Origin of the sequence: Klebsiella sp. KE9456 (genome assembly GCF_043832615.1) — a bacterium.
GTDB classification, from domain to species: domain Bacteria; phylum Pseudomonadota; class Gammaproteobacteria; order Enterobacterales; family Enterobacteriaceae; genus Klebsiella; species Klebsiella indica.
Window position 1 is genome coordinate 402898 of the sequence record NZ_JBDYQK010000001.1, and the last position, 84059, is coordinate 486956.

80 protein-coding genes and 4 tRNA genes (1 of these 84 running past the window's edge) are annotated in these 84059 nt (G+C 55.0%); 49 read left to right on the plus strand and 35 right to left on the minus strand.

Annotated elements, in window-relative coordinates:
• The 17 genes from ABK821_RS01820 to ABK821_RS01900 form a co-directional block, all read left to right on the plus strand.
• Window positions 1–2079: the 3' portion of a fimbria/pilus outer membrane usher protein gene (locus ABK821_RS01820; protein ID WP_138359830.1), read on the plus strand. It extends 396 nt beyond the left edge of the window; the window shows 2079 of its 2475 coding nt (coding positions 397–2475); its start codon lies off the left edge, out of view; the stop codon is at window positions 2077–2079.
• Window positions 2080–2104: 25 nt separating this feature from the next.
• Complete coding sequence (locus tag ABK821_RS01825) at window positions 2105–2848, plus strand: molecular chaperone (RefSeq protein WP_142502519.1); 744 nt, start codon at window positions 2105–2107, stop codon at window positions 2846–2848.
• A gap of 18 nt (window positions 2849–2866) precedes the next feature.
• Window positions 2867–3496: a fimbrial protein gene (locus ABK821_RS01830; RefSeq protein WP_142502771.1), complete on the plus strand. Its 630-nt coding sequence runs from the start codon at window positions 2867–2869 to the stop codon at window positions 3494–3496.
• Window positions 3496–4545 carry a fimbrial protein gene (locus ABK821_RS01835; protein ID WP_142502518.1) on the plus strand — a complete coding sequence of 350 codons (1050 nt, stop codon included), beginning with the start codon at window positions 3496–3498 and terminating at the stop codon, window positions 4543–4545. The genes ABK821_RS01830 and ABK821_RS01835 overlap by 1 nt, the downstream gene beginning before the upstream one ends.
• Window positions 4546–4554: 9 nt before the next feature.
• Complete coding sequence (locus tag ABK821_RS01840) at window positions 4555–5091, plus strand: fimbrial protein (protein WP_138359827.1); 537 nt, start codon at window positions 4555–4557, stop codon at window positions 5089–5091.
• A 22-nt stretch (window positions 5092–5113) separates the two neighbouring features.
• Entirely contained in the window at window positions 5114–5785 is a 672-nt protein-coding gene (locus ABK821_RS01845; protein ID WP_138359826.1) for a DNA-binding response regulator, read from the plus strand.
• Window positions 5786–5982: 197 nt separating this feature from the next.
• Entirely contained in the window at window positions 5983–6189 is a 207-nt protein-coding gene (locus ABK821_RS01850) for a DUF4762 family protein (RefSeq protein WP_138359825.1), read from the plus strand.
• A gap of 67 nt (window positions 6190–6256) precedes the next feature.
• Window positions 6257–6925, plus strand: coding sequence for a DsbA family protein (locus tag ABK821_RS01855; RefSeq protein ID WP_138359824.1), 669 nt, complete (start codon window positions 6257–6259; stop codon window positions 6923–6925).
• Window positions 6926–6927: 2 nt separating this feature from the next.
• A complete protein-coding gene (locus ABK821_RS01860; RefSeq protein ID WP_343178618.1) occupies window positions 6928–7878 on the plus strand; it encodes an ABC transporter in 951 nt (316 codons plus the stop codon).
• 9 nt (window positions 7879–7887) lie between these two features.
• The gene (locus tag ABK821_RS01865) at window positions 7888–9999 is read left to right on the plus strand and encodes an ATP-binding cassette domain-containing protein (protein ID WP_343178617.1); all 2112 of its coding nucleotides are present in this window, start codon (window positions 7888–7890) and stop codon (window positions 9997–9999) included.
• Window positions 9996–11156, plus strand: coding sequence for an efflux RND transporter periplasmic adaptor subunit (locus tag ABK821_RS01870; RefSeq protein WP_308564464.1), 1161 nt, complete (start codon window positions 9996–9998; stop codon window positions 11154–11156). Before ABK821_RS01865 ends, ABK821_RS01870 begins: the two co-directional genes overlap by 4 nt.
• Window positions 11156–13099: an ABC transporter permease gene (locus ABK821_RS01875; RefSeq protein WP_343178616.1), complete on the plus strand. Its 1944-nt coding sequence runs from the start codon at window positions 11156–11158 to the stop codon at window positions 13097–13099. The genes ABK821_RS01870 and ABK821_RS01875 overlap by 1 nt, the downstream gene beginning before the upstream one ends.
• Window positions 13096–14493: a TolC family protein gene (locus tag ABK821_RS01880; protein WP_343178615.1), complete on the plus strand. Its 1398-nt coding sequence runs from the start codon at window positions 13096–13098 to the stop codon at window positions 14491–14493. The genes ABK821_RS01875 and ABK821_RS01880 overlap by 4 nt, the downstream gene beginning before the upstream one ends.
• Complete coding sequence (locus ABK821_RS01885; RefSeq protein WP_343178614.1) at window positions 14480–15733, plus strand: beta-ketoacyl-[acyl-carrier-protein] synthase family protein; 1254 nt, start codon at window positions 14480–14482, stop codon at window positions 15731–15733. Before ABK821_RS01880 ends, ABK821_RS01885 begins: the two co-directional genes overlap by 14 nt.
• Window positions 15730–16536: a MaoC family dehydratase gene (locus ABK821_RS01890; RefSeq protein ID WP_308564455.1), complete on the plus strand. Its 807-nt coding sequence runs from the start codon at window positions 15730–15732 to the stop codon at window positions 16534–16536. Before ABK821_RS01885 ends, ABK821_RS01890 begins: the two co-directional genes overlap by 4 nt.
• Window positions 16537–16552: 16 nt before the next feature.
• Window positions 16553–16804, plus strand: a complete 252-nt coding sequence (locus ABK821_RS01895) for an acyl carrier protein (protein WP_138359816.1) — start codon at window positions 16553–16555, stop codon at window positions 16802–16804.
• 1 nt (window position 16805) lies between these two features.
• Window positions 16806–17543 (plus strand): SDR family NAD(P)-dependent oxidoreductase, encoded by a 738-nt coding sequence (locus ABK821_RS01900; RefSeq protein ID WP_138359815.1) that lies wholly within the window; start codon window positions 16806–16808, stop codon window positions 17541–17543.
• A gap of 31 nt (window positions 17544–17574) precedes the next feature.
• On the opposite strand, the gene ABK821_RS01905 is transcribed toward ABK821_RS01900, so the two are convergent.
• From ABK821_RS01905 to ABK821_RS01915, 3 genes are all read right to left on the minus strand, one after another.
• Window positions 17575–18774 (minus strand): HD domain-containing protein, encoded by a 1200-nt coding sequence (locus ABK821_RS01905; protein ID WP_138359814.1) that lies wholly within the window; start codon window positions 18772–18774, stop codon window positions 17575–17577.
• A 198-nt stretch (window positions 18775–18972) separates the two neighbouring features.
• Window positions 18973–19443 (minus strand): hypothetical protein, encoded by a 471-nt coding sequence (locus tag ABK821_RS01910; protein WP_343178613.1) that lies wholly within the window; start codon window positions 19441–19443, stop codon window positions 18973–18975.
• Window positions 19436–20185: a helix-turn-helix domain-containing protein gene (locus ABK821_RS01915; RefSeq protein ID WP_138359812.1), complete on the minus strand. Its 750-nt coding sequence runs from the start codon at window positions 20183–20185 to the stop codon at window positions 19436–19438. The genes ABK821_RS01910 and ABK821_RS01915 overlap by 8 nt, the downstream gene beginning before the upstream one ends.
• A 173-nt stretch (window positions 20186–20358) precedes the next feature.
• On the opposite strand from ABK821_RS01915, the gene ABK821_RS01920 reads away from it, so the two are divergent.
• Both ABK821_RS01920 and fucO read left to right on the plus strand, forming a co-directional pair.
• Window positions 20359–20679 (plus strand): FaeA/PapI family transcriptional regulator, encoded by a 321-nt coding sequence (locus tag ABK821_RS01920; protein ID WP_138359811.1) that lies wholly within the window; start codon window positions 20359–20361, stop codon window positions 20677–20679.
• Window positions 20680–21455: 776 nt separating this feature from the next.
• Window positions 21456–22607 carry a lactaldehyde reductase gene (fucO, locus tag ABK821_RS01925; RefSeq protein ID WP_138359810.1) on the plus strand — a complete coding sequence of 384 codons (1152 nt, stop codon included), beginning with the start codon at window positions 21456–21458 and terminating at the stop codon, window positions 22605–22607.
• A gap of 65 nt (window positions 22608–22672) precedes the next feature.
• Here the strand turns inward: fucO and ABK821_RS01930 are convergent, their stop codons facing one another.
• The 4 genes from ABK821_RS01930 to ABK821_RS01945 all read right to left on the minus strand — a co-directional run bounded on the left by ABK821_RS01930 (window position 22673) and on the right by ABK821_RS01945 (window position 26760).
• Window positions 22673–23386, minus strand: coding sequence for a FadR/GntR family transcriptional regulator (locus ABK821_RS01930; protein WP_138359809.1), 714 nt, complete (start codon window positions 23384–23386; stop codon window positions 22673–22675).
• 89 nt (window positions 23387–23475) lie between these two features.
• Complete coding sequence (gene idnD / locus ABK821_RS01935; protein WP_138359808.1) at window positions 23476–24525, minus strand: L-idonate 5-dehydrogenase; 1050 nt, start codon at window positions 24523–24525, stop codon at window positions 23476–23478.
• Between the two features lie 10 nt (window positions 24526–24535).
• Window positions 24536–25900, minus strand: a complete 1365-nt coding sequence (locus ABK821_RS01940; RefSeq protein WP_138359807.1) for an MFS transporter — start codon at window positions 25898–25900, stop codon at window positions 24536–24538.
• A gap of 92 nt (window positions 25901–25992) precedes the next feature.
• A complete protein-coding gene (locus ABK821_RS01945; RefSeq protein ID WP_138359806.1) occupies window positions 25993–26760 on the minus strand; it encodes an SDR family oxidoreductase in 768 nt (255 codons plus the stop codon).
• 342 nt (window positions 26761–27102) lie between these two features.
• On the opposite strand from ABK821_RS01945, the gene ABK821_RS01950 reads away from it, so the two are divergent.
• The gene (locus ABK821_RS01950; RefSeq protein ID WP_343178612.1) at window positions 27103–28356 is read left to right on the plus strand and encodes an enolase C-terminal domain-like protein; all 1254 of its coding nucleotides are present in this window, start codon (window positions 27103–27105) and stop codon (window positions 28354–28356) included.
• A 61-nt stretch (window positions 28357–28417) separates the two neighbouring features.
• On the opposite strand, the gene ABK821_RS01955 is transcribed toward ABK821_RS01950, so the two are convergent.
• From ABK821_RS01955 to ABK821_RS01975, 5 genes are all read right to left on the minus strand, one after another.
• Window positions 28418–29197, minus strand: coding sequence for a heme ABC transporter ATP-binding protein (locus tag ABK821_RS01955; protein ID WP_138359804.1), 780 nt, complete (start codon window positions 29195–29197; stop codon window positions 28418–28420).
• A complete protein-coding gene (locus ABK821_RS01960; RefSeq protein ID WP_343178611.1) occupies window positions 29190–30185 on the minus strand; it encodes an iron ABC transporter permease in 996 nt (331 codons plus the stop codon). The genes ABK821_RS01955 and ABK821_RS01960 overlap by 8 nt, the downstream gene beginning before the upstream one ends.
• Window positions 30185–31003, minus strand: a complete 819-nt coding sequence (locus ABK821_RS01965; RefSeq protein WP_343178610.1) for an ABC transporter substrate-binding protein — start codon at window positions 31001–31003, stop codon at window positions 30185–30187. The genes ABK821_RS01960 and ABK821_RS01965 overlap by 1 nt, the downstream gene beginning before the upstream one ends.
• On the minus strand, window positions 31000–32040 hold the full coding sequence (locus ABK821_RS01970) for a hemin-degrading factor (protein WP_138359801.1): 1041 nt from the start codon (window positions 32038–32040) through the stop codon (window positions 31000–31002). Before ABK821_RS01970 ends, ABK821_RS01965 begins: the two co-directional genes overlap by 4 nt.
• A gap of 93 nt (window positions 32041–32133) precedes the next feature.
• On the minus strand, window positions 32134–34503 hold the full coding sequence (locus ABK821_RS01975; RefSeq protein ID WP_343178609.1) for a TonB-dependent receptor domain-containing protein: 2370 nt from the start codon (window positions 34501–34503) through the stop codon (window positions 32134–32136).
• 214 nt (window positions 34504–34717) lie between these two features.
• Here ABK821_RS01975 and ABK821_RS01980 point away from each other — a divergent pair, with 214 nt between their 5' ends.
• Together ABK821_RS01980 and ABK821_RS01985 are read left to right on the plus strand one after the other, a co-directional pair.
• Window positions 34718–35023 carry a SelT/SelW/SelH family protein gene (locus tag ABK821_RS01980; RefSeq protein WP_138359799.1) on the plus strand — a complete coding sequence of 102 codons (306 nt, stop codon included), beginning with the start codon at window positions 34718–34720 and terminating at the stop codon, window positions 35021–35023.
• 56 nt (window positions 35024–35079) lie between these two features.
• Window positions 35080–35424, plus strand: a complete 345-nt coding sequence (locus tag ABK821_RS01985; RefSeq protein WP_343178608.1) for a nitrous oxide-stimulated promoter family protein — start codon at window positions 35080–35082, stop codon at window positions 35422–35424.
• 91 nt (window positions 35425–35515) lie between these two features.
• On the opposite strand, the gene ABK821_RS01990 is transcribed toward ABK821_RS01985, so the two are convergent.
• From ABK821_RS01990 to hypA, 12 genes are all read right to left on the minus strand, one after another.
• A complete protein-coding gene (locus tag ABK821_RS01990; RefSeq protein WP_138359797.1) occupies window positions 35516–36361 on the minus strand; it encodes a metal ABC transporter permease in 846 nt (281 codons plus the stop codon).
• Entirely contained in the window at window positions 36342–37202 is an 861-nt protein-coding gene (gene sitC, locus ABK821_RS01995) for an iron/manganese ABC transporter permease subunit SitC (protein WP_138359796.1), read from the minus strand. Before sitC ends, ABK821_RS01990 begins: the two co-directional genes overlap by 20 nt.
• Complete coding sequence (locus tag ABK821_RS02000) at window positions 37199–38020, minus strand: manganese/iron ABC transporter ATP-binding protein (protein WP_343178607.1); 822 nt, start codon at window positions 38018–38020, stop codon at window positions 37199–37201. The genes sitC and ABK821_RS02000 overlap by 4 nt, the downstream gene beginning before the upstream one ends.
• Entirely contained in the window at window positions 38017–38934 is a 918-nt protein-coding gene (locus tag ABK821_RS02005; RefSeq protein ID WP_138359794.1) for a metal ABC transporter substrate-binding protein, read from the minus strand. Before ABK821_RS02005 ends, ABK821_RS02000 begins: the two co-directional genes overlap by 4 nt.
• A gap of 857 nt (window positions 38935–39791) precedes the next feature.
• Complete coding sequence (locus ABK821_RS02010; RefSeq protein WP_142502505.1) at window positions 39792–40739, minus strand: alpha/beta hydrolase; 948 nt, start codon at window positions 40737–40739, stop codon at window positions 39792–39794.
• Between the two features lie 116 nt (window positions 40740–40855).
• Complete coding sequence (locus ABK821_RS02015) at window positions 40856–41284, minus strand: molybdopterin-binding protein (RefSeq protein WP_138359792.1); 429 nt, start codon at window positions 41282–41284, stop codon at window positions 40856–40858.
• Window positions 41285–41322: 38 nt separating this feature from the next.
• Window positions 41323–43395 (minus strand): formate hydrogenlyase transcriptional activator FlhA, encoded by a 2073-nt coding sequence (flhA, locus tag ABK821_RS02020; RefSeq protein WP_142502504.1) that lies wholly within the window; start codon window positions 43393–43395, stop codon window positions 41323–41325.
• 461 nt (window positions 43396–43856) lie between these two features.
• Window positions 43857–44867, minus strand: coding sequence for a hydrogenase expression/formation protein HypE (gene hypE / locus ABK821_RS02025; protein ID WP_343178964.1), 1011 nt, complete (start codon window positions 44865–44867; stop codon window positions 43857–43859).
• Window positions 44864–45985, minus strand: a complete 1122-nt coding sequence (gene hypD / locus ABK821_RS02030; protein WP_395033805.1) for a hydrogenase formation protein HypD — start codon at window positions 45983–45985, stop codon at window positions 44864–44866. Before hypD ends, hypE begins: the two co-directional genes overlap by 4 nt.
• Window positions 45986–46258, minus strand: coding sequence for a HypC/HybG/HupF family hydrogenase formation chaperone (locus ABK821_RS02035; protein ID WP_138359788.1), 273 nt, complete (start codon window positions 46256–46258; stop codon window positions 45986–45988).
• Window positions 46249–47121 (minus strand): hydrogenase nickel incorporation protein HypB, encoded by an 873-nt coding sequence (gene hypB / locus ABK821_RS02040; protein WP_142502500.1) that lies wholly within the window; start codon window positions 47119–47121, stop codon window positions 46249–46251. The genes ABK821_RS02035 and hypB overlap by 10 nt, the downstream gene beginning before the upstream one ends.
• Window positions 47122–47199: 78 nt before the next feature.
• Window positions 47200–47550, minus strand: coding sequence for a hydrogenase maturation nickel metallochaperone HypA (gene hypA, locus ABK821_RS02045; protein WP_138359786.1), 351 nt, complete (start codon window positions 47548–47550; stop codon window positions 47200–47202).
• A gap of 208 nt (window positions 47551–47758) precedes the next feature.
• On the opposite strand from hypA, the gene hycA reads away from it, so the two are divergent.
• The 9 genes from hycA to hycI all read left to right on the plus strand — a co-directional run bounded on the left by hycA (window position 47759) and on the right by hycI (window position 55603).
• Complete coding sequence (gene hycA / locus ABK821_RS02050; RefSeq protein WP_138359785.1) at window positions 47759–48208, plus strand: formate hydrogenlyase regulator HycA; 450 nt, start codon at window positions 47759–47761, stop codon at window positions 48206–48208.
• An 82-nt stretch (window positions 48209–48290) separates the two neighbouring features.
• Window positions 48291–48899: a 4Fe-4S dicluster domain-containing protein gene (locus tag ABK821_RS02055; protein WP_308564410.1), complete on the plus strand. Its 609-nt coding sequence runs from the start codon at window positions 48291–48293 to the stop codon at window positions 48897–48899.
• Window positions 48896–50758 carry a formate hydrogenlyase subunit 3 gene (gene hycC / locus ABK821_RS02060; RefSeq protein WP_343178962.1) on the plus strand — a complete coding sequence of 621 codons (1863 nt, stop codon included), beginning with the start codon at window positions 48896–48898 and terminating at the stop codon, window positions 50756–50758. Before ABK821_RS02055 ends, hycC begins: the two co-directional genes overlap by 4 nt.
• A 2-nt stretch (window positions 50759–50760) precedes the next feature.
• Window positions 50761–51684, plus strand: a complete 924-nt coding sequence (locus ABK821_RS02065) for a respiratory chain complex I subunit 1 family protein (protein ID WP_343178961.1) — start codon at window positions 50761–50763, stop codon at window positions 51682–51684.
• 17 nt (window positions 51685–51701) lie between these two features.
• Window positions 51702–53411, plus strand: coding sequence for a formate hydrogenlyase subunit HycE (gene hycE / locus ABK821_RS02070; RefSeq protein ID WP_138359781.1), 1710 nt, complete (start codon window positions 51702–51704; stop codon window positions 53409–53411).
• Window positions 53412–53420: 9 nt separating this feature from the next.
• Window positions 53421–53963: a formate hydrogenlyase complex iron-sulfur subunit gene (locus ABK821_RS02075; protein ID WP_308564403.1), complete on the plus strand. Its 543-nt coding sequence runs from the start codon at window positions 53421–53423 to the stop codon at window positions 53961–53963.
• Window positions 53963–54730, plus strand: a complete 768-nt coding sequence (locus ABK821_RS02080) for an NADH-quinone oxidoreductase subunit B family protein (RefSeq protein ID WP_343178959.1) — start codon at window positions 53963–53965, stop codon at window positions 54728–54730. The genes ABK821_RS02075 and ABK821_RS02080 overlap by 1 nt, the downstream gene beginning before the upstream one ends.
• The gene (locus ABK821_RS02085) at window positions 54727–55137 is read left to right on the plus strand and encodes a formate hydrogenlyase maturation HycH family protein (protein ID WP_138359778.1); all 411 of its coding nucleotides are present in this window, start codon (window positions 54727–54729) and stop codon (window positions 55135–55137) included. Before ABK821_RS02080 ends, ABK821_RS02085 begins: the two co-directional genes overlap by 4 nt.
• A complete protein-coding gene (gene hycI / locus ABK821_RS02090; RefSeq protein WP_343178957.1) occupies window positions 55130–55603 on the plus strand; it encodes a hydrogenase maturation peptidase HycI in 474 nt (157 codons plus the stop codon). Before ABK821_RS02085 ends, hycI begins: the two co-directional genes overlap by 8 nt.
• Window positions 55604–55705: 102 nt before the next feature.
• Here the strand turns inward: hycI and ABK821_RS02095 are convergent, their stop codons facing one another.
• Together ABK821_RS02095 and ascF are read right to left on the minus strand one after the other, a co-directional pair.
• Window positions 55706–57130: a 6-phospho-beta-glucosidase gene (locus ABK821_RS02095; RefSeq protein ID WP_343178956.1), complete on the minus strand. Its 1425-nt coding sequence runs from the start codon at window positions 57128–57130 to the stop codon at window positions 55706–55708.
• Between the two features lie 26 nt (window positions 57131–57156).
• Entirely contained in the window at window positions 57157–58599 is a 1443-nt protein-coding gene (ascF, locus tag ABK821_RS02100) for a PTS cellobiose/arbutin/salicin transporter subunit IIBC (RefSeq protein WP_138359775.1), read from the minus strand.
• 254 nt (window positions 58600–58853) lie between these two features.
• On the opposite strand from ascF, the gene ABK821_RS02105 reads away from it, so the two are divergent.
• The 4 genes from ABK821_RS02105 to ABK821_RS02120 all read left to right on the plus strand — a co-directional run bounded on the left by ABK821_RS02105 (window position 58854) and on the right by ABK821_RS02120 (window position 63786).
• A complete protein-coding gene (locus ABK821_RS02105) occupies window positions 58854–59867 on the plus strand; it encodes a LacI family DNA-binding transcriptional regulator (RefSeq protein ID WP_138359774.1) in 1014 nt (337 codons plus the stop codon).
• Between the two features lie 134 nt (window positions 59868–60001).
• Window positions 60002–60529 carry an electron transport protein HydN gene (hydN, locus tag ABK821_RS02110; protein WP_138359773.1) on the plus strand — a complete coding sequence of 176 codons (528 nt, stop codon included), beginning with the start codon at window positions 60002–60004 and terminating at the stop codon, window positions 60527–60529.
• Between the two features lie 12 nt (window positions 60530–60541).
• Entirely contained in the window at window positions 60542–62761 is a 2220-nt protein-coding gene (gene hypF, locus ABK821_RS02115; protein WP_343178966.1) for a carbamoyltransferase HypF, read from the plus strand.
• Window positions 62762–62772: 11 nt separating this feature from the next.
• A complete protein-coding gene (locus ABK821_RS02120) occupies window positions 62773–63786 on the plus strand; it encodes a HoxN/HupN/NixA family nickel/cobalt transporter (protein WP_343178955.1) in 1014 nt (337 codons plus the stop codon).
• Window positions 63787–63856: 70 nt separating this feature from the next.
• On the opposite strand, the gene norW is transcribed toward ABK821_RS02120, so the two are convergent.
• On the minus strand, window positions 63857–64990 hold the full coding sequence (gene norW / locus ABK821_RS02125) for an NADH:flavorubredoxin reductase NorW (protein ID WP_343178954.1): 1134 nt from the start codon (window positions 64988–64990) through the stop codon (window positions 63857–63859).
• Window positions 64987–66417 carry an anaerobic nitric oxide reductase flavorubredoxin gene (norV, locus tag ABK821_RS02130; protein ID WP_138359770.1) on the minus strand — a complete coding sequence of 477 codons (1431 nt, stop codon included), beginning with the start codon at window positions 66415–66417 and terminating at the stop codon, window positions 64987–64989. The genes norW and norV overlap by 4 nt, the downstream gene beginning before the upstream one ends.
• A 186-nt stretch (window positions 66418–66603) precedes the next feature.
• Between norV and norR the strand changes: the two genes are divergently transcribed.
• Complete coding sequence (gene norR, locus ABK821_RS02135; RefSeq protein WP_138359768.1) at window positions 66604–68148, plus strand: nitric oxide reductase transcriptional regulator NorR; 1545 nt, start codon at window positions 66604–66606, stop codon at window positions 68146–68148.
• Here norR and gutQ read toward each other — a convergent pair.
• From gutQ to ABK821_RS02170, 7 genes are all read right to left on the minus strand, one after another.
• On the minus strand, window positions 68111–69076 hold the full coding sequence (gutQ, locus tag ABK821_RS02140; protein ID WP_343178951.1) for an arabinose-5-phosphate isomerase GutQ: 966 nt from the start codon (window positions 69074–69076) through the stop codon (window positions 68111–68113). The two genes, norR and gutQ, sit on opposite strands and share 38 nt — an antisense overlap.
• Entirely contained in the window at window positions 69069–69842 is a 774-nt protein-coding gene (locus tag ABK821_RS02145; RefSeq protein ID WP_142502488.1) for a DNA-binding transcriptional repressor, read from the minus strand. The genes gutQ and ABK821_RS02145 overlap by 8 nt, the downstream gene beginning before the upstream one ends.
• A gap of 68 nt (window positions 69843–69910) precedes the next feature.
• A complete protein-coding gene (gene gutM, locus ABK821_RS02150) occupies window positions 69911–70270 on the minus strand; it encodes a transcriptional regulator GutM (RefSeq protein ID WP_343178949.1) in 360 nt (119 codons plus the stop codon).
• Window positions 70271–70389: 119 nt separating this feature from the next.
• On the minus strand, window positions 70390–71169 hold the full coding sequence (gene srlD / locus ABK821_RS02155; protein WP_138359764.1) for a sorbitol-6-phosphate dehydrogenase: 780 nt from the start codon (window positions 71167–71169) through the stop codon (window positions 70390–70392).
• A gap of 17 nt (window positions 71170–71186) precedes the next feature.
• Window positions 71187–71549: a PTS glucitol/sorbitol transporter subunit IIA gene (gene srlB / locus ABK821_RS02160; RefSeq protein ID WP_138359763.1), complete on the minus strand. Its 363-nt coding sequence runs from the start codon at window positions 71547–71549 to the stop codon at window positions 71187–71189.
• Between the two features lie 13 nt (window positions 71550–71562).
• On the minus strand, window positions 71563–72540 hold the full coding sequence (locus ABK821_RS02165; RefSeq protein ID WP_138359762.1) for a PTS glucitol/sorbitol transporter subunit IIB: 978 nt from the start codon (window positions 72538–72540) through the stop codon (window positions 71563–71565).
• Window positions 72537–73100 (minus strand): PTS glucitol/sorbitol transporter subunit IIC, encoded by a 564-nt coding sequence (locus ABK821_RS02170; RefSeq protein WP_138359761.1) that lies wholly within the window; start codon window positions 73098–73100, stop codon window positions 72537–72539. Before ABK821_RS02170 ends, ABK821_RS02165 begins: the two co-directional genes overlap by 4 nt.
• A gap of 261 nt (window positions 73101–73361) precedes the next feature.
• Here ABK821_RS02170 and mltB point away from each other — a divergent pair, with 261 nt between their 5' ends.
• From mltB to ABK821_RS02235, 13 genes are all read left to right on the plus strand, one after another.
• Window positions 73362–74438, plus strand: coding sequence for a lytic murein transglycosylase B (mltB, locus tag ABK821_RS02175; protein ID WP_142502487.1), 1077 nt, complete (start codon window positions 73362–73364; stop codon window positions 74436–74438).
• A gap of 203 nt (window positions 74439–74641) precedes the next feature.
• Window positions 74642–75352 (plus strand): metal ABC transporter ATP-binding protein, encoded by a 711-nt coding sequence (locus ABK821_RS02180; protein WP_171034825.1) that lies wholly within the window; start codon window positions 74642–74644, stop codon window positions 75350–75352.
• Window positions 75349–76212 (plus strand): metal ABC transporter permease, encoded by an 864-nt coding sequence (locus ABK821_RS02185; RefSeq protein ID WP_138359758.1) that lies wholly within the window; start codon window positions 75349–75351, stop codon window positions 76210–76212. The genes ABK821_RS02180 and ABK821_RS02185 overlap by 4 nt, the downstream gene beginning before the upstream one ends.
• Window positions 76213–76219: 7 nt before the next feature.
• Window positions 76220–77098, plus strand: a complete 879-nt coding sequence (locus tag ABK821_RS02190) for a metal ABC transporter substrate-binding protein (protein ID WP_142502769.1) — start codon at window positions 76220–76222, stop codon at window positions 77096–77098.
• 320 nt (window positions 77099–77418) lie between these two features.
• Window positions 77419–77916 (plus strand): nicotinamide-nucleotide amidase, encoded by a 498-nt coding sequence (gene pncC, locus ABK821_RS02195; RefSeq protein ID WP_138359757.1) that lies wholly within the window; start codon window positions 77419–77421, stop codon window positions 77914–77916.
• 80 nt (window positions 77917–77996) lie between these two features.
• Window positions 77997–79055 carry a recombinase RecA gene (gene recA, locus ABK821_RS02200; RefSeq protein WP_138359756.1) on the plus strand — a complete coding sequence of 353 codons (1059 nt, stop codon included), beginning with the start codon at window positions 77997–77999 and terminating at the stop codon, window positions 79053–79055.
• Window positions 79056–79122: 67 nt separating this feature from the next.
• Window positions 79123–79623, plus strand: a complete 501-nt coding sequence (recX, locus tag ABK821_RS02205) for a recombination regulator RecX (protein ID WP_343178947.1) — start codon at window positions 79123–79125, stop codon at window positions 79621–79623.
• 130 nt (window positions 79624–79753) lie between these two features.
• Window positions 79754–82381 carry an alanine--tRNA ligase gene (gene alaS, locus ABK821_RS02210; RefSeq protein WP_343178946.1) on the plus strand — a complete coding sequence of 876 codons (2628 nt, stop codon included), beginning with the start codon at window positions 79754–79756 and terminating at the stop codon, window positions 82379–82381.
• 235 nt (window positions 82382–82616) lie between these two features.
• Entirely contained in the window at window positions 82617–82802 is a 186-nt protein-coding gene (csrA, locus tag ABK821_RS02215; RefSeq protein WP_000906486.1) for a carbon storage regulator CsrA, read from the plus strand.
• Window positions 82803–83125: 323 nt separating this feature from the next.
• Window positions 83126–83218 (plus strand) — tRNA-Ser (locus ABK821_RS02220).
• 4 nt (window positions 83219–83222) lie between these two features.
• Window positions 83223–83299: transfer RNA gene (locus ABK821_RS02225), tRNA-Arg, on the plus strand.
• A gap of 173 nt (window positions 83300–83472) precedes the next feature.
• Window positions 83473–83549: transfer RNA gene (locus ABK821_RS02230), tRNA-Arg, on the plus strand.
• 186 nt (window positions 83550–83735) lie between these two features.
• Window positions 83736–83812 (plus strand) — tRNA-Arg (locus ABK821_RS02235).
• The last annotated feature ends 247 nt before the right edge of the window (window positions 83813–84059 follow it).

The following is an 84059-nucleotide window of genomic DNA, read 5'->3' on the forward strand; positions in this document are numbered from 1 at the left end:
GCCGGCGTGCTGGATATTACTGTCCCGCAGGCATGGATGAAATATAACGATCCAAACTGGACGCCGCCCGAACGCTGGGATCAGGGGATCGGTGGCGTTCTGTTTGACTATAGCCTCACCGGGCAATATACCCGGCAGCTCAATATGCACGACGATTACACCTCGCTGAGCGGCTATGGGCAGGCTGGCGCTAACCTGGGCGGCTGGCGCTTACGCGGTGAATACCAGACCAGCTATTACAGCTCGACGCATCAGTTCGATTTTGATATGGGTCGGATTTACGCCTATCGCCCATTGCCGATGATGGCGGCAAAACTGACGGCGGGAGAAATCTATCTTGATTCTCAGGTCTTTGATACCGTACGTTTTACCGGGCTTAATCTTGCCAGCGATGAGCGTCAACTGCCGCCGAACCTGCAGGGCTACGCGCCAGAAATTCGCGGACTGGCAAAGAGTAACGCGAAAGTCACCGTCAGGCAGAATGGACGCATTATTTATGAAACGACGGTCCCCGCCGGGCCGTTTAATATTCAGGATTTACGCAGTTCGGTGCGCGGTACGCTGGATGTTCAGGTAGAAGAGCAGGACGGCGCCATTTCCACTTTCCAGGTCAACACCGCCAATATTCCCTATCTCACGCGTCCAGGCTACGTGCGTTACAACGTGGCCGTCGGGGCGCCGTCCCGCTATAACCATAAAATCCAGGGGCCAGGATTTGCATCCGGCGATTTCTCCTGGGGGGTGACCAACGCCTGGTCGTTGTATGGCGGGTTGCAGACGGCGGGGGCGGGATATACGTCGGTTGCCGCCGGTATTGGCCGGGATCTCAGCATACTTGGCGCGCTGTCACTGGATGTCACTGAGTCTTACAGCCAGCAGCCAAATCAAAAACGCCTGAAAGGCACGTCGTTCAAGCTGAGTTATGCGAAGACTTTCGACGAATATAACAGTTCTATCACCTTCGCGGGCTATCGCTTTTCTCAGCAAGACTTCCGCTCATTCGCGCAATATCTGAATGAACGTTATGAAGGATACGACAGTCTCGGTCGGGAGAAAGAAATCTATACCATTACCGGGAATAAAACCTTCTGGGCCGATGAACCAGGCAAGGCGACGACCCTATTCCTGACCTATACCCATCAGAATTACTGGAATCGCAGTAGTCAGGATCGTTACGGCATCTCTCTGGGACGCTCGTTTAATATCGGCGACATCCGGGGGATCACCACCAATATTTCGGCATATCGTTCTGATTATCAGGGGCGTAAGGACGACTCTATTGCTTTTACGCTCTCCGTTCCCGTTGGCGACAGCAAATGGAGCGGTCTGGATATACAGACCAATAATGGCAAGACCAGCCCGATGCTCTCTTATACCGACAGCAGCGACTACAACAACCTGTGGCGGATTCGCGCCGGGGCGAGCCAGAATGGCTATGCCAATGTTGATGGCTATTATCAGCGTCGCTCGCAGTACGCCGAGATTAACAGCAACGCCAGCTATCAGCAAAATCACTATTTTTCACTGAGTAGCACTCTGCGCGGGGGCTTTACGGCGACCCGGCATGGCGCGGCACTCCACAACAGCGGCGCGACGCTCAATACCGCTCGCGTGATGGTCAATACCAACGGTATCGGCGACGTTCCGCTCAATGATGGTAAATCACGAACCAACAATTTCGGCATTGCCGTTATTCCAGACATCGTGAGCTACAACAGCTTTGATACCCGGGTTGATGTTGATGCGATGTCGGAATCCATTGAACCGGCAAAATCGATCAGTACCGCGACGTTGACGGAAGGTGCCATCGGCTACCAGGCCTTCGGTATGGCGAAAGGCGAGAAAATGATGGCCATCATTCGTCTGGCTGACGGGACTTACCCGCCCTTTGGCGCCGAAGTGATTAATGGCGATGGCGTAAGTGTGTCGATGATTATGGAAGGTGGACAGGGATGGCTGGCAGGGGTCAATCCGCATGAACGGCTAAACGTGATGTGGAGTGGGAAAACGCAGTGTCAGATCGCCATCCCGCCATCAATAGAGCATCGTTCAGCATCCGCGCTATTGCCGTGTAAATGACAGTGACAGTAATAAAAGGCGAAAAATGAGTATAACAAGCAACAAATTCGGCTGGATGGGTGTCCTGATGCTGGCCGCAGTAAGCGGCAGCGCTCAGGCTGGCGTTTCGTTGGATCGTACTCGCTTAATCATCACCGGTAAGGACAGTTCGGCAAGTGCGAATTTAACCAACACCAGCCCGGATATTCCTTTCCTCGCGCAATCGTGGGTTGAGGACAGCAAAGGCAACAAAATCACCTCTCCGCTGGTGGTGCTGCCGCCTTTACAGCGAATTAACGGCGGACAAAAAGGGGTTGCACGGGTTACGAAAACCGACGGTATCAACCAATTGCCTCAGGATCGTGAAAGCCTGTTTTATTTAAGCGTGCGCGAAATTCCGCCTAAACCGGATAAAGCGAATGTCCTGCAGTTAGCCATGCAGTCGCGGATTAAATTATTTTACCGCCCGACGGCCATTATTCCTAAAAGCAAAAGTGAGGTCTGGCAGGACCAGGTCGTCTTTCAAAAGCGCGGTAACAAGATGATCGCGCAAAATCCGACGCCCTATTACATCACCATTATTAGCTTAACTCGGGCTAAGGGTGAAAAAATAACCAAGTTCCCAGGGGTTATGATTGCGCCGAAATCCAGCCTGGAATTTAGCGTAACCGATGCCAGCGTCAGTAATTTCGCGATGATGTATGTGAATGATTATGGCGGTCATCCGGAACTGAAATATCGCTGTGAAGGAAATACCTGTAAGGCGCTCCCGCCATCGCAGCAAGGATAATTGAAGAGGAACCTGATGATGAAAACGCGTTTATCGTTATTAGCACTGTTTGTCTTCGGTATCAGTATGCAAACGCTGGCCGACGCTGTTATTCCGCTACAGCCGCAGCACTATAACCAGGATCATCAGGGGGAAGATGGCGGTAATGTGATATTCCATGGTTCCGTTTATGCTTCGCCGTGTGTTCTTGCACCTCAGAGTCGCCTGCAGATTATCGAAATGGGGGAAATTAGCGCCCGCCGTTTTCATCAGGCGGGTGATCGTAGCCAGCCGGTACTGGTACGTGTCGATCTGAAAGATTGCCTGAAAGGGGCTTCACAGGCGCGCGATAGCATGGCGGCGAAGACCACGGGAAACAGTAAGCACCTTTATACCACCGGCGAACAGGCGGTACAGTTAACATTTACCGGTGAGTCGGATGAGGTGAACCGCCAGTTATTGCGCCTGACCGGCAGCATGTCAGGTGCTGGTATTCGCCTTCTGGATACGAAAGCACGAGCGCTGGATATTAATCAAACCCAGCCGCCATTTATTGTGAAAACCGGCGATAGCAGTCTGACATTTATTGCCGTACTGGAGTCCACGGGACGAAATGTTATTGCAGGCGACTTTAGCGGGCTGCTGCGTTTGAAAATGGAGTATCTCTAATGGCGACAATGGTTATCGGGCGTAAATCTCGTGTCGCTATTGTATTATGCGGCAGCTTATTGTCTCTGGGGGTGAGTGCGGTTGAGGGAGAAATTACCCCGGTTGGTGGCCCTAAAATGTATAATATTGATGTCACAACCCAGAATATTACTAACAACACCGTCGGCGCGACTATTCCTTATGAGTTTGCATTAGGTGGGCAATATGCTGGCGTGGCGTCCTGTGGGACCACTATGACGAACCAGCCGATTTTTTACACGGCGACAGCCTCGCTGCTTCAGCCGGGAAGTAGCCCCGGTTATTTAAAACTGAATGACTACATGGATGTAAAAATTGAAATATACATCCGCGGTAATCGGATGGAATACCTGTCAGTGCCTTTTGATAATGAATCAAACCAGGCGTTTCAGAATAGTTGTTCATCGCCAGGTGTACAGTTTAATAATTTTGAGTCCGGCGCGAAGGGGCGGGTGACGTTTATGATCACCAAACCGATTGTTAACGGCGTTAATCTGCTGGGCACGGAAATAGCCAAACTTTATGGGCGTCTGGGGAATCTCAGCGCAGGAATGGGCTCTACGCCAATGTCCATTGTTTCAATTAACTCGGGCGTCATTACCGTTCCGGACAAATGTATCATTAATGCCGGTTCACCGATTACGGTCGATTTTGGCACGATTCCTGGTTCAGCGGCGTCGCTTAATGGCTCGAATTATAGCCAACCGGTGCCGATTCAGGTGAAGTGCGAAGGTGGGAGTTTTACCAGTGGTAGTCTGAATATTCGGCTTGGAATTCAGCAGGCGAATACCGCCAGTTTTAATAGCGATTATTTAGGAACCACCGGGGCCGTCGACCGTTCCAATCTCGGCATTATTTTGAAAGATTCCGCTGGGGGTTTAGTCGCCGCGAATCACTTTTATGATGTCCCGGGCTTTACGAACAACCAGGGAACCTGGAATTTGACCGCAGCCCCTATTGCGCAGGCCGGAAGCGACGTTCTCGAGGGGGCATTTCAGGCATCAGCCACCGTGGTGGCGGAGTTTCAGTAAGGGAACAACATGCGCCAGTTAATCGCATCGATAGTCATCATATATTCATTGTTTTCGGCAACCGCCGTGCATGCCATCGGTGAGTTGATCGGCGGTGACTTGAAGTTTCAAGGAGAGGTAGTAGCTCACGGTTGCAGCATTGACCCTTTATCAAAAAATGTTGTCGTGGATTTTGGCGAGATTTCTGCCCGCACACTCTATGCGGAAGGAAAATCCTTGCCAAAGGCATTCGTTATTACGCTGAAGGATTGCAGTACGGCGGTGTTTAATTCCGTCACTGTGACGTTTAGCGGGACGGAAAATACCAATATGAGCGACCGCCTGGTGGTGACGGGAGCCGCCAGCGGCATCGGTATCGGTTTTGAAGAAAGCGACGGTACGGCTATTTCACTGAATGTACCGACGACCGCGCTGGCAATTTCCGGTACCTCTATGAGTTTAAATTTCAACGCTTTTGTGGAAGGAGAGCCTAACGCCTTGAGTAACAAAACCTTGCAAACCGGGGGCTTTCAGGCGACAGCGAATTACACTTTAAACTATCAGTAGAACAGATCAGGGATGATGAATAATGAGTCGCCATTTCTTTCTCTACGATAAGAATATCTTTTTTTCCGAAGGGGTGCGTAATGTGGTTTCAGCGCTTGCTACACGTGAAAATGATTGCACCTTCTCAAGGCTCAATAGTTTTTCACAACTGAGAGATACGTTGCAGCTTCCCGGCAAGAAAAATGAACTGCGTTGGATCCTTTGCGATGTCGACAGTTTACCGGAAGAACGCTTCCATGCACTGTATACGATAAAAGAATACTATTGCCGGGAAAATCAGCAACTGGTGATTTTATTAAGCGAGAATAATATTTCTCTTTTTTTTGCACTGCATTCGCTGCTCCCGGAAGCAAGCTGGTTATTAAAGAATGAGTCACTGGAGAATTTTTTTAAGTTTGTTGAAAGTGCTAATCTTATGGTGGCAAAAAAGATATTTTTTAGCCGCTCGTTGATTCATTATACCCGGCAAAAATGGTTGGCCAGGGATTTTAATCGCAGCATCTCCAGCGATGACTGGTGGTTGATGGAAGAAATATTCAAAGGGAAATCATTGTCACAGATTTCCGCTGAGCAACAGATTGATGTTCGCCGACTGAGCCGCTGTAAACGTGGTTTGATGAAAAAGCTAAATGCTAAAAATAACGTTGAGCTTTTTAATATTTTTAAGTGCATAGTCGCCACGCCTTGCGCATAACGTTGCACAAAATATGGCATCGACAGAATAACTGGCCGCTCTCTAAGCCAGTTGGTAAGAGCCTATCCCATTAGGACTATTTTGCTTGTCATTTTGAACCTGGGCAGTGCTCAAACTGTCTGCGCCAATAACGCCTGGTGGGATAGGCTCTAAGTGTAAGAAAATACAATCAATGGAAATCGTTAAGGATCTAATAAATGCAAAAATTAAGCATGATTGAAGCATCAGCTATTATTGGGGGATGCAAAGAAGTGTGCACCACCTCTTATGAATCGGTCATTATTGGCGGTGTCTCTTCTTGTAAAGAAGTCACCACCTGTACTGATAAGTACGGCAACTCAACCGTTAGTATGAAAGATGCTGCTAACAACATGTGCTTTGTGCCGAATCGCATTCGCCAGTAATTTCTCTGCCAGATGGAGGGGCAGCTCTCCATCTATTTATGCGCCATTTTCGCGAGTCTGGTATCGAATGAAGATAAAACCCATTACCGCTGTTGGCTATACCTTTCTGGTCGCATTAATTTCATCGCTGATAACCGTACTGTGTTATCACATTTTTGTATTTAACACATTTTCGCTGGACAGCAGCAAACCTTCGGCGCTACGAAAAATAGATAGTGCAACGGTTGCCAGTAGCCCGATAAAACACGAAAACAGTGTTATTGAAGTGATGTCTTACGGCTGCCACTACTGCGCCTCAAATGAAGAGGATATTGAAAAATTCGCCGCCTCGTTGCCGGAAGATAGCACATTTGAAGTGATCCATATTACTGCTGAAAGAAATGGACTGGCAGTTTATGCGCCGGTTTTTGCGACGCTGGAACTAATGGGCATTGAGCGCCAGATGCGCGATCGGGCTTTTAATGCGGTGATGACGCGCGGTATTAATCTGGCTGATGATGATGCGCTTAATGCCTGGTTGAAAAAGAACAATATCAATGTCGCAAAATATCATCAGGTACGCCAGAGTAAAGCCGTTGATGAACGCCTCGCGTATATGGCGAAAATTACCGACCTCTACGACATCAACGCAACGCCGTTGTTTATCATTAATAAAAAATGGGTGGTGGCGAAGGATCGTCAGTTCCCTGAATTTGCCGACTATATGCGCCAGTTACTTACCGAGGACAAGGAGTAAGCGTGGTGCGCTTTCTGATCGTCTGGTGCGTCTTCAGCGTAAGAAAATGGTCCACTCAGCTTGTCCGGCGCTATCGTCCTTGCCGGAGGGGCGGCAATAAGGCAGTACGCGGAGTGATGCGCCATACCGCCATGCCGTTACTGTTTATAACGGTTCGGTCACTTTGTCGGCTGGGCGTATTGGGCAGGCGGTATCGCGGGCGTACCGCGGTGGCGACGCAAAATTACCGTTGTCTGACCGGCGGTAAGGGGCGAATTGATACGGCATGGATGGCCTTCCGCCGCCAGTTGCTAGAATTCGGGGCGACCTGGGGGCAGCATCCGGTCACGTTGTCTGAAATTCAGGCGTGTACGCGGGAACTTGATGCGATTGTCGCCCCGCTGGTGGCGCAAAAGACGCCCGTTGTGCTGGCGCCCCTGCATTGTGTGTCCGATATTTTGGCGGCGATAGTCGGCGCTGGCGTAACCCCAGGAAAAGCCAGCGTGGTGGTCTCGTCCAGTGCGGAAAACTATACCGTCGACAGCCGTAAAACGGGCGGCGTCGCGCTCTCTTACTGCTCTATCCATCAGGATAATCGGTCGTTGGCCAGCGAGTTGATGGCATTGCTGACAAACGTTTCGGAAGGGCGGGAAAATATGATTATTTTCCCGGATATTCCTGCCGACTATACCGTACAGACTCATGAGGCGCAGTCCGGAAAAATAAATTGTCGGCTATTTGGCCGCCCGGCGAAATTACATAACGGGGTGCAGCGGTTTTCTCGCATCGTGTCGGCACAGGTCGTTTTTTATCATCTTTATTATCAGCAAGGAATAAAGATAAAAATCTATCCTCCGCAATCAGCGAAAGAGGTGGCGGGAAACTTGCCGACAATAATTGAAAACACTCTGCGTGACTATCCGCAGGACTGGCTGTTATGGCATAGCCACTCGCTTTATTTTATTAATCACTGACGCATTATAATGAAAACAATTATCCCTGATATGGTTTTTCAGGAAGAGAGCAATGAGTGCGGCCTCTCCTGTATTGCCATGCTGGCGCAAACGCAAAATATTCCGTGCTCGCTCCCGGCATTGCGGGAAATATTCCCGGCATCCGATCACGGGACATCGTTGAGCGATTTATCTGCTATTCTGCAACAGCTCGGGATCGCTACCGTTCCGGTCCTGTTCGATCATGATGAAATTCATGCGCTGCCGTTCCCGTCCATTTTGCACTATGGCGCCAGCCACTATGTCCTGCTGGCGTGGCACAAAGGCGATTACGTCTGCGTGATGAACCCGGCGATTGGCCAACAGTGGTTGCCATTCTCGGCGTTAAAAAAGGAGATCAGCGGCTATGCGCTGATCCTCGAAGAGTCTCCTTCCGCAGGCGTTATGTCCCCATCGGCTATCGCTGATGTTCAGCAAGCGATGCCAGGGGCGATGAGCCTGAAGGAGACGGCGGCGGTACCGGGAATTTACACGCTGATGCTATTAACGTTTCTGGTCTCGCTGACGCTGTTTTTAATGCCGACGATGGTCAGCCACGCAATTAATCAGGCTTTTTCTGACGTCGGGAACGCACAATTTCCTTACCTGTGGTTCATCCTCGCCTTTGTCGTTTCCACATTGTTGGCGTTAGGCGTCAGGGTGATTAGCGAACGTTTCATTCGCCGTTTTGTATTGCTCAATAGCGACATCGGTTTTTCCAGATTGCTGAATAACCCGCTGCGTTTTTTTGAAAAACGCGCGCCGGGGGATATTTTTAGTCGCTTTATTGCCTGGCAGGGAGGGATGATGCAAAAAATCGAGCTGGATAACGGACTGCGCTCGGACTGGATTATTTGCGTCATCGCGATCGGCATTATGTTCTGGATCTCACCGGTGCTGGCGCTAATTTCTGCTGTTGGCATCGTGGTGATGGGGCTGATTAGCGTCTGGGCGATATTCCGCGACCGCTGGTATACCCAGCAGCTACAGCTCAAAAGCGCGACGCTGAATGACTTTTTGATGGAAACGTTGCAAGGAGTGTTAACCATCAAAACCGCCGGACTGGAAACGCAGCGCAAAGCACAGTTTGCCCGCTTTTCTTATGACCTTTTTCGTTGTCTTCAGCGGCAGAAAGTGTATCAGCAAGTCAAAGAGGGGCTGTATCAACTGACCGGAAGCCTTGAGATGGTGGTTTTTATGCTGGTGGTGCTGCCGTTGGTACAGGCTAAACAGATCTCGCTGGGCGACTTCTTCGCCTACAGCTTCTTACGGCAGATTTTTACCTCCTACGTCACGCGGCTGTTCTATGCCGTGATCCGCAAATCACAGCTGCATGTCATTGACACCCGTGCCCGAAGCCTGTTTACAAAACGCGATGCTGCATCGCCGGTATTTTCACCGCTCTGCGTGGATGAGGCGCCGCGGCTGGCGTTCGAGCAGGTGAGCTTTCACTACGATCCGCGGAGAACGGTGCTGAACGCCGTTGATCTGATTCTGGAACCGGGGGATCAGGTGGCGATCGTTGGCGACTCAGGCGCAGGAAAGAGCACCTTGCTGCGCCTGATGGCCGGACTGTTTTCCGCGCAACATGGACGAATTTTGTTGAACAACGATGAGGCGAGTGCGCAGCAGCTGGCCTTGCAAGTGTGGTTACAGAGTCAGGAAGATATTCTGTTTAATGCCTCTGTGCTGCAAAACATCACTTTATTTGACCCATGGTATAGCGACAGCGATCGCGGGCGAGTGGAAGCGTTACTGACGAAAATGGCGCTGGGACCGGTGGTTCAGGCGTTGCCGGGAGGCATGGAGGCGCTGATCCGCGAAAGCCATTCCGCGCTCTCTTTAGGCCAGCGTCAGCGGCTGATGCTGGCAAGGGCGCTCTACAGCACACGGCCTATTTTGCTGTTTGATGAGCCGACCGCCAATCTTGATGATGCAACCGCCGAGACGGTGATCGCAGCGTTGTGCCAGCACTGTCGTGAACAGGGAAAAACGCTGATTGTGGTGACCCACAGCGCGCCGATTTTACATCATTTCACGCGAGTTTATTGTCTGCATGACGGCGAATTGCGGGATATCGGGCAGGGAGCACCAGGCCGATGATGCGAGGATTTTTACGTCGCCGTAAAACGTTACTGCTTGCGCTGACCGCGATGGCGATCATTATCGTTGCGGTTTTATACCCGCGTTCGTTTCCGCTGCAGGACGAGTCACTCTATAGCGTCGCGCTCGATCGCGGGGATATCGAAAAGGTGGTGCTGGCAAGCGGCATTATCAAACCTGCGGTCCAGGTGCGCGTCGGCGCTCAGGTTAGCGGTCAGCTACGCAAGCTGTATGTACGTCAGGGCGAACGGGTGAAAAAGGGGCAGCTATTGGCTGAAATCGACCCGACGCTGCAGCTTTCGGAGTTACGCAACGCTACCGCGCAACTGGCCAGCGCCAGGGCGCAAAAACTCGCCTCGGAGGCCATGCTGGAGCAGTACCGCAAAGCGCTGGCGCGGGAACAGGCCATGAATCGCGAGGGATCCGGGGTAAACAGCGATCTCGAACAGGCGCAGGCGCAGTATGCCGCCCAGGTTCAGCAGGTTGCGGTCAATGAGGCGCAGATTGTGCAGGCGGAAATGAGCGTACAGACCGCCAAAGCTAACCTCGGCTACACCCGCATTCTCGCCCCTATGGATGGTGAAGTGCTGGGGATTGTTACCCGTGAGGGGCAAACCATTGTTTCCTCGCAAATCGCACCGACCATTCTGGTGCTCGCCGACCTTGATAAAATGCAGGTACAAACGCGTATTTCTGAAGCGGATATCCAGAAAATCCATCCGGGACAGCCACTGTGGTTTTATGTGATTGCCGATCCGCAGACGCGCTATGAGGGGCAGCTTGGCTATGTCCAGCCCGCCCCGCAGGAGGCGCTGGAAGAACAAAATAGCGCTGCTTTTGTCAGTAATCAGCAAAGCAGCGCGATTTACTATAACGGCACCTTTGAGGTGGATAACCGTCAGCGATTGCTGAAAACCTCAATGACCGCCCAGGTGTTTATCCGTATCGCCCAGGTGAAAGATGTACTGCGGGTGCCGGTCGCCGCGCTGGGGCGTGCTCTCGGTGATGAGCGCTACCTGGTGAGGGTGGAAAAGGAGAACGGCAGCGAGGAGCGAACCGTGCGTATCGGGATTAACGATCGCCAGTATGCGCAGGTGCTTGAAGGATTGCGGCCCGGCGAACGGGTGGTGATCCCGCAGGACGCGGGGCCTGGCTGATGACGAATCCGTTAATTGTCCTGCACAACGTTACCCGTCATTTTGCCGCCGGGACGCAGACGATCCCGGTGCTGAAATCGGTCTCGCTGACCATTATGCCCGGCGAAATGGTGGCGATCATGGGAGCTTCCGGTTCGGGTAAATCAACGCTGATGAACATTATCGGCTGCCTGGATAAGCCCAGCAGCGGCGAGGTTTATATTAATGGGATCGCCGCTCATCAGGCCAATAGCGCGGTGCTGGCGGAGTTGCGCAGCCGCTGGCTGGGCTTTATTTTTCAGCGCTATCACCTGATGCCTTATCTGACGGCGGAAGAGAATATCGCTGTCCCCGCACTCTATACCGCTATGCCCGCCGCTGAACGCCAGGCGCGAATCGCGCTACTGGCGGAAAAATTGGGGATTGATGCGCGTTTACAGCATAAACCGGCGCAGCTTTCCGGCGGGCAGCAGCAGCGGGTCAGCGTCTGTCGGGCGCTGATAAACGGCGCGCAGATTATTCTCGCCGATGAACCTACCGGGGCGCTGGATAGCGTCAGCGGCCGGGCGCTGATGGATGTTCTGCACCAGCTCAACGCCGACGGGCACACGGTGATTATCGTCACCCATGACCGCGAAGTGGCGCAGCAGGCGCAGCGGATCGTCGAGATCAGCGATGGACAGATCGTCGCCGATAATCGCTATTCCGCGCGTGATAATGATGACATTCAATTGCTGCCTGCGGTACAGGATAACGGCCGGGCTTCTCTTTCTCGCAGCGTGGCGGAGTCAGTACGGATGGCGTGGCGCGCGTTGCTGGGCCATCGAATGCGCGCCTTTCTGTCGATGCTTGGCATTATCATCGGTATCTCATCGGTGGTCTCCTCCATGGCGGTAGGCGAAGGCGCCCGGCGGACCATCATGGACGAGATAGGTAAGCTGGGTAACACCACTCTTGAAATCCGCCCCGGTACCGGTTGGGGCAGCAAGCGTCCGGATATGGAACGGGCGCTGTCGCTGGAAGATATCGCCAGCTTCAGCCAGCAGCCCTGGGTGCTCGGCGTGTCGCCCGTTGTCTCCAGCATGACGACCGCGGTGCGTCAGGGATTTGACTCCTCAATTATTCTCTCCGGGGTTTCCGCCGACTATTTCTCATTGCAGGGGATCCGTTTTATTCATGGCAACGGTTTTACTCACCGCGATGTCAATGATCGGGAGCCGGTGCTGGTACTGGATGAAACCAGCAAAGAGACGCTGTTTCCGGGCAATGAAGATCCGTTGGGGAAAATTGTGCAAATCGCCGGCGCGCCGTGGCGGGTGATCGGTATTGCCAGCAAACCGGGGCCGAAGGTGGTCAGTGGATTTATGTCGGCGTGGATCCCCTACACCTCGCTTCTGCAGCGGATTTCCGGCGATAAGCCGATGGAGGCGCTCACGCTGCGCTTTCCGGAGACGCTATCGCCGCAGGAGGCCGCGCGGCGTGCGGAAAGGCATCTTATTCGCGAACACGGTAAAAAGGATTTCTTTGTCCAGACTGACGAACAGCTTGCCAGCACGCTGCAAAAAACCTCTGACTCGATGTCGCTGCTGATCACCGCGATTGCCGCGATTTCGCTGTTGGTCGGCGGCGTCGGGGTAATGAATATCATGCTGGTGTCGGTTACCGAGCGAATCCATGAGATTGGTATTCGCCTGTCGGTGGGCGCCCGTCCGTCCGACATTATGCATCAGTTCTTGATTGAGGCGGTGATGATTTGCGCACTCGGCGGGCTGACGGGGGTGTTAGGCTCCTGGGTCGCCGGTAACCTGTTTGCGCTGCTGACGCAGGCGTTTTCGATGGTCTTCACCTGGCGACCGGTGGTGATGGCCTGCGGTTTTTCCGCCCTGATTGGCCTGACGTTCGGGTATTTCCCGGCGCGCAGAGCCGCGCGGCTTAATCCGACGGAGGCGTTGGCACGCGAATGAGATCCTCTCTTTTATTGATGTTGATAATCCTGCTCACCGGCTGCGGGAACCTGACCCGCAGCGATTATCAGCGTCCGCTGCTGTCGGTGCCTGCACACTGGCAGCGGACGGAGGCGCTGAGTATGACGTCTTCACAGGAGAACGCGGGACGCTGGTGGGATCGTTTCGGCGACGAGCGGCTGTCGCGGGTGATCGGTCAGGTGCTGGAAAGTAACAACGATCTGGCCGCTGCCGCGTTAACGCTAAAACAGGCGCGTATTTCAGCCGGGCTCACCGGGACGAATATCAGCCCTGAGGCGACGCTCAACGGCAGTGGTACGCATTCAAAAGCGTTAAATAGCGGACGTTCGCAGGAGAGTTACAGCGCCTCCTTGTCATTAAGCTATGAACTGGATCTCTGGGGCAAGCTGGCGCGGGTTCGCGAACAAAGCGAGTGGGAAGCGATTGCCAGCGAACAGGACTACCGGGCGACAATCCTGTCAACCATTGGTACCACTGCGCAGCTTTACTGGAATATCGCTCTGCTGAATCAACAGATGGCGTATCAGACGGTTAGCCTGGACATTGCCAGACAGACGCTGGCGCAGATTGAGTCCTGGCAGCGGGCAGGGAAGGTCGGGCGGCTTGATGTGCTGCAGGCCCGGCAGACGCTCATTAGCCGCCAGAATGAACGGCTTGCCCTGCAACAGCAGCGGGCACTGGCACGCAACGCGCTGGCGCTGCTGCTTAACCGACCACCCGCCCAGCATAGCGATGAAGCCCCCGGGCTGGATGTTCGCCAGCGTATCGCCATTGATTCCGCAACCCCGCTGGCGGCGCTCGCCAGCCGACCCGACCTGCAGGCGGCGGAGTCCCGTCTGCGCGCGGCGCTGGCAGGGTCGGATGCCGCGCGGCTGAGCTTCTATCCCACCCTTTCGCTACAGGGAACCCTCAGCGCCGGGAGCCAGATTTTTCGCCAGTGGTTTAGCGATCCGCTACGGGTTGTCGGCGGCAGCGTCGGCGCCCCCTTTATTCAGTGGAATACGGTACAGCTCACCGTGGCGCAGGCCAGCGTCAAGGTACAGCAGGAGGCGGTGAATTTCCGCACGACGGCCTATACCGCGCTGTCGGAAGTGGATAACGCCATGGAAAAACGGCTTAACGCCGACGAGCAGCGCGATCGTTTGTTGCAATCGCTGCAATGGGGTCAGCAGCGTCTGACGCTCACCGCGAGTCGCTATCGGGCGGGCGCGGTGGACTACCAGACGCTACTGAACGCCCAGGATGCGCTGCTTGATGTGCAGAACAGCCTCGCACAAAACCAGTACGACTATCTTTATGCCACTTTGCAGCTCTGGCTGGCGCAGGGAGGCAATAACCCGCAACAGAGGATATCCCGACATGCGTCACAGTAACCCTCCCTATCGCGTAGTGATAACCGGCTATGGCGCAGTGACTCCTCTGGGCGATAGCGCCGCCGAAAGCTGGCAGGCGATCATGGATTATCGATACGGCTACCGCTATGTGGATCTTTCGTCTCACGGTATTCATACCCATTTTATTGGACAGGTGGCGAACGAACCGAGTCTGAAGGGCGTTCCCGCCGTCATTCGTCGGCGTCTGCCGCGCCACGCGCGCCTTGCGCTGGCCGCCGCGCGGGAAGCGATGGCGATGGCTTTTGCCGGTGAACAGCCCGCCGCGTTTTATGAGCCGCTGATGTGCGGCGCGATTATTGGTTCCGGTTGGGCCGGGTTAGATGAAAGCTATCTGGCGGTGCCGGAGTTTGAGAAAAAAGGCGTCTCTTCACCCTTTAGCTGCTTTTTCTCGATGCCGAATGTCACCACTGCCGCCTGTAGTCAACTGTGGAACTTACGCGGATATCAAAATACGCCGGTTGCCGCCTGTGCCACCGGCACCATCGCTATCGGCGAGGCTTATGATGCGATTCGCTTTGGACGCGCCAGCATGATGCTCGCCGGTGCCGGGGAGTCATTAAACAGCGTTTGCGCCATCTGGAATATTGATGTGCTTGGCGCGCTGAGCCGGGAAACGGAATCGCCGGAGCGTGCCAGCTGCCCGTTCAGCCTGCAACGCAGCGGGTTTGTACTTTCGGAGGGGGGAGCGGTGCTGTGCCTGGAAGAGCGTGAGCGTGCGCTTGCGCGCGGCGCGACGATCCTCGCGGAAGTCACCGGTTATGCTAATTTTTCCGATGCGGTGGATTTTACCTCCCCGGCGGAAGATTGCGTGGCCCGCGAACAGACCATCCGCTGGGCGCTGCGCGGCGCGGATCTTCAGCCCGCCGATCTCGACTATATCAACGCTCATGGCACCTCGACGCCGCTTAACGATATTAACGAAACGCAGTCGCTGAAAAAGGCCCTGGGTGAATATGCGTACCGGATCCCGGTTTCCAGCACTAAAGCCTACTCCGGGCATCTGATCGCCGCAGCAGGAAGCTTTGAAACGATCGTCTGCCTGCAGGCGATGGCGTCCGGGATCATGCCCGCGACGGCGCATTTAACCCAACCCGATCCGCAATGCGATCTTGACTATATCCCTGAAGGGCATCGTCAGGGCGAGGTTCGCCGGGCGCTGAATCTCAGCTTTGGTTTCGGTGGCGCAAATGCCGCGCTGGTGCTGGAGAAACATGCGTGAAGCGGCTTCATTACACCCTTGCCGACGCCCGGCAGTGGGCGGCTTTTTCCGGGGATGATAATCCAATCCACTTCGATCTTGAGGCTGCGCGCGCAATGGGCGGCAGTCAGCTGAGCGTTCACGGGATGCGCGCGTTGCTGGACGTGAAACGCGATGTCCAGGCGCGGTTGCCCTATCTGATGTCTGATGCCGGACGTTATCTGAAATGCCGGGTTCGTTTGCGCAGGCCGCTATGGTGCGATACCGACTGGTTGTTAATGCCTGGAGCGGCGAGAAAGCACATTTTATCCGCCGCGACAGTCAACGATCCACAGCGCGGCGAGGCCTGTTTGTCATGCCAGCTCAGCTTTGCCGCTGAGCCGGAATCGCTGGCGGGAAAGCAGCCCAGCACGCTTGCCCCCCGGACGCTACTTGCCCTGCAATCTTATTTCAACAGCGCCTGGCCCGATCTTGCGCAGTGGCAGTTTCTCGACGCGTTGCTCTTCCGCCAGTTGATTTGCGATGAAGCGCTGCTGCGCCAGGAGAACATTGCCGTTCTGCTCGGTCAGGGGGAAACCTCGTTGCAGCAAATCTTTACCCATTATCCGGTGCTGCAAACCCATCAGGAAGTGGTGTTCGATACCCGTCTTATGAACACAGGGGGGCCGATCTGGCCCGAATCTCTGTCGCTCTGGCTGCTGCCCTCGCTGGTGGTCGGCCAGGTGGACAAGGGAGCAGTGGTGCGTATTGCCGCGGCGGCACAGTGGGATGACCTGATAATGACGAATGTGCTTACGCTAAAAGTTGGTCCAGTTATTAATTGATAAATAAGGATAATTTATGATTCCGTATGATGAGGTTCTGCAAAAAGTCTGCGAAATGCTTTGCGATGCCAAAGATCTCGAGCCTGATGAGGTGGATGAGAACACGCCCCTCGTTCGGCTGAAGCTGGATAGTCTGGACTATGTTGAGCTGATGGTACTGGCAAAACGTGAATTCAACATTACCCTGGAGGCAGACTGGTTTATCCATAACCCTGGGATGACTATCGGTGAACTCTGTCAGCATATCAGCAAAGGATCGGACAACTGATATGGCGCAAAAATGGATACTGGTAACGGGGGGGAGTCGCGGTATTGGCCGGGCGCTGGTCACAGGGTTAGCGCAACACTGGAACGTGGTGTTCACCGGGCGCAACGAAGCCGCTATTCACGCTATTACAGCTCAGGAGCAGAACAAAAATTCCTCCCATTGGGTGCAAGGCTACGCCTGCGACGGCAACGATGAAGCAGGCGTGGAGTGTCTGGCGCATGATTTGGTGGCCGAGTGGGGCGCTCCCGAGGCGATCATCCACAACGCGGGGATCGCTCGTGATGGATTGCATATTCATCAGCATGCCGCGCAGTGGCGTGATGTGCTGGAAACCAACGTTATTTCAATGATTAACTGGAATCGAACTTTGCTCCCGGCAATGATGGTACAGCGGCGCGGCTCCCTTGTGCTGATGTCGTCGGTCAGCGCGCTAAAGGGCAACGTGGGGCAGACAGCGTACGCCGCAAGTAAAGCGGCGATGAGCGGCATGGCCCGTTCGCTGGCGTTGGAGGTGGCGCGCTTTGGCATCCGGGTGAACTGCCTGGCGCCGGGCCTGATTCGCACGGAAATGTTGGAGGAGATACCCGCTCAAAAATTAAAAGAGTTACGCCAGTCCATACCGTTGCGCAGGCTTGGAGAAACGGAGGATGTGCTTCAGGCCGTGGCGTTTTTAATTGGCGAGGGGAGTCAATATATGACCGGGCAAACCCTGGTGCTGGACGGCGGGCTGTGTGCCTGAATACTATCGCCGTAGGTACCAGGCTGGCCTGCTATCTGTCGGCGTCAGTAAGTTGTGAAATGCGTTCCACTAACCCTGCTATCTCTTTATCTGTCGTCTGATAAATCTGCATAATCTGCGAGGAATATTGTGCGACCAGGGACATAATAAATTGATGCATTTTATCTCCGCGATGATGGTTGATGATCTGAGCCAGCGATTTTTCCCCCGTTCGTGTGCTGGTGAAGACTTGAACTATCTGGCGCCCGATTGCGATCAGCGCCGCTTCGGGTTCAAGGCAAGGATTGCTTAATTGATAGGGGTTAAGGCTATTTTGCATAATCATCCATTCTGAAATATCGTCAATGCCCTCAATAAGATAGAGCGGTTGTTTACTTTTCTTCGCAGTAGATAAACGTTGCAGTGGCGGGCTATGGTCGAGACAAGAAATATTATGCAATAACCCACCAATTTCGACTTTTAGCGTTTGCGCTGCGCTCATTCCCATTTTTGTCGCCAGATAACCGGCAATACGTCCCACGGCTGCGGAATAGCATGGCGTTTGCTCAGCGAATTGATCGATGATAAAAGAGAGCAGTTTGGCGATATCGCGTAGGTTATGTAGTGAGATCGTGTCGTTATGAATTCCGGGTATTTCTTTGATGTAATCCCGATAGTCAGAGGAGGCCATGACTGTCCAGAAATGTTTATTTTCCGAGAGTGTCCTGAATGCTTGTATATATTCTTCTTTATAGAGGATGTGCGCACCGGCATTAACGATTTCAAGGAGTTTTTTACCTAAAAAAGCGATATGGGTCGCGCGGTGTTGACTGTAAAGGACATCAAGTCGATCGGCGAAAAACAACAGATGGCTCTCTTCGGGAACCAGTTCCCCTTCTATGTAATGCCCCAGACCGTTACGCCAGTGGGTATGGTGGTAGCGAACTATCTTGTTCAGTGGACGAAAAAGCGGAATCCGACTGAGTAATTCGCTCCCGATGAGCGCATGGTTGTTACGCTCATCATCAATGTAATTCAGTGGTTCCAGACGGGATTTTTCATTTAATCCGCCGATATCATGGACCAGCGCGGCAAGAACAGTTTTGCGCTGTAAAGCGGGTGACAGATCAACCCGACTGGCCAGATGCGATGCGATAAACGCGGTTCTGATATGATGCAGGTTCAGTTTCGGATTGATCATATCAATAGTATTGGCAATGCTGGCTAAGGTCGGGAGTAAATGTATGGTCATGATATCGCTGTAATATTAAACGGATGAGATAAGAGCCTATCCCATTAGGTCTATTTTGCTTGTCATTTTGAACCTGGGCAGTGCTCAGAATCCTCACGTACTACGTGTACGCTCCGGTTCTTCCGCGCTGGCCGTGTTCAAACTGTCTGCGCCAATAACGCCTGGTGGGATAGGCTCTAAGTCGCAATCAATGATGGACTATTTACGCTTGCAGCCATATTGAGGGAACGCCGGATTACCGAATAATATAGTATCATCATTAATATGATTGATATAGATTATTCTGTCATTGTTTTGGTCACTAAAGATGATTTTTTGAGCAATGCTTTCTGGCGTGTTATCATTATTATGACGAATTATCCTAATTTCCGGCGCGTGGAAAAGCGTGCGGCTGTTTTTATATTTTTTCAATGAGAGAGAAATACTGCGCGAGACAATATATTTTTCATCGTTACTGGTGATCAATCCTTCAAAATTGATAAAAAGACCATCCGGTGAGAACTCAGCGGAGAGGAGTCCCTCGGCGCGGAAAGTATCTTCATTTATTTTCTGAGTAACATCATACTTCGATTCGCAGGATAATACACTGCGGTTATTGAGACAAAAATAAAATAACAGCGAAACTGCTATGATCAGGCCAACGCCAGTCGCTAATAGATATTTACGCATTTTTTATTTCCTTATAATAGTAACTGTGGCATTGCTGGTGTTTAAGATCGCATTCAAGGATAAATATGTTCATGTAACGTCCTAATCCATGGTCATCATTGATTTTTCGTTTGAAAAAATAAATCTCCTTAGGTGTCGAACAGTCAATTTCCGAGGGGAGCATTTTTTCATTTTGAGGATTATCAAGAAACTCTGTTGTGGATAGCGCGTCGACAGAGTGGATGCTACACTTATCCTGATAGAAGGTTTGATTGCTGGTTTGTTTTTTATAGAAAAATGAGTAAGTGATAAAAAAAATACTTACGGATAATATCAGGGCGAAAAATAATGTCTTGCGGTGTCGCCAGATAAGTCTTTTTCTGGAGAGTTCCGGAGGAATGTCCGGAAGGGTGAATGATGAGTGGTAATCGCAGTCGGTCGTGACAATGATTTCATCAGAAATCTTAAAACCAATTCGCGGTATCGTAATAATCACATTTTTCTCAATGCCAAGGTCCGAGAGGCTGCGACGAAGCGTTGAGATGTATTGATTAAGATTACTGTTTGACGGCCTGGCACCGTATTTTTCAAATACCGCCTGAAAAATATCAATACGTGAAATGATATCTCCCTGCTGCCGCAACAGGGTGGCCAGAAGACGAGTCGATGTCGCTGAAAGTTCAATACAATCACCCGTTAACAAGTTGACCAGAGAAGCTTCCTCTGTATCGAAAGTAATAAATCCCTCTATATCGAACCGCATTTTTATCTCCATACGGAATTAAAAATCCACTCTTTATATCAGGGTTTTTATCATAAAAAAAAGTAATTTTTAGATAAATATTCTGTTTAAAGTGAATTTTTAAGCTAATGTTGTCGTTTTTGTGTGGTCAATCCATACTGTCATTCGTTGGAATTGACAGAAGGAGCTGATGCATGAAGATTGCAACCTCATTATGTAACCCTGGCTTACAGCATAGGTCTGGTCGTGCTGTTGAGAGTTTAAGGGTATTGATGACCGCTATGGGTATCAATAAACTCTCCGGGGTGAACGTACCAGAGCAAGAGCATATTCTTTACATACTAAAAGAACATTCTCCTGAAGGATTACTTACTCGTGAATTAGCTGACATATGTGAAATGTCAATATATAAAGTCAGACATTTGCTATTGCCACTAGAGAAGTATGGTCAGGTCGTTAGAATAAAAATAAAAAAACATCATAAATGGTATTTTTATAATAAATATATTGATTGAAAGCCATACTAACAAGAGGCCTGGATGTTTGCAATCAACAGAGGGAATTTAGCTGATTTTTACATTTATTAATTATGCCTGAGGGGCTAAATCTCGCGAGATACTGAGAATGTTCTTAGTAATAGTGCGTCTCACCTCTTAAAGAGATCGTTTTTTACTTTGGCAATTCTTATTTTGATAAGTATTTATCAATAATAACAGATAATTCTTATAAAAAGCGTTCGTGATGGCGCCGGTAGACGCCGACTCTGTTGATAAAATGCGGCGGTTGTTTGTGACATGTTATTGTTATGTAGCAATGAGTTTTGCTCAGCATCGAGTGCATCTGACTACGGTTCATTGGACGGCCAGGGACTGGCCTGATTATTGTGCGTAGCGCACGTCATCCTGAAAGCGTACGGGTATCTATACGCTATCTTTCATTCTGTCTGATCCGTTCTGCTCTACAGCCCGGTTTTATGTGTAAAAATGCGATCCCTTTCACTGCACGGGATAACAGTGTGATCTGGCTCAAATTAAACACTGCGTGAGAGCAATACTTCCCGTTGGATTATATGCTGAGCTGTGACTCAGGACCGCTGTGACCACGGCAGAGAGTGATGTCCAATATACTGGAAAAACTTCCCGTAATATAAGGTGAATGAGAATTAACTGAGCTTGAGTGCGGGAGGATTGAGGGGTTGTTTGATATTAAATAATAAAACTACCGTGTCATTCACGTTACTGTAAGTCTAAATATTATGGTGATTAAACATGTGTACTGGAGGGAGTACAAGATGGCTTACAGAATGATTTTAAACGAAACCTCTTATTTTGGCGCAGGCTCCATTAGCTGCATTGTCGATGAAGTGAAAAAACGGGGATTCAAAAAAGCGCTGGTGGTCACTGACGAGGATCTGATTCGTTTTAAGGTTGCGACAAAAGTATTCGACATTCTTGACGGAGCCGGACTGGCCTATAGTATCTTTGATAAAGTGATCCCCAATCCGACGATTGAGGTGGTGCAGCAGGGCGTTGAGGCCTTTAAGCAATCGGGGGCCGACTATCTGATTGCCATTGGTGGCGGTTCGCCGCAGGATACCTGTAAAGCGGTCGGGATTATCATTAATAATCCCGAATTTGCCGATGTTCGCAGTCTGGAAGGTGGTGCAGACACGAAAAATGCCGCCGTGCCAATGATTGCCATCCCAACGACTGCCGGTACGGCGGCGGAAGTGACCATTAACTACGTCATTACCGATGTTCAGAATCGCCGTAAATTTGTTTGTTATGATCCACATGATATCCCGGTTGTGGCGATTATCGATGCTGAGATGATGGCCAGCATGCCCGCCAGCCTGAAAGCCGCGACCGGTGTTGATGCGCTGACTCACGCGATTGAAGGATACATCACTAAAGGTGCGTGGGAACTAACCGACATGCTGCACCTGAAGGCTATCGAAGTCATTGGCCGTTCGCTTCGCGCTTCGGTACGGGGCGAGGCGCAGGGAGCCGAAGGGATGGCGCTGGGGCAATATATTGCCGGGATGGGCTTCTCGAATGTCGGGCTTGGTCTGGTTCATGGCATGGCGCATCCGCTGGGCGCGTTCTACGGTACGCCGCATGGCGTCGCGAATGCGGTGCTGTTACCGCATATTATGGCCTACAATGCCGAATTTACCGGTGAGAAATATCGCGATATTGCCGTTGCGCTGGGGAATAAACAGGCGGCGACCTTACCGATCGCTGAAGCGCGTAAGGCGGCGGTTGACGCGGTGGCCGCGCTTAATCGCGACGTGAATATCCCTGCGCGTCTGCGCGATGTCGGAATGAAAGAGGACGATATTGACGCCCTGGCTGCCGCAGCGCTGGCGGACGTATGTACCGGCGGTAACCCGCGTGATACCAGTCTGGAAGAGATTAAGGCGCTGTATCGGGCAATTTTTTAAGCTAACCATCTCAACCGTAGCCGGTAATGCTACCGGCTACGGTGTGATTTCGCTATAACCATCCATCAATTACCGCTCGTTTCAGACTTAATCTTGTCAATGGCAGTCACGTTTTCCGACATCGCTTCATTGAGGACTTTTACCGCTGTGCTGGCATCGCGATTCTTAATCGACATATAGACCTTGATATGGGCTTCAACGCTTTCAAGGGTAATGCCCAGTGCGCGGTTAAGTTCTTCAAGATAATAGTAATAAATATCTTTGATAGAATTCATTACGTTATAAAAGACGCTATTGTGCGAGGCTTTGACAATCGCCAGATGGAAAGCGTAATCCGCTTCAGAATATTTTTTATAGTCGCCTTTGTTGATGAGCATATTGTTGAGCGCTTGTTCAAGCTGGAGAATATCCTCATCGGTAGCGTGAGTGACGGCCAGTTCTACGCATTTGAATTCCACGGTCTGACGGAAGATCATCATATCGTGAAACTCTTCTCGGCTAAGATGCATGATAGGGCGAGGATCGTTGCTCAGCATTTGCGGTGTGAAGTGATCGCTAACGTAACTACCGCTTCCCTGGCGGGTGACGATAATGCCGAGATCGCGAAAACGTTGAACTGCGCTGCGCACGCTGACCCGGCTGACGTTAAAGGAAGTGGTAAGCTCAGCTTCAGAGGGGAGGCGGCTACCCGGCGGCCAGCTACCATCCAGCAGTTTTGCGCTTATCTGATCATAAATTTCACTGACAACATTCTGTTTTTGAATGGATTTTATGCTCAAAATCGCTGTCCATTAAAGTGCTGAGAATAACAGCATTGTATAACAATTCATTTTTAAGAACAAAGCGCCCGAGCGGGCGCTTGTCACTATTATTCAAAGCGAATGAGGACCTTAGCAGAAATATTTTTGTCGGTGGCGGTAATCAATGCCTCTTCAATTTTTTCTGGAGAGAACTCAGCGCTGATTAATGGGCGTGGATTAATGCGCCCGTCTTCCAGCCACCTCACCGCAGTCGTAAATTCGTCGATGAATCGGAAAGAACCAATCCAATTAATCTCTTTGACCAACATTGCTGAAACTGGCCAACTCTCCGGATTTGCGCCCATACCAACCTGAACGATCTTTCCCGTAGGTCGAGTGAACGCCACCGTTGAGGTGATAGCTGCTGGTGCGCCTGATGCTTCAAAGACTACATCAAAGTAACCTCTATTTTGCTGATAATGCGTCACGCGTTTTTCGTCGCGTGGATCCATAACTGCCGTAGCCCCCATCTGTCGTGCCAGATCCAAACACCGTGGGCTTAAATCGGAGGCGACCAGTTCAGAAGCACCAGCACATTTTGCCGCGGCTAAAATCAGACAACCGATAGGTCCCGCGCCGATGACCAACACACGTTTCCCGGTGAGCTGTCCCGCCATTTTTACCGCGTGTATGGCGACGGCTAAAGGTTCGGAAAAGGCCATCACATTTGCCGGAACCTGACTAGCATAAGGAATGCATTGTTCCGGTTTAACCACCACATATTCTGAGAAGCCGCCATTAACGTGAGGGTTAAATTGCGCACTTCCCATAAAGCGCATTGCGCCACACATATTTTGCTTGCCTGAAAGGCACATCTCGCATTGATTACACGGGCTGGAGGGGTTTATGGCTACAGTCTGACCAACCTTTAATTCACTGCCTGCCGGGATTTTTTCGACTATGCCGACAAATTCATGTCCGATAACCATCGGATGTTTCAGAATCGACATGCCAGCGCGACCATGCTGATAATAATGGATATCAGAGCCACAGATCCCACCGCAGGCTACTTTGACCACGACGTCATCATTACTGTATTCAATGTCACGCGATTCAAAACGAACATCTTTTTCTGCATGCGCCAGGCATGCATTACAGGTTATTTTCTCAGTGTTCATGATTTCCTCATTATTTATTTGTGGGGGCGGCTGGATGCATTACGCTGTCATTGCTACTATTTGCCTTCTTGTTATCAGGCAAAATAACTTCGATTTTTCCTACCAGGAAAATATAAGCCAGCAGTCCGAGTCCGGCGACCGCTGCGATATACCACATGGCATAATGAAAGTTATGCGTACGATCGAGAATAACGCCGATAACTATTGGGCTAACGATACCAGATAAATTTCCACATATATTCAGGATTCCCCCCATAGTGCCGAGAAAATTACGTGGTATGACATCGCTCCAGACTACCCAGCCTAAATTTGAAAAAGCATTGGCGAAAAATGCGATTGAGAGAATAACAATAGCGACGATCGGTTGATCTTCAAAAAAGTTCACCATGACAATAATCATGGTGACGCACAGGCCAGCCATTACTGGTAATTTACGTGCTAATGTTCTGGATTTTCCTTTTTTCAATAGCATATCACTGAGTGTTCCGCCGCATAACACGCCAAGCATTGCCATAATATAGGGGAGCATGGCACCAATGCCTGCTTTGGAAATAGAAAGATGTAGCCCTTTTTCCAGATAGACAATAAACCAGGTGAGAAAGAAATAGAGCGTTGAGGAACAGGCGAATTGGGTAATAAAAAGCCCCCAGACGGTCTTCTTAGTGAGAAAGAATTTAATATCCTGCCAGCTTATTTTGGTATTGACGGAAGATTGGTTTACGGAACCATAACCACCACCGGCCTTGATATAATCGAGCTCTGCTTGATTAGCCGAAGTACTGTGTTGCGGATCACGGTAGTATATTAACCAGTATATGCCAAACAATATTCCCACGCCACCGGACAAATAGAATGACATTTCCCAACCGTAATTCGCCACAACAAATGATAGTGCCGGTGTCAGCAGAGCCAGACCGATATATTGTGCGCTGGAGTAAATGGCCGTGGCTCGTGCGCGTTCATGATCCGGAAACCAGGTAGCAATAATTTTTGTATTAGAAGGAAATGATGGTGCTTCGGCGACGCCAATTAATGCGCGGCACACTAATAGCATAGCGAATGAAGCAGTAGTGGTAGTGAATAAATGATGAGAGGAAAATCCCATCATGAAAGTAAATATACTCCATAATATAATTGCACCGCCATAAAGAATACGCGAGCCAATTCGGTCGAGAACGTAGCCGACGGGGATCTGGCTGGCGGCATAAGCCCAGGTGAACATAGAAAAAAGTAAACCGAGCTGTGTTGGCGTTAGCGTAAAATCATTCTGGATATTCGTGCCGGCAACTGCAAGATTGGCGCGATCCATATAATTAATTGCCGTTACAATAAACAACAATGTGAGAATAAAGAGTCGTGATCTTGAAGCCTTCATAATAATACCTGTGTTATGTCGGCAGGTTTTTACATTTAATGCAAAAACTTGCCGGGAATTTTAAAGGCAAAAATGTTAATTTCTTTGCCGAATTACAGCACCGCCAGCCAGCCGCCATCGACGTAAATAATCTGCCCGTTTATATAATCAGAGGCTTTTGATGACAGAAAAACAGCGGTGCCAATTAATTCACTTGGGTGACCCCAGCGCTGTGATGGGTTGCTATTTTTCACCCAACTATCGAACTGTTGATCTTCTATAAGCGCGGTATTCATATCTGTCAGAATATAGCCTGGGCCAATGGCGTTAGTCTGGATATTAAATTGCGCCCATTCGGCTGCCATGGAGCAGGTGAGCATTTTGATGCCGCCTTTCGCCGCTGTATAGGGGGCGACAGTCGGTCGGGCTGCCTGGCTGGTCAGCGAACCAATATTGATGATTTTCCCTCCGGAATTGCGAGCAATCATCCGTTTCGCAGCGGCACGAGAAACGAGGAAAGCGCTGGTCAGGTTGGTATCAATCACCTTTTGCCAGTTTTCCAGCTCAAGTTCCACCATCGGTTTACGATACTGAATACCGGCATTGTTTATCAAAATATCGACGTGGATATTTTGCGCATCAAGCTCTGCAAAGGCTTTTTCAATGGCGTCTTCATTTGTCACATCAAACGCCATGCCGTGTGCGCGATACCCTTTACTTGCCAGTTTTTCTACAGACTCTGTCAGCAGCGTATCGCGAATGTCGTTCAGAATTACTGTTGCGCCCTCAGCGGCGAGCCCTTCCGCATAGGCAAATCCCAGCCCACGTGCCGATCCGGTGACCAGCGCTGTTTTCCCCGTTAAATCGAATAATGCGCTCATTTCATTTCCTCATTGGCTTTATTTGTATGACGACTGTCTTATTTAAGATTGTTTTTTTGAATGATAAAAGCAACATCCTAAAAATAAATTTGCAACCATGATCACAAATGCAAGGCATTCTTATAAAGTGTTTATAGTTATATTATTGTTATTAATGTATTTTTTTTATATTTTGTATCAATGATATGATCGAGGTCACAGAATAGGGCATTGAGGAAACGCTTACCTTTCAGGCGTGATATAACAATACTAAGTTGTAGGACAACCTACAAATTTAGCGTTGCCATTTCATTATGACTTGTTGCATGGCATGTAGTTAATTCGCGGAACTAAGGAGTTAAAGTGAGTAACCTGAAAATCACCAATGTGAAAACGATTCTGACGGCGCCCGGTGGCATTGATCTGGCCGTTGTAAAAATCGAAACCAACGAACCAGGGCTGTATGGCCTGGGCTGTGCGACATTTACCCAGCGTATCTTCGCGGTGAAAAACGCCATCGATGAGTACATGTCGCCTTTTCTCGTTGGCAAAGATCCGATGCGTATTGAAGATATCTGGCAGTCAGGTGCGGTCAGCGGTTACTGGCGTAATGGGCCGATTATGAATAATGCGCTATCCGGCGTTGATATGGCTCTGTGGGATATTAAAGGTAAGTTGGCGGGGATGCCGGTTTATGAGTTGTTGGGCGGCAAATGCCGCGACGGTATCCCGTTGTATTGCCATACCGATGGTGGTGATGAGGTGGAAGTTGAGGACAATATCCGCGCCCGAATGGAGGAAGGTTATCAGTATGTACGCTGTCAGATGGGGATGTATGGCGGTGCAGGGACAGATGATTTAAAGCTGATTGCAACTCAGTTGGCTCGGGCGAAAAATATTCAGCCCAAACGCTCTCCACGGAGTAAAACGCTGGGTATTTATTTTGACCCGGACGCCTACGCGAAAAGTGTTCCGCGTCTGTTTGACCATCTTCGCAATAAGCTGGGCTTTGGTATTGAATTCATACATGACGTACATGAGCGAGTGACCCCGGTTACCGCGATTAATCTGGCGAAAACGCTTGAACAATATCAACTTTTTTACCTTGAAGACCCGGTAGCACCGGAAAATATCGACTGGCTCAAAATGCTTCGTCAACAATCTTCCACGCCGATTTCCATGGGGGAGCTGTTTGTGAATGTGAATGAGTGGAAGCCGTTAATCGACAATAAGCTGATCGATTACATCCGTTGTCACGTCAGCACCATCGGCGGCATTACACCCGCGAAGAAACTGGCGGTATACAGTGAGTTGAACGGCGTGCGTACTGCGTGGCACGGACCTGGCGACATCTCGCCGGTCGGTGTCAGCGCAAATATGCACCTTGATCTGAGCTCGCCAAACTTCGGCATTCAGGAGTACACGCCGATGAATGATGCTTTACGTGATGTCTTCCCGGGATGTCCAGAGATAGAGCTAGGGTACGCTTATGTGAACGATAAGCCGGGCCTGGGAATCGATATAGATGAAGCTAAAGCGGCGAAGTATCCCTGTGAAGGCGGGATCCCGTCATGGACGATGGCGCGGACGCCGGATGGGACCGCGTCAAGACCGTAAGCTGCGCAGTAAACCACTGAAACGGCGCAAGCGGGCTTTATATACGCTTGCGCCCTTTTGCTCACGGCGCCAGATACACCTGCGGTACGGCGATATCCGGGTGCTCTCCCATACTTACCTCCGCCCCATACCAGCGGCTAATAATCGGTTGTTGAATCACTTCCCGCGGCGTGCCCTGCGCTACCACGTTGCCCTGATGCAGCAACAGAATATGGTCGGCCCAGAGCGCCGCGAGATTCAGATCGTGCAGGACCACACAGACATGCAGTTTGCCGCTGCGGGTCAGACGCCTGAGCAGGCGCAGAAGATGTTGCTGATAGTACAGATCCAGCGCCGAAGTGGGTTCATCGAGAAACAGCCAGCCTTCGGGCGCGCCATCGCGCCATAGCTGCGCCAGACTCCGGGCCAACTGGACTCGCTGCTGCTCGCCGCCGGAAAGAGATGGATAGCGTCTCCCGGCGAGGTGATCACAGCCGGTCTCATTCATCACCTGGCGGATCATTTCCATGTTCGGCGTGCTGCCCCAGGGCGAGCGGCCCATGGCGATAACGGTTTCAATCGGCCAGTCGGCGTGGAGCTGAGTACGTTGCAGCATCACCGCCCGGCGACGGGAAAGCGCTTGCGCCGACCAGCTTTCCAGCGGCCGTCCCTCGATTAACCGTTCGCCATCGTCAGGGGTTAAAAAACCGGTTAACAGACGCAACAGGGTTGATTTCCCCGCGCCGTTAGGGCCAATCAGCGCCATCATTTCGCCGCCACGCAGTTCAAGGGAAACATCGTTAATAATCTGCCGATTACCGATGCGCAAAGAGAGCGAACGCGCACTATAGCGGTTATCCATGAATTTCTCTTTCCCGACGAAAAATGAGCCACAGGAACCACGGCGCGCCGAGCGCGCTGGTCAACAGACCGACCGGCATCTCCGCAGGGGCGGCGACGGTGCGCGCCAGGGTGTCGGCCAGCAGGAGCAGTATCGCGCCGCACAGCAGCGAACCGGGGATCAGGCCGCGATGGTCAGGCCCCAGCCACATCCGCATCAGATGCGGCACCACAAGGCCGATAAAACCAATAATGCCGCTGATAGCCACTGCGGAGGCCACCAGCAGTGCGCTGCATAACAGCAACAGCCGCTGCAATGCGCGGACGTTAACGCCGAGATAGTGCGCTTCTTCATCGCCCAGCTGTAACAGGTTAAGACGCGAGGCCATTGCCCATACCACGATGGCGGCCGGGATCATCAGCGTGGCCGCCACCAGCAGCGTGGACCATTCCGCCTGGCCGAGGCTACCCATGCCCCACAAGGAAAGCTGACGCAACTGGCTATCATTGCTGAGCCACGCCAGCACCCCGACCAGCGCGCCGCACAGGGCATTAATGGCAATGCCGACCAACAGCAGGCGCGAGAGCGAGGCGTCTCCGGCCCGGCTGAGAATAAAAATGACTACCATCACCGCCACGCTACCGATAAACGCCGCCAGCATCGGCGCATACAGCGCCACCAGCGCCGGGAGCGACAGAGGGAGCACCAGCCAGCAGGCCACCGCCAGCGCCGCGCCGCTGCTGATCCCTAAAAGCCCTGGATCGGCGAGCGGATTGCGAAACAGCCCCTGCATCACGCAGCCGGAGAGCGCCAGCGCAGCCCCCACCAGCAGCGCCAGCAGTACCCGCGGCAGGCGTATGGTTAACCAGATATTTCTCAGGATCTCATCGCCGGCAGGGAGCAGGCTGCTCAATGGCAGACGCATCGCCCCAAGGCTCGTGGCAAACAGCGTCAGGATGACCAGAAGCAGCGTCATTAACCACAGATGACGGGCAGGGTGGGATCGCATCAGGGCAACTGCTCCGCTTTTTGCCGCAGGGCGAGTATCGCCTGCGGCGTGCGCGGGCCAAAGCCAAGCAGGGCCATATCGTCAATCACCAGCACCTGCTTATGACGCCCCGCCGGCGTTTGCGCCAGTCCCGGCAGCTTCCACAGTCCGGTTTCGCCGCCCATCCCTTTCAGACCATCGGCAGAAATGACCACCAGATCCGGCCGACTGGCGATAACGCCTTCCTGGGACATACTGCGATAATGGTCGAAGCCCTGCATCGCGTTCTGTAGACCAGCCGCCCTGATCGCGCCGTCTGCCGCCGTTTGTTTACCGGCCACCATGCTGTTCATGCCGCCGTGGCTGAGAATAAACAGCACGCGTTTATTCATGGGCTGAGACGGAATTTGCGCTATCTGCCGATGAAGCTGCTGACGCAAGGCTTCACCTTCGCGCTGTTTGCCGAGGGCGTCAGCAATGACAGCGATCTTTTTCTCGATTGCCGGAAAATCATAGCCGCCCGGTACGCTGACCACTTTAACCTTGTTCTCTTCGACCTTTTTCAGCACCAGAGAGGGCCGTGCCTGCGCGCTGGCTAAGACCAGCGTCGGGCGCAGAGAGAGGATCCCTTCGGCGTTCAACTGGCGCAGATAGCCCACATCCGGCAGGTTCTGCGCGGCAGCAGGCCAGGTACTGGTGCTGTCTTTGGCCACCAGTTGCGGCTGGGCGTCAAGCGCGTAAACCACCTCCGTGACGTCGCCGCCGAGAGAGACTATCCGCTCGGCGGCGGCGCTGACCAGCAGCGGAAACGCCGCAAGTAATATCAGCCAGCGCTTCATGCGATCGACCCTTCGGTTGTTAAACGATCAACCTGCGTGCGCCACTGCGCCTGTTCCGGGTGGCCTTCGCTGCGTTGGCCATATAGCTGGGCGATTTGCGTGCCGTCTTTCGCGAACAACTCGACGCTGGTAACGTGACCGTCGGACGTGGGTTTGCGGGTTACCCAGATTTCATCGACGCTATCTTCGCGCAGATGCAGGGTAAAAGCGGTATTGAATATATTCAGCCAGCCGCGCATTGGGGCAACGTTTTCCAGTACGCCGGTGAAGATCTGCACGCAGCCACGGTTGCCGACGAAAATCATGATCTCATTGCCATCCTTGTGGATGGTGTCCAGCAGTGCCGGGAGTGTCTCTTTTTCAATCCGGCAGGCGAGATCATCGCTGACCAGGCGGAACGCCTGCTGACGTGACAGGTTATATTTTCTCAGCAGGCCGAAGAACTGGTGTACGTCGGTCATGGCGCGCCATTCCTTTTCCAGCGCCGCGCCGTCGGCGGAATCGGCAAATTTCACCTCCGTGACCGGAAGAATCGTCAGCGGAGCAGGAGCGCTTTGCCGGTACCCGGCAATCAGCGCATCCCAGGCCGCCATATCCGTATTTCCGGTGGTGTAAACCTTGAGCAACGCATCGCCGTGGGCGTCGAAGAACTGAATACTCTGGCGACCATTGTCGGTCAGGTGAAAAGCGCTGGCCCACTGGCTAAGGAACAGGCGCAGGTCGAGGGCGCGTGGATTGAGGATCAGCCCGGCGTGGCCGCTCAGATGCTGATGAGTAAATGCGCCGACCTGTTCATGTACCGCGTATTCATTGCGGCAGATGCATTTGGTTTCGCCTACCGCTTCCAGCGCCGCCAGAATCGCGCGCGCGTCGTCCTGCAGGCGTACAGCATCGTGGCCCAGACGGGCCTCGGTCAGTTCGGCTTCGCTAATCCCCATTTCACTGGCGATATCGCGCGCGTATCTGGCGGAGGATTGTGCTTTGGTGGTCAGATAGCGCTGCCACAGCGGAGCATGTTGCGATGGCGTGTTTGGCATAATTCACATCCTTCTCTACGATGAGTATCCCCGGCGCGCGGGCCGGGGAGCAGGTTTCTTATTATTGCGTTTGTCAAAAACGTATCTGGCTAATCAGAAATCGACGTTAACGCCCAGTTGCCAGGTCCGGCCTGGCATCACCGCCAGCGCTTTATCGTTAGCGTCCTGATTGGTGGCCGTTTCGATATTGCGACTGCTCAGATAATCCCAGTATTTACGATCGGTAATGTTGTAAACCCCGCCGTTCAGGCGCACGTTTTTCGTCACCTGCCAGTAAGCGGTCCAGTCCAGCATGCCGTAACCCGGAACGCGCATATATTCGCTGGTGGAATCGGTAATGGCCGAGCCGCTGTTGGAGTAGCTTTCGCGGTTGGTGGCGGTAGCGCGTTTGCCCTTAACAAAGGTGGCAGTCAGGGCGGTACCGTACCGTTTTGCCGGATCGTCCCATGCCACGCCGACGATCGCCTTCATTGGCGCGACGCTATCAAGATCGACGTATTTATCGCCGCTGTAGCTGGATTTCGATTGTCCTTCGCTATAACCGTAGGCGAGGGTGGCGCTCAGGCCGTTAACCTCTTCAAACCAGGTGCCAAAGTTGAATCTGGCGCTAATTTCGCCGCCGTAAATATAGGCTTTATCGCGGTTTTCCGCCTGGTAGATGGTGTAGATGTTCGACGGCACATTGGTGAACTGTGTTGGGTTATTGGCGCGGGTGTAGCGGGTATAGGCGATAAAGTTCTTATAGCTGTTGTAGAACAGCGCGGTGCGCATGGTAATGCCTTCCGTCACTTCGCCCTTCATCCCCCACTCGAGGTTATCGCTGGTTTCGGTTTTCAGATCGGTATTCCCGATCAGTGCATACTGCTGACTGGCCGCATAGCTGGAGCCGAGGTTCCAGGAGCCATACAGCTGGCTGGCGTTGGGGAACTGCGCCCCGCGCTTATATTGCAGGTAAGTCATCAGCCGAGGAGTGATATCGTACTGGAAAGTCAACGACGGCAGCGCCTGGGTATCGGCGTTCTTGCCATACAGCGTCGAGACCGCCGACCCCGTCAGCACGCTGCTGTTGTTGGCCAGGTCGGAGAGATTTTCCGGTTTGGTCGATTGATGTACCACACGAATGCCCGGGATAACGGCGAAATTATGGCTGTCGAGGTCGAAGTTAATCTGGTCCTGCACGAAACCGGCGACGATATAACTGCGGCTGTCGGCGTCCGGTTGCATAATCACGCTGTAGGCGCCAGGGGTTGGCGACTGGGTTAGCGGGCGCTGAGTTTTGGTGGTGCTGGCGTTAAAACCGGCGCTCAGGTCGTGGCGGCCGATCGATTTTACCAGCGCGCTCTGAATGCCCCAGGTATCGGTATCGTAGTCGGAGCTCACTGTTTGCATCGCGCGGGTGATACTGTCCGGCATATAAGTCCAGTCATGGGCTTCGGTATGCTGGTAGTAGACTTTGGTTGATACGCCGTCGATATAGTCATTCATCGGCGTCCAGTCATCTTTCAGGCTCAGGCCCCAGCGGCGGGTCTGGCTGGTCTGGTTGGTGGTGCCGATGATGCTGCTGCCGCTGGAGTTCCAGGCGTCGTAATGGGTATGGTTGGTTTTATGGTAATAATCGAATGTACTGGTCAGCTTGTGTTCGTCATTCGGCTGCCAGATCCCGGACGCCATAAACGCGTCCGAGTGCCAGTTTGCCGGGTATGAATCAAGCGTCCCGCTGTTATTTTCCGTCTCCTGACCGTCGCGACGGCTGTAGACGAAGATGCCGCGCAGGGTTTCATCGCCGCCAGCGACCGTGACGCCATTGTGCCAGCTACGGTCGGCGGAATCATAGCCGCTGCGGTAGCCGAAGGCGCTGGTTTTCCCCGGATGCAGATAGTCATCGGCGGATTTCGGACGGAAAGAGACGTTGCCGCCGATAGCGTTGTTGGGGGTATCGATCGAGGTCGCTCCGGACTGAATATCAATGCTGCCGTACATGTACGGGTCGATGTAGTCGCGCCCCATTCCGAAAGTATTGAGGCCTGCGCGGCTGGCATAGCTGCGCCCGGTGGCATTGGGCTGGGCGATACCGTCGACGTCGATACCGACGCGGTTGCTTTCCATGCCGCGAATGTTGTAGCCGGTATAGCCGCCGCGGTCGAAGCCGCTTTTACCGTTGCCGGAACCGCCGCTGGCGCCGGTCGCGCTAATCAACGGTTCGTAACGCATAATGGAACCAAAATCGTTGGCGCCTTTATCCTGCAATTCCTGAGCGCTGATGGAATGCTCGCTGCCTGCTTTTAGCACAGGGGCTGGCGCGGTCACGGTCATCTGTTCCGAGCTATCCTCAGAGGCGGTATTGCTGGCCGCTTTCGTGTTGGTATCTGCCGCCCCGGCAGAAGTTTGATAGATTGCTGCAAGCAAAGAGGTCACCAGCAGGCTTTTCTTGAACCATGCTGTTGATTGAGTGGAGATATACATAATAGCCACGCCTTGATAATTATTAGTATTGGCCCACGCATTACTTCCAGAGTGCAGGTGTGTCCTGTTATTCCATGACTGGACATGTTGTTCCATACTTAATTATCGCGAATGGTAATGATAGGTATTATCGTTTGCAACAAAATTATTGATTATTTCTCAATTAATCTGCAAGTTGTTTACAATTTACCCCTTTACTGACAGTGAGAAAGCGATGAGTCACAAAGCCGCTATTACCATTACCTATTGTTCGCAATGTAACTGGATGCTGCGCGCCAGCTGGATGGCCCAGGAATTGCTGCACAGTTTCAGTACCGATATTGGCTCGGTGACGCTGGTACCGGGAACCGGCGGGATTTTCGTGGTGACGGTTAATGAGGTACAAATTTGGGAGCGTAAGCAGGATGGTGGTTTTCCCGATGCCGCCGAACTGAAACGCCGGGTTCGCGACGTTTGCTTCCCGGACAAAGCGCTGGGACACGTGGATAAACCGGCATACTCCTCAGGGAGTAGTGAGTGACATTGCTCTCTTTAAACGTGTATTATTAATGCATCTTTATTGGTGAGGAACAGTCTATGGCGGGGAAACGTATTGCGCGGGAAAAAAAGACCATTAGCAGTATGATTTCGCTCTATCGGCGCCTCTGTCAGGATGCCAGCGACGACGCTGAACATTACCGGGCGCTTAATGCCTACGCGGACAAGCGTCTGGATAAGTGCGTATTTGGTGAAGAAAAACCCGCCTGCAGGCAGTGTCCGGTGCACTGCTATCAACCCGCGAGACGCGAAGAGATGAAGCAGATTATGCGCTGGGCCGGGCCGCGAATGCTCTGGCGTCATCCGATCCTGACATTTCGCCATCTGATTGATGATAAACGCCCTGTCCCCGCGCTTCCCGAAAAGTACCGGTCTAAAAAATAGCCCCGGCTCGCGCTGCGTAGCGCTTTCGGGAGCATCCCCTCACCCTGAAAGGGCAAGGGGGCCTGTTTTATTCCAGGCACTTCCGGCGGCGCTAGCCGCGGCCTGGTGCTTCTGACAGCGTTCGATGATCGCGAACCGACGTACTGACAAACGCGATAACAAACAGGAGGGTAAACAACACCACAATGGTCGGCGCGGGGGCGCTGTCGAGATAAAACGACAACCACACGCCGCCCAGTGAACAGCTCACCGCAATGACCACTGCCAGCAACAGAGCGCTGACGAAGCGCCGTGTCAACAGCAGGGCGATTGCCCCCGGCGCGATCAGTAATGAAATCGACAGAATAATCCCCACGGCTTTTAGCGTTGCGACGATGGTCAGCGCAATCATGCACAGCAGCCCGTAGTGCAGCAGCCCGCAGCGCAGCCCGCTGGCCCTGGCCTGCTGCGGATCAAAGGCGTGCAACAGAAAATCGCGCCACTTCAGGCCGATAATTAAGGCGATGAGCAGCGCAATCAGCGACGTTTGTACAATATCATTGGCCGAAATACCCAGCATATCGCCAAACAAAATATGGTCGAGATGAACCTCCGACTGAATCGCGACGTACAGCACCAGACCCGCGCCGAACATCCCGGAAAACACAATTCCCATGATCGTGTCGCGCTTGATGCGACTGTTATCATCGAGGTAACCGGTGGCGATAGCGCAGAATAACCCGGCGATAAACGCGCCGATGGCGAAGGGGACGCCGACAATATAGGCCACCACGACGCCGGGAAATACCGCATGGCTCATGGCGTCGCCCATCAGCGCCCAGCCTTTCAGCACCAGGAACACGGAAAGCAGCGCACAGGGAACGGCGACAATCATTGCCACCAGTATGGCGTTAACCATAAAAGGAAACTGGAAAGGTTCAAGCAGCACGTTCAGCATGGGACCTCCTGGCGAGACGACGGCTGGCAAGCAGGCCGTGCTTCGGTGCAAAAACAAAAGCGACTAAAAACAGCAGCGTTTGCGCCACGACGATGATGCCGCCGGTCGCACCGTCCAGATAGTAGCTGATCCACGCGCCGAAAAAGCTGGTCAGGCTACCGATAGCCACGGCAATGAGCAGCAGGCGCGGGAAGCGGTCGGTCAGCAGCCAGGCGGTGGCGCCGGGGGTGACCACCAGGCAAATCACCAGGAATGCGCCGACGGTTTGCAGTGCCGCCACGGTACAGGCCGCCAGCAACGTGAAGAACAACAGTTTCAGCCCACGGGTATTGAGGCCAATTGAACGGGCGTGGTTCTCATCGAAAAAGGTTACCATCAGGTCTTTCCACTTCAGCAGCAGAATTACCATCGAAATAAAACCAATTGCCGCCAGTTGAATAATATCCTCCGGGGCAATGGCCAGAATATTGCCGAGAATAATGGTCTGGATATTCACCGACGTGGGATTCAGTGAAACCATAAACAGGCCGATGCCGAAAAAAGAGGAGAAGATCAGGCCGATAATCGCATCTTCTTTCAGCTTCGAGCGTTGATTGAGAAACAGCATACTGCCCGCTGCCAGCCCGCCGGAAAGAAAGGCGCCCAGCGCGAAAGGCAGGCCGAGCATATATGCTCCCGCCACGCCGGGTACGATGGAGTGGGAGAGGGCATCGCCAATCAACGACCAGCCTTTGAGCATCAGATAGCAGGAGAGAAACGCGCACACGCCTCCCACCAGCGCCGAGACCCACATCGCGTTCAGCATATACTGATAGCCAAACGGCTCCAGCAGCCAGTTCATTCCTTACCTCCCGCCACGCGGCGGCTAATAAACGGCCGCTCATCGTCGGTAATAATTTTCTCTTCCGCGCCGCTCAACACTACATGGCGCAGTACGCCGCTAAAAGCGATCTCAAGGTTTTCAGCGGTAAACGTGGTTTCCGTCGGGCCGCTGGCCAGCACGGTACCTTTGACCATCACCGTGTAGTCGCAGAATTCGTTCACCGAACCGAGGTTATGGGTCGAAACCAGCATGGTACACCCTTCATTGCGCAGCTCCCGCAGCAGCTCAATGATGCGCGCTTCCGTCTGCACATCGACGCCGGTAAAGGGCTCATCCAGCAGAATCACTTTCCCTTGTTGGGCGATCGCGCGGGCCAGAAACACGCGCTTTTTCTGTCCGCCGGAAAGTTCGCCTATCTGCCGGTGGCGATACTCGCTCATGCCGACCCGCGCCAGCGCGGCATCAACAATTTCATGGTCGCGTTTTTTCGCTCGTCGTAGCCAGCCCATATGGCCGTAGCGGCCCATCATCACCACGTCTTCCACCAGCACCGGGAAGGACCAGTCCACTTCTTCCGCCTGCGGGACATAGGCGACGAGGTTCTGGCGCAGGGCCCGGTTAACCGGCTGGCCGAGAATCGCAATATCGCCGCGCGCCACGTGAACAAAGCCCATCAATGCTTTAAACAGCGTCGACTTTCCTGAGCCGTTCACCCCGACCAGCGCGGCAATCGAACCGCGTGGGACGTTGAATGACGCGTCCCGCAGGGCGGTATGCCCGTTACGCCAGGTCACGCTGACGTTGTTGACTGCGATCCCCGGTAGTGCGTCACTCATGATTGTTTCCTCAATCCGTCGTTGATGCCCTGGACGATGGTTTGCGTGGTGACGCGCAGCAGGTCGAGATAGGTCGGCACCGGGCCATCGGCGGCGCTCAGAGAGTCGACGTATAAAACGCCGCCGTAGTGAGCGCCTGCTTCTCTTGCCACCTGGCGCGCCGGTTTATCGGAGATAGTGCTTTCGCTAAAGATGGTCGGGATATGCTTTTTCTTCATCGTATCAATGGTTTTGCGCACCTGCTGCGGCGTGCCCTGTTGGTCGGCGTTGATTGGCCACAGGTAGAGTTCGCGCAGATCGTTGTCGCGAGCCAGATAGGAGAATGCGCCCTCACTGGTCACCAGCCAGCGTTTATCCTGCGGCAGTTTCCCCAGTTCCGCCTTCAGCGGTGCCATGGTCTGGCGAATTTTCTCTTTGTAAGTCTCGGCGTTGTGGCGGTAAGTATTGGCATTCTCAGGATCGTATTTCACCAGCGCGTCGCGGATATTGTCGACATAGATCAGGGCGTTATCTGCGGACATCCAGGCATGTGGGTTGGGTTTGCCGTTATAAGGCCCTTCGCTGATGCCCATCGGCTGAATGCCGTTGCTGACCACCACCTCTGGTACGCCGTTCAGGTGCTGATAAAAACGGGCGAACCACAGTTCAAGATTGAGGCCGTTGGCGAGGATCAACTGCGCGCCTTGTGCCCGCCTGATATCCCCGGGGGTCGGCTGATATTCATGGATCTCGGCACCGGGTTTAGTGATTGAACTGATGTCAGCCGCATCGCCCGCGACGTTTTGCGCCATGTCGGCGATGACGGTAAACGTGGTAATGACTTTAAATTTCTCTTTTGCCTGGACGGGGGCAATGGTCAGTAGCGCCAGAGTCGTGGCAAGCAGCAGATGTTTCAAAGGTGGCAGGTGCAGCATAGGATCCCTCACAGGTTGCAGGTTGCGATTAATTAATCATCATTTATAGCTTTTGCTATGTTATATAGCACAGGCTATTAGTAAATGAAAATGATTATTATTTAAATTCAAGGCAAATGGTTAGCATGAGAACAAAATCGTGCAGCAGACCAGATTCTGTCAGGGGAATGATGAAGAAGGCAGTGGAGGCGGTTTTTCTTAATTTTTTATTATATAACAATATGTTATTTGTTTAAGGCCATTTGCTGAAGAGACGCTTAATGAAGCGTGCGCTTACCGACTTACAAGAGGCAGGAGGCTAATGCTGGTCAGTTAAGGGGCTGTCAGCCGTGTGTAGAGGCTGGCTGCTCGGTTCCGTTAATCGGTGGTTCTGGCGAAATCCCTATTCGGTTGCAAAACGCAGGAGATTTGAACCCACAGCCGCAGGGGAGTAACCGTTTCAGCCCAGGCTCACAGCAGGGGGGTTGGGCGCATCAAGGAAACCTGGCGGGAACGCAGGCGCGCATCCAGGACTGGCCGCCAGGACGGCGGCCAGAGGGCGGGTCGAGACAGGACGTCGAGTCCCGCCCGGTCCGCCAGATGAAGCCGGAGTGGAGCGGACCGCGCAGCGGCAGGTTTTCAGCGCAATGCCGGGGGTGCAGGGGGACGGGCGAAACGTCCCCCTGGCCGTTCACACGCAATGCATATGAAGAATATCCTCGTATTAACCGTGAACGGAACAGGCCACTGAATCCAATGGGGAAATTAAAAATGCGCCATTTTCACCAGAACCACCGAAAAAGCGAATGCCGTTAGTCAATGAAACAGACGACAACACCGATGACTCGCTTAACCGATTGGCATCAGAACAGGTGACGCTATTTTTTCATGTCGGGCAGCGAGTCTATCCAGTTCATCGCCAGCTGCGGCCACTCGGCGACGGGCAGACCTTTCGTTCCACGAATACCGAAGCCATGCTTGCCCTCGGCGAACAAATGCAATTCCGTCGGCACCTTGTGGGCGCGCAGCGCGTTGAACATGACCAGTGAGTTATCCACCGGTACCGAAGGATCGTCTACCGCATGCAGAATAAATGTCGGCGGCGTCTCAGGCGTCACATTCTGCTCCGGCGAATAACGGCGCTGTTGCTCTGCTGTCGGCGTATCGCCAATCAGCGCTTTGCGCGAGCCGCGATGGGCAATCGCCGGATCCATGGAAATCACCGGGTACGCGAGTATGGCAAAATCTGGTCGCGCGCTCTGCTGGTCGATAGCATCGATGGCGGTGTAAACCGACGCGTTGTAGCGGGTCTCCAGGCTCGCTGCCACGTGCCCCCCGGCGGAAAACCCCATGATACCGATTTTATGCGGGTCGATATGCCACTCTGCGGCACGCGACCGCAGGGTACGCAACGCGCGCTGTACATCGGCCAGCGGAGCATCGCTGCCCTCCGTGTGACCCTCCGCGGGCATCCGATAAGTCATCACAAACAGGGTATAGCCTTGCGCATTAAATACCGGCGCAAGGTCGCTGCCTTCTTTATCCAGCACCACACGCTGATATGATCCTCCTGGCGTCACCAGCAGGGCGATACCGTTGGGCTTCTCTGGCGCATAAACGGTGATTGCCGGGGCGCGAATGCCGGTGACGGCGCGGTCAGGCAGCGCGGGATTGTTACTGCGCTCCACGAGAGATTCAACCACCGGGCTGTGTTTCGCCCCGGGCGCTTCACCGCCGGGCCAGACTGAAAAGGTCGACAGGGAGGCGAATGCCGTCGGAGCAGACAAAAGCAGCATGATGGCCGCCGCCAGGGGTAAACGCGTCATAAGCATCTCCAGTAAGGAAAAGGCTTATTTATCATTGATGAGTAACAAGTATTGCGAGTGGCTTCACAGAACGCCGTTTCATTTAAATAGAAATGAAACGGCGTTCTGAATATTAATCAGGCGCGGGTGGCAATAAGAATGGCGGAAGCCTTAATCAGCGCGATGACACGGCTGCCCTGCGCCAGCTTCATCTCTTGCTGGCTTTCATTGGTGACCACGGCGATGATTTCAAAGCCCGCGTCGGCCTGAATATGCACGGTGGCGTTCACCGCGCCTTCTGTCACCTGGGTCACGCTACCGGTGAACTGGTTGCGGGCGGAAAACTTCAGACCACAATCTTCTGTCGCCAGCGTGACCCACGGCGCTTTAATCAGCGCAATGGCGTCTTTACCTGTCGCCAGACCCAACACTTCTTTGCTGCTGTGGGTGACGATCGCCACCAGCTTTGCGCCGCCCGCTAAAGTCAGTTCGATTTCGTCGTTGACTGCGCCAGTGGCGACCGCGCTGACTGTGCCGGCGAGTTGGTTACGTGCTGATACCGCCATAATGCCTCCGCTCAATGCGTTTAGAAATGACTCTCTGGTTATACCAGAACATCTTTGCTAATGCCCAGACGTTTCATACGGGAAAGTAATGTTGTGCGTTTTAATCCCAGTCGTTGGGCCGCGCCTTTCGGCCCGGCAACCACGCCGTTGCTCTCTTTCAGTACCCGGACAATCAGCTGGTATTCGTCCTCTCCTTCTTTTGCTGCTACCTCCGCTGTCAGCGGCGCCTGCTCGATACTTATTTCCGGTAGTGATAATTGCAGCACGTTGCCGCGGGTCAGCAGCACCGCCCGTTCGATAACGTTCTCCAGTTCGCGCACATTACCCGGCCACTCCATACGGCTGAGGGTACGCAACGTTTCCGCCGGAATGCTGTCGATATTGCGCCCAAGACGGCGGGCGATTTTAAAGGTGAAGGCTTTCACCAGTAACGGAATATCGTCCGGGCGTTCGCGCAACGGCGGCAGGTGGATCGGAAAGACGTTCAAGCGGTAGTAGAGATCGCTACGGAATTCACGATTGGCGACCATCTGCTTAAGGTCGCGGTTAGTCGCGGCGATCAGGCGGACATCGGTGTGAATCAGCTTATTGCTACCGAGGCGTTCGAACTCCTGTTCCTGTAATACGCGCAGCAGTTTCGGCTGCAGTTCCACGGGCATGTCGCCGACTTCATCAAGGAACAGCGAACTTTTATCCGCCAGTTCGAAGCGGCCAATGCGCTGGGCGCTGGCGCCGGTAAAGGCGCCGCGCTCGTGGCCAAAGAGATCGCTTTCCAGCAGTCCGGCGGGCATGGCCGCGCAGTTCATTTTCACCATCCGGCGGCTGTTGCGGCCGCTCAGGTTATGAATGGCGCGAGCAATCAGCTCTTTACCGGTCCCGGTTTCGCCAAGGATAAGCACCGTGCTGTCGCTGTGCGCCACCATCTCGACCTGCTTAAGCACGCGGTGCATCGCTTCGCTGCGGCCAATGATTTCGCCAAATTCGCTCTCGACGTTATTGAGCTGTTCAGTCAACGCGAGGTTCTCATCCACCAGACGCTCTTTCAGGCGCTGAATCTCACGATAGGCGAGGGCGTTATCAATGGCGATTGAGACCCGTTCGGCAATCTGCCGCAACAATTTGAGGTTGGTGGTGGTGAATACTTTTTCATCGCACTGCGCCAGCTTCAGCACGCCAAGCAGCGTGTTGCCGGACATCAACGGCAACAGGCACAGGGTCTGGATTTTGTTGTCCCATATTTCAAAGAGCATTTTTTCGTACGGCGCCAGCCGGTCATAATCGTGCAGATTGAGCAGCAGCATTTCTTTGCTCTTAAATACCCGCTCGGTCAGGGTTCCGGCTTCATCCACCTCGCTTTGATCGTGCACCGGATGGTCGGCGTCAAGATAGTGGGTGGAGTAGATATTGAGCTTGCCTTTACGGTTGCTGCGCAGCACGACGCTGATGGCGTCAATGCGGAAATAATGATAAATCTCCTTCGCCACTTCGCTGACCAGCTCATCGATATCCAGCCGCGAGAGTACGGCATTGGTGATCGCCACCAGAATGCGAAAATTATCGCGCTCACGACATAGCAGATTGTAATCGCTGTTATTGCTGACACGGCTCTGGATTTGCTCGGTCACCACGGCAATGATTTGCGTAAAGGTGTGCAGCCGCTGGTACTCTTTTTCCGTCCACGGTTGGTCGGCATTGCGTATAAATTCGCAGCCGCCGAAGATGCGGCCCTCCGCCGCCAGCGGCAGCAGGCAGTAGTAACCAAATGTGGGGTAGAGTCCGCTGCTGGCCAGCTGCGGCCAGGTTTCGGCAAAAGTCGCCCTGTCGCAATACAGCGCATCCGGTCGCGACAGCAGGCGTCGTACCGGACCGTTGGCAAGGACGGTTTCGTCTTCGTAGTTTAGCGGGTGCCCGGCTTCGTCGCAGGCATGCCGGACCGCACGATGGTTACCGGGATGCCATAAAATAATTGCCGCCCGGTCGGCGAGCGCGGACTGTTGCACCAGACGGGTTAACGTTTCGCTCAGCGCAGCCAGATCCGGCTGCTGTAATAACGTGCGGGTGATATCAAACAGGCCCTGCTGCCCAAGATCGCCCATTGGTGTATACGACATTGCTTAAGCCCAAAAGCACCGCAAAGCAGCGCGTAATAAAGTGATGATACAAATAAGAGCCTATCCCATTAGGGCTATTTTGCTTGTCATTTTGAACCTGGGCAGTGCTCAGAATCCTCACGTACTAGGTGTACGCTCCGCTTCTTCCGTGCTGGCCGTGTTCAAACTGTCTGCGCCAATAACGCCTGGTGGGATAGGCTCTAATAGTCTGTTAAATTAAGCGGTCATTGCCGCCGTAAACCGATCCGTGGTGGCCCGATGATTTGGGCTGGATAATGAAGCGGTGAGCCAGGCGGGTTTTCACCCTTGCTATTCTATCCGTGCCGTGCATTCCTCCTCACCCTCTCCCTGAAGGGGCGGGGGGAGCAACAATGTGTTCTTTAGTTTTCCATAACAAGTCGTTGAGATAATGCTACCCGGACGGGCACAACGCGTCGCCTCCGGGAAATCGCCATACATTGTTAACAAATTCGCGGCAACGGCTCGGCGTGGGGAAGATCAAGGGTGCGCTTCACACCGTACAGGCCGATGGCGCGCACGCCCGGACGTTCCACAACATCGCCAACGATCGCCGCATTGCGCCCCAGCGGGTGAGCGCGTAAACGCGCCAGCACGTTTTCCGCAGCGTGCCGGGCGGCGACAATCACCAGCTTGCCCTCATTGGCAAAATTAAGCGCATCCAGCCCGAGGAGTTCGCATACGCCGCGTACGGTATCGTTGATCGGCAGATTTTGTTCATGCAGTTCAATCCCGCAGCCGCTGGCGGCGGCAAACTCATGAGCGACTGCGTTAACGCCGCCGCGGGTCGCATCGCGCAGCGCCTTGACCCCGGGGATGTCGCGCAACGTTTGAATCAGCGGTGTCAGCACCGCGCAATCGCTGGACAGCGCACCGTCCAGCCCCATCTGCTCGCGCAGATTAAGAATCGTTGCCCCGTGATCGCCAAGCGTACCGCTGACCAGCAGCACGTCGCCGGCGCTAATTTGTTGGGCGCCCCAGTGAATGTCTGCCGGGATCGCGCCGATCCCGGCGGTGTTAATAAACAGTTTATCCGCCGATCCCCGCGGCACCACTTTGGTATCGCCGGTGACAATCGCGATCCCGGCTTCCTGTGCGGTCTGCGCCATGCTATTGACGACCGCTTCGAGCGTGGCTATCGCCAGCCCCTCTTCAAGAATAAACCCGCAGGAGAGGTAGCGCGGCAGCGCGCCGCTCACCGCCACGTCATTCGCTGTGCCGCATACCGCCAGCTTGCCGATATTGCCGCCGGGGAAAAATAGCGGATCGATAACATAACTGTCGGTGGAAAAGGCGAGACGATCGCCCTGCGCGGTAAGCCCGGCGAGATCAAGCCGCGCCTGATCTTCCAGTTCCGCCAGCCAGGGGTTGGCGAAAGCCTGCATAAACAGGTCGCCGATCAACTGTTGCATCGCCTGACCGCCGCTACCGTGAGCTAACTGGATGCTTTTCATACTTCGATTTCCTGACTGCGATATTGATACCAGGCGGCGCAGGCCCCTTCCGAGGAAACCATCAGCGCGCCAAAGGCGCTTTGCGGATTGCAGGTACTGCCGAACAGCGGGCACTGGTGCGGCTTACAGCGGCCGGTCAGCACCTCGCCGCAGCGGGCGCGCGGGTCATCGCAAACGCGCTGCGGTGCCGGGCGGAAATGCGCCTCGGCGTCAAAACGCTGATACGCGGGCATCAGACGGACGCCAGAGTTGTTAATCACGCCCAGACCTCGCCACTCGCTGTCGCCGCTGAGGCAGAACACATCGGCGATGACCGACTGCGCCAGTGGATTGCCCTCATCAGGCACCACCCGGCGATACTGGTTTCCCACCTCACTGTGCCGCGCTATTGTCTGCTCAACCAGCATCACCGCGCCTTGCAGTAGATCAAGCGGTTCGAATCCCGCCACCACTAAAGGACGATGATAGTCGCTGGCGATAAACCCGTAGGCTTCGGTGCCAATAACCATGCTGACGTGACCGGGGGCGAGAAAAGCATCGATCCCGTTATTCGGCTGATCGAGCAGGCTGCGCAGGGTCGGCAGCAGAGTGATGTGCTGGCAGAAAAAGTAAAAATTAGCCACATCGCGCTCGCGGGCCTGACGCAGCGTGAGGGCGGTGGCGGGCATAGTGGTTTCGAAACCGAGACCGAAGAAGACTATTTCATGGTCGGGATTTTGCTGCGCCAGCTTCAGGGCATCCATTGGCGAATAGACGATACGCACGTCGGCCCCGCGTGATTTCGCCTGCAACAACGAACCGTTTTTTCCCGGCACGCGCATGGCGTCGCCAAAGGTGCAGAAAATGACGCCCGGACGGCTGGCGATATCGATACAGGCGTCAATGCGTCCCATCGGCAGTACGCACACCGGGCAGCCGGGGCCGTGGATAAATTCGATATTTTCCGGCAACAACTGGTCGAGGCCGAATTTAAAAATGGCGTGAGTATGGCCGCCGCACACTTCCATAATGCGCAGCGGGCGTTCGGCGGTATGCGTCAGCAGGCGGGCCCGCTTGCGAAGGTGTTCCACCAGTTGCATTACCTGCTCCGGAGCGCGGTATTCATCAACAAAACGCATTTACCGCTCCTCGCCGTAGAGCAGCGCGCCGACGTCCGGCTCGACGGCAAACATGTTTTGCAGCGCGTCAAGGGTATCGCGGGCTTCAGCTTCATTAATCACGCTCATGGCGAAACCGACGTGCACCAGCACCCACTGGCCCAGGCGCGGCTGGCCCTGGTCATCGACCGGGCCGACCAGAGTGAGATCGACTTCGCGCTGAATGCCGCACACGTCCACCTTTGCCAGATTGCCGTCAATGGCGCGAATTTGTCCCGGAACGCCTATGCACATCGCTGCGCCTCCAGCCAGTTAAGCCACTGGTCCATGCCTTCCCCGTGGGTGGCGGAAAGAAGAATAATGTCAATATCCGGATTCACCTCCCGGGCACAGGCCAGACATTTTTCCACATCAAAGGTGAGATACGGCAGCAGGTCGACTTTATTGAGCAGCATCAGGCTGGCGGCGGCGAACATATGCGGATACTTCAGCGGCTTGTCTTCCCCTTCGGTCACCGACAGCACTGCCACCTTATGGCGCTCGCCGAGGTCGAAATCTGCCGGGCATACCAGGTTGCCGACGTTTTCGATAAACAGAATGCCGTTGTCATCCAGCGGCAGGCGCGGCGCGGCATCGGCGATCATCTGGGCGTCAAGATGGCAGCCTTTACCGGTGTTGACCTGAATGGCCGGCGTGCCGGTGGCGCGGATGCGCGCGGCGTCGTTGATCGTCTGCTGATCGCCTTCAATGACCGCACAGGGGGTTTTTTCTTTCAGCCGTAGCAGGGTTTCCGTCAACAGGGTCGTTTTGCCGGAGCCGGGGCTGGAGACCAGATTCAGCACCAGCTGGTTTTTGGCGGCGAAGCGCGCGCGGTTGCGGGCGGCCAGACGGTTGTTTTTATCCAGCACGTCGATTTCCACTTCCAGCATGCGTTTCTGGCTCTGACCCGGCGCATGACTACCCGCTTCGCCGTGACCGTAGTGCAGATCGCCGTTTTCAGTACGCTCAGGGGTGAAGCCATCACGTTTTATGCCGGTAATATTCATCATCTGACGCGGGGCGGCCGCGAAGGGGGCGCTGCGAAACGCCGAATGCGGGTTATGTTCGTCGCCTTCTATATAAAGGTTGCCTTTCCCACAGCCGCAAGTCGTACACATAGTTTTGCTCCTGGTCTGTCCCGTCATATTTCGTATTGTCGCTTTGTTGGCCGCGCCTGGCGCTGCGAGACAACCGAATTACCCGGGAATCACTTCTATTCGCTGAATCTGTAAACCCTCGTCCGCCACAATCTGCAACCGATCGCTCTGACACTGTGGACAGCGGCGCACGTGCTGCGAGATAAGCTGCACGTACTGTTGGCAGGATTCACACCAGCATTCAGCCTGTTGTTCGGCGATATGCAGTTCGCAGCCTTCCGCCAGCGTGCCGCGGCACACCAGTTCAAAACAGAAGGTCAGCGCGCTGGCTTCGACGCAGGAAAACGCCCCAACTTTTAGCCACACGCCGGTAACCCGACGTGCGCCAGCCTGCTGCGCCTGCTGTTCGATAATTTCCAGCGCCCGCTGGCTAAGCGTGATTTCGTGCATGATGCCTCCGTATCGCGATGGCCCATCTATGCAATAACGATGCCATCTCACCGCTACTGTCGACTGACTGACGATGACGACCGTCAGGTATCGTCATCGTCATGTCTTCTTAACGCATCGTTGTGATTAAATTTATTAAATATCAATTAATTACAATTTGGCATGGAAAGTGCTTAACCGGTGCGACTCATATCTCGGGGGAACCAGGATGACTATTTGGGAATTAAGTGAAAAGGCGGACTACATCGCCGATCGTCACCGCCAGCATCAGAAGCAGTGGCACACCTACTGCAGCTCGCTGGTCCAGGGGATAACCCTGTCGAAAGCGCGTCTGCATCATGAAATGAGTTGTGCGCCAGATAGCGAACTCTGCTTCGTACTGTTTGGCCACTTTCAGGTCTACGTGGCGCTGGCCGAGGGCTTTAACAGCCATACCATCGAATATTACGTGGAAACCCGGAACCGCGCTGACAGGCAGTTGATTGCCCGGGCAACGCTGGACTCCGATGGCACCATTGATGGCCGTATCAGTAACCGCGATCGCGAACAGGTACTCGAACACTATCTGGCGACGATCGCCACCGTGTATGACCGCCTGTATGACGCGATGGAACAGGACCAGCCGGTGGATTTAAGCCGTCTGACGCTGGCCCGTTAATCGCCAGGTGTCGATAAGTGTCGAAATTGACACTTACGTAGCCTGTTTTCGTCAAAAATGACTTTCACCTGAGGATGACCCGGTGAACCGTTTTGTAATTGCTGACTCCACCGTTTGTATCGGCTGTCGTACCTGCGAAGCCGCCTGCGCTGAGACTCACCGCCAGCAGGGCCTGCAATCTGCGCCCCGCTTGCGGTTGATGCGCAATGAAAAAGAATCCGCGCCGCAGATGTGCCACCACTGCGAAGATGCGCCCTGTGCTGTCGTATGCCCGGTCAACGCGATTAATCGCGTCAATGGCGCGGTACAGCTCAATGAAAGCCTGTGCGTAAGCTGCAAGTTATGCGCAATCGCCTGCCCGTTCGGCGCTATTGCGTTTTCCGGCAGCCGTCCGCTGGATATTCCGGCTAATGCCAATACGCCGATGGCCCCCGCCGCGCCACCGGCCCAGTCCCGCGTCAGCGCTTTGCTCGATTGGGTGCCGGGCGTGCGTGCCGTCGCCGTCAAATGCGACCTGTGCCATTTCGATGAACAGGGCCCGGCGTGTGTACGGACCTGCCCGACCAAAGCGTTGATGCTGGTGGATATTCGTGATATCGCCCAGGCCAACAAGCGTAAGCGGCAACTGGCCTTTCATACCGACTTCGGCGATCTGTCGCGGTTTCAGGCGCAACAAGGGGATGTGAAATGAGTGTGATTGCCTTAGTGAATCAGGCGGTGGTCTGGTACGCCGCCAGCGCGGTGCTGGCGTTTCTGTTCACGCTGCGTAAACCGCTGAGCGGCGCGATTGCCGGGGTGGGCGGCGCGGTCGCCAGCGTCATGCTGGCGCTGGCGGGCGGAACGGCGCTGTTGATGCCGGAGCACGGAGACGACGGCATGTTGCAGATGCTGCATCTGAGCATTCGGATTGGCGGCGTCAACGCCCTGTGGCTGCTGGCGATTGGCCTGTCGGCGCTGCCGATTTCCCTGTTTAATATTTCCTGGCATCGCCACCCGCAGGTGAAGGCTAACGGCCTGCTGGTGAACCTGCTGCTGGCTGCCGCCGCCAGCGCGGTGGTTGTCACTAACTTTGGCGCGCTGGTGGTGATGGCGGAGATTATGGCTCTCTGCGCCGCTTTCCTTACCGGCTGCCCACAGTCCGGCAAACTGTGGTTTGCGTTGGGGCGGTTTGGCACTCTGCTGCTGGCCTGGAGCTGCTGGCTGGTCTGGTCGTTCTACGGCACGCTTGAACTGGCGCAGATTACGCAACTGGCGATGGACGCTCCGCAAAACGCGCTGCTGTGGCTGCCTGGGCTGATCGGTTTTGCGCTGTTGGCCGGTGTTATCCCGCTCCACGGCTGGGCGCCGCAGGCCCATGCGGGCGCCAGCGCCCCGGCCGCCGCGCTGTTCTCCACGGTGGTGATGAAGGTTGGCCTGTACGGCATTCTGACGGTGTCGCTGGCCGGGAGCGTGCCGCCGCTGTGGTGGGGCGTGATGTTGCTGGTGCTGGGAATGATCACCGCATTCGTCGGCGGATTGTACGCCCTGATGGAGCACAATATTCAGCGGCTGCTGGCGTACCACACTCTGGAAAACATCGGCATTATTCTGCTCGGTTTCGGCGCCCTCGTCACCGGCATCGCCAGCCATAACCCGGCGCTGATGGCGCTGGGCTTTATTGGCGGTATGTATCACCTCATCAACCATAGTTTGTTTAAAACCACGTTGTTTCTCGGCGCGGGGGCGGTGTGGTTTCGCACCGGCCATCGCGATATCGAAAAACTCGGCGGGATAGGCAAGAAAATGCCGCTGATTTCGCTCTCCATGCTGGTGGGCCTGATGGCGATGGCTGCGCTGCCGCCGCTGAATGGTTTCGCCGGAGAGTGGGTTATCTATCAGTCTTTCTTCCGGATGAGCACGGGCGAGGTGTTTATTGGTCGTCTGCTTGGGCCGCTACTGGCGACAGGCCTGGCGGTGACCGGCGCGCTGGCGGTGATGTGTATGGCGAAAGTCTATGGCGTCGCTTTCCTTGGCGCACCGCGCAGCCCGGAGGCGGAGAACGCGACCTGCGCGCCGCGGCTGATGACCTTTAGCGTGGCGCTGGCCGCCATCTGCTGCGTGATTGGCGGAGTCGCCGCGCCGCTGCTGTTACCGCTTGTCGGGCGCGTTTTCCCGGCTCATGCTGAGGCTTCAAGCGTGGTTTCCCAGCCGCTGATAGCCCTCCTGCTCATTGCCTGTCCGCTGTTGCCGCTGCTGTTGATGCTCTTCTTTAAAGGCGATCGTCTGCCTGCCCGCACGCGCGGCACGGCCTGGGTCTGCGGCTACAACCATGAGAAATCGATGGTTGTTACCGCCCACGGTTTCGCCATGCCGGTGAAAGAGGCTTTTGCGCCGGTTTTTAAACTGCGTCACTGGTTGCATCCGGCGCGTCTGCTCCCCCGCTGGCAACGTACCGCCGCGCCCGTACGGATTTCCGGCTGGCAGAGCGATTCCGCGCCTGCGCTGTTTCGCGGCGTAGCGCTGGTTGAACTGGCGGTGCTGGTGGTGATTATGATTTCCCGAGGAGCCTGAAAATGAACCTGGTGATTGCATTCTTGCAGGCTCTGGCGCTGTTCGCCGCCGCGCCGTTGCTGTCTGGCATTACCCGCGTCGCCCGCGCGCGTCTGCATAACCGCCGCGGTCCTGGCGTTTTGCAGGAGTATCGCGACCTGATCAAACTCCTCGGGCGGCAGAGCGTGGCGCCCGCGGATTCCGGCTGGGTCTTTCGTCTGATGCCGTACGTGATGGTCGGCGTGATGCTGACTATCGCCACCGCGCTGCCGGTGGTGACAGTGAGGTCGCCGCTGCCGCAACTGGGCGATCTGATCACCCTGATCTATCTGTTCGCTATCGCTCGCTTCTTCTTCGCTATTTCCGGCCTTGATACCGGTAGCCCGTTTACCGCGATCGGCGCAAGCCGGGAAGCGATGCTCGGCGTACTGGTGGAGCCCATCCTGCTGCTCGGCCTGTGGGTGGCGGCGCAGGTGGCCGGTTCCACGCACATCAGCAATATCACCGACACGATTTACCACTGGCCGGTAGCGCGCAGCATTCCGCTGATGCTGGCGCTGTGCGCCTGCGCGTTCGCCACCTTTATCGAGATGGGCAAACTGCCGTTTGATCTGGCGGAAGCGGAGCAGGAGTTGCAGGAAGGCCCGCTGACCGAATACAGCGGCAGCGGCTTCGCGGTGCTGAAGTGGGGGATCGGTCTCAAACAACTGGTGGTATTGCAGATGTTCGTCGGCGTGTTTATCCCGTGGGGACAGTTGGAGACCTTCAGCGCGAGTGGACTGCTGCTGGCGCTGGTACTTGCCGTCGTCAAGCCGATTGTCGGCGTGCTGGTGATTGCCCTGTTTGAAAACAGCATGGTGCGCCTGCGCTTTTGCGCCGTTTCCCGCGTCACCTGGGCCGGGTTTGGTTTTGCCTTTTTAGCCTTCGTCTCCTTGCTGGTGGCGTGATTTAAGAGAGTTTGAGCATGTCTGAAGAAAAAATCGGTCAACACTATCTTGCCGCGCTGCATCAGGCCTTTCCCGGCGTGGTGCTGGATGAAGCCTGGCAGACCAAAGATCAGCTGACCCTCACCGTGAAGGTGAACTATCTGCCGGAAGTGGTGGAATATCTCTACTATCAGCAGGGCGGCTGGCTGTCGGTGCTGTTTGGCAATGACGAACGTAAACTCAACGGTCATTATGCCGTTTACTATGTGTTGTCGATGGAACAGGGGACGAAATGCTGGATCACCGTGCGCGTGGAGGTGGACGCCAGTAAAGCGGAATATCCGTCGGTGACGCCACGGGTGCCCGCAGCCGTGTGGGGCGAGCGTGAAGTTCGCGATATGTATGGCCTGGTACCGGTCGGCCTGCCTGACGAACGCCGCCTGGTGCTGCCGGACGACTGGCCGGATGAACTCTACCCGCTGCGTAAAGACAGCATGGATTACCGCCAGCGCCCGGCGCCAGTCGTCGATGACGAAACCTACGAATTTATCAACGAACTGGGTGACAAGAAAAATAAGGTGGTGCCGATCGGCCCGCTGCACGTCACTTCTGATGAACCGGGCCACTTTCGTCTGTTTGTCGACGGCGAAAACATTATCGACGCCGACTACCGTCTGTTCTATGTCCATCGCGGTATGGAGAAACTGGCGGAAACCCGTATGGGCTACAACGAAGTTACCTTCCTGTCGGACCGCGTGTGCGGCATCTGCGGCTTTGCCCACAGCACCGCGTATACCACCTCCGTTGAAAACGCGATGGGCATCGTGGTGCCGGAACGCGCGCAGATGATCCGCGCCATCCTGCTGGAAGTTGAGCGCCTGCATTCGCACCTGCTGAATCTCGGCCTGGCCTGTCACTTCACTGGTTTTGATTCTGGCTTTATGCAGTTCTTCCGCGTGCGTGAAACGTCGATGAAGATGGCGGAGATCCTGACCGGGGCACGTAAAACCTACGGGATGAACCTGATCGGCGGGATTCGTCGCGATCTGCTGAAAGCGGACATGATCCAGACCCGTCAACTGGCGCAGCAGATGCGCCGGGAGGTGCAGGAGCTGGTGGATATGCTGCTCAGCACGCCGAACATGGCGCAGCGAACCGTCGGTATTGGTCGCCTCGATCCGGAAATCGCCCGTGACTTCAGTAACGTCGGGCCGATGGTGCGCGCCAGCGGCCACGCCCGCGATACCCGCGCCGATCACCCGTTTGTCGGCTATGGCCTGCTGCCGATGGAAGTGCACAGCGAGCAGGGCTGTGACGTCATCTCCCGTCTGAAAGTGCGTATCAATGAAGTCTACACCGCGCTGAATATGATCGACTTCGGTCTCGATAACCTGCCGGGCGGCCCGCTGATAGTTGAGGGCTTCACCTATATTCCGCATCGCTTTGCGCTGGGCTTTGCCGAAGCACCGCGTGGGGATGATATCCACTGGAGCATGACCGGCGACAACCAGAAGCTGTACCGCTGGCGCTGCCGGGCGGCGACCTACGCCAACTGGCCGACTCTGCGCTATATGCTGCGCGGTAACACGGTCTCCGACGCGCCGTTGATCATCGGCAGCCTCGACCCTTGCTACTCCTGTACTGACCGTATGACCGTGGTGGATGTGCGTAAGAAGAAGAGCAAAGTGGTGCCGTACAAAGAACTTGAGCGCTACAGCATTGAGCGTAAAAACTCGCCGCTGAAATAAGGAATCGCCATGTTTACCTTTATCAAAAAAGTCATCAAAACCGGGGCACCGACATCGTCGTATCCGCTGGAGCCGATTGCGGTCGATAAAAACTTCCGCGGCAAGCCAGATCATAACCCGCAGCAGTGCATTGGCTGCGCCGCCTGCGTCAATGCCTGTCCGTCGAATGCGCTGACGGTTGAAACCGACCTCGCTACCGGCGAACTGGCATGGCAGTTCAACCTCGGGCGCTGCATCTTTTGCGCCCGCTGCGAGGAAGTGTGCCCGACGGCGGCAATTACGCTCTCGCAGGAGTATGAGCTGGCGGTGTGGAAAAAAGAGGATTTCCTTCAGCAGTCGCGTTTCGACATTTGCCGCTGTCGGGTATGCGAACGGCCGTTCGCCGTGCAAAAAGAGATCGACTACACCATCGCGTTACTGAAGCACAACGGGGACACCCGCGCTGAGCGCCATCGCGAAAGCTTTGAAACCTGCCCGGAGTGTAAGCGCCAGAAATGCCTGCTGCCGTCCGATCGTATTGAACTGACCCGCCATATGAGAGAGGCCTGCTGATGAGCAACTTATTAGGCCCGCGCGATGAAAATGGCATTCCGCTACCGATGACGGTGGATGAGTCCATCGCCAGCATGAAAGCATCGCTGCTGAAGAAAATTAAGCGTTCCGCCTACGTCTACCGCGTGGACTGCGGCGGCTGCAACGGTTGTGAAATCGAAATTTTCGCTACTCTGTCGCCGCTGTTTGATGCCGAACGTTTTGGCATCAAAGTGGTGCCGTCGCCGCGACATGCGGATATTTTGCTGTTTACCGGGGCGGTGACGCGCGCGATGCGTTCGCCGGCGCTGCGCGCCTGGCAGTCCGCGCCGGACCCGAAAATCTGCATTTCGTACGGTGCCTGCGGTAACAGCGGCGGTATCTTCCACGATCTTTATTGCGTCTGGGGCGGTACCGACAAAATTGTGCCGGTGGATGTGTATATTCCCGGCTGCCCGCCGACGCCCGCCGCAACGCTGTACGGCTTCGCGATGGCGCTGGGTCTGCTGGAGCAGAAGATCCACGCCCGTCTGCCGGGCGAGCTGGACGAACAGCCAACCGGGCTTCTCCACCCGGGGATGGTGCAGCCGCTGCGCGTGCGTGTCGACCGCGAAGCGCGTCGTCTGGCAGGGTATCGCTACGGTCGGCAGATTGCCGATGACTATATGCGCCTGCTGGGGCTGGGCGATCATCAGGTGGCGCGCTGGCTGGAAGCGGAAAGCGATCCGCGTCTGACGGAAATCGTCACTCATCTTAATCAGGTGGTTGAGGGAGCGCGTATCCGATGAGCGAGACGGTGGTGTTCAGTCAGTTGAGCCGTAAATTTATTGATGAAAACGACGCCACGCCTGACCAGGCGCAGCAGGTGGTTTATTATAGCCTGGCGATTGGCCACCACCTCGGCGTTATCGACTGTCTGGAGGCGGCGCTAAGCTGTCCGTGGGAGGCGTATCTGGCGTGGATTGCCACTCTGGAAGAGGGCAGCGTCGCGCATCGTAAAATGGCCGGTGTGCCGAAGTATGGCGAGATCGTCATCGACAGTAATCATGTGTCGATGCTTGCCCATGCCTTCGATAAAGCGCTGGTCAGGCAGACCCCTGAGCAGCAGGCGTGGAGCAAAACGATGCTCAGTATGCTGCATGATATTCACGAGGAGAGCGCGATTTACCTGATGGTGAGGAGACTCCATGACTGATGTTTTACTCTGTGTCGGCAATAGCATGATGGGCGATGACGGCGCGGGCCCGCTGCTGGCGGAAATGTGCGCCGCGCAGCCTAAAGGCAACTGGGTTGTTGTTGACGGCGGTAGCGCCCCGGAAAACGATATCGTCGCCATTCGCGAATTGCGCCCGGATCGCCTGTTGATCGTCGATGCTACCGATATGGGGCTGAATCCCGGCGAGATCCGTATCGTTGACCCGGACGATATCGCCGAGATGTTTCTGATGACCACCCACAATATGCCGCTGAACTACCTTATCGATCAGTTGAAAGAGGATATCGGCGAGGTGATTTTCTTAGGCATTCAGCCAGATATCGTCGGTTTTTATTATCCGATGACGCAAGCGATTAAAGACGCGGTTGAGATGGTTTATCAGCGTCTTGACGGGTGGCAGGGGAATGGTGGATTTGCGCAGTTGGTTGCTGAGGACGAGGAGTAGGCGTCGTTTGTGATGCCGGATGGCGCTAACGCTTATCCGGCCTGCATACGGCGCGTTTCTTGTAGGCCGGATAAAGCAACGCCGCCATCCGGCACACTATGTTTACGCCAGATCTTCCCCGTTACTCGCAATCACTTTCTTGTACCACCAGAATGACTTCTTGCGCGTACGCGCCAGAGTACCCTGACCCGCATCGTCGCGGTCAACGTACACGAAGCCGTAACGCTTGCTCATCTCGCCGGTAGAGGCGGAAACCAGGTCGATACAGCCCCAACTGGTGTAGCCTATCACCGGAATGCCGTCTTCAATAGCATCGCCCATCGCTTTAATATGCTCGCGCAAATAACTAATGCGATAGTCATCGTTAATCTCACCGTTGGCGTCAATCTCATCGCGCGCGCCGAGACCGTTCTCCACAAGAAACAGTGGCTTCTGATAGCGGTCATACATCATATTCATGGTAATGCGCAGACCGAGCGGGTCGATACCCCAGCCCCATTCGCTGGCCTGAATATACGGGTTCTTCAGCGACTTGACGATATTGGCGGCGTTGGTGTTACTGGCGTTCATCTCCGCCGAAGCGCAGCGGGAAGCGTAATAGCTGAAGGAGACGAAATCGACGGTATTGTGCAGAATCTCATCATCGCCCGCTTCTTTGACGAGGGTTACCCCTTTCTCGCGGAATACCCGCGCCGCCCACACCGGGTACGCGCCGCGCGCCTGGACATCGATAAAGAGCAAATTCTCGCGATCTTTCTCCAGCGCCATCCATACGTCTTCCGGCTTACAGGAGTATGGATAGAAATTGCCGCCCGCCAGCATACAGCCGACCTGATTTTGCGGGTTCACCTCGTGGGCGATTTTGGTGGCTAAGGCGCTGGCCACCAGTTCATGGTGTGCGGCCTGATATTTCACCTGATCCTGATTCTCACCCTCTGCAAACACCAGACCGGCCCCGGAGAACGGACTATGCAGCATGATGTTGATTTCATTGAAGGTAAGCCAGTATTTGACTAAACCGTCAAAGGCTTCAAAACAGGTGCGGGCGTAGCGGGTGAAAAACGCCACCATTTTACGATCGCGCCAGGAACCGTATTCAGTCACCAGATGCATCGGCACGTCGAAGTGGCACAGCGTCACCAGCGGCTCAATATTGTACTTTTTGCACTCTTCGAACAGCGAGCGATAAAAGGCGATCCCTTCCTGATTTGGCTCCAGCTCATCGCCCTGCGGAAACAGACGGCTCCAGGCGATGGAGGTGCGGAAGACGCTGAAACCCATCTCCGCCAGCAGGGCGATATCCTCTTTATAACGATGATAAAAATCGATGGCCTCGTGGCTCGGGTAGAACTCATCGTCGCGCAGTTCGAATCGCTTCTCCAGCCCCAGCTTAATCGGCAGGCGGTGAGCGCCGTGGGGAATGGTATCGACGGTGGTCAGTCCCTTACCGCCCTCCAGATATGCTCCTTCAGACTGGTTGGCGGCCAGTGCGCCGCCCCATAAAAATCCCTGTGGAAAAGTCGCCATGCGTTACCTCGTTAATAAAATTGTGTTCAGGCGTGTGATGCCAGGGGGCTGGCCTGGCGCTGTCTGGCATCGGCAGCGGCCTCTTCAGGCGGAATATCTTCGAAACCGAGTATCAGCGTCAGAATGAAAGACAGTACGATAGCCAGCGCCATAACGCCAAAGACCCAGACGATGGTCATCGGATTGGCCGGATCGAAGAACTGAACGCTGGTAAACAGGCCCGGCGCCGCCATTGAGTGGCTGGCGAGCCCGGCAATTCCGGCTACTGCGCCGCAGACAAAGCCGCTGATCAGGCTGGCGATCAGCGGGCGCTTGAGACGCACCGCCACACCGTACAGCGCCGGTTCGGAAATCCCTGCCAGAATCGCGGAGGCCGCCGCCGCCAGCGCCGTCTGCCGTAGTTCCGGGTTTTTGGTTTTCCACGCCACCGCCAGCGATGAGCCGCCCAGCGACAGGTTTGCGCCGATTTCCGACGGCATCACCATACCTTCTTTACCGGTTTCGGCAATGGTTTGAATGATCGTCGGCGTAAAGACGCGGTGCATCCCGGTCATCACCAGCAGCGGCCACAACGCGCCCATAATGGCTACCGACAGCCAGCCCAGATAACTATGAATTGTATAAACCAGCGCGGAGATGGCGCTACCGATCCAGATCCCAAGCGGGCCAATCAGCAGAATCGCCAACGGGGCGGCAATCAGCACGATGAGCATCGGTTTAAGGAAGTTTTTGGTTACTGCCGGGGTAATACGGTCGACCCAGCGTTCGATGTAAGAGAGACACCAGGTCATTACCAGTGCCGGGATCACGGTGTAGGTATATTTCACCGCCGTCACCGGAATAAAGGCAAACTCAACGTGCTCGCCCTGGGCGGCTTTCGCCATCAGATCGATAAAGCTCGGGTGCACCAGTACCCCGGCGATGGCAATCGCCAGCGACATATTGGTTTTGAATTTTACCGCCGCGGAAGCCGCCACCATCAGCGGCAGGAAGAAGAATGCGCCGTCGCCAATCACCGTCAGAATGGTCAGGGTTGGCGCGCCTTTTGGCAACACGCCGGTCATTTCGAGGATCATTGCCAGCAGTTTGACCATCGATCCGCCGATAATGGCCGGGATCAGCGGTGACATGGTACCGATCAGCGCGTCGAGGATCCCGGCGCCGATGCGTTTTAACGTGACGGGCGGTTTACCCTGTGGTTCAGCAGGGCGCAGATCCCCCGGCAGCAAGGCCACCACTTCACGGTACGCCTGGGAGACGGTATTGCCGATGATCACCTGGCACTGGTTATCGCTGCGCACCACGCCGAGTACGCCTTTCAGTCCCTTCAGGGTGGCGCTATCGACCTGTTGGTTGTCTTTGACCACGAAGCGCAGGCGCGTCATACAGTGAGTGACGGCGGTGACGTTATCCACGCCGCCAATCGCCACGATAATTTGCTGCGCCAGGGCGGCATAATTTTTAGACATCGGATTTTATCCTGTTTATCAATGGGGTACTGGCCTGTCGCCGCGCGGTAGAACAGCGCGGCACCATGCATATATAGGAAACCGGTTCCACAAAATCATGATTAGTTTCATTTTCATCAGCAAGAGTTAAAAAAAGAAAATATTAATTTTGTGATTTTGATCGCTTTGTAAGCGCAGGCGGGATGGGGGCAAATGCTGAAAAAACACCGCAGGTGCAGTACACTGCGGGCAACATTGGCAACAGGAATAACCACATGGCAACGATGCTGGAGGTAGCGAAGCGCGCGGGGGTATCGAAGGCCACCGTTTCGCGGGTTCTCTCAGGGAATGGCTATGTCAGCCAGGAGACCAAAGATCGCGTATTCCAGGCGGTGGCTGAAAGCGGCTATCGGCCTAATCTGCTGGCGCGCAATCTGGCGACCAAAAAGACCCAGACCCTCGGGCTGGTGGTGACCAACACCCTCTATCACGGCGTCTATTTTAGCGAGCTGCTCTATCATGTGGCGCGGATGACCGAAGATAAAGGGCGGCAGTTAATCCTCGCCGACGGCAAGCACAGCGCGGAGGAGGAGCGGGAAGCGATCCAGTATCTGCTCGATCTGCGCTGTGACGCGATTATTATCTATCCGCGCTTTCTCAGCGTTGATGAGATGGATGAGATCATTGAGGATCATAATCAGCCTATTATGGTATTGAACCGCCGTCTGCGCCGTAACGCCAGCCACTGCGTCTGGTCCGATCAAAAAGCCTCGGCGCAGATGGCGGTAGAAAAGCTGATTGCGCTTGGGCATCGCGATATCGCTTTTATTACCGGTTCGCTGGATTCACCGACCGGGGTCGAGCGCCTCTCCGGCTATAAGGACGCGCTGGCCCGTCACGGTATTGCCCTGAATAGTGATTTGATCGTCGAAGGGCGCTGGACGCCGGAAACCGGCGCGGCAGGGGTGGAGACGCTGCGCCAGCGCAATGCCAGCTACAGCGCGCTGGTGGCGAGTAATGACGATATGGCGATTGGCGCGATGAAGCAGCTGCATCAGCTTGGCGTTAAGGTGCCGGAGCAGGTGTCGGTGGTGGGGTTTGACGATATTGTGCTGGCCCCGTTTATGGTGCCCGCGCTCTCCAGCGTTAAAGTGCCGGTAACGGAGATGATTAAAGAGAGTATTAACCGCCTGATATTTATGCTCGATGGCGGGGATCTGAAATATCAGCAAACCTTCCCCGGGGCGCTAATGGAACGCGGCTCCATTATTCCCGGACCGTTTGCCTGACGTCGTCATCTGTCATCGTCACAACTGACGATGACAGTCTTTTATCGGTTTATTTCCTTTATTATCAATAAGGTAAAAACTGGAATATATTATGCATACTTTGGCGGGTAACCTTCTTACCGCTGGAGAAATGGATGAACCGTTTCATTATCGCCGACGCGAGCAAGTGCATCGGCTGCCGCACCTGTGAAGTGGCCTGCGTGGTTTCTCATCAGGAAAATCAGGATTGCGCCGCGCTGACGCCAAAAAACTTTTTACCGCGTATTCATGTGATTAAAGGCGTCAATGTCTCGACGGCTACCGCCTGTCGTCAGTGCGAAGACGCCCCGTGCGCCAACGCCTGTCCGAACGGGGCGATTGGCCGCGACAAAGATTTTGTCCACGTCATGCAGGAGCGCTGTATCGGCTGTAAGACCTGCGTGGTGGCCTGCCCGTATGGCGCGATGGAGGTGGTGGTGCGTCCGGTTATCCGCCACAGCGGAGCAGGGTTGAACATAGTGGCGGATAAAGCCGAAGCCAACAAGTGCGACCTCTGCTACCATCGCGAGGCGGGACCGGCCTGTATGGATGCCTGCCCGACTCACGCGCTGATGTGCGTCGATCGCGGCAAACTCGAACAGATGAATAACGAAAAGCGCCATCGTACGGCGCTGAGCTGGTAACCCGACCGCATGCTGAACGGGGTGCAAATCCGCATTCGCGGCAAAGTGCAGGGGGTGGGATTTCGCCCCTTTGTCTGGCAACTGGCGCAGCAACTGGGTCTGCGCGGCGACGTGTGCAATGACGGCGATGGCGTGCTGGTGCGCCTTGCCAGTGATGACGCGCTGTTTCTCGCCGCGTTAACCCGACGCTGTCCGCCGCTGGCGCGTATTGACAGCACCGAAACCCGGCCGTTTGTCTGGGCTGCCGCACCGTCAGACTTTTCCATCCGCCAAAGCGGAGCCGGGAGCATGCGCACCCAGATCGTGCCCGATGCCGCCACCTGCCCGGCGTGTCTTGCGGAGATGAACGATCCGCAGGATCGCCGCTACCGCTACCCGTTTATTAACTGCACCCACTGCGGGCCGCGTTTTACCATTATTCGCGCCATGCCCTACGACCGACCGTTAACCTCGATGTCGCCGTTCCCTCTTTGTCCCGTCTGCGCGGCGGAATATGGCGATCCTGCCGATCGCCGCTTTCATGCTCAGCCTGTGGCCTGCGCTGAATGCGGGCCGCGGCTGGAGTGGCGCGGCGCGGAGGGCGCTCTGTTCGGAGAGAGCGCTTTAGACGCGGCGATTGCTCGCCTGATGGCGGGAGAGATTGTGGCGGTGAAGGGGCTGGGCGGTTTCCACCTGGTGTGCGATGCCGGAAACCGCCATGCGGTGGCGACGCTGCGGGCACGTAAACGTCGTCCGGCCAAACCGCTGGCGGTGATGCTGGCGACGACGGCGGGACTCTCTGACCAGGCGGTGAAGCTGTTGACTTCTCCCGCCGCGCCGATTGTGCTGCTGGACAAAGCGCAGGTTGATGGCCTGTGCGATCTCATTGCGCCAGGGCTTATTGACGTCGGGGGAATGCTGCCCTCGAATCCGCTGCAGCATTTGCTTGCGCAGGCGCTGGCGCGCCCTCTGGTGATGACTTCCGGCAACCTCAGCGGCCGCCCGCCAGCGCTAAGCAATGACCAGGCGCTGGCGGATTTAGCCGGGATTGCCGACGGGTTTCTGCTGCATAACCGTGAGATTGTGCAGCGGATGGATGATTCCGTGGCGCGGCAAAGCGGCGAAATGCTGCGCCGCGCCCGCGGCTACGTGCCGGACGCGCTGACGCTGCCGCCGGGGTTCCACGATGCGCCGCCGCTGTTGGCCCTCGGCGCGGATATGAAAAATACTTTCTGCCTGCTGCGCGGAAACGAAGCGGTGCTCAGTCAGCACTTCGGCGATCTTGACGATGAGGGCGTGGAGGCGCAGTGGCGGCGAGCGTTGCACCTGATGCAGGCGATTTACGCTTTTACGCCGCAGCAGGTGGCGGCTGATACCCATCCCGGCTATCGCGTCTCGCAGTGGGCGGCATCGCTGGCGCTGCCGGTGGAGCACGTTTTACATCATCATGCCCATGCGGCCGCGTGTCTCGCCGAGCATCGCTGGCCGCTGGATGGCGGCGACGTTATCGCCCTGACGCTGGATGGCATCGGCATGGGGGAAAACGGGGAGCTATGGGGCGGCGAGTGCCTGCGGGTCAACTACCGGGAGTGCCAGCGTCTCGGCGGATTGCCCGCGGTGGCGTTGCCCGGCGGCGATCTTGCCGCCCGTCAGCCGTGGCGCAATCTGCTCGCCCACTGTCTGGCGTTTGTGCCTGAGTGGCAGAACTATGCCGAAACCGCGGCGCTGCGCCAGCAAAACTGGCCGCTGCTGGCGCGGGCTATCGAGCGCGGCATTAATGCGCCGAAAGCGTCGTCGTGCGGGCGTCTGTTTGATGCCGTCGCTTGTGCCCTGGGCTGCGCGCCGCCAGGCCTGAGTTATGAGGGCGAGGCGGCCTGTCGGCTGGAAGCGCTGGCGGCGACCTGCAAAGGTATTGACCACCCGGTGACATTGCCGTGGCGCGACGGCGCGCTGGATTTATCCACTTTCTGGCGACAGTGGCTGGCCTGGCAGGCCACTCCGGCGCAGAAGGCGTGGGCATTTCATGACGCCCTGGCCCGCGGGCTGGCGGCAATGGCCCGTGATTGCGCGCGCGCGCAGAAGATCTCCACCCTGGCCTTTGGCGGCGGCGTGCTGCATAACCGATTGTTGGTGGCGCGATTGACCTTTTATCTGGCCGATTTTACTCTGCTCTTTCCGCAGCAGTTTCCTGCTGGCGATGGCGCGATTGCTCTCGGCCAGGCGGTTATCGCCGCAGCCCGCCTGCAGTCTTAAAGGATAGCAACATGATAGTGACGATTTTGCGTCAGCAGCCGCGCGCGACGGCGCTGGTGATGGTGTTAATTGTGGCCAATTTGCTGGCCTGGATCTGGGCGTTTGCGGCATTTGGCGATAGCGGCGCGCTGATGGCCGCCAGCCTGCTGGCCTGGGGATACGGTCTGCGTCATGCGGTGGATGCCGATCATATCGCGGCGATCGATAATGTTACGCGCAAAATGATGCAGCAGGGGCGACGGCCTTTCGCCGTTGGCGCATGGTTTTCGCTGGGGCACTCGTCGATTGTGGTGCTGGCTTCGGCGGCGATTGCCGCTACGGCTACCGCATTCGGCCAGCAGATGAGCTGGTTTCACGATACCGGCAGCGTGATCGGTACCGCCGTGTCGGCGCTGTTTTTGTTGGTGATGGCGTTTATCAACCTGGTTATTCTGCGCAGCGTCTGGCGCAGCTTTCAGGCGTGGAAGCAGGGCGAAAAGGTCAGCGATGAGGTGGCGGCCAGCGGCGGCATGATGAGCTGGCTGTTTGCCAAAACCTTTCGCCTGATCAGCCGCAGCTGGCAGATGTATCTGGTGGGATTTCTGTTTGGTCTCGGCTTTGATACGGCGACGGAGATCGGCGTGCTGGGGATTTCCGCCGCCAGCGCGTCGAGCGGGATGTCGATCTGGTCGATTATGGTTTTTCCGGCGCTGTTCGCCAGCGGGATGGCGCTGGTGGATACGCTCGATAACGTGCTGATGGTCGGCGCCTACGGCTGGGCGTTCAGCAAACCCCAGCGCAAGCTCTATTACAATATGACCATTACCGGTACTTCAGTGGTGGTGGCGCTGTTTATCGGCGGCCTGGAGGCGCTGGGGCTGTTGATGGATAAGTTTTCCCTGAGCGGCGGAGTATGGCGCTGGATTGGCGCATTAAATGATCATCTTGGCGATGCGGGGTTTGCCGTGGTGGGGCTATTTGTGGTCTGCTGGGTGCTGTCGGTGCTTAACTATCGCTGGCGCGGTTACGACAAGCTGGCCAGGTAGATTGGGGATAGTCTCCCGGAAGCGGTAAGGGAAATTGGCCGCCTCCGGGAATAACGTCCGTTCGGGCCGTTTAGCTGGCCAGCTGTTTGAGCAGGCTAAAGGCGTCTTTCATGCGGTCCTCGCTGACCACAAAAGCACGCAACTGGTTTTCGGCATCCACGCCTTTCGCCACCATACTGTTTTTATCGGCAACGATATTCCACGTCAGATCCTCGCGCAGCGTATCGCCCGCCAGGTGCAGCGGTAAATCCGGCGTTTTGACTTTCACCAGCATCGGCGGCAGTTTTAGTTCGCTCTGCCAGGACAGCAGATTTTTGCTCAGGCAGATGGCGCTCAGCAGAGTCGGCTGCAGGAACGGCAGGATCATCCCGTTGATTTCCGCGCAGTCGCCGAGGGCGTATATCGCCGGATGGCTGGTTTGCAACTGGCTGTTTACCACTACGCCGCGATTAATCTTCAGGCCCGCATGCCGCGCCAGCGCTGTTTCCGGGCGCAAACCGGCAGCAGCGACCACCGCATCAACGACCACCGTGCGTTCACGGTCCACAGTGACGCGAATACCATCAGTGCGCTGCTCCAGGCTTTTAAGTTGCGATTTCAGCATCAGATGTACGCCCCTATCGGTCAGATGATGCTGTAAACGACTACTCACCTCCGGCGGCGTCAGCGCCGACAGCACGCTGGCGGCGTTATCCACTACTGTCACCGCTTTCCCGGCGCGGCAGAAATCCATCGCCAGCTCGCAGCCAATCAGGCCGCCGCCGACAATCAGCACCCGCCTGGCGTCGCGTAGCTGGCTCTGCGCCGCGCCGTATTCCTGCTGGCTGTTCAGGGTCAGCATCAGCTCGCGTCCTGGCACCGGCGGAATAAACGGCATCGCGCCGGTGGCCAGCACCAGCTTGTCATAGGGCCACTCGCGCGCCCGGCTCTTCACCACCTGATTATCGGCGTCGATCTCGCTTATCCGGGTGTGCGGAAACAGGCGCAAACAATATTGCTCAGCGAACTCTCCCGCCGTTTGCAGGGTCAGATCGTCGGCGTTCTGTTTGCGACTGACCACATGGCTGAGATCCGGTTTGTTGTACTCATCCATACTGTCGGCGGCTATTAACGTCAGCGGGATTTGCAGGTCCTGTTTGCGGATATTTTTCACCAGCTGACGGGCCGCGAAGCCCGAACCGATGATAACGATGCCAGCACTCATTTTGCCTCCGATGCCAGAACATCAAACACATCTTTACCCAGAGAACACTCAGGGCACAGGAAGTTATCCGGGACTTCGCTCCACGGCGTGCCGGGCTGGACATCCTGGTTCGGTTCACCTTTCGCTGGATCGTAAATCCACTGGCAAACGCCGCACTGCATTTTCGGACCGCAATCAACGGTGGCTGCCGCTGCGCAAGCCGTGGCGTTCTCCTGGTTATGCGGCAGCGGGGAGAGGGCCCACTGACGGGCGATTTCGCGACCGTGTTCGCGGCACAGCGCCAGGGCGTCGCGATCCGGACGCCATTTGGCCTTCAGGCTCAGGGACATTTCAAATCCCGCGTCCTGCAAACGCGTGGACAGACGGTCAACCGCGCCGCCGCTCCAGCCGTGGGAACCAAAGGCGCTGGCGTGTTTGTTACGAAAACGCAGGCCGGTCATCTCTTCCACCAGACCGGCAATTTTCGGCATCATTACGTTGTTCATGGTTGAGGTACCGACCAGCACGCCTTTTGAGCGGAACACGTTGGTCAAAATGTCGTTTTTATCGCTGCGGGCGACGTTAAAGATTTTCACCGCCACGTTCGGGTCAACTTCATTGATGCCCTGGGCAATCGCGTCGGCCATCATGCGGGTGTTGTTGGACATGGTGTCATAGAAAAGGGTGATCCGGTCTTCCTGATAGTCCGCCGCCCATTTCAGGTACAGCTCAACGATCTGCGTTGGGTTATCGCGCCATACCACGCCGTGGGAGGTGGCTATCATCTCTACCGGCAGGTTGAAGCTGAGGATCTCGGTGATTTTAGGCGTGACCAGACGGCTGAACGGGGTCAGGATGTTGGCGTAGTAGCGCTGGCACTGTTCGAACAGTTCGTTCTGGTCCACTTCGTCGTTGAACAGACGTTCATCGCAGTAGTGCTGGCCAAAGGCGTCGTTGCTGAACAGCACGGCATCGCCAGTCATGTAGGTCATCATGCTGTCCGGCCAGTGCAGCATCGGTGTTTCCACGAAGATCAATTGCTTGCCGTTGCCGATATCCAGGCTGTCGCCGGTTTTCACCACATTAAAGTTCCACTCCGGATGATGGTGATGGCCGTTGATGGAGTCGATGGCATTGGCGGTACAGTAAATCGGGGTGTCCGGGATCTGCGCCATCAGTTCGGTCAGCGCGCCGGCATGGTCTTCTTCGGCATGGTTAATAATGATGTAATCGATATCGGCGAGGTCAATTTCGCCGCGCAGATTCTGCACGAACTCGCGACTGAATCTATGGTCGACGGTATCGATCAGCACATTTTGTTCTTCCCGGATGAGATAGCTGTTATAGCTGCTGCCACGCAGCGTTTTGTATTCGGTTCCGTGAAAATCACGGACTTCCCAGTCACGTTGGCCCACCCAATGAATGTTATTCTTAACCAGAATTGACATAGCAACCTCAATAAATTCAGCATGGTTTAAAAACAGATATGTTGCTTATATCAAGGTGCGTGCCAATTTTTAATTATTTGATTTTTAATGTTTTAATATTTTCATTAAAACTATTGATGTCAAAAAGACAATGGTCATAATAGTCATTATGACTCTTTTTATTGTCAAAATGACAATGAGGCGACAATGAGTTTTTCCGTCGAAGCCCTGGCGAAAATCGCCATTGATTTACAAAGCGATCTTGGTCATGCCGATCGTTTCTCGCGCCTGATCGCCACTCTGCGACAGATCCTTGGTTGCGATGCTTCTGCGCTGTTGCGCTATGAAGCGCATCAGTTTGTGCCGCTGGCGATTGATGGTCTGGCTCAGGATGTGCTCGGGCGGCGCTTCGCCCTTGAAGGGCATCCGCGGCTGGAGGCGATTGCCCGCGCCGGGGATGTGGTGCGGTTCCCCGCAGACAGCGATTTGCCGGACCCTTATGATGGGTTGATCCCCGGCCTGGAGAGTCTGAAGGTACACGCCTGCGTCGGGCTGCCGCTGTTTGCCGGGCAAACGTTGATTGGCGCCCTTACCCTTGATGGCATGGATGCGGACCGTTTCGATAGCTTCAGCGATGAGGAACTGCGCCTGATTGCCGCCCTCGTGGCCGGGGCGCTCAATAACGCGCTGCTGATTGCCAGGCTGGAAAATCAAAATGTGCTGCCGGAGCCGACCAGCGTTTACCCGGTATCCGAACGCCAGGAAATTATTGGTCTGTCGGCGTCGGTGCAGCAACTGAAAAAAGAGATCGATATCGTCGCCGCTTCCGATCTAAACGTCCTGATTAGCGGTGAAACCGGCACCGGTAAAGAGCTGGTGGCGAAGGCTGTTCATCAGGGATCGCCGCGGGTGGCTAATCCGCTGGTATATCTCAACTGTGCGGCTTTACCGGAGAGCGTGGCGGAGAGCGAGCTGTTTGGTCACGTTAAAGGGGCGTTTACCGGGGCGATAAGCAACCGCAGCGGCAAGTTTGAAATGGCGGATAACGGGACGCTTTTCCTCGATGAAATTGGTGAACTGTCGCTGGCGCTGCAGGCCAAGCTGTTGCGGGTGCTGCAATATGGCGATATTCAACGGGTCGGTGACGATCGCAGCCTGCGGGTCGATGTGCGGGTTCTGGCGGCCACCAACCGCGACCTGCGCCACGAGGTAGTGGAGGGGCGTTTCCGCGCCGACCTTTATCATCGTCTGAGCGTGTTCCCGCTGTCGGTTCCGGCGCTGCGCGAACGGGGAAATGACGTGGTGCTGCTGGCGGGCTATTTCTGCGAGCAGTGCCGTTTACGCATGGGGCTGGCGCAGGTGATTTTAAGCGAGGCCACACGCGCCAGGCTGCTTGCCTGGTCATGGCCGGGTAATGTACGCGAGCTTGAGCATGCCATTCATCGGGCGGTGGTGCTGGCGCGGGCGACCCAGGCGGGTAATGAGGTGGTGCTGGAGCCACAGCATTTTCAGTTCACGGTTGAAGCGCCGGGTCTGCCGGGCATAAGCCCGCAGCCAGTGGCTGAAGTCGTGAGTTTGCGCGCGGCGACGGAGGCGTTTCAGCGTGCAACCCTTGCCAGAGCGCTGGCGGATAACAACCGTAACTGGGCAGCCACCGCCCGGGCGCTGGATCTTGATGTTGCCAACCTGCACCGGCTGGCGAAGCGTCTCGGGCTTAAAGGATCCCGGCCTGATAAAAACTCTGCAGGTTGATGGCGCCGACCAGCTGGCCATTCTCATCAATTACCGGCGCGGCGCTGATTTTGTGCTTCATCAGGCGCTCTTTGGCTTCCACCGCGCGGCTGTCTGCCAGCAGCGTGACGCCATTACGGGTCATGGCCTGGCTGACAATATCCTGTAAGCGGCCGCCACCCACCAGCCAGCGGCGCAGGTCGCCATCGGTAAATACGCCCTCGACGTGATTGCGTGCATCGCAGACCGCCACCAGCCCCAGTCCGGTGCGGCTGAGTTCGAGCATCGCATCCATGACGCTGGCGTCGACAGCCACGCGAGGCACGTCGTTGTCGCGGCGCATCAGATGATGAACGTTGTTCAGCAGCCGCGCGCCCAGCGCGCCAGCCGGGTGCGAGCGGGCGAAATCCTCTTCGCTGAATCCTCGCGCCTGCATCACCGCCATCGCCAGCGCATCGCCGAGCATCAGGGTGTTGACGGTGCTGGAGGTTGGGGCGAGATGCATCGGGCAGGCTTCTCGCTCTACGGCGATATTGAGTACCGCTTTGGCCGCCCGCGCCAGCGGTGAGGTAGATTTGCCGGTCATCGCCAGCAACGGAATAGCTTTTTCCTCCAGACGCGGGACGATGAGATCCAGCTCTTTGGCGCTGCCGGAGTAGGAGATAAACAGCATCACGTCGCGGCTGTCGAGCATCCCGAGGTCGCCGTGCAGCGCTTCCGCCGGATGCACGAAAAAGGCCGGCGTCCCTGTGCTGGCGAAGGTGGCGGCCAGCTTTTTACCAATATGGCCCGATTTACCGATACCCGAGACAATCAGTTTGCCTTCGCAGTGGATGATGGTTTCCGCCGCGCGGATAAAGTCGTCGCCCAGGCGTTCAGGCAGGCGGCTTGCCTCCTGAAGTTCCAGCAACAGGGTCTGGCGTCCGGCTTCCAGCAGCACGTTACTCATGATGTTCTCCAGTAATAATGACTTCAATTCCTTTGTCCTCCAGCGCTCGCTGGAATTCCGGGTCGATGTCGGCATCGGTAATCAGTTTATCCACGCTCTCCAGGCCGCAGACGATATTGGGGCTTTTACGGCCAAATTTCGATGAGTCGGCCATCAGGATAACTTCTCTGGCCGCATTGCACATGGCTTTGCTGACGGTATAAACCTCATTGAAGGTGGTGACGCCAGCGATTAAATCAATGCCGTCGGTGCCCATAAACAGTCTGTCAAAGCTGAAGTGTTCGAAGGCGTTTTCCGCCAGTTGGCCGTGAAAAGAGGCCGATTTTTTGCGGAAGGTGCCGCCCGGCATCAGGATCGTTTGTTCATTATCCAGTTCGGAAAGCGCGTTAACGATATGCAGGCTGTTGGTCATCACGGTGATGTTATTGAAACGGCTGAGCATCGGCACCATTTGCAGCACCGTACTGCCGGCATCGAGAATGATCGAGTCGCCATCATGTATAAAGCTGACGGCGGCTTGCGCAATCCGCTCTTTTTTATGGGTGTTGATCAGCGTCTTGTGGTCGATGGGCGGGTCGGCCTCGTCTTTATTTAACACGACGCCGCCGTAAGTGCGAATAACGGTCCCCGCATTCTCAAGGATGACCAGATCCTTACGGATGGTGGTGCCGGTGGTGTCGAAGTGTTGCGCCAGTTCTTCGACCGAACATTTGCCCTGCGATTGCAGATGTTCAAGAATGGCAGCCTGGCGCTGACGTGGTTTCATAGGTGTTGTATCCTGCGGTTAAAATTTCGAAGTGATAATTTCGCAAGATATTAACTTTCACAACGAAATTATAGGTATTTCGGATTAAGCGCTAATAATAGTGCATTCTGACAGAGAGGATCATTGGGAAAGATCACATCAGGCTGCAATTCTTCGATATGTTTGCCGTTAAGCGCAGGGATTTTTTGCGGCCTGGCGAAAACGGTGAGACCTTTCATCAACAACGTATCGCGAATACGGTCGTGCTCGTCGACGGCGATAGCGATGACGGCGCGCGGCCTGAACCGGCCAGCGGAACGGCCAACGCCAACGCGTCCTTTCTGGCTGAGTTGATCAAAGGCGTGATTAAATTGCCTGATTTGCCAGCCGCCAAAGATGAGTTGAGTTATCCAGGCGAGGGCGGCGACGGTGATTAATGTGTTAACCATATCAGTTTCCTTAGCGGTGTGTTGTCGGGAAATCCCCGGGGCGCGGCGCGCACGCCTTGCCCGAGGGACGCTCTGCTTCTGTCGCCCGGATACGCGCAGCGTAATCCGGGACGCCTGTTTTAAAACATCACCTGCCCGCCGGTGATGTTAATAGACTGCCCGGTGCAGTACGAAGCCTGTGGGCTGGCGTAAAACATCAGCACATTAAGCACATCCTGATAATCGCAGCCGCGTTTCAGCGGCACTTTATCGATGTAGTACTGCTCTACCTGATCTTCGGCGATCCCCAGTTTGGTGGCGTACTGCGGTAGCAGGGACTGGAACATTGGCGACTTCAGCAGGTTGCCCAGCATCAGAGAATGCACGGTGATGCCATATTCCGCGAGATCCAGCGCCAGAGACTGCGTTAGCCCCACGCCGCCGAACTTCGCCGCGCTATAGCCAGAGTTATGCTTGCTGCCGACTTTGCCGGATTTGGAGTTGATCTGAATGATGCGCCCTTTAATCCCGTCGCGGATCATCAGCCGGGAAAACTCACGGGCGCAGAGGAAGTAGCCCACCAGATTAACCTGTAGCGAGCGGTCGAAATCGCCCAGCGCGAAGTCGCTGATAAAGGCCGCTTTGGCGATTCCGGCGCTGTAAACCAGCAGGTCAACGCGGGAAAATATGTCGTCCACGCCGCGGGCAAGGGCGACAACGCTGGCTTCGCTGGTGGCGTCTGCGCCGAAGCCGTAAGCCCTTCCTTCGCCATATTCCGCATTAATGGCCTGTGCGACGCGGGTCGCTTTATCACTCTGAATATCGACAACGGCGACACGATAGCCCTCTGCGGCAAGCCCACGACACAGAAACTCCCCTAAGGTTTGTCCCCCACCGATGACAACAGCAACCTGATTCATAATTTTCTCCTTACAACTTAAGCAACAAATTTCAGTACGCAGCCGGTGGCGATGGTTTCCGGCACCGGGCCCGCCACGTGGACGGTTCCGGGGAACTCCGCTTCGTGATGTCCATCAAAACGCAGCGTGATATGGCCGAGCTCGCGCAGGTTTTGCTCAGCGACATCGCCGACGGCGGTCACCGGATAGCGCTGTTCACCAAGCTGGAGCTCTGCGCCTGGCAGCAGCGGGCCGGACAGCTCGCCGTGGTTGTGAATAAAGCAGTACTCTTCGATATCGGCCGGGGCGCCCTCCCGGAAAGTGATCAGCATCTGGTCTGCCAGCGCCATCGTCGCGCTGGCGCCAATGTGCGTAATGGTGGTCTGGTAAATCACGGTCATCTTCAGGAACCTCTTATTGGTAAATAAACCCGGAAACGAACCAGGCGATCAGTACCGTTGGCGCGCCGGTCAGGAAGCGGCTCACCAGCACTGACGGTACGCCGACGCGCACGGTCTCCTGACGAGCTTCCGCCAGCGACAGGCCAACCGGAATAAAGTCGCAGGCGGCCTGGGCGTTAATGGCAAACAGCGCGGGCAGGGCGAGATGCGGTGGAATATTGCCAAGACCAATCTGGACGCCAATCAGCACGCCGATAACCTGCGCGATGACTGCGCCAGGGCCAAGAAACGGCGACAGTAGGGGGAAAGAACAGATGAGCGCCAGGGTAACGAGGCCCAGCGGATGGCTGGCGAGGGGCGCCAGGCCGTGGGCGATCCAGTCGCCGACGCCGGAGGCCATAATGATGCCAATCAGCGCCGAAACGAAGGCCATAAACGGCAGAATAGTTTTCAGCACCGTATCAATGGTGTCGCGACCGGCCTGGAACATCACCGCCACGACGGAGCCCATTCCCATGCCGATCTTCGCCAGCAGGCCATCGCTTTGCTCGGTTATTTTCTTGCTGGCATCATAGTCACGGGGCGCTGACTGGGCTGGCGCAGCCTCTGGCGCCGGGGCGCGGCTGCCTTCCTGCGCGGTAATGTTCTCTTCTTTAACGCCGGAAACGTAAATATCCTCAACGATATACTGCGCCAGCGGGCCGGATTTACCGGTAGAGTGAATATTAATGGTCGGGATGCGGCGCTTTGGATAGATACCGCAGCGCAGGGTGCCGCCGCAGTCGATAATCGCCACGCCGATTTCCGCTTCCGGCGGTTCGCCCTCTTTAAAACCATCTACCGCCTGCCAGCCGGTCAGACCGGCAATTTTATCGACGATCGCCGGACGGGTGCCTGCGGTGATATAGACAATCTTTTTACCGGCAACGGCGTCCAGTTCGAGAGGGCCGCCCCAGCCGCCGGTGCCTTTTTCAATGCGAATACGCGTCATGATGTCGCTCCTGACAGACGAACTTTCTGTTCAAGTTGAATGGCCATTTTTTTCTCAAAAATCGATGTGGTCAGATCGGTTATCCAGCCACGGAAGAAGTTGGTTACCAGACCAACCAGCAGATAGCTCACCGCCAGCGGCCCCAGCGGCAGACCGAGGGTGGTCAGCCCATTGGCGATCCCCAGATAGACAAACAGTTCGCCGGGATTGATATGCGGAAACAGGCCATTCATTGAGTGGCAGCTATAAGAAGCGGCCGCGTAGTAGCTCGGTTTGTATTTCTCGGGCATAAAGCGCCCCAGGCTCAGGGTCATCGGATTACAAAAAACGAAGGTACCGATACAGGGCAACAGCAGATAGCGGGAGATCGGATTACCGGCGCAGCGTTGCGCCAGCTTTTCGATCCGTTGCTGACCAATAAAATTGATCAGCGCGTTCATGATCACCAGCAGACTGATCAGTAGGGGCAGGATCCCGGTAACCATTCCGGTAAACACCTCACCTCCCTTCTGAAACAGGCCGATAAACCATTCGGCGGCGTGGGTAATGACATCAATCATTGTTCTCTCCTTCAGCGTGTTATTTTTCTTGCTAACTGGCGGCCAATTTTAATCACTTTGAAAGATTTAAAAGTGTTAAATTGATCGCAAAATGAAAGATAAATATTTTATTTTGAAAGTTTGTGCGAGAGAAAGAATGGATGTGACGAGTGATAAGGAAAAAGTGGCAATAAAAAAGAATTTACATTACCTGCGCTTCCTTGTGAGCGGGCGCATGTTTTACCATAACGATCTCTTGCCGATTTGTTAAATGGATGTCCCATGTTGAAGCGTTGCTCTCTGGCTTTACTCCCCTTGTGTTTCATTCTCGCTGCCTGTAGCAGCAAACCCCACACTCCCGCAGAAACGGAAATGGCGGGCGGTACGGGCGGTTTTTTGCTGGATCCGCAGCATAACGTAATGCAGATGGGGGGGGATTTCGCCAATAATCCGGCGGCGGAGCAGTTCATCGACAAAATGGTCAGTAAACATGGTTTCGACCGGCAGCAGTTGCATGACATCCTCTCGCAGGCCAAACGTCTGGACTACGTTCTGCGTTTGATGGACCGTCAGGCACCGAGCAGATTGCCGCCGTCAGGGCCGAATGGCGCCTGGCTGCGCTATAAAAAACAGTTTATTACCCCGGCTAACGTACAGAACGGCGTGGCGTTCTGGAATCAGTATCAGGATGCGCTTAATCGTGCGTATCAGGTTTACGGCGTGCCGCCGGAAATTATCGTCGGTATTATTGGCGTAGAGACCCGCTGGGGCCGGGTGATGGGCAAAACTCGCATCCTTGATGCGCTGGCGACGCTGTCGTTTAACTACCCGCGTCGCGCCGAATATTTCTCCAGCGAGCTGGAAACGTTCCTGTTGATGGCGCGTAGCGAAAAAGATGATCCGCTTGACCTGAAAGGCTCCTTCGCCGGGGCGATGGGCTACGGTCAGTTTATGCCTTCTTCCTATCGCCAGTACGCGGTGGACTTTAACGGCGATGGACATATCAACCTGTGGGATCCGGTGGATGCCATCGGCAGTGTGGCGAACTACTTTAAACAGCATGGCTGGGTGAACGGCGATCTGGTGGCGGTACAGGCGATGGGCCAGGCGCCGGGGCTGAACGACGGTTTTAAAACCAAATACAGCGTCTCGCAGCTGGCGGCAGCAGGATTGACGCCGACTCAACCGCTGGGCAACCACCAGCAGGTAAGCCTGCTGCGGCTGGATATCGGCACGGGATATCAGTACTGGTACGGTCTGCCGAATTTCTACACCATTACTCGCTATAACCACAGCACCCATTATGCAATGGCCGTCTGGCAACTGGGGCTGGCGGTTTCTCAGGCCCGCATACAGTAATCCTGACTTACGGACTCCTCTCCGTTCTAAGACGAGTCCGTAACATTTTGCAGCATTTCCTTTCGTTGACACCAATTTACATTTTGCTCATCTTTCAATATTGTTACGTTATAACGTTTTGTTGAGGTGAGAAAATTGATTTCCATACTGATGGCCTCTGGTGCAACGCGGCTGGCAATCGCCTGCGCCTTACTGGCCGTGCTGTGGCTGGCGACCTGGTGGGCGGTGTCGTTGCCATGATTGAGCTTGATCATCTGGTGGCAGGCTACGAGGGCCTGGCGATTACTCCATCATTGAGCGGCACCATAGAGATGGGGAGCATGACGGCCATCGTTGGTCTGAATGGCTGTGGTAAATCGACGTTGTTGAAGACGCTGGCCGGATTTATTCCGCCGGTAAGCGGCCGACTGAGCTGGCGCAACGGGCGGCCCATTATCGGTTGGCTGGCGCAGCGGCATGCGCTGGAGTCCCAGTTTCCGTTGACGGTGCAGGATGTTGTCAGCCAGGGCGCCTGGCCGCGGGTGTCGTTACTGCGCGGGTTGCGCGGAGAGGTGCGTCAGCGCATCTCTGCGGCGCTGGAGCGGGTAGGGATGTCGGCGATGGCGAAAACACCGATCGAGGAACTTTCCGGCGGTCAGTTTCAGCGCATGTTATTTGCCAGAGTGATGGTGCAACGGGCGCCGCTGGTGATGCTGGACGAGCCGTTTACCGGCATTGATGAAGCGACCAGTCGCGAACTGATGGCGCTGATCCTCGACATGCATCGGCAGGGCCAGACGATCCTCGCGGTGCTGCACGATAACCAGCGAGTGACCGACTATTTCCCGGAAACGATGCTGTTGACGCCGCAGCGCGCCCGCTGGGGGAACACGCCCGATGTGCTACCCGCATTTAACTCCGTGAGGCTGGCATGATCTGGCATACCTTTTTTCAGCCGTTTATCGAATTTGGTTTTATGCGCCGCGCGCTGGTGGTGTGCCTTGCGTTATCGCTGAGCACCACCATGCTTGGCGTCTTTTTGCTTCTGCGGCGCATGAGCCTGATGGGCGATGCGCTATCTCACGCGATTTTGCCCGGGGTGGCGGTGGGCTACCTGCTTAACGGAATGTCTCTGTTGGCGATGAGCGTCGGCGGTTTTATCGCCGGGATTGTGGTTGCGCTGGTGGCGGGGTGGGTCAGTCGTCGCACGCCGTTAAAAGAGGATGCCAGCTTTGCCGGATTTTATCTCGGCTCCCTGGCGCTGGGCGTCACGTTGGTATCGTTGCGCAGTTCAAACGTCGACCTGTTGCATCTGCTGTTTGGCTCGATTCTGGCGGTCGACAGCGATTCTGCGCTGTTTGTTGCCGGTGTCGCCAGCCTGACGCTGATGTGTATCGCCCTGTTTTATCGCGGACTGGTCAGCGAAGCTTTCGATAGCGTCTGGCTACAGGTGAACTCCCGACGCTTGCCCGCGCTGTTGCACGGTCTGTTTCTCGCCTTGCTGGTGCTCAATCTGGTGGCGGGATTTCAGGTTCTCGGCACGTTGATGGCGGTGGGCGTCATGATGCTACCCGCGGTGGCAGCGCGCTGTTGGATGAAGACGCTGCCGGGGATTCTGTTGCTGGCGGCGCTCATCGGCGGCTTTTGCGCGTGGATGGGGCTGAGCCTGTCATGGGCGGCGAATTTGCCTGCCGGGCCCGCCATTGTGCTGACCGCCAGCGGCATCTTTTTTGTTTCAGTGTTTTTTGGCACGCGCAGTCGGCTGGTTGTCGGCTGGCGTAAATTAATGGGGTAAGAAAATGATGAAACGTACCGGGATCTTGCTGGCGCTGGCGTTAGGCCTGGCATCGCAAGGGGTAATGGCGAAAACGCTGAATGTGGTGAGTAGTTTTTCCGTTTTAGGCGATATTGTACAGCAGGTTGGCGGTGAGCATGTGCATGTGGATTCGCTGGTGGGCCCTGACGGCGACCCACATACCTTCGAACCATCGCCGAAAGATAGTGCGCTGCTCAGTAAGGCTGATGTGGTGGTGGTGAATGGCCTCGGACTGGAAGGCTGGCTCGACAGATTAATTAAAGCCTCTGGTTTTAAAGGCGAACTGGTTGTTGCGTCCAAAGGCGTGAAAACCCATACCCTTGATGAAGACGGAAAGACGGTAACCGATCCGCACGCCTGGAACAGCGCGGCAAACGGCGCGCTGTATGCGCAGAATATCCTCAAAGGTCTGGTTAAGGCCGATCCGCAGGATAAAACCGCACTGGAGGCCTCCGGCAAAGCCTATATCAGCCAGCTCAAAGAGATCGATAGCTGGGCCAAAAAACAGTTCAGCGCTATTCCGCAGGCAAAGCGTAAGGTGCTGACCAGCCATGACGCTTTCGGCTATTTTGGCCGCGCTTATGGCGTAACCTTCCTCGCGCCGCAGGGCCTGTCTTCGGAAAGTGAAGCCAGCGCGGCGCAGGTGGCGGCGTTAATCAAACAAATTAAAGCAGACGGCGTGCATACCTGGTTTATGGAAAATCAGCTCGACCCGCGACTGGTTAAACAGATCGCCAGCGCAACGGGCGCGCAACCGGGCGGCGAACTTTATCCTGAAGCGCTCTCCAGACCGGGCGGCGTGGCGGACAGCTACGTGAAAATGATGCGTCATAACGTGCAATTGATCGCTGCGAGTATGAAATAAATGAAGCCGGCCCGTGATGGGCCGGTTAGTCATGCCCATTCGATATCTGTTTTCTTTCTGAGCGCCGTAGACTAAAGCTTCATTCAGCAATAGCTGTATGCCGTGATTCTGTGCGCGCTCATTCCTGATAACCTCGAATTCAACTCTCTTATCGGCGGCGAATGGCGGTACGGATAAGCCTGACCGTTCCCGGCTAATGCTGAGCCAGCGTGGACGATGTTTTTCGCAAGACCCCTCGTAAAATTGCCACTTCATCCCCATATTTCCGCTGAAAGTGCTATCTTTGATGGCTTCTTTATATGGCCTACGTGGGGCAACGAATGACTGATTCAGAATTAATGCAACTGAGTGAGCAAGTGGGGCAGGCACTGAAAGCGCGCGGCGCAACGGTGACCACGGCAGAGTCCTGCACCGGCGGTTGGGTAGCCAAAACGCTTACCGATATCGCGGGGAGCTCGGCATGGTTTGAGCGTGGTTTCGTCACTTACAGTAATGAAGCGAAATCGCAGATGATCGGCGTCAATGAAGAGACGCTACTCGACCATGGCGCGGTGAGTGAACCGGTTGTGGTGGAGATGGCGATTGGCGCCCTTCGCGCGGCTCGCGCGGATTATGCGATATCGGTCAGCGGCATTGCCGGACCGGATGGCGGCAGTGTGGAAAAGCCGGTTGGGACCGTATGGTTTGGCGTTGCCAGCGCCAGCGGCCAGGGGGTTACCCAATGCGAATGTTTCTCCGGAGACCGTGAGTCGGTGCGCCGTCAGGCAACGGCGTATGCGTTAACACTCCTCTGGCAACAATTTCTACAAAATACTTGATACTGTATGACCATACAGTATAATTGCCTCAACAGAACAGAATTGACTATCCGGTAACACCCGGCATGAGAGGAGTTAGAATGGCTATCGACGAAAACAAACAGAAAGCGTTGGCGGCAGCACTGGGCCAGATTGAAAAACAATTCGGTAAAGGTTCCATCATGCGCCTGGGTGAAGACCGTTCTATGGATGTGGAAACTATCTCCACCGGCTCGCTTTCTCTGGATATTGCCCTGGGCGCTGGCGGCCTGCCGATGGGGCGTATCGTCGAGATTTATGGGCCTGAATCTTCCGGTAAAACCACGCTGACTCTGCAGGTCATCGCTGCGGCGCAGCGAGAAGGTAAAACCTGTGCGTTTATCGATGCAGAACACGCGCTGGATCCCATCTATGCGCGTAAGCTGGGCGTTGATATTGACAACCTGCTTTGCTCCCAGCCGGATACCGGCGAACAGGCGCTGGAAATCTGCGACGCGCTGGCCCGTTCCGGCGCGGTAGACGTCATCGTTGTCGACTCCGTTGCGGCGTTGACCCCGAAAGCGGAAATCGAAGGCGAAATCGGCGATTCTCACATGGGCCTTGCGGCACGCATGATGAGCCAGGCGATGCGTAAGCTGGCGGGTAACCTGAAGCAGTCCAATACGCTGCTGATTTTCATTAACCAGATTCGTATGAAAATTGGCGTAATGTTCGGTAACCCTGAAACCACCACCGGTGGTAACGCGCTGAAATTCTACGCCTCCGTTCGTCTGGATATCCGTCGTATCGGCGCAGTGAAAGAGGGCGATAATGTTGTCGGTAGCGAAACCCGCGTTAAAGTGGTGAAAAACAAAATTGCCGCGCCGTTTAAGCAGGCTGAATTCCAGATCCTCTACGGCGAAGGTATTAACTTCTTCGGTGAGCTGGTCGATCTCGGCGTGAAAGAGAAGCTGATTGAGAAAGCCGGTGCCTGGTACAGCTACAACGGCGATAAAATCGGTCAGGGCAAAGCGAATGCGATCTCCTGGCTGAAAGAGAATCCGGCTGCGGCAAAAGAGATCGAGAAGAAAGTCCGTGAACTGCTGCTGAGCAATCAGGATTCCACACCGGATTTCGCGGTTGATGGCAACAGCGAAGCAGAAACCGCACAAGATTTCTGATATTGTCTGCACAGACTAAAAAGGGCCGCTTCTGCGGCCCTTTGGCTTTTTGATTAGCGAGGCTTCCGTGACTGAAACTTCATCCCGCCGCTCTGGCTATGCTCGCCTGCTTGATCGCGCTATGCGAATTCTCGCCATGCGCGACCACAGTGAACGGGAGCTAAGACGTAAGCTGTCAGCTCCGGTCATGGGGAAGAATGGCCCGGAGGTACTGGAGGCGACTCAGGAAGAGATCGATAACGTTGTCGCGTGGTGCATTGATAACCGCTATCTGGACGACGAACGCTTTGTTCATCAGTTTATTGCCAGCCGCAGCCGCAAGGGATACGGCCCGGCGCGCGTCCGCCTGGAGCTAAAGCAGAAGGGGATCTCTCGTGAGACGATAGAGGCAGCCATGCGCGAGTGCGAAATTGACTGGGCGCGGCTTGCCAAAGAGCAGGCGCAGCGAAAATATGGCGACCCCCTGCCCACCGTATTTGCCGAGAAAGTCAAAATTCAGCGCTTTTTGCTCTACCGCGGCTATCTGATGGAGGATATCCAGGAAATCTGGCGAAATTTTGCAGATTGACCCATCCGGGATTTTACTTCCCCGTGAAGAAAACTTATCTTATTCCCACTTTATTTTCGTGAGTAGCCTGCCGGTCAATACTGGGTAGGGGCTGCCAGCGACATTTCGTTAGCTTGATTTCAGGATAATTATGAGCAAGAGCACCGCTGAGATCCGTCAGGCGTTTCTCGACTTTTTCCATAGTAAAGGACATCAGGTAGTTGCGAGCAGCTCCCTGGTGCCGCATAACGACCCGACCCTGCTGTTTACCAACGCCGGGATGAACCAGTTCAAGGATGTTTTCCTTGGTCTCGACAAACGTAATTATTCGCGCGCGACTACCGCGCAGCGTTGCGTTCGTGCGGGTGGTAAGCACAACGATCTGGAAAACGTCGGTTACACCGCGCGTCACCACACTTTCTTTGAAATGCTGGGTAACTTCAGCTTCGGCGATTACTTTAAGCAGGATGCTATTAAATATGCATGGGAACTGCTGACCGGCGAAAACTGGTTTGCGTTACCAAAAGAAAAACTGTGGGTGACCGTTTACGAAACCGATGATGAAGCCTTTGATATCTGGGCGAATGAAGTTGGTGTACCGCATGAGCGTATTATCCGCATCGGCGACAACAAAGGTGCGCCCTTTGCTTCCGATAACTTCTGGCAGATGGGTGATACCGGGCCGTGCGGGCCGTGCACTGAGATCTTTTTCGACCACGGCGATCATATCTGGGGCGGCCCTCCGGGAAGTCCTGAAGAAGATGGCGATCGCTATATCGAGATCTGGAACATCGTCTTTATGCAGTTTAACCGTCAGGCTGACGGGACGATGGAACCGCTGCCGAAACCGTCCGTTGATACCGGGATGGGCCTGGAGCGTATCGCTGCTGTGCTGCAGCACGTAAACTCCAACTACGAAATCGATCTGTTCCGCGATCTGATTAACAGCGTGGCTGGCGTGACGGGCGCGACCGATCTGTCTAACAAATCGCTGCGCGTTATTGCTGACCATATTCGTTCCTGCGCGTTCCTGATTGCCGATGGCGTTACGCCGTCGAATGAAAACCGCGGCTACGTGCTGCGCCGCATTATTCGTCGTGCTATTCGTCATGGCAACATGCTGGGCGCGAAGGATACTTTCTTCTGGAAACTGGTTGCTCCGTTGATTGATGTCATGGGCTCAGCGGGTGAAGAACTCAAACAGCAGCAGGCTCAGGTTGAGCAGGTACTGAAAACTGAAGAAGAGCAGTTTGCCCGCACCCTGGAGCGCGGACTGGCGCTACTGGACGAAGAACTGGCTAAACTGAAAGGCGATACGCTGGACGGAGAAACCGCTTTCCGTCTGTACGATACCTACGGTTTCCCGGTTGATCTGACCGCAGACGTCTGCCGTGAACGCAATATTAAAGTTGACGAAGCGGGCTTTGACGAAGCGATGGAAGAGCAGCGCCGTCGCGCGCGTGAATCCAGCGGTTTTGGTGCCGACTACAATGCGATAATTCGTGTTGACGGCGCCTCTGAGTTTAAAGGCTACGACAGCCTGGAACTAAACGCTAAAGTGACAGCCCTGTTTATCGACGGTAAAGCGGTTGAAACAGTGAATGCGGGCCAGGAGGCGGTGGTTATTCTGGATCAGACGCCATTCTACGCTGAATCCGGTGGTCAGGTGGGCGACAAAGGCGAACTGAAGGGCGCCGGTTTTTCCTTCCAGGTCAGTGATACCCAGAAATACGGTCAGGCGATTGGTCACATCGGGAAACTGATCGGCGGCTCGCTGAAATCAGGCGATGCGGTTCAGGCCGATGTCGATCAAGCTCGTCGGCAGCGTATCCGTCTGAATCACTCCGCAACGCACCTGATGCATGCGGCATTGCGTCAGGTTCTTGGGACGCACGTCGCGCAGAAAGGTTCTTTGGTCAACGACAAGGCGCTGCGTTTTGACTTCTCGCATTTTGAAGCGATGAAGCCGGATGAGATCCGGGCGGTAGAAGATCTGGTCAACGCGCAAATTCGTCGCAACCTGCCAATCGAAACCAATATCATGGATATTGATGCTGCGCGTAAATCAGGCGCTATGGCGCTGTTTGGTGAGAAATACGACGATCGCGTCCGCGTGCTAAGTATGGGGGATTTCTCCACGGAACTGTGTGGCGGCACTCACGCCTCGCGCACCGGTGATATCGGCCTGTTCCGTATTACGTCTGAGTCCGGCACTGCCGCAGGCGTGCGCCGTATTGAAGCGGTCACTGGCGAAGGCGCGATTGCATGGCTGCATGCGCAAAGCGATCAACTGAGCGATATTGCGCAGTTGCTGAAGGGGGATACCCACAGCCTCGGCGACAAAGTGCGCGCCGCGTTAGAACGCAGCCGACAACTGGAAAAAGAGCTTCAGCAACTGAAAGAGCAGGCTGCGGCGCAGGAGAGCGCAAGCCTCAGCAGTAAAGCGGAAGAGATTAACGGTGTTAAACTGCTGGTCAGCGAGCTGGCTGGCGTTGAGCCGAAAATGCTGCGTACCATGGTGGACGACCTGAAGAATCAGTTGGGTTCAACGGTTATCGTATTAGCCACGGTTGCAGATGGTAAGGTTTCTCTTATTGCCGGAGTGTCTAAGGATGTGACAGACCGCGTGAAAGCAGGGGAACTGATTGGTATGGTCGCCCGGCAGGTGGGCGGAAAAGGGGGCGGTCGTCCGGATATGGCGCAAGCCGGTGGTACGGATGCGTCTGCTCTCCCTGCTGCGTTGGCCAGTGTGAAAGGCTGGGTAAGCGCAAAACTGTAATAACTATAAACAATAGATGCTGCCGTTCCCGGATGGCGGCATCTTGCGCGAGAAGCACTGATAACGATAAAGTCGGGTTGAAGTTGTGTATATCGGCTAAACTTAGGTTCACAGAATGTGATGCCGCGGCTGCTTACACTGTAGGGTGTTTGTGATCGCTTACGTTTTGGCGTTATATGATAGATAATGCCGGGATACGAGAGCCCGACTCTTTTAATCTTTCAAGGAGCAAAGAATGCTGATTCTGACTCGTCGAGTTGGTGAGACCCTCATGATTGGAGATGAGGTCACTGTGACAGTTTTAGGGGTTAAGGGTAACCAGGTACGTATTGGCGTTAATGCCCCTAAAGAAGTCTCTGTCCATCGTGAAGAGATCTACCAGCGTATCCAGGCTGAAAAATCCCAGCAGTCCAGTTACTAAGGTTTTCGCGCCTCGCTATTCGGTGAGGCGCCTCTCTCTGCCCGCTATTTTCCTCACTTTTCTTCTTCGATTGCTTCTCTTTTTTGACTATTCCCTGATATCCGTTATAGCTATTTTTTCCTTTCATAGCGGTGTGATCGTCAATTTCTTGTTGATAAAATACTCTTTTTGCCGTTTTCACCGTCTAATTGCGCGGGAAGTGTGCAAACGAAAAAAAGGTCTCGAAAAATCGTTTGACTTATAGGTACCAGAAAGTAATATGTGCGCCATCGCAGCGACGAAGAGCGCAAACAAGTTCTTCGAAGCACTCGTAAGAGGCGTGTGGTGAGGTGGCCGAGAGGCTGAAGGCGCTCCCCTGCTAAGGGAGTATGCGGTCAAAAGCTGCATCCGGGGTTCGAATCCCCGCCTCACCGCCATTTTGCATCCGTAGCTCAGCTGGATAGAGTACTCGGCTACGAACCGAGCGGTCGGAGGTTCGAATCCTCCCGGATGCACCATCTTCTCCAGGGGAACAGCAGCGCTGTTGTCTAATGGTCTGCAAGAAAGCAGCCAGTGCCGGAGAAGATAACGTTGCTTCCAAAAGCAAGCCGCGTAGCCATTCTCCTTACGCAGTGTGGCAAGTGTTAGATGTGACACTGCGCGTAGTAAATGTAGTAAACAAGTTTCTTATGCATCCGTAGCTCAGCTGGATAGAGTACTCGGCTACGAACCGAGCGGTCGGAGGTTCGAATCCTCCCGGATGCACCATATTCTCCGAGATAACAGCAGCGCTGTTACTTCATGGTCTGCGAGATAACCGCCAGCACCAGAGAGAATAACGTTGCCCTGGCAACGGCCCGCAGGGCGAACCGCGTGAGTCATCCTCCTTACGCAGTGTGGCAGGTGTTAGATGTGACACTGACGCGTAGTAAATGTAGTAAACAAGTTTCTTATGCATCCGTAGCTCAGCTGGATAGAGTACTCGGCTACGAACCGAGCGGTCGGAGGTTCGAATCCTCCCGGATGCACCATTATTCTCCAGAATAACAGCAGCACTGTTATTTCGTGGTCTGCGAGATAACCGGCAGCACCAGGGAGGATAACGTTGCTTCAGCAACGGCCCGCAGGGCGAACCGCGTGAGTCATCCTCTTTACGCAGTGTGGCAGGTGTTAGATGTGACACTGACGCGTAGTAAATGTAGTAAACAAGTTTCTTATGCATCCGTAGCTCAGCTGGATAGAGTACTCGGCTACGAACCGAGCGGTCGGAGGTTCGAA

Coding starts and splice junctions, on each gene's coding strand:
- ABK821_RS01895 (WP_138359816.1), top strand. CDS start 16,553: ATGATTCCGTATGATGAGGTTCTGCAAAAAGTCTGCGAAATGCTTTGC.
- ABK821_RS01970 (WP_138359801.1), bottom strand. CDS start 32,040: ATGCCAAACACGCCATCGCAACATGCTCCGCTGTGGCAGCGCTATCTG.
- ABK821_RS01900 (WP_138359815.1), top strand. CDS start 16,806: ATGGCGCAAAAATGGATACTGGTAACGGGGGGGAGTCGCGGTATTGGC.
- norR (WP_138359768.1), top strand. CDS start 66,604: ATGAGTTTTTCCGTCGAAGCCCTGGCGAAAATCGCCATTGATTTACAA.
- ABK821_RS01960 (WP_343178611.1), bottom strand. CDS start 30,185: ATGCGATCCCACCCTGCCCGTCATCTGTGGTTAATGACGCTGCTTCTG.
- flhA (WP_142502504.1), bottom strand. CDS start 43,395: ATGTCGTATACACCAATGGGCGATCTTGGGCAGCAGGGCCTGTTTGAT.
- hycE (WP_138359781.1), top strand. CDS start 51,702: ATGTCTGAAGAAAAAATCGGTCAACACTATCTTGCCGCGCTGCATCAG.
- ABK821_RS01990 (WP_138359797.1), bottom strand. CDS start 36,361: ATGCTGAACGTGCTGCTTGAACCTTTCCAGTTTCCTTTTATGGTTAAC.
- ABK821_RS02005 (WP_138359794.1), bottom strand. CDS start 38,934: ATGCTGCACCTGCCACCTTTGAAACATCTGCTGCTTGCCACGACTCTG.
- csrA (WP_000906486.1), top strand. CDS start 82,617: ATGCTGATTCTGACTCGTCGAGTTGGTGAGACCCTCATGATTGGAGAT.
- ABK821_RS02095 (WP_343178956.1), bottom strand. CDS start 57,130: ATGGCGACTTTTCCACAGGGATTTTTATGGGGCGGCGCACTGGCCGCC.
- idnD (WP_138359808.1), bottom strand. CDS start 24,525: ATGAACACTGAGAAAATAACCTGTAATGCATGCCTGGCGCATGCAGAA.
- pncC (WP_138359757.1), top strand. CDS start 77,419: ATGACTGATTCAGAATTAATGCAACTGAGTGAGCAAGTGGGGCAGGCA.
- hypE (WP_343178964.1), bottom strand. CDS start 44,867: ATGAAAAGCATCCAGTTAGCTCACGGTAGCGGCGGTCAGGCGATGCAA.
- ABK821_RS01835 (WP_142502518.1), top strand. CDS start 3,496: ATGGCGACAATGGTTATCGGGCGTAAATCTCGTGTCGCTATTGTATTA.
- ABK821_RS02015 (WP_138359792.1), bottom strand. CDS start 41,284: ATGGCGGTATCAGCACGTAACCAACTCGCCGGCACAGTCAGCGCGGTC.
- ABK821_RS02170 (WP_138359761.1), bottom strand. CDS start 73,100: ATGATTGATGTCATTACCCACGCCGCCGAATGGTTTATCGGCCTGTTT.
- srlD (WP_138359764.1), bottom strand. CDS start 71,169: ATGAATCAGGTTGCTGTTGTCATCGGTGGGGGACAAACCTTAGGGGAG.
- hypB (WP_142502500.1), bottom strand. CDS start 47,121: ATGTGTACGACTTGCGGCTGTGGGAAAGGCAACCTTTATATAGAAGGC.
- gutQ (WP_343178951.1), bottom strand. CDS start 69,076: ATGAGTAACGTGCTGCTGGAAGCCGGACGCCAGACCCTGTTGCTGGAA.
- ABK821_RS01845 (WP_138359826.1), top strand. CDS start 5,114: ATGAGTCGCCATTTCTTTCTCTACGATAAGAATATCTTTTTTTCCGAA.
- ABK821_RS01905 (WP_138359814.1), bottom strand. CDS start 18,774: ATGACCATACATTTACTCCCGACCTTAGCCAGCATTGCCAATACTATT.
- alaS (WP_343178946.1), top strand. CDS start 79,754: ATGAGCAAGAGCACCGCTGAGATCCGTCAGGCGTTTCTCGACTTTTTC.
- ABK821_RS02080 (WP_343178959.1), top strand. CDS start 53,963: ATGAGCAACTTATTAGGCCCGCGCGATGAAAATGGCATTCCGCTACCG.
- ABK821_RS01940 (WP_138359807.1), bottom strand. CDS start 25,900: ATGAAGGCTTCAAGATCACGACTCTTTATTCTCACATTGTTGTTTATT.
- hycI (WP_343178957.1), top strand. CDS start 55,130: ATGACTGATGTTTTACTCTGTGTCGGCAATAGCATGATGGGCGATGAC.
- ABK821_RS01955 (WP_138359804.1), bottom strand. CDS start 29,197: ATGGATAACCGCTATAGTGCGCGTTCGCTCTCTTTGCGCATCGGTAAT.
- hycC (WP_343178962.1), top strand. CDS start 48,896: ATGAGTGTGATTGCCTTAGTGAATCAGGCGGTGGTCTGGTACGCCGCC.
- ABK821_RS02035 (WP_138359788.1), bottom strand. CDS start 46,258: ATGTGCATAGGCGTTCCGGGACAAATTCGCGCCATTGACGGCAATCTG.
- norV (WP_138359770.1), bottom strand. CDS start 66,417: ATGTCAATTCTGGTTAAGAATAACATTCATTGGGTGGGCCAACGTGAC.
- ABK821_RS01840 (WP_138359827.1), top strand. CDS start 4,555: ATGCGCCAGTTAATCGCATCGATAGTCATCATATATTCATTGTTTTCG.
- ABK821_RS02075 (WP_308564403.1), top strand. CDS start 53,421: ATGTTTACCTTTATCAAAAAAGTCATCAAAACCGGGGCACCGACATCG.
- ABK821_RS02185 (WP_138359758.1), top strand. CDS start 75,349: ATGATCTGGCATACCTTTTTTCAGCCGTTTATCGAATTTGGTTTTATG.
- ABK821_RS01985 (WP_343178608.1), top strand. CDS start 35,080: ATGGCGGGGAAACGTATTGCGCGGGAAAAAAAGACCATTAGCAGTATG.
- ABK821_RS01875 (WP_343178616.1), top strand. CDS start 11,156: ATGACGAATCCGTTAATTGTCCTGCACAACGTTACCCGTCATTTTGCC.
- ABK821_RS02120 (WP_343178955.1), top strand. CDS start 62,773: ATGATAGTGACGATTTTGCGTCAGCAGCCGCGCGCGACGGCGCTGGTG.
- ABK821_RS01945 (WP_138359806.1), bottom strand. CDS start 26,760: ATGAGCGCATTATTCGATTTAACGGGGAAAACAGCGCTGGTCACCGGA.
- ABK821_RS01885 (WP_343178614.1), top strand. CDS start 14,480: ATGCGTCACAGTAACCCTCCCTATCGCGTAGTGATAACCGGCTATGGC.
- hypD (WP_395033805.1), bottom strand. CDS start 45,985: ATGCGTTTTGTTGATGAATACCGCGCTCCGGAGCAGGTAATGCAACTG.
- ABK821_RS02190 (WP_142502769.1), top strand. CDS start 76,220: ATGAAACGTACCGGGATCTTGCTGGCGCTGGCGTTAGGCCTGGCATCG.
- ascF (WP_138359775.1), bottom strand. CDS start 58,599: ATGTCTAAAAATTATGCCGCCCTGGCGCAGCAAATTATCGTGGCGATT.
- sitC (WP_138359796.1), bottom strand. CDS start 37,202: ATGAACTGGCTGCTGGAGCCGTTTGGCTATCAGTATATGCTGAACGCG.
- ABK821_RS01870 (WP_308564464.1), top strand. CDS start 9,996: ATGATGCGAGGATTTTTACGTCGCCGTAAAACGTTACTGCTTGCGCTG.
- ABK821_RS01975 (WP_343178609.1), bottom strand. CDS start 34,503: ATGTATATCTCCACTCAATCAACAGCATGGTTCAAGAAAAGCCTGCTG.
- ABK821_RS02145 (WP_142502488.1), bottom strand. CDS start 69,842: ATGAAACCACGTCAGCGCCAGGCTGCCATTCTTGAACATCTGCAATCG.
- ABK821_RS02010 (WP_142502505.1), bottom strand. CDS start 40,739: ATGACGCGTTTACCCCTGGCGGCGGCCATCATGCTGCTTTTGTCTGCT.
- recA (WP_138359756.1), top strand. CDS start 77,997: ATGGCTATCGACGAAAACAAACAGAAAGCGTTGGCGGCAGCACTGGGC.
- ABK821_RS02065 (WP_343178961.1), top strand. CDS start 50,761: ATGAACCTGGTGATTGCATTCTTGCAGGCTCTGGCGCTGTTCGCCGCC.
- ABK821_RS01880 (WP_343178615.1), top strand. CDS start 13,096: ATGAGATCCTCTCTTTTATTGATGTTGATAATCCTGCTCACCGGCTGC.
- ABK821_RS01825 (WP_142502519.1), top strand. CDS start 2,105: ATGAGTATAACAAGCAACAAATTCGGCTGGATGGGTGTCCTGATGCTG.
- ABK821_RS02105 (WP_138359774.1), top strand. CDS start 58,854: ATGGCAACGATGCTGGAGGTAGCGAAGCGCGCGGGGGTATCGAAGGCC.
- hydN (WP_138359773.1), top strand. CDS start 60,002: ATGAACCGTTTCATTATCGCCGACGCGAGCAAGTGCATCGGCTGCCGC.
- srlB (WP_138359763.1), bottom strand. CDS start 71,549: ATGACCGTGATTTACCAGACCACCATTACGCACATTGGCGCCAGCGCG.
- hycA (WP_138359785.1), top strand. CDS start 47,759: ATGACTATTTGGGAATTAAGTGAAAAGGCGGACTACATCGCCGATCGT.
- ABK821_RS01910 (WP_343178613.1), bottom strand. CDS start 19,443: ATGCGTAAATATCTATTAGCGACTGGCGTTGGCCTGATCATAGCAGTT.
- ABK821_RS01965 (WP_343178610.1), bottom strand. CDS start 31,003: ATGAAGCGCTGGCTGATATTACTTGCGGCGTTTCCGCTGCTGGTCAGC.
- ABK821_RS02165 (WP_138359762.1), bottom strand. CDS start 72,540: ATGACGCGTATTCGCATTGAAAAAGGCACCGGCGGCTGGGGCGGCCCT.
- ABK821_RS01855 (WP_138359824.1), top strand. CDS start 6,257: ATGAAGATAAAACCCATTACCGCTGTTGGCTATACCTTTCTGGTCGCA.
- ABK821_RS01865 (WP_343178617.1), top strand. CDS start 7,888: ATGAAAACAATTATCCCTGATATGGTTTTTCAGGAAGAGAGCAATGAG.
- gutM (WP_343178949.1), bottom strand. CDS start 70,270: ATGGTTAACACATTAATCACCGTCGCCGCCCTCGCCTGGATAACTCAA.
- ABK821_RS02000 (WP_343178607.1), bottom strand. CDS start 38,020: ATGAGTGACGCACTACCGGGGATCGCAGTCAACAACGTCAGCGTGACC.
- ABK821_RS01980 (WP_138359799.1), top strand. CDS start 34,718: ATGAGTCACAAAGCCGCTATTACCATTACCTATTGTTCGCAATGTAAC.
- ABK821_RS01830 (WP_142502771.1), top strand. CDS start 2,867: ATGAAAACGCGTTTATCGTTATTAGCACTGTTTGTCTTCGGTATCAGT.
- fucO (WP_138359810.1), top strand. CDS start 21,456: ATGGCTTACAGAATGATTTTAAACGAAACCTCTTATTTTGGCGCAGGC.
- norW (WP_343178954.1), bottom strand. CDS start 64,990: ATGAGTGCTGGCATCGTTATCATCGGTTCGGGCTTCGCGGCCCGTCAG.
- hypA (WP_138359786.1), bottom strand. CDS start 47,550: ATGCACGAAATCACGCTTAGCCAGCGGGCGCTGGAAATTATCGAACAG.
- ABK821_RS02085 (WP_138359778.1), top strand. CDS start 54,727: ATGAGCGAGACGGTGGTGTTCAGTCAGTTGAGCCGTAAATTTATTGAT.
- mltB (WP_142502487.1), top strand. CDS start 73,362: ATGTTGAAGCGTTGCTCTCTGGCTTTACTCCCCTTGTGTTTCATTCTC.
- ABK821_RS01850 (WP_138359825.1), top strand. CDS start 5,983: ATGCAAAAATTAAGCATGATTGAAGCATCAGCTATTATTGGGGGATGC.
- ABK821_RS01915 (WP_138359812.1), bottom strand. CDS start 20,185: ATGCGGTTCGATATAGAGGGATTTATTACTTTCGATACAGAGGAAGCT.
- ABK821_RS01920 (WP_138359811.1), top strand. CDS start 20,359: ATGAAGATTGCAACCTCATTATGTAACCCTGGCTTACAGCATAGGTCT.